This window comes from Pseudomonas sp. Marseille-Q8238 (genome assembly GCF_965111915.1).
This window is the reverse complement of record NZ_CBCOPI010000001.1, coordinates 4037394-4147983: the sequence shown is the minus strand read 5'-3', so window position 1 is coordinate 4147983 and position 110590 is coordinate 4037394. Positions and strand designations below refer to the sequence as shown.

Genomic DNA, 110590 nt, shown 5'->3' with positions numbered 1-110590 from the left:
ACCGATTACCTGATGGAAATGAGCAACAGCTTCTGCGGCAACTTCAAGCGCCACCTGCAAGGTAGTTGCCCGCCGCTGGGCATGTCGACGCCGAACTTCCTGGACCGTGGCAGCCTCGATTTCGACAACATCAAGCTCTCCCATACGGTGCATGTGAAGGCGCAAACCGCATTTGGCGAACCGTCGCTGTTCGGCGCCAGTGCCCTGGTCATCGTGCGCAACGACGGGGATTTCACCCTGCAGCACTACCACGAAAACATCAGCGAGATTGATAGCGCAGCCGAGAGCTCTGGAGAACTGGAACTGTTCTGACACCAGCAGTGCTTCTGCAAAGCCCCATTCCATAACAAGAGGGTAGCGACACGATGATTGGTTTCGAAAGACGATTGGTCAGCAAGGTGCTGATCTTCGAGGATGCACCTGCTGTTCAGGGTACCTTGAAGGCATTCTGCAGCGACAACGGGTTGATCGGTCTCAAGCCAGCCAGCCATTCGGCGATGAACATGCTGGAGAGCAACATCGACCTGGGTGCGGTGCTGATTTCCGAGGGGTTCACCGACAGCGCCGAGGGCGTCAGCAACGGTTTCGAATTGGCCCGGCAGATTCATCAACTGCGCCGCGAGTTGCCGATCTTCATTCGCCGCGAAGGCCGCAGTGATCTGGATGACCTGAGTGCCGTGCAGCGCGAAGGCATCGCTGGCGCTTATGACATCGTCGATCCAGATAGCCTCAAGACGTTGCTTGATCAGTACCTGGCCGACACCGAATACCCGATTTCGCTGATCCGGCGGATCGAGGAGGTCACCCACAGCTCCCTGACGGCGCTGTTTCGTGACATCGAGGTGAGCAACGAGCTGCCGTATCTGGTCAAGGACAAGCTCACCTACGGCGACATCCTCAGCCTGCTGCCCGTGGAGGCGCCCTGGTTCAGCGGCTACATGATGGTGCAGAGCGAAGAGCAGCCGATGATCGAGCTGATTCGTGATGGACGCACCGCCATCGACAGTCAGTCGGTCGACTTCCGCGATGTCATGGGCTTGCTCAGTGAAATCACCAACCTGGCCTGGGGCGGCTTGCGTACCCGCCTGCTGGCCTTGCATCCGCCAACCATCGACGACAGCACGCGTATCAGCGTGCCGATCACGGTCAATCAGTTCAAGGAGTACATCTCCTTCGGCACCGACCGTTCCCAGCTGTGTTTCAAGTATACGCTGCACGATGTGCGCGGCACGCTGGCCCCCGTCACGCTTTACCAGAAGTTCATCTTCAACATCCGCTGGTCGCCGGAGGATTACTTGCAGGCTGACGAAAACAAGGTCGAGGACCTGGTGGAAAGTGGCTGCCTGGAGCTGTTCTGACAAACCAGGCGCGTGAGCAGATTCATCAACAGCAGTTTGGGCTGCATCAACAGGTAAGGGTTGAATTCAATGGCACAGATACTCGTCGTAGATGACAGCGCAGCGATTCGCAATGAAGTGGCTGCCTTCCTCAAGTCCAACAATTTCAGCGTGGAAACCGCCGTCGATGGCAAGGATGGACTGGCCAAGCTCAAGGCTGACCGGGCCATCAAACTGGTGATCTCGGACGTCAACATGCCGAACATGGATGGCCTGACCATGGCCGAGAAAGTGCGCGGTGAGCTGGGTAACCAGAGCGTCAACATCATCATGCTGACCACCGAGAATGACCCGAACATGAAGAACCGTGGCAAGGCCGCCGGGGTCAAGGGCTGGATCGTCAAACCCTTTAACGGGGCCAATGCGCTCGGGGCGATTCAGAAGCTGGTGGCTGGCTGAGTGCGCAAAGGCACCGCGTCGGTTGTTCGCGGTGTACTGAGGTAAGAGCGTGGACGACAGGGAGCGCAGACGCCGCCCGATGCAGGCGGCCCTGCGGTATCACGCTCAGCATGAAAGGGATGCAGTTTTTCTTTTCATATCGATTGCTTGGAAGTGCACGTCAACAGATGCCCTGGGCGTCTGGATATAAAAATAAAAACCTCAAAGGGTGATTGCATGCCAACGCTCAAGCTCAGTTTCAATCAAAAAGTGGCCGTCGGGTTCGCTGTCATTCTGCTGTTGCTGGCGATTTCCGGAGCCATGTCGCTATGGACGCTGAGTGATATCAGCCGCTCCAATCAGCGCGTTCACGAGACGGCAGTGCCGGTGGTCAGCGAGGTCAACAAGGTGCAGATTCGCCTGTTGAAGCTCGCCAACCTCAGTGCCCTGGGTTTCAACGCCCTCAGCGAGGAAGACATTCGCCCCTATCGCGATGACTTCGAGAAAGGTGCCGAGGAATTCGCCGAGGGCTTCACGACCCTTGAGGCGCTGGCCCAGGCCGACCCGCAGCGCGCGGCACTGGTGGCGCAGATCAAGAGCGACTACGACACCTATACCGTGGCGGTGCGCCAGATGTTCGATGCCAAGCTGGCGGTGCTGGTAGCCAAGCAGCAGGCTGAGGATGAGGTCGGTGTGGTCATGGAACGCTCCGACGATGTCGGTTTCGCCTTTATGGAAATCGTCAACTTCAGCGCGCCGAACAAGGCCATGGAAGCCGACCTGAAGCTGGCGCAGGGCTTTGCCAACCAGGCCGATGCCCTGATGGCGGGCGTGGCCAAGGCCGCGCAGGAAATCCAGAACAGCGAAGACACCGAGCGCCTGGACAGTGCCCAGGATGACTTCGAGTTCATCATCAACGGTTCGATGTTCTGGTTCGAGAAAGCCGTGCCGCTGTTCCAGCCGATGGACACCGACAACATCATCGGGAGCGCACGCGACAGCGTCGAAGCGCTGCGGGCGCGGCTCAAGGCCCAGCCCAGCCTGGTGGATTACAAGCGTGAACAGCTGACCCAGGCGCAGACCGCCCGCGAGCAACTGAGCGCATCCAAGTCGGCCGTGCAGAAAGCGGTGGGTGGCCTGGACGAAGTGCTGGTCTCTGCGGACGCGCAATTCAACCGGCTGCAGACCGAGCTGGGTGACAGCGTCAGCTTCGGCTTCAAGAGCACCATCGTGATCCTGATTGTGTTGCTGGCGCTGGCCACGCAGAACTTCAACTCCATGCGCCTGGCCATCCGCAAGAAGATGATCGACCTGGCCAAGCTCAATGGCATTGGTGGCACGCTGGCGGCCGCCCGCGACCAGGACACCGCGCTGGATCTGGTGCTGCATGCGATGTACGACAAGATCGGCATCGAGCGCGGCTCGGTCTACCTGTTCAACAAGGACAACGAGCTGGAGGCCAAGGCCTTCCTGCCGCCCAAACAGATGGAAGGGGCGCCGTCGGCGATCACCTTCACCCTGGGCGAGGGTGTCATCGGGCGGGCTGCTGCCTCCAAGCAGGCGCTGTTCGTACCGGATACCAGCCGCGCCCCGTCCTATGTCGGCAGCGAGGGCGAGAAGGCCAAGGCGCTGCTCTGCGTGCCGCTGGTGGACAAGGACATCCTGATCGGGGTGATGAACTTCTCCGGCGAGGTGAACAAGGTGGCCTTTGCCGACAGTGACTATGAGTTCGTCGCCTCGGTGGCGCGCTCCCTGGTCACCACCATCAAGAACATCCGCATGGTCGAGGTGATCGAGGAACACAACCGTACTTTGGAGCGCAAGGTCGAGGAGCGTACCGCCGCGCTGAAGCAGAAGAACGACGACATCGCCAACATGTTCTCCACCATGCACCAGGGGCTGTTCACCATTGTCGACAATGGGCTTATCCACCCCGAGTACGCGGCGTACCTGGAAACCATTTTCGAGACCAAGGAGATCGCCAACCGCAACTTCGTCGATTTCATGTTCCGCCGCTCGACCCTGAGCGCCGATGCCACCGATGCTGCCGCCACGGCGGTGGCATCCATCGTCGGCGAAGACGCGATGATGTACGAGTTCAACTCGCACCTGCTGGTCAAGGAGCTGGCCCTGGAGTTCGACGACAAGCCGAACAAGCTGATCGAGCTGGACTGGGACCCGATCGTCGACGAGCAGGATGTGGTCACCAAACTGATGGTCACCGTGCGCGACGTCACCGCCTTGAAAGCCCTGCAAGCCGAAGCCGAAGGGCAGAAACAGGAGCTGATGATCATCGGCGAGATCCTGTCGGTGGATGCCGACAAGTTCAGCGACTTCATCGAGGGCTCGTCGAGTTTCGTCGACCGTTGCCGGACCATCATCGAACAGACCCAGCAGAAGGACCTGGGCAAACTGGCCGAGCTGTTCCGCAATATCCACACGGTCAAGGGTAACGCTCGTACCTATGGGCTCAAGCACATTACCGACACCGTGCACCGCATCGAGAACACCTACGATCAACTGCGCAAGAACGATGACATGCAGTGGCAGCCGCAAGAGCTGCTCGGTGAACTGGCCTTCGCCGAGCAGGCGATCAAGGTCTACAGCGGCATCTTCAAGGACAAGCTGGGGCGCGACGGCAAGCAGGGCATTGGGGGGACGCAGGTCGACCGCGAGCAGATCAGCCGCCTGCTGGACAGCATCGCCGCATTGTCCGATACCGAGCTGCCGGCCAATGTGATCAGCATCGTGCGTGACACCTATCACTCGCTGGCGGCCATCGATGCCGCGCCGCTGGAAACGGTGATCGGCGATGTGCTGAAGTCGGTGCAATCACTGGCCCGTGAGCTGGATAAACCGGCGCCGCGCGTGGAGATCGACGACAGCGACGTTTATACCCGCAAGGCCGCGCACGGCATGCTCAACAACATCTTCATGCATGTGCTGCGCAATGCCGTGGACCATGGCATCGAGGCGCCGGCCGAACGTCTGGCCAAGGGCAAGGCCGAGCAAGGGCGGATTCGTATCGAGGCTCTGGAAGAGCAGGGCGGCATCACCTTCAGTGTGCGCGACGATGGGCGTGGCATGGCCCTCAACCGGATCTTCGCCAAGGCCGTCGACATGGGGCTGTACGCCGCCGACGCACCACGCCCGGCAGCCAGCGAAATCGCCAACCTGATCTTCACCTCCGGGTTCTCCACGGCCGAACAGGTCACCGAGGTGTCGGGGCGCGGGGTCGGCATGGACGCGGTACGCGAGTTCCTCACGGCGCAAGGTGGCAGCATCGACGTGCTGCTGGATGCGGGTGATGAGCAGGCCGACTTCCGGGGTTTCACCACCCTGATTCGCCTGCCCGCGTCACTGTGCGTGATTCCGCCGCCGTTCGCCCGGGCCAGTTGAACTCGTGAGTTGTCGACTCGTGTCGCGTTAACCGTGGGGGCGGGCCATGCCCGCGAAAATCAAGAGCACAAAGGCTTCGCGGGCACGGCCCGCTCCCACAGATAAAGCCCGCAACTGCCTCGCTCCGGCCATCCATGTCGAAACCTCGACAGAGCCTGGCGACGACGGGGCTGGCTTTCCGCTCCTCGGCTGTCAGCGCCCGGCGCAGGCGGCTGTGCTAACCTGCGGCCAATTTCCGGGCCTGCGGGTGGGCATGCCGGGTATCCACGCTGCGATACCCCAGACGGCTGTCTACCGCTTGCCCGTTACCTGCCGGCATGAGCGGTCGGCGAACGTTTCTGGGGTTATCCATGCACATCCATATTCTCGGTATCTGCGGCACCTTCATGGGCTCCCTGGCCGTGTTGGCCAAGGAGCTGGGCCATCGCGTGACCGGTTCCGACGCCAACGTCTATCCGCCCATGAGCACCCAGCTCGAAGCCCAGGGCATCGAACTGATGCAGGGCTATGACCCCGCGCACCTGCAGCCGGCGCCGGACCTGGTAGTGGTCGGCAACGCCCTGTCGCGCGGCAACCCGGCGGTGGAGTACGTGCTGAACCAGGGCCTGGCGTATGTCAGCGGCCCGCAGTGGCTGGCCGATCATGTATTGCAGGGGCGCTGGGTGCTGGGCGTGGCCGGTACCCATGGCAAGACCACCACCAGCAGCATGCTGGCCTGGGTGCTGGAGCACGCCGGCATGAGCCCGGGCTTTCTGATCGGTGGTGTACCGCAGAACTTCGCGGTGTCGGCCCGCCTGGGCGGTACGCCGTTTTTCGTGGTCGAGGCCGACGAGTACGACAGCGCCTTCTTCGACAAGCGCAGCAAATTCGTCCACTACCGCCCACGTACGGCGATCCTCAATAACCTGGAGTTCGACCACGCGGACATCTTTCCGGACCTGGCCGCGATCGAACGGCAGTTCCACCACCTGGTGCGTACGGTGCCGAGCGAAGGCCTGGTGATACACCCGGCCGCCGAACAGGCGCTGGGCCGGGTGATCGGCATGGGCTGCTGGACGCCGGTGCAGACCACCGGCGATGGCGGCCAGTGGCAGGCGCGCCTGCTCAGCGCAGACGGCTCGCGCTTCGAGGTGCTGTTCGATGGCGTCGTGCAGGGCACGGTGGCGTGGGAGCTGACGGGTCGCCATAACGTCGACAATGCCCTGGCCACCCTGGCTGCGGCGCGTCATGTCGGTGTGGTGCCGGAGCTGGGCATCGCTGGCCTGAGCCTGTTCAAGAGCGTCAAGCGGCGCATGGAGAAGGTCGCCGAAGTACAGGGCGTGACCATCTATGACGATTTCGCCCACCACCCGACAGCCATCGCCACCACCCTGGACGGCCTGCGCAAGCGCGTCGGCAGCGCCCAGGTGATCGCCGTGGTCGAGCCGCGCTCCAACTCGATGAAGCTCGGCGCGCACCGCGATGGCCTGGCGGATTCCGTGGTGCAGGCCGATCGCGTGTACTGGTATGCGCCGGCCAACCTCGGCTGGGACCTGGCCGCCACGGTAGCCGGCTCGACCGTGCCGACCGACGTGTGCGATTCGCTGGAGGCGATCATCGCCGGGGTCAAGGCGCATGCCGCGCCAGGCACCCAGGTGGTGGTGATGAGCAATGGTGGTTTCGGTGGCTTGCACGGCAAACTGGCCCAGGCCCTGGAGGCGTGACATGAGCGGTCCGCAACGCATCACCCTGGCCATGACCGGCGCCTCGGGCGCCCAGTACGGGCTGCGCCTGCTCGACTGCCTGGTGCAGGAAGAGCGCGAAGTGCACTTCCTGATCTCCAAGGCCGCGCAACTGGTGATGGCCACCGAGACCGACGTCACCCTGCCGGCCAAACCGCAGGCGATGCAGGCCTTTCTCAGCGAATACACCGGCGCCGCGCCAGGGCAGATCCGCGTGTACGGCAAGGAGGACTGGATGGCGCCGGTGGCCTCCGGTTCCGGCGCGCCCGCGGCGATGGTGGTGGTGCCCTGTTCCACCGGCACGCTGTCGGCGATTGCCACGGGCGCCTGCAACAACCTGATCGAGCGTGCGGCCGATGTCGCCCTCAAAGAGCGCCGACAGCTGATCCTGGTGCCGCGCGAGGCGCCGTACTCCAGCATTCACCTGGAGAACATGCTCAAGCTGTCCAACCTGGGCGCGGTCATCGTGCCGGCGTCGCCCGGCTTCTATCACCAGCCGCAGACCATCGACGACCTGATCGACTTCGTTGTCGCGCGGATCCTCAACCTGCTGGATATTCCCCAGGACATGCTGCCGCGTTGGGGCGAGCATCATGTCGGTGGCGATGAGTAAGGCCTGGTCGTTGCTGGCCGTGGCGTTTGCGCTGCTGGCCAGTGGTTGTGCCAGCGTGCGCACGCTGGATGCGGCCCAGCCCGGAGCGCCGATCATCTATTCGGGCACCCGCCTGGATTGGTATTCACTGCAGGGCGGCTGTTGCCCTATGGATCGCTTCGGCGCCGAGGCACCCCGGTATGCCGGCCTGGACCTACCGGCGAGCGCATTGCTCGACACCCTGTTGCTGCCCTTTGCCCTGGCGGCAGAGCTGGGGTTCGGCCTGGGCGTACAAGGCGGTCGCTGAGGCATGGTACGTGGCTAAGGTCTGCTGTCGTTTCGCCTCAACTCATTGAGTCAGATGGAGCGATACTTCCTGTCCAGCCCTCATAAGGGCCTCTTCGAGGCACAAGCGGACACCAAAATTGGTGGGCTAAAGCCCACCCTACGCAAGGGTATAACTCTGTAGGGTGGGCTTCAGCCCACCAACTGGTGCGTCATGAACCGTAAAGGTCCAACGTCCACAACTGCCTCGATCCAGCCATCTCTATTGAAACTTCAGCAGACCCTGGGGTCGTTGAGATTACGCTGCTGTCTCAACGGCCTGGCAGACATCCACCCAGTGCGCATGGACCAGTTCGGCCAGGCGCTGCGGGGCGATGTGCACCGCGCTGTTTATGGAGCCGGCGGCCGGCACCACTTCAGTGAAGTCCAGCAAGGAGCGGTCGCAGTAAACCGGTAGCGGCGTAGCCAGGCCGAAGGGGCAGACGCCACCGACGGGGTGGCTGGTCAGCGCCAGCACCGTCTCGGCGTCGAGCATCTTGGCCTTGGTGCCGAACGCTTCTTTCATCTTGCGATTGTCGATGCGCGCGTCACCACGGGCCACGATCAGCACATTCTGCTCGCCAACGCGGAAGGCCAGGGTCTTGGCGATCTGCCCCGGTTCGACACCATGCGCCTGCGCAGCCAGGGCCACAGTCGCGGTGCTGGTTTCCAGCTCCACGATCTGCAGGTCCGGCGCGTGAGTGGCGAAGAAGGCGCGAACGGATTCGAGGCTCATCGCTGGCTCCTCAGGCGCGCTCGACAGCCAGGGCTACGCCCTGCCCGCCACCGATGCACAGGGTCGCCAGGCCTTTCTTGGCGTCACGACGCTGCATTTCGTGCAGCAGGGTGACCAGCACGCGGCAACCGGATGCGCCGATGGGGTGGCCGAGGGCGATGGCGCCGCCGTTGACGTTGACCTTGTCCAGGCTCCAGCCCAGCTCCTTGGCCACCGACAAGGCCTGGGCGGCAAAGGCCTCGTTGGCTTCGACCAGGTCCAGATCGTCGATGCTCCAGCCGGCCTTGCTCAGCACGCGGCGGGTAGCCGGGACCGGGCCGATGCCCATGTAGGCCGGGTCGACACCTGCACCGGCGGCTGCGGCGATCTTCGCCAGCACCGGCAGTTGCAGTTCAGCGGCTTTCTCGGCGCTCATCAGCAGCACCGCTGCGGCGCCGTCGTTCAGGCTGGAGGCGTTGCCGGCAGTGACGCTGCCTTCTTTCTGGAACGCAGGCTTGAGCTTGGCCAGGGTTTCGGCCGTGGTGCCTGCACGTGGTTGTTCGTCACGGGCAAAGGACACCGGGTCGCCCTTGCGCTGCGGGATCAGGACCGGGGTGATCTCGGCATCGAAGCGGCCAGCTTCCTGTGCGGCGCTGGCGCGTTGTTGCGAGGTGGCGGCGAACGCATCCTGCTGCTCGCGGCTGATGGCGTATTTGCTCGCCAGGTTCTCGGCGGTAATACCCATATGAAAATCGTTGAAGGCATCCCACAGGCCGTCCTGGATCATGGTGTCGACCACCTTGCCGTGGCCCATGCGCAGGCCGGTGCGGGCCTGGGGCAGGACGTACGGGGAGAGGCTCATGTTCTCCTGCCCGCCGGCGATGATCACCTCGGCATCGCCACAGGCAATCGCCTGGTAACCCAGTTGTACGGCCTTGAGGCCCGAGCCGCAGACCTTGTTCAGGGTGAACGCCGGAACCTGTTGCGGCAGGCCGGCAAGAATCACGCTCTGCCGTGCGGGGTTCTGCCCGGCGCCAGCGGTCAGCACCTGGCCGAGGATCACTTCGTCGATCTGTTCGGCCTTGACGCCGGTCTGCGCGAGCAGGCTGCGGATCACCGTGGCACCGAGCTCCACGGCGGGAATCTGGCTCAGTGCGCCCTGGAAGGCGCCGATGGCGGTACGGGTGGCGGCGACAATCACAACTTCACGCATGGATGCTCCGGTATCTGGCAGTGGTTGGCCCGTCGTCGAACGATGGGCGCGGCCTGCCAGAAGTGCCGAGGCGACTCGGCAGGCGCGGGGAGGTCAGAGTGTAATGGGCTTGACTTGAAACTGGGTAGTGCGGTTTCTGCTGGTCTTTTTGTGACTGATTGGTCAGCGCCCGAGCCGGCGCAACTCGTCGGACTCGACCACGCGCAAACCATCACCTTCTTCCAAGGCCAGACGCCAGAGCGCGAAGGCGAGCGTGGTTGCGGCAATTGCCCGGTATTTGCCTGGCAACCAGCGCATCACGCCGCTGAGCAGGCGCTCACCGAGTCGGAATTCCTGACGCGAGCCCAGTAGTAGGGAAGGGCGTACCAGGGTCAGTTGCGGCCAGTCCTGGGCGATCAGGGCTTGCTCCGTTTCACCCTTGACCCGGTTGTAGAACACGCCGGAGCGGGCATCGGCGCCGAGTGCGCTGATCACCAGCAGGTGGCGGGCGCCGAGGGCGCGGGCACGTTCGGCGAAGGCCAGCACCAGGTCATGGTCGACAGCGCGGAAGGCCTCCTGCGATCCGGCCTGGCGGATGGTGCTGCCCAGGCAGCAGAAGGCGGTATCGACGGGGCCTTGCAGCGTCGGCAGCAGCGCGGCGAGTTCACCCACCGGGTTGTCCAGGTGCGGGTGCTCGGCCAGCGGGCGGCGGCTTGGCGCGAGCACGCGGGTGATGGTCGGCTCGTTGAGCAGACGATCGAGCAGGTGTTCGCCGGTCAGACCGCTGGCACCGGCGATAAGGATGTGCTGAGGCGTCAGGTACATGCTGTGTTCTCCGCAGATAGTCCCAGCTTAGAAGTTTTTCGACGCGTGCGTCTGCGTTCTATGCCGCTTTCTTTGCATGGCGCTGGGATCAGTAATGGCACTAGTTGTCGCCCTGTGCCGTCAGTGCCTGCTCGGCCTGGCTGGCGCGCAGGGTATGCCAGTGCTTGAGCACGGCAGGTGGTGCCCAGAGTTGGGGCTCCGAGGGCTCGAAGCCATCTTCCTGCTCGCGTTTGGCAATGCTGGCCTTGGCCAGTTCGAAGGCGCGTTGCAGGTCATCGGTTTGCGTGAGGGCCTCGGCGAACAGGGCGCGGCCGAAGTAGGTGAAGTCGTTTTCTTCCGAGCAACCGAAGGACACCCGGTCGGCACGTGCGGCCGTCATGACCAGGGTCTTGTCGTCTTTCAACGGGGCGATGAATCCCCCCGAGTAGCAGGCTGATATCACTATTACCTTGTGGCGATCATGCAGGGGTTGCAACAGCGTGGCCAGCTCGGTGGCCGGCAGGTTGTCCAGCTCCAGGCGAGGCTGGTTGAGGCTGAGCTGGTGGTCAGGCGAGCCATGGCTGGTCAGGTAGATGAAGATCAGGTCTTCCTTGCCACTGCGTTCGGCCAGGGCGCGTACCGCACGGGTCAGGCTCTCGCGGGTGGCCAGCGGGCGATCGCTGATGTGGTCGCGGTGGTTGCTCAGGGTGATGGCGCCGTGTGCGCCGAAGCGTTCGCGCAGCAGGGTGGTCACGTAATCGGCTTCGCGCAGGAATACGCTCTGGGTGCCGTCACCGGCCAGCGTCAGGCTGTACAGCTCGGTGGCCGGGGTCGAGGCGGGGATGGCGGCAATGGCCTGCTCCAGTAGGCGCCCCTGTTCCAGCAGGCCGACTTCAAGCGGGTCGGCCACCGGCTGGCCTTGGCTGTCACGCACCAGTTGGCCAGCGTTCCAGATGCCGCTGCGCTGGCTGCCATCGGCGAGTGTCAGGGTGCCGCTGCCGTTGTACTGGTCATCGGCAAACTGGCCTTTATAGACGCTGCCGTCGGCCAGGCTCAGGATGCCCGCACCGTCGTAGCGCCAGTATTTGAACTCGCCCTGATAGTGGCTGCCATCGGTACCGCGGAATTCTCCCTTGCCTTGCAGGGCGCCGTCATGAAACTGGCCGCGCCAGACATCGCCGTCAGCATTCTGGAAGCGTCCTTTGCCATGAAACTGCTCGTTCTTGAATCCGCCGCTGTAGCGATCCCCTTCGGCGCCACGGTAACTGCCTTCGCCGCTCAACCCGCCCTTGCCGAAGGTGCCGCTGTATTGATTGCCATTGACCAGGCGAACCCCTTCACCTCGTGGTTCGCCGCGCACGAAACGGCCCTGGAAACTGTTGCCTGCTCCCCATTCCAGGGTGCCCAGACCATGGTATTTGTCATCGCGGAACTCCCCGCGGTAGCTCAGGCCGCCCTGGCTGAGATGACCTTCGCCATGCAGACGGCCCTGCTTGAAGGCGCCTTCATAGCGGCTGCCATCGCTATAGGTCAGGGTGCCCTGGCCCTCGAACAGCCCCTGATGGAACTGGCCGACATAGGTTTCGCCGTTGGCCCCACGCCATTTGCCCTGACCCTCGCTCTGGCCGTCCTTGAATTGCCCGGCATACCAGCTGCCGTTGGCGTAGTCGATGCGTCCTTCACCCTGGAGCAGGCCATCGATGACATCGCCCCGGTAGCGGCCGCCATCCGGGAGTACGGCATCCGGTGGCAGCAACGGTTCGCCATCGCCACAGGCGGTCAGCAGGAGGATCAGGGTGAAGGGGGCGAGGATACGAGGCATGGGAGACGTCCAGGTCGGGTCATGCGGCGAGTATGCCGGGAGCCAAACGAAAACGGGGCGCTAGTGCGCCCCGTGATGATGAAATTTAAAGCTCAGCAATCGGCGATCAAACGAAGCAGAGGGTCAGCGGCTCGGCGATGTAGGCCGGCTTGTCCTCACCTTCGATTTCCAGGGTGGCCTGGGCCTTGATCAGCCATTGGCCTGCGCGTTTCTCGGTGACTTCGAGAATGCTCACGGCCAGACGGACGCGGGAGTTGACCTTGACCGGCTGAATGAACCGCACGCTGTCCAGGCCGTAGTTGACGGCCATTTTCAGGCCCTCGGGCATGATCATCAGGGCTTCCATCAGCTTGGGGATCAGCGACAGGGAGAGGAAGCCGTGTGCAATGGTGCTGCCAAACGGGGTGTGCTTGGCCTTGACCGGATCAACGTGGATGAACTGGTGGTCGCCAGTGCATTCGGCGAACTGGTTGATGCGTTCCTGGTCGATGGTCAACCATTCCGAGCGTCCAAGCTCTTTGCCTACATAGTCTTGCAGTTGGGTTACGGGTACGAGCGGCATAGATCCTCCTTGAGGATGCGAGGTTATTTGTTGTTTTTGGTACTGAACCAGGCTGGGGGCTAGATCAACATGAGTGCGCGGGCGGGTCAAGATCAAACAGCAAAAGGCCTCGGTGGTTTATGGCGCACCCTAGGCCATGTCTATAATGGCGCCCGCAAACCCGCCGGAGGTTCTCATGCTGTTGCGTGGCCTGACCTGGCTGGTGCTGTTCCAGTTGCTCGGCACCGCCCTCAATTCCCTGTTTCTTCCCCTGTTGCCCGGACCGATCATCGGCATGTTGCTGTTGTTCGTGTTCCTCCTGGTGCGCGGCGAAGTCGGCACGCCCCTGAGCGAAGCGGCCGCCGGGCTGCTGCGCTATCTACCTTTGCTGCTGGTGCCGCCCGCGGTCGGCGTGATGGTTTATGCCGATGCCATCGCGGCTGATTTCTGGGCGGTGTTCGGGGCGCTTGCCTTGTCGCTGGTGTTGGGGTTGCTGTTTGCCGGCTGGCTGATGCAGAAACTGATCGATCGCCAGGCGCGTCGTCGGGGGCAATCATGAGCCTCGACTGGCAGGCCGCCATGCAGGCGGTGATCCACCACCCGCTGTTTGGCGTCGGCGTGACCCTGGGCGTGTATCAACTGGCCCTGGCCGCCTATGAGCGTACCCGCTGGATGTTCCTGCAGCCGGTGCTGGTGTCGATGGCGGTGCTGATCGGGGTGCTGGTTGCCTGCGGTTTGAGCTACGAGGAATACCGCGACAGCACCTTCCTGCTCAGCGTGCTGCTCGGCCCGACCACCGTGGCGCTGGCGGTGCCGCTGTACCTCAATCTGCGGCGTATTCGCCAGTTGCTCTGGCCGGTGTTGATTACGCTGGTGGTCGCGGGTGTGGTGGCCACCGCGCTGGGCGTGGCGTTGGCCTGGGCCTTCGGCGCCGACCGCATGATGTTGATGACCATGGCGCCCAAGTCGGTGACCTCGCCCATCGCCATGCTGGTGGCCGAGCAGATTGGCGGCGTGGCCGCGCTGGCGGCGGTGTTCGTATTGATCACCGGGGTGCTGGGGGCGATGGTCGGCCCGGAATTGTTGCGGCGCATCGGCGTTCATCACCCGGCGGCACAGGGCATGGCACTGGGGATGACCGCGCATGCGGTGGGCACCTCGCGTGCCCTGCAGGAAGGCGAGGAGTGTGGCGCGTTTGCCGCCTTGTCGATGAGCTTGATGGGCATGGCCACGGCAGTGGTGCTGCCGCTGGTGGTTGCCATCGTGGTCTGATCCAGCCGAGATATCCCTATGCGCTATCCATTGTTTCCCCTCAACACCGTGCTGTTTCCCGGTTGCTTGCTTGATCTGCAGATTTTCGAGGCCCGTTATCTGGATATGGTCAGCGCCTGCATGCGCCGAGGCGAGGGCTTCGGTGTGGTGGGCATTCTCGATGGTGAGGAAGTCGGCGCGGCGGCAGGCCATGCTCAGGTTGGCTGTGAGGCGCTGATTCGCGACTTCCAGCAGCGCCCCAATGGCCTGCTCGGGATTCGAGTCGAGGGTGGGCGGCGTTTTCGCGTCGAGCAGACGAGCGTGCAGGCGGATCAGTTGGTGCTTGCGGATGTCGTCTGGCTCGACGATCCCGCGGATGAACCCGTGCTTGACGAGCATGTCGATCTCGCCGCCCTGCTTGCGGCGCTGGCCGAACACCCGCTGGTGGCTGGACTCGCCATGGGCAGCGCGGCGGATAGCCAGCAGGTCCTGGCCAATCGTCTTGCCTACCTGCTGCCGTTCAGCATCCAGCAGAAGGTCGATCTGCTGGAGCAGGACTCGCCCTTGGTGCGGCTCGATTGCATCCAGGCACTGCTCGATGAGTTGCAGGGCGCGTGAGGCGGCCTTCAGCGTCGCAGCACTCCATCTCCCCCGATTAGAGCTGGCAAATGAAAAGCCCTGATGAGTTGAAGCAACTGGCTGAGCAACTGAGCTGCCCGAAAGATGATGCCGGTATTGATATCGCCCATGTCATGCATGAGAGCAACATCGGCATGACCCGTCAGGCCATCGATGCCTTGGCCATTCGGGATGGCGATGCGGTCCTGGAGCTGGGGCATGGCAGCTGCCGGCACTTGCCCGAGCTGTTGAGTCGCGCTGCCGACGTCTCCTATTGCGGGCTGGAGATCTCGACGCTGATGCAGGCCGAGGCCAGGGCGTTCAATGCCGGTGCAGTGGCTGCGCAGGTCGCGTCATTTCACCTCTATGACGGCGCTGTCATTCCCTTTCCTGCGCGCTCCTTCGACAAGGTGCTGACGGTCAATACCCTGTATTTCTGGCGCGACCCGGTGGATCTGCTCCGACAGATCCAGGCGTTGCTGAGACCGGGCGGTTCGCTGGCAATCAGTTTTGCCGACAAGGCATTCATGCAAAGCCTGCCATTCACCGCGTATGGCTTCACGCTGTATGACAAAGCGCAGGTAGAAGCGTTGGCGCGTGAGGCCGGCTTTGCGCAGGTGTCGTTCAGCGAGCACCGCGAGCGCATCAAGAGCAAGGCGGGCGATGAGGTCGACAGACTGTTCCATGTCGCCAAGCTGACCAGGCTCGATTGATGGGCCTTGCCTAGGTAGCCGGTACTTGGGGCTGCTACCGTTTCGACATGGATGGCTGGAGCGGGCCAGTTGCGGGCACTGCAAGGTGGGCTAAAACCCACCCTACAAATCTATACCCTGCGTAGGGTGGGCTTTAGCCCACCAATTAACGCCTCAAGAAACGCAAGGTCGAGCGTCTGCAACTGCCTCAAAAGTGCCCGCTTAAGGGCTTTGTTGAGATGTATTTCCTTGTTATTCAATGTGCTATATCAAAAATCCAACAAACCCTAATGCCGTAGGCGCGTCTCAGTAACGATACCGATGCAGCGCCTCCGGCAGGGCCCAGCCACTTACGGCGCAGAGCAGCAGCAGGGTCGCCGGTAGAATCAGCCACCACACGCGGGCGCTCAGCGAGGGTACCGTGGAGCGCCGCTGCAGGACGGCCAGGCAGACTGCGCAGACAGTGCTGGCGAGCAACGCACCGGCCAAAATGTCCGTTGGCCAATGCACCCCCAGGTAAACCCGCGACAGGGCGATGGCCAGCGCTGGCAGGCTGGCCAGCAGCAGCCAGGTCAGGCGCATGCGTGCCGGTTGTCCGCGACCGGCCAGCACGCCGAGGCTGAGAAACAGGGCGAAGGCGGCCGAGCTATGGCCGCTGGGCAGGCTGAACGTGTCCAACGGCTGCAGCAGTACATCTGGCCGGGCGCGGGCGAAGACATGCTTGAGGCCGGTGTTGGCCAGGGCGGTGAACAGCAGGACGCTGCCGACGAAGATCGCGGCGCTGAAGCGCCGGCTGAGCAGCAGCAGGCTGGTCAGCAGGATGCCCGCGGCAAGCTGGGTGCTGAAGTTGCCAAGTCCGGTGATCAGCAGGGCGATGCTGTCCAGCGTACTGTGGCGTTGTTCCTGTACCAGGGTCATCAGGCCCTGGTCGAGCGCTGTCAGATGTGGCCAGCCGAGCAGCAAGGCGAGCAGCAGTGCAGCGGTCAGGCCGGCGCTGAGTAGCGAGGACAAGCGCTTCTCGCGCAGGCTGCTGTGAATGACGAGCACCAATATGAGGGCGACAGCGCCGGCGACTACGCCAGCCTCTCCCCAGAAACCGTCTGGCAGTGGCAGGCGCAGCGCCGCCCCGGTGGCCCAGCCGGGCAGCACGTACGCGACGGCCCAGCCTGCAGCGGCAAGCATGCTGACCAGAATGAATTTCACGAATGGCATGTCGAGCATGCCGGCGACCAGGGGCAGCATTGGGCGCAATGGTCCGATGTAGCGGCCGACCAGCAGGCTGATGACGCCATAGCGCTGGAAGTAGTTCTCCGCGCTGCCCAGCCATTGCGGGTTGTCGCGCAGCACCGGCAGGCCGCGGATACCCTGGTGGAAGCGTCGGCCAAGGGCATAGGACACGGCATCGCCGAGCAGGCCGCCGAAGTAGGCCAGGACCATGCTTTCCCACAGGGTCAGGGCGCCACTGCCTGCCAGCACGGCCAGGGTGAACAGCACCACGGTGCCGGGGATGAGAATGCCGGCCACGGCCAGGCACTCCAGAAAGGCGATGATGAAAATGCTCAATCCCAGCCACTGTGGGTTGGCTTCCAGCCAGATGCTCATGGTGTTTAACCATTCGCCCATGGGTACGGCTCCTGTGTGGTGAGGGTATCGATCAATTGGTAATCACGGCCTTGGACCTGTCCTCGGCGTATTGGGTTGCGTGTGCAGTGGCGAGCGAATGTGGCGTCGACGAAACGATAGGGCAAGTGTTCATCGCGTCCGCTGGGGATGCCCAGTCGTGTGGTCTGGATAATCTGCCGGGGACGCTCGCCGACATCCTCGACGAACAGGCGCTGGTTGTCGAAGCGTTGCGCATCCCATTCCGGCACTTTCAAGCCGAGCGCTTTGCACAGCAGGGTTTGTCCGGCGCACAAGCGCTCAGGCGGACGTGGCTGACCCGTGGCGCTTGGGTTGTTGGCCTGCATGCGTGCCAGGCTATCGGGGCTGCAATGGGTGTCGTGCCAGGGTGTCGCGGATTTGATCAGGACTGCATTGCCTGGCCCCTGGGCGCTGAAGTTCAGCGAGTCGCCGCCACGGGCGTAGTACATATAGATGTGCCCACCATCGAGAAACAGGGCGCGGCGCTTCTCGGTATAGCCAAGGGAGGCGTGGCTGCCTTTTTCGGCGGCGTAATAGGCTTCGGTTTCGATGATGCGTGCCGCCAGCCAGTGACCGTTGTGGCGATGGCGGATGACCATGCCGAGCAGATCGCGCGCCACTGTCTGTGCATCGCGGTCGAAGAACGCGGCAGGCAATGGGTGGGCGTCGGGCCAGGGGGCGGCGCTCATGAGCAATCCAGAGGCATAAAGGGCGCGATCTTAACAATGCGTCGTCTATCTGGGCGCAAAACTTGTCGCATTTTGTCTGCAGCGCACCCGTCTGCCGGGCAGCGCTGGGCGCGGGGCGGCGGGCTCGCTATAATCAGCCCCTTTTCCCAATTGTCAGGCATTCCGAGACCATGACTGAGTCCGTGCTCGATTACATGAACCGCCTGGGCCGCGCCGCGCGCGAGGCCTCGCGGGTGCTGGCGCGTGCCAGCACCGCACAGAAGAACCGTGCCTTGCACGCAGCCGCCAATGCCCTCGACGCTTCCCGTACCGAGCTGGTCGCGGCCAACGAGCTGGATTTGGCTGCCGGGCGCGCCAATGGCCTGGAGCCGGCCATGCTCGACCGCCTGGCGCTGACGCCTGCGGTGATCGACAGCATGATCGAAGGCCTGCGCCAGGTTGCCACGCTGCCTGAGCTGATCGGCGAGATCCGCGATATGCGCTACCTGCCATCGGGTATCCAGGTGGGCAAGATGCGTGTGCCGCTGGGTGTGATCGGGATTATCTACGAGTCCCGCCCGAACGTGACCATCGATGCGGCCAGCCTGTGCCTGAAGTCGGGCAATGCGACCATCCTGCGCGGTGGTTCCGAGGCGATTCACTCCAACCAGGCGATTGCCCGCTGCATCCAGCTCGGTCTGGCCGACGCTGGCCTGCCGGCCGCTGCCGTACAAGTGGTGGAAACCACCGACCGTGCCGCCGTCGGCGCGCTGATCAGCATGCCGGAGTATGTCGACGTGATCGTGCCGCGTGGCGGCAAGGGCCTGATCGAGCGCATCAGCCGCGACGCCAAGGTGCCGGTGATCAAACACCTGGACGGCGTCTGTCATGTCTATGTCGACAAGGCCGCCGACCTCGACAAGGCCATCCGCGTTTGCGACAACGCCAAGACCCAGCGCTATTCGCCGTGCAACACCATGGAAACCCTGCTGGTACACGCTGCCATTGCTGAGCGTGTATTGCCGCCGCTGGCTGCCATCTACCGCGACAAGGGTGTCGAGTTGCGTGGCGATGCGGCTACCCGCGCGCTGCTCGGTGCCGATGTGCTGGAGGCGAGCGAGGAAGACTGGTTCGCCGAATACAACGCGCCGATCCTGGCGATTCGCATCGTCGACTCGCTGGACCAGGCGATCGAGCACATCAACCAGTACGGTTCGCAACACACCGACGCGATCATCACCGAGAACTTCAGTGATGCGCGGCGTTTCCTCACCGAGGTGGATTCCGCTTCGGTGATGGTCAATGCCTCGACGCGTTTCGCCGATGGCTTCGAGTACGGCCTGGGTGCGGAGATCGGCATCTCCACTGACAAGCTGCACGCGCGCGGCCCGGTCGGCCTGGAAGGCCTGACCAGCGAGAAGTACGTGGTCTTTGGCGACGGGCATATCCGTACCTGATGGCAACCACACGACCACGGCGTATCGGGATTCTGGGAGGCACCTTCAATCCCGTGCACATCGCCCATCTGCGTGGCGCGCTGGAAGTGGTCGAGCAATTGGCGCTGGACGAATTGCGGCTGATACCCAGCGCTCGTCCGCCGCATCGCGAGGCGCCACAGGCCACGGCCGAACAGCGCCTGGCCATGGTCGAGCTGGCAGTCGCCGACGAGGCGCGCCTCAAGGTCGATGACCGCGAGCTGCGCCGGGACAAGCCGTCGTTCACCATCGACACGCTGGAGTCCGTGCGTGGCGAGTTGGCGGCGGATGACCAGCTGTTTCTGCTGGTTGGTTGGGATGCCTTCTGCAGCCTGCCGACCTGGCACCGCTGGCAGGCCTTGCTGGACCACTGTCATATCGTGGTGCTGCAGCGTCCGGATGCGGACAGTGATGCGCCGCAAGCCCTGCGTGACCTGCTGGCGGCCCGCAGTGTGAGTAACCCCCAGGGCCTGGTCGGGCCGTGCGGGCATATCGCTTTTGTCTGGCAGACCCCGTTGGCGGTGTCTGCCACACAGATTCGTCATTTGCTGGCGGAGAAGCGTTCGGTACGTTTTCTGGTACCGGATGCTGTGCTGGCCTATATCCAAACGCACGGGCTGTACCGTGCGCAAACCGATTCATGAGGTAACGATGCAAAACGAAGAACTGGTCAAGGTCGCCATTGCGGCCCTGGAAGACCTCAAAGGTCAGGAAATCATCACCATCGATGTGCGCGGCAAGACCAGCGTCACCGATTTCATGGTGATCGCCAGCGGTACCTCCAGCCGTCACGTCAAGTCGCTGGCCAATGAAGTACTGGACAAGGCCAAGGAGCAGGGCGTGCGCCCGCTGGGTAGCGAAGGCCTGGACGGTGGCGAGTGGGCACTGCTCGACCTGGGTGACGTCGTGGTGCACGTGTTCCAGGTGGCCACGCGTCAGTTCTATGACCTCGAGCGTCTGTGGCAGGGCGCCGAGCAGAGCCGCGCTCAGCATCAGGAATAAGAAGCCGCTAGCGTGCGTATCAAATTGATCGCCGTGGGCTCGCGCATGCCACGCTGGGTGGAAGATGGCTGGCAGGAATATGCCAAGCGTCTGCCGCCAGAGCTGGCGCTCGACCTGGTGGAAATCCCGCTGACCACGCGCGGCAAGAACGCCGATGTGGCGCGGCTGATCCGTCAGGAGGGGGAGGCCATGCTGGGCAAGGTGCAGCCGGGCGAGCGCATCGTCACCCTCGAGGTGACGGGCAAGCCTTGGAGCACCGAGCAACTGGCCACCGAGCTGGATCGCTGGCGTCTGGATGCGCGCACCGTCAACCTGATGGTGGGCGGCCCCGAGGGCCTGGCGCCAGAGGTCTGTGCCCGTAGCGAACAGCGTTGGTCGTTGTCGCCGCTGACCCTGCCGCATCCGCTGGTGCGCATTCTGATCGGTGAGCAGATCTACCGGGCGTGGACAGTGTTGTCCGGCCATCCGTATCACAAATAAGTCATTCGTCGAGTTAAGTAGTCCCCGATGCCGCAGCCGATTCGCCTGAAGGACCACGAAAAGGATGCCCGCCTGGTAAGGCGGCGCGTCGTGGTCGGCGCCGTCGTGGTGCTGGTGGTGACGGCCTTGCTGATCGCGCGGATGTACTACCTGCAGGTGATCCAGTACGAGTACCACTCGACGCTGTCGGAGAACAACCGGGTACATGTGCAGCCGATCCCGCCCACCCGCGGGCTGATCTATGACCGCAACGGCGTGATCATCGCCGACAACCGCCCCAGTTTCAGTCTGACCATCACCCGTGAACGTGCTGGCGATTGGGCCAAGGTGCTCGACTCGATCGTCGAGGTGCTGGATCTGAGCGCGGATGACCGTGCGTTGTTCGAGCGGCGTATGCGCCAGGGGCGTCGGCCGTTCGAGCCGGTGCCGATTCTGTTCGAGTTGTCCGAGGAGCAGATTGCCCGCATCGCGGTTAACCAGTTCCGCCTGCCGGGCGTGGATGTGGCCGCGCAACTGGTGCGCCATTATCCGCAGCGTGAGCACTTCGCTCATTCGGTCGGCTATGTCGGGCGCATCAACGAGCAGGAGCTGAAGACGCTCAACCGAGTCAACTACAGCGGCACCCACCATATCGGCAAGACCGGCATCGAGCGTTACTACGAGAAAATGCTCCATGGCGAGGTGGGTTACGAGGAAGTGGAGACCAATGCCCGTGGCCGGGTACTGCGCGTGCTCAATCGTACCGACCCCAAGCCTGGCAAGGACCTGGTGCTGAGCCTCGACGTGAAGCTGCAGGAGGCTGCCGAACTGGCGCTTGGCGGGCGGCGTGGTGCGGTCGTGGCCATCGAACCGAGCACGGGTGAGGTGTTGGCAATGGTCAGCCAGCCGAGCTTCGATCCCAACCCGTTCGTCACGGGTATTGGCTTCCAGGCTTACGCCGACTTGCGCGACTCCATCGACCGGCCCCTGTACAACCGCGTACTACGCGGCCTATATCCGCCTGGCTCGACGATCAAGCCGATGGTGGCGGTTTCTGGCCTGGATAGCGGTGTGGTCACTCCGTCCACGCGCGTGTTTGACCCGGGCTATTACCAGCTGCCCAATTACGATCACAAGTATCGCAACTGGAACCGCACGGGCGATGGCTGGGTGAACATGGAAATGGCCATCATGCGTTCCAACGACACCTACTTTTACGACCTCGCCCACAAGATGGGCATCGATCGCCTGCACAATTACATGAGCCGCTTCGGTTTTGGTCAGCGTGTGTCCCTGGATATGTTCGAGGAGTCGGCGGGCCTGATGCCATCGCGCGACTGGAAGCGTGCCCGCTATCGCCAGGCCTGGTACCCGGGCGAGACCCTGATTCTGGGTATCGGCCAGGGCTATATGCAGGCCACGCCGCTGCAACTGGCGCAGGCGACCAGCCTGATGGCCACGCGCGGCAAGTGGATTCGCCCGCACCTGCTGCGCAGTGCCGAGGGACGCACCCCGCAGGAACTGATGAAGCTCGAGCTGATGCCTGAGGTGGATACCCCGGATGACATCGTGCTGCGTGACCCCAAGTTCTGGGATGCCGGCCGGCTCGGCATGGAGCAGGTGATGCACGGCCCGCGGGGTACGGCGCGCAAGGTTGGCGATACGGCGGCCTATCGCATCGCCGGCAAGAGTGGTACCGCACAGGTGGTGGCGATCAAGCAGGGTGAAAAATACGACCGCTCCAAGGTCAACGAGCGCCACCGTGACCATGCCCTGTTCGTCGGTTTTGCGCCGGCCAACGACCCGAAGATCGCCGTGGCGGTCATGGTGGAGAACGGTGAGTCCGGTTCTGGCGTTGCTGCGCCGGTGGTCAAGCAGGTGATGGATGCCTGGCTGCTCGGTGAGGACGGTCAGCTGAAACCCGAATTCCGACCGGCTCAGACGCCGACGGCAGAGGCGAGTACCAGTCCATGAGCAATAATTTTGACCGTAACCTTTCCCAGGAGGATGTGCTCAAGCGCCGCGCCACGGTGTTGCAGCGTCTGCACATCGATGGCTGGACGCTGCTGATCCTGCTGGTGCTGGCGGCTGGCAGCCTGTTCGTACTGTATTCGGCCAGTGGCAAGCACTGGGACATGCTGGTCAAGCAGGCCACCTCTTTCGGTATCGGCTTGGTGGCGATGTTCGTCATCGCCCAGTTCGAGCCCCGTTTCATGGCGCGCTGGGTGCCATTGGCTTACCTCGTAGGCGTCGGCTTGCTGGTGGTGGTCGAGGTGATGGGGCACACGGCGATGGGTGCAACGCGCTGGATCAACATCCCCGGTGTGATTCGCTTCCAGCCGTCCGAGTTCATGAAGATCATCATGCCGGCGACCATCGCCTGGTACCTGGCCCGGCACAACCTGCCGCCACGCTTCAAGCACATCACCATCAGCCTGGTGCTGATCGTGGTGCCGGTGGCGCTGATCCTGAAACAGCCGGACCTGGGCACCGCCATGTTGATCTTCGCCTCGGGCGCCTTCGTGCTGTTCATGGCTGGCCTGCAGTGGCGCTGGATCGTCGGCGCGGTGACAGCGCTGGTACCGGTTGGCGTGGCAATGTGGTTCTTCGTGTTACACGACTACCAGAAGCAGCGCGTGCATACCTTCCTCGACCCGGAAAGCGACCCGCTGGGCACTGGCTGGAACATCATCCAGTCCAAAGCGGCGATTGGTTCGGGCGGGGTTCTGGGCAAAGGCTGGCTGCTTGGCACCCAGTCGCACCTGGATTTTTTGCCCGAAAGCCATACGGACTTTATCATTGCCGTACTCAGCGAAGAGTTCGGCCTGGTTGGAGTGTGTATCCTGCTGTTCGTCTACCTGCTGCTGATCGGTCGCAGCCTGGTGATCACCGCCCAGGCGCAGACGCTGTTCGGCAAGTTGCTGGCGGGTAGTCTGACCATGACGTTCTTCGTCTACGTATTCGTTAACATCGGCATGGTCAGTGGACTGTTGCCGGTAGTGGGGGTGCCTCTGCCCTTTATCAGCTACGGCGGAACTCATTTGGTGACGCTGCTGTCAGGGTTTGGGGTTTTGATGGCGATCCATACCCATCGCAAGTGGATCGCACAGGTTTGAGAAGAGTGAATAATTTGAAACACGCATCGAGCGGCTGGTTGATTCGCGGCATTCATCGGCTCGGCTTTGCCGGCCTGCTCGGCTTGAGCTCCCTGGCTGTCGCCGGTGACTATGACGGTTCGCCGAAAGTCGCCGAGTTCGTCGCCGAGATGACCCGAGACTACGGTTTCGCCGGCGAGCAGCTGGTCAGCCTGTTTCGCGAGGTGGAGCGCAAGCAGGCGATTCTCGATGCCATTTCCCGCCCGGCGGAGAAGGTCAAGCCGTGGAAGGACTACCGGCCAATCTTCATTACCGATGCTCGCATCAGCAAGGGTGTGGACTTCTGGAACCGCAATGCCGAGGCTCTGGCCCGCGCCGAGAAAGAATATGGCGTGCCCGCCCAGGTGATTGTCGCGATCATCGGCGTGGAAACCTTCTACGGTGGCAATACCGGTAGCTGGCGTGGCATGGATGCGCTGTCCACGCTGTGCTTCGACTACCCGCCACGTTCGCCGTTCTTCTGCAAGGAGCTCAAGGAGTTGTTGCTGCTGACCCGCGAAGAACAGATCGATCCGCTCAGCCTCAAGGGCTCTTATGCGGGCGCCATGGGACTGCCGCAGTTCATGCCGAGCAGCTTCCGCGCCTACGCGGTGGATTTCGACGGTGACGGCCACATCAATATCTGGAGCAACCCGGTGGATGCCATCGGCAGTGTTGCCAGCTATTTCAAACGTCATGGCTGGGTGGCCGGTGAGCCGGTGGTCAGCCGTGCCCATGTCAAAGGCGAGCAGGCCGATGAAGGCCTGACCCAAGGGCTCGACCCGGTGAAGAACGTCGGTGAGCTGCGTGCCCTGGGTTGGACCAGTGCCGACGTGCTGCGTGACGACATTCCAGTCACGGCGATTCGCTTCGAAGGCGCCGAGGGCAATGAGTACTGGATGGGGCTGCCCAACTTCTATGTAATCACCCGCTATAACCGCAGTGCCATGTACGCCATGGCGGTGCACCAGTTGTCCGAGTTGCTGCTGGCCAAACGGAGTGGGCAATGATGACCCGTCTGCAAACCCCTCTGCGCGGCCTGGCCTTTGCCGCACTGGGCCTGGCCCTGGCCAGTTGCTCGTCCACCAGCCAGTCGCCACAGCCGGTCGCCACAGGCGGTACGCTGTCGGGCCCGAATGACTACAACCGCCCGCACCGTGACGGCGCGCCCTGGTGGGACGTGGATGTGTCGCGCATCCCGGATGCCGTGCCGATGCCACACTACGGCGCCTACAAGGCCAACCCTTACACCGTGTTGGGCAAGACCTACTACCCGATCAACGATGCGCGCCGCTACAACGCAGTCGGTACGGCGTCCTGGTATGGCACCAAGTTCCACGGTCAGGCCACGGCCAACGGCGAGTCCTATGACCTGTACGGCATGACCGCCGCCCACAAGACCCTGCCGTTGCCCAGTTATGTGCGGGTGACCAACCTGGATAACGGCAAGAGCGTGATCCTGCGGGTCAACGACCGCGGACCGTTCTATTCCGACCGCATCATCGACCTGTCTTTCGCCGCGGCGAAGAAGCTCGGTTATGCCGAAAGCGGTACCGCACGTGTCAAGGTCGAAGGTATCGATCCCCATGAGTGGTGGGCCCAGCAGGGACGTCCGGTGCCGATGGTGCTGGCTCAGCCGAAGATGGCGAACGCTGCGCCGAACCAGGCCGTCGTTGCCAGTGCGCAGCCCATCGCGCCATCGCTGGTGGTCGAGCAATACACACCGCCGCCCCAGCAGCATGCTGCGGCCGTGGTGCCGGTGCAGATCGACGCAAAAAAAAACGATTCAGTCGCAGCCTCTGGCCTGTATCTCCAAGTGGGCGCCTTCGCCAACCCGGACGCTGCGGAGCTCCTGAAGGCGAAGCTGAGCGAGACGGTAGCTGCCAAGGTGTTTATCAGCTCGGTGGTGCGCAATCAGCAGATCCTGCATCGAGTACGCCTGGGGCCGATCGGCACGCAGGGTGAGGTACAGCAGCTGCAGGATAGTGTGCGCCTGGCCAATCTCGGACAGCCGACCCTGGTGCGCGCCGACTGACCTTTTCGTTCGTCGCCCCGTTTGTCGTCGGGGCGGCGGTGAATGCAGCCGGCCTCTGGTCGGTTGCGCCATTGTTGAATAGCTATCACAGAGAGACGGATGAATATCACCCGCTTTGCCCGACACCTGTCCTTGTTCGCCCTGCTGATCACCGCGCCGCTCACCTGGGCTGCGCAAGAGCAGGTTATCCCGTCGCCCCCGCAACTTGCTGCCAAGTCCTATGTGCTGCTCGACGGCGCCAGCGGCAAGGTGCTGGTCGAGAACAACGGCGACCAGCGCCTGCCCCCGGCCAGCCTGACCAAACTGATGACGGCCTACATCGCCACGCTGGAAATCCGCAAGGGTCAGATCGGCGAGCAGGACCTGGTCACGGTCAGTGAGCACGCCTGGCGTACCGGTGGCTCGCGCATGTTCATCCAGGTCGGTACCCAGGTCAGCGTCAGCGACCTGCTGCACGGCATCATCATCCAGTCCGGCAATGACGCCAGCGTGGCCCTGGCCGAGTACATCGCCGGTAGCGAAGACGCGTTCGCCGACATGATGAACACCACTGCCGAGCGTCTGGGCATGAAGAACAGCCACTTCATGAACGCCACCGGCCTGCCACATCCGGAGCACTACTCCAGTGCCCACGACATGGCGATTCTGGCCCAGGCCATCATTCATGAAGATCCGGAACACTATGCGATCTATTCGCAGAAGGAGTTCTTCTGGAACAACATCAAGCAGCCCAACCGCAACCTGCTGCTGTGGCGTGACAAGACCGTCGATGGCCTGAAAACAGGCCACACCGATGAAGCCGGCTTCTGCCTGGTGGCCTCTGCGGTGCGTGACAACGCACGCATGATCACCTCCGTGTTCGGCACTGTCAGCGAGCAGGCTCGCGCTGCCGAAACGCAAAAGCTGCTGACCTACGGTTTCCGCTTCTTCGAGTCGCAGACCTTCTACAAGCAAGGCCAGGAGCTGGCCCAGGCGCAGGTCTGGAAAGGTACTGCGCATCAGGTCAAGGCCGGTCTGTCCAAGGACCTGACCCTGACCCTGCCCAAGGGCCAGGCCAAGCAGCTGCAAGCGACCATGAGCCTGGAGCCGCAATTGATCGCACCGATCAAGCAGGGCGACGTGATCGGCAAGGTCGAGGTCAAGCTGGGTGATCAGGTGGTTCACAGTGCCGATCTGGTCGCGCTCGAGGCCGTTGACGAAGGTGGTTTCTTCCGCCGCGTGTGGGATAGCATCCGCCTGTTCTTCTACGGTTTGTTCAACTGAGGACTGGTTTCTGATTGGGCGAGTGATCCTCTGGCTGCCTGATCTGAACGTAGTCAACGACAACCATGGGCGCCCCTATCCGGGGCGTTCTGCTCTGGATGGGCCAAAAACCCGCTGATGCCATGACCGATACCGACGTACAACCTCCGAAAATCGAATTTCCCTGCGAGCGCTACCCGATCAAGGTGATTGGTGAGGCCGGTGAGGGCTTCTCCGACATGGTGGTCGAGATCATCGAGCGCCATGCGCCGGGGTTCGATACGACGACCCTGGTTACCCGTGACAGCCGCAATGGGCGTTTCCTCTCCGTGCAGGTGCTGATCACCGCGACTGGCGTGGAACAGCTGCAGTCCATTCATGGCGACCTGAAGGCCACTGGCCGCGTGCACATGGTGCTCTAGTGGCCGAGTTGACCGTACGCCACCTTGGTGTGGTGGACTATCTGCCGACGCTGGAGGCGATGCGGCGCCTGACTGACGAGCGTGATGCGCAGACCCCGGACGAGATCTGGCTGTTGCAGCATCCGCGGGTCTTCACCCAGGGCCAGGCCGGCAAACCGGAGCATCTGCTGATGCCGGGCGACATCCCGGTGGTTCAGGTCGACCGTGGTGGCCAGGTGACCTACCACGGCCCCGGCCAACTGGTGGCCTATCTCATGCTGGACCTGCGTCGTCTGGGCCTGGGTGTGCGCGAGCTGGTGACGGCAATGGAGCAGAGCCTGGTCGATGTCCTGGCCACCTATGGCGTGGCGGCGGCGCCAAAGGCCGATGCCCCTGGTGTGTATGTCGGCGGCGACAAGATTGCCTCGCTGGGCTTGCGGGTGCGGCGAGGTTGCTCGTTCCACGGCCTGGCGCTCAACGTGGACATGGACATGTCCCCATTTGGGCGGATCAATCCCTGCGGGTACGTCGGACTGAAGATGGTGCAGCTCAAGGACGTTCTCGCTGAGCCGCCGGTCTTCGATGAAGTGGCGCAACGTCTGGAACAGGCGTTACGCCAGCGACTGGGATACGTGTAGGGCGCGCCCCCTGCACGCCCTACACCCAGATCTGGGATCGGTCCCGGTCAGTTCAGGTTGAAGGCCGGGATCAGGTTCGTGTCGTGGTTCTGGCCTGGCACTGGTACAGGTGCTGCCAAGCCCAGGTTGTTCTTCTCGAAGACGCGGTCGGCGCGGTAGCTGGAGCGTACCAGCGGGCCTGCAGCCACTTCCATGAAGCCTTTTTCCAGGCCAATGTCGCGAAAGCGATTGAACTCCTCAGGGCTGACCCAGCGCTTGACCGGCAGATGGTTGCGGGTGGGTTGCAGGTATTGACCGAGGGTGAGGATGTCGACGCCGATGGCGCGCAGGTCATCCATGGTCTCGAGGATTTCCTCGTCGGTCTCGCCCAGGCCCAGCATCAGGCTGGTCTTGGTCAGGACATCGGGGCGATGGCGCTTGGCGTGTTCGAGCACGCGCAGAGTTTTCTCGTAGCCGGCGCGCGGGTCGCGTACCACATGGGTCAGGCGTTTCACTGTCTCGACGTTCTGCGCGAACACCTCGAGGCCGGAATCCACCACGCGTTCGATGGCCTGCAGGTCGCCATCGAAGTCCGGCGTCAGGGCCTCTACCACCACTTGTGGAGTGTTTTCCTTGATGGCGCGTACGCAGGCTGCATAGTGACCAGCGCCCCCGTCATCCAGGTCATCGCGGTCCACCGAGGTCAGCACGATATAACGCAGCGCCATCAGCTCGACCGATTTGGCGGTGTTTTGCGGTTCTTCCAGATCCAGCCAGCCGTTTGGATTGCCGGTGTCCACGGCGCAGAAGCGGCAGGCACGGGTGCACACCGAGCCCATCAGCATGATCGTGGCGGTGCCGTTGGACCAGCACTCGCCCATGTTCGGACAGTGTGATTCCTGGCAGACGGTGCTCAGACGGTGTTCACTGACGTTGCGTTTGACGGCTTCAAAACGGCTGCCGCTGGGGGCTTTGACCCGCAGCCATTTGGGCTTGGGCTCGAAGACCTGGGGCTCGCTCGAGGGGCGACGCTTCTGACCATCCTTGATCGCAGTGATGCCCTGAACGGTGCGGAATTTTTCGCCGCTGGCAACGGGTTTGGGCGGGGCGGTGTCGGACATCGGGATCTTGGCTCCGGTAGGGGCTCCGTAGGACGAGGCGGCTTTTGGCCGGTGGGCAGTTTATCACAGCACGCCTGGCCTCCCATCTACGTCGAACGGTCGTGACCTGGATCGGCAGCAGGTGTGATCCAGGTTAGCGCCTAGCAGTCCGTTGAAAAACGACCTGCATTGCCGATGCCGCGTTGAAAACAGGCTCGGCTGCCTCTCTTGCGGTGCTCAACGGCCTGCTAGTTGCGCAGTTGCTTGAGCAGTTCGTGGTTCGGGTAGCCATCGGCGGCCCAGCCTAGTTGTTGCTGGTAACTGCGAATGGCCTTGCGCGTGTTGGCACCGATGATGCTGTCCGCCGCGCCGGGTTGCAGGCCCTTCTGGGCCAGGCGCTCCTGCAGTTCGATGCGCTCGCTGCGGCTTAGTGGCAGGTCGTTGCGCGGCCAACTGCCCAGCACCTGCCCGCCATTGTCGAAACGCTCCGACAGTAGCCCTACCGCCAGCGCATAGGACGAGGAATTGTTGTAGCGCAGGATGGCGCGGAAGTTATTGAACACCAGGAATGCCGGGCCGCGATGGCCAGCAGGCAGCAGCAGCGAGGCACGCTCATCGGCGCGCACGGCCACGGCCGGGACTTTCACGCCCAGGGCGATCCATTCGTTCAGTGGCTTGCGGATATCGGCATCGGCATGGGCGTAGTCGAAACCGCTCGGCAGTGCGACCTCGTAGCCCCATGGCTGGCCGAACTGCCAGCCGGATGCCTGCAGGTAATGTGCAGCGGAGGCCAGGGCATCGGTGCTGGAGGTCCAGATGTCGCGGCGCCCGTCACCGTCGAAGTCCACGGCGTGGCTGTTGTAGGTGGTGGGGATGAACTGGGTCTGGCCCATGGCGCCGGCCCAGGAGCCCAGCATGCGCTCTGGCTGGATGTCACCCTGTTGCAGAATCAGCAGGGCGGCGAGCAATTGGTCTTCGGCGAACTGTGGACGCCGACCTTCGTAGGCCAGGGTTGCCAGGGAACGGATCACCGACTTGTCGCCCATGAATTGGCCGAAGTTGCTTTCCATGCCCCAGATCGCCACCAGTGCCTGGCGGTCGACACCATAGCGCTGCTCGATACTGCGCAGGATGCTGCTGTGTTGGGTGAGCAGGGCCTTGCCCTTGGTCACGCGGAGTGGTGAAACGGCGCCGTCGAGGTATTCCCAGACCGGGCGGGTGAATTCGGGTTGGCTGCGATCGGCCTTGACCACACTGTCATCCACGCTGACGTTGGCGAAGGCGCGATCGAACAGGGCTGGCTGAACGCCATGGGCCAGGGCCTTGTTGCGGAAGGTGTCACGCCAGGCTTCGAAGCTGATGCTGGGCTCGGCTGCTGCTGCGGCTGTGGCGCTGGCAGCAGGGTCGGCGCTTTGGGTGGGTGCGGCGACGGGAGCGGTAGGGCTGGCGGCAGTTGCGGCATTCGGTGGGGCGGTGCAGGCACTGAGGAACAGAGCACTGCCAACGAGCAGACTGTACAGGCGGGGTTGGAACATTACGGATCGTCTCGGTTTTCGCATACAGAGAGCGACCTTAGCATGAACGGCGTTTTCAGGCGGCCCTAACGAAAGAAGCCTCCCAGTTTTGCTGGGAGGCTTCGCGGCGGTAGCTGCCTTTGCCTTTCTTCGGTTTTTCCTGACGACTGCGGAACAGTGGCTGTGCGATCAGGGATTTGGCCTTGTTCGGCCCGGGTTTGCGGGTCTTGCCCATGGTCGATCCTCGTGCTGATGGCCCGCAGGTTGCGAGCGCGCGGATCATGCGCCGCTGGTCGATAAATGTCCAGATGGCGACGGTCGGCCGTCAATGTGCCGGATTACTCGCCGAGTGGCAGGCGTTGTCCAGCCATGCGCAGTACCAGGCGACCCAGGCTGCTCCAGGGATCGCCCGGTGCCTGTCCCTTGACCTGGGCGTCGATCTGTTGCGCGTCGACCAGTAACTGGTTCCAGCGGCTTGCCGAGAGGCGTTGCAGGGCCTTGCTGACCAGTGGACGGCGTTTGTCCCAGACCGGCGGGCGAGCGGAGGCGAAGGCTTTTTCCAGCGGCACGCCCTGGCTGTATTGCTGAGCCAGGCCTGCCAGCTGGCGCAGCTCGCGGGCCAGCATGACGACAATGAACAGCGATTCCTGGCCTTCGCCGCGCAGCCCTTCGAGCATGCGCAGGGCATGGGCGGCCTCGCCATTGAGAATGGCGTCGATCAGGCCGAATACGTCATAGCGGGCGCTGTCGGCGACTGCGGCCTGGACGGTCGTCGCGTCGATCTGGTTGCCGTCGGCGAGCAGCTTGAGCTTCTCGATTTCCTGGGCGGCGGCCAGCAGGTTGCCTTCCACGCGCGCGGCAATCAGCTCCAGGGCTTCCTGGGTAGCGGTCATGCCGGCCTGGGCCAGGCGTTGGCGAATCCACTGCGGCAACTGGTTGGCGTCCACCGGCCAGATCTGTACGAACTGGCTGTTGGGTCCATCGATCAGGGCCTTGGCCCACTTGGTCTTCTGCGTGCTGCCATCGAGCTTGGGCAGGCTGATCAGCAGCAGGGTGTCTTCCGGTGGTCGGCCGAGGTATTCGAGGATGGCTGCCGTGCCTTTGTCCCCAGGTTTGCCATTGGCAATGCGCAGCTCGATGACGCGCTTCTCGGCGAACAGCGACAGGCTGGCGCCCGCTTCATAGAGCAGGCCCCAGTCGAAGTTGGCTTCGGCGTGGAACACTTCGCGCTCGCTGAACCCTTGGACGCGGGTCGCGGCACGAATGGCGTCGGCAGCTTCCTGGCATAGCAGCGGTTCGTCGCCACTGATCACGTAGACCGGGGCCAGGCCACCTTGCAGGTGTTTGCCGAGTTGGGCGGGATTGAGTTTCATCGGGACAGGTTGAAAGGGTCGCTTGCGCGACCCTTTTCAGTGTTACTGCATGGGCAACTGAATGGGCGACTGCAGTGGTGCCGATTCCTGCTGGGCACGGCGAGCGGCGGCAGCAGCTTCGGCTTCGGCCTGGGCGCGTGCTTCGGCTTCTTGTTGCAGTTGCTCAAGCTGGGCCGGGCTGATCAAGCGCAGGCGCGAGGTGACCTGCTGGACCAGCTCGCGACGCATTTCCAGGCGCAGTTGAGTGGATTCCTGATCGGAGCCGATCAGGTTATTGCCGTCGTGCACATAGGTGCTCTGTACTTCGGCCTGGTCCTTGAGCAGCAGCGTGTTCTTGGCGCCGCGGATTTCATAGTCGAGGCGGGTGGTCAGCTCGTATTCGGCGCTACGCGAGTTGCCGGTGTAGCTGGCGGTGCGCTGGGTTTCTGCCTCGTTGACCAGATCCAGTTTGTAGGGCGCGCCATTGTGCACATTGACGCCACTGCTTTCGAGCACCTGGCGCAATTGCTTGACGGTATCGCCGTAGGCGTTGCGTGCGGTCAGGTCGAGTTCCTTGAGGGCGAACTCGTTGCCGCCGGTGCCGCGCAGCTGGAAGCCGCAGGCGCCAAGGAGCAGGGCCAGGCCGATTACCACCAGATTCCGTTTCATCATTGTCTTATCCCCTTGGTAAATCACGGCGCCAGTGTGAGCAGTGGCGCCGAGTTTAATCAGTTCGCGACCGCTTCAACTGGCAACTATGTTGACCAGCTTGCCCGGTACCACGATGACCTTGCGGATAGCCAGGCCTTCGGTGAAGCGCAAGACGTTTTCGTTGGCGCGTGCAGCACTCTCGACCGCTTCGCGACTGGCGCTGGCGGGTACTTCGATCTGTCCACGCAGCTTGCCGTTGACCTGGATGACCAGGGTCAGGGTGTCCTGCACCAATGCGCTCTCGTCGACCTGTGGCCAGGTGGCATCGATGATCGCGCCTGCTTGCCCCAGGTTTTGCCAGAGCACATGGCTGATGTGGGGGGTGATCGGTGCCAGCAGCAACGCTACGGCCAGCAGGCCTTCCTGCAGCAGGGCGCGGTCTTGTTCGGTCGCGGTGGCGGCTTTTTCCAGCACGTTCATCAGGGTCATCACCTGAGCGATGGCCGTGTTGAATTTGTGGTTCTGGCCGACATCCTGGCTGGCCTGCTTGATGGCCAGGTGGATGGCGCGGCGCACCGCCTTCTGTTCGTCGTTCAGGCTGGCGATATCCAGCGCACCCGGCAGGCCGGTGCTGACATGGCTGTGGGCCAGGCGCCAGACGCGACGCAGGAAGCGGCTCGCCCCTTCGACGCCGGCATCGGACCATTCCAGGCTCATGTCGGGCGGCGAGGCGAACATCATGAACAGACGGCAGGTGTCGGCGCCGTAGGCATCGATCATCGCTTGTGGGTCGACGCCGTTGTTCAGCGACTTGGACATCTTTTGCGTGCCGCCGATTTCCACCGGCAGGCCGTCGCTCTTCAGCTTGGCGCCGATCACTTTGGCTTTGGCGTCGCGTTCGACTTCCACGTCGTCCGGGTTGAAGAAGTCCTTACCGCCGTTATCCAGCATGCGGTAGTAGGTCTCGGCGACCACCATGCCCTGGGTCAGTAGGTTCTTGAACGGCTCGTTGGAGCTGACCAGGCCCTCGTCGCGCATCAGCTTGTGGAAGAAGCGCGCGTAGAGCAGGTGCAGGATCGCGTGTTCGATACCGCCGATGTATTGATCGACCGGCAGCCAGTGGTTGGCGGCCTTGGGATCGACCATGCCGCCTTCATAGTTCGGCGAGGCGTAGCGGGCGAAGTACCAGGAGCTTTCCACGAAGGTGTCCATGGTGTCGGTTTCGCGCTTGGCCGGCGTACCGCAGGTCGGACAGGTGCAGTCGTAGAACTCGGGCATGCGCGCCAATGGCGAGCCGGCGCCATCCGGCACCACGTTCTCGGGCAGGACGACGGGCAGTTGGTCTTCCGGTACCGGCACGTCGCCGCAGCTCGGGCAGTGGATGATCGGAATCGGGCAGCCCCAGTAGCGCTGGCGGCTGATGCCCCAGTCGCGCAGGCGGAACTGGGTGCGCGACTGGCCGAGGTCTTTCTTCAGCAGGGCGGCTTCGATGGCGTCGAACGCACCGACGAAGTCCAGGCCGTCGAAGGCGCCGGAGTTGATCAGTTGGCCATGCTCGCCATAGGCGTCCTGCCACGGCGCGGGCGTGCTATCGCCAGCGCTGGTGCGTACCACGGCCTTGACCGGCAGCTGGTATTTGCTGGCGAATTCGAAGTCACGTTCGTCGTGTGCAGGCACGGCCATGACGGCACCGTCGCCGTAGTGCATCAGCACGTAGTTGGCGACCCATACCGGCAGCTTCTCGCCGGTCAGTGGGTGCTCGACGAGCAGGCCGGTCGGCAGGCCTTTCTTTTCCTGGGTGGCGATATCGGCTTCGGCCACGCCACCGCGCTTGCATTCGTCGATGAAGGCCTGCAGTTCAGCAGCCTTGTCGGCAGGCAGCTTGCTCAGGGCAATGCTGGCCAGCGGATGTTCAGCGGCCACGGCCACGTAGGTGGCACCCATCAGGGTGTCGGGGCGGGTGGTGAAGACCTTCAGCTTGCCTTCGGTGCCAATGCTGGCGGCGTCGTAGGGGAAGCTGACTTCCATGCCGCGCGACTTGCCGATCCAGTTGCGCTGCATGGTCTTGACCTGTTCCGGCCAGCCATCCAGCTCGTCGAGGCTGGAGAGCAGCTCTTCGGCGTAGGCGGTGATCTTGAAGTAGTACATCGGGATTTCACGCTTTTCGATCAGCGCGCCCGAGCGCCAGCCACGGCCGTCGATGACTTGCTCGTTGGCCAGTACGGTCTGGTCGACCGGGTCCCAGTTCACGGTGCCGTTCTTGCGGTAGATCACGCCCTTTTCGAACAGGCGAGTGAACAGCCATTGTTCCCAGCGGTAGTAGTCGGGCTTGCAGGTGGTCACTTCGCGCGACCAGTCCACCGCCAGGCCCAGGCTGCGCAGCTGGCTCTTCATGTAGGCGATGTTTTCGTAGGTCCACTTGGCCGGGGCGACGTTGTTCTTCATCGCGGCGTTTTCCGCCGGCATGCCGAAGGCGTCCCAGCCCATGGGTTGCAGCACGTTCTTGCCCTGCATGCGCTGGTAGCGCGCGATCACGTCACCGATGGTGTAGTTGCGCACGTGGCCCATGTGCAACTTGCCGCTCGGGTAGGGGAACATCGATAGGCAGTAAAAAGTGTCCTTGCCTGGCTGTTCGCTCACTACAAAGGAATTTTGCGCGTCCCACTGGGTTTGCGCGGCGGCTTCGATTTCGCGGGGTTGATACTGTTCGTGCATGGGGTTTCGGCGCTGAAATGAGGGCTTACGAGGAACGTCGTAGCATACATGAGCGGCGCCGACCGAGGGAAACCCTGATTGCGCCTGGGCGCAGCCTGTCGCCGTTGGTCGCAGCGGAGCATGCCTGGCAGTGCTGCCGCTAAGCTTGCTTGTAGGGTGATCGAGCGAGGTGCCGAATGGTTGAGCGGCGAGGCGATAGCATGGGCGGCGGGCTGTACGAACGCTTGCTACAGCGTCTCGCACTGGCCCTGGGTGAGGCAGACAGTGCTGCCCGCTGGCACGCTACCTCGCCAGACGAGCTGGAGTTGCGTGGCTTGACACCTGGCGAGCTGGCCTTGATCCAGGCCTACCTGGCTGATGATATGCAGTGGTTGCGTGGCTGGCACGCCGCGGCCGAAGAATTGGCGCGTATCGAGCAGGCCCCGGTGCGCAGTACCCGAACGCCCCGACAACCCTTCAAAATTGCGCTGATGAAAAGAGGCAAGACCAAGCCTGTGCTCAAGCGCCGGCAAACCTTGTGCTGCGCGCTGTGCGGCGTTGCCTGCGAATGCGGGCGCAGCGGTGGTGTGCTGCCGTGCGCTGCGTGCGGCTCTCGTTTGTTTCGTACCGTGGCGACGCACTGATAGGCTACGCGGGCACGGGAGGTGCCCATGGAACTGCGTTTTATCTTCAAACAATTACTGATGCCGCCAGGCGTTTTCTTACTGCTGATTCTGCTGGCCTGGCTGTGTGTGTCATGGCGGCCACGTCTGGCTGCCTGGGGGCTGGCTATCGGCTTGGGCGGCCTGTGGCTGATGAGCCTGCCGGTGGTGGTGGAATACGCCGCTCGCGCTCTGGAGCGTGAGCCCGCGCTGGCCGAGGCGCACTGGCCGCAGTTGGCGCAGCGCGCCGATGTGATCGTGGTGCTTGGCTCCGGGCGTGAAGAGGCCGATCCAGCCTGGGGTAGCGATCAACCCACGGCTACCGCGCTGGAACGCATGCGTTATGCGGCACGCCTGCACCGGGCCAGTGGTCTGCCCCTGTTGCTCAGCGGTGGCTTGCACTATGGGCGTCCACCGAGTGAAGCGGGGTTGATGGCCGAATCGCTGCAACGGGATTTCGGCGTGCCGGTGCGCTGGCTTGAAGAGCGCAGTCGGACGACCTGGGAAAATGCCCTGTACAGTGCAGCGCTATTGCGTGAGCAGGGTGTGCAGCGCGTGGTATTGGTGACCCAGGCATCGCACATGCCACGAGCGCGCTGGTGTTTCGAGCGCGTCGGGCTGGAGGTGGTCGTTGCCCCGCTGGGCTTTGTCAGCGTGCCCAATGCACGCCCGCTGGGCGGGTGGCTGCCAGAGGGCAAAGCGCTGTGGCAGAACACGCGCCTGCTCAACGAGGCGCTGGGGCAACTGGCTTACCCGCTGCTCTACCGCGCGGAAAGTTAGTTACGTTCGCGTCTACGTGACCAGGCAGCCCAGCCGAGCAGGCCCAGGCACAAGCCAGCCAGCGGCCAGCCGCGCCAGATCAGGTAGGGCGTGAGCCCCTGCATGGGTTGCACGCTGCCATACAGGGTGGCCTGTTCGAATTGCGGTATCTGGGCCTGGATGTTGCCGTGCGGATCGATTAGTGCGGTGACGCCGTTGTTGGTGGCGCGGATCATCCAGCGCCCGGCTTCCAGGGCGCGCATCTGGGCCATCTGCAGGTGCTGCAGCGGACCGAATGACGTGCCGAACCAGGTGTCGTTGCTCACGGTCAGCAACAGGTCGCTCTGTGCGGCCAGGTCGGCGGCGAACTCCGGGTAGACCACTTCGTAGCAGATGAACGGTGCGATGTGCAGGCCTTTGGCCTCGAGCAAGGGCTGGTCGCTCGGGCCGCGGGCGAAGTCGGACATTGGCAAGTCGAAGAAGGCGATCAGGCCGCGCAGCAAGTCCTGCAGGGGAACGTACTCGCCAAACGGCACCAGTTTCTGCTTCAGGTAGGTGCCCTGGCCATCGCCAACCACGGTGAGGGCGTTGTAGTAGCGCTTCTCGCCGCGCTCGTTGACCTGACGTACCGGCACGCCAGTGATCAGTGTCGCATTGCGGTCGTTGACTGCGCGTGCCATCACCGCCAGATAGCCCTCGGCGAACTCCTTGAGTACCGGCACCGCGGTTTCCGGCCAGACGATCAGGTCGACCGGCTGGGCGCTGAAGGTCATGTCGCGGTACAGGGCGAGTTGGGCATTGAGCTGTTCCGGGTCCCACTTGAGGTTCTGCTGCACATTGCCCTGCATGGCCGCGACCTTGAGCGGTTCGCCCTTGGGGCTGGTCCAGGCGTGCCCTTGCAACGCCAGGCCGGCAATCCAGGGTGCCAGCAGGAGCAACAAACCCAGCGCCAGGCGTGGTGGTGCCGTGCGCAGGCGCGGCAGATTGATCAGCAAGGCCGCGCTGAGGGCGAGCGCCAGGGATACCAGCCACACGCCACCCACCGGGGCGAGGCCGGCCAGAGGGCCATGCAACTGGCTATAGCCGGCGTACAGCCAGGGGAAGCCGGTGAGGAACCAACTGCGGAAAGCTTCCTGGGCCAGCCACAGGGCGGCGAATGCCAGGGCGTCGGGCAATGGTGATGCGGAGCGGCGCAGCCAGCGTGCCCAGACCCAGCCGGTCAGGGCGAAGAGCAGGCCCAGCCCCGCACAGAATGCCAGGGTCAGAAAGGCGGCCAGTGGCACCGAGGCCGCGCCGTAGTCGTGAATGCTGACATAGACCCAGCTGGTGCCGCTGAGGAACAGGCCTAAGCCGTAACACCAGCCACGCAGTGTCGCCTGTTTGGGGTTGAGGTCACGCAGGCCGAGGTAGAACAGGGCGATGGAGAGGATTGCCAGTGGCCAGAGGTCGAGCGGGGCGAGGGCCAAGGTCGTGATGGCGCCAGCGGGAATGGCTAGCAGGTTGCCTGTCCAGCCGGGGCGGGTGATCCATTGCATGGGGTGCAGATCCTTGGAATAAGCGGCGAGCGCAGGACGGGTTGGCGCAGCCTAACCCGTCGGGCTGATTCGAGCGCGGCTTCTTACCGATTCAGTGGCGTCAGGCGCAGCAGGTGCACGCGGCGGCTGTCGGCATTGAGCACGCGGAAGCGGTATTCGCCGATTTCAGTGGTTTCGTTGCGCTTGGGCAGATGGCCAAACGCATTCATCACCAGGCCGCCAACGGTGTCGAACTCGTCGTCGGGGAAGGTGCTGGAGAAGGCTTCGTTGAAGTGTTCGATCGGGGTCAGCGCCTTGACCAGAAAATCCCCGCTTGGTAGCGGCTTGATGTAGCTGTCTTCCTCGACATCGTGTTCGTCCTCGATGTCGCCGACGATCTGCTCGAGCACGTCCTCGATGGTCACCAGGCCGGCCACGCCGCCGTATTCATCGATGACCACCGCCATGTGGTTGTGGTTGGCGCGGAATTCGCGCAGCAGCACGTTGAGGCGCTTGGATTCGGGAACGAAGGTCGCCGAACGCAGCAGGCTTCTGATCTCGAAGGGCGTACCGGGCTCGCGCAGAATCAGCGGCAGCAGGTCCTTGGCCAGGAGGATGCCGATGACGTCGTCGACGCCCTCGCCAATCACCGGGTAGCGCGAGTGCGCCGCATCGATGATCGCCGGAAGGAACTCCTGCGGTGTTTGCGTCGCTTTGATGCTGATCATCTGCGAACGGGGCACCATGATGTCGCGAACTTGCAGGTCGGCGACCTGGATCGCGCCCTCGACGATGGTCAGGGCTTCGCTGTCGAGCAGCTTGTTCTGGTGCGCCTCACGCAGCACTGCCAGCAGTTCCTGACGGTTTCTCGGCTCATGAGCAAAAGCCTGGGTCAGCTTGCCCAGCCAGGACTTCTGCTCATTGCTCGATCGATCTTCGCTCATGGTGGTTTACTCGGGGGCCTTCTTCGGTGGGTGGTTATTCGTTGGTCGCATACGGGTCGGGGTGACCCAGCTCGGACAGCAATTCTTGTTCCAGGGTTTCCATTTCTTCGGCTTCGGCATCGTCGATATGGTCGTAGCCGAGCAGGTGCAGGCAACCGTGGATGACCAGGTGTGCCCAGTGCGCTTCGCGGGTCTTTCGTTGTTCCTGGGCCTCGCGTTCGACTACCGGGGCGCAGATCACCAGGTCGCCGAGCAGGGGGATGTCCAGCAGCGGCTCGCCGTCCGGCCCGTCGGGAATGTCGGCGGGGAAGGACAGCACGTTGGTGGCGTAGTCCTTGTGCCGCCAGGTGTGGTTCAGCTCGCGGCCTTCGGCCTCATCGACCAGGCGCACGGTCAGTTCGGAGTCGCCCGTGCGCTGGCGCAGGGCCAGCTCGCACCAGGTGCGGAACTGGGCTTCGGTGGGCAGTTGGGCTGCGGTGGAGGCGATCTGCAGGTCGAGTTCAACCATCGCTGCGTGGGTCCTTGCGCTCACCGGTGGTGCGCGGCTCCTGCGGACGGCTCTCGAACAGCTCGTAGGCTTCGACGATGCGTTGTACCAAGGGATGGCGCACCACGTCCTTGGGTTGGAAGTGGGTGAACGTGATGCCCTGTACGTCGCGCAGCACCTCGATGACATGCGCCAGGCCGGACTTGGTGCCACGGGGCAGGTCGACCTGGGTGATATCGCCGGTGATCACCGCGGTAGAGCCGAAGCCGATACGGGTGAGGAACATCTTCATCTGCTCGAGCGTGGTGTTCTGGCTCTCGTCGAGGATGATAAAGCTGTTGTTCAGGGTGCGGCCGCGCATGTAGGCGAGCGGGGCGATCTCGATCACCTGCTTCTCGATCAGCTTGGCCACCTGCTCGAAGCCGAGCATCTCGTACAGGGCGTCGTACAGCGGGCGCAGGTACGGATCGATCTTCTGGGCCAGGTCACCGGGCAGGAAGCCGAGCTTTTCCCCGGCTTCGACCGCCGGGCGTACCAGCAGGATGCGGCGGATCTGCTCGCGTTCCAGGGCGTCCACCGCGCAGGCCACGGCCAGGTAGGTCTTGCCGGTACCGGCTGGGCCGATGCCGAAGTTGATGTCGTTGTCGAGAATGGCGCGCACGTAGCGCTGCTGGTTCTCGCCGCGTGGCTTGATCAGGCCCTTGCGGGTGCGCAGGGCGACACTGGAATCGGCGCGCGGATTGTTGGCCAGTTCTTCCATTCCGGATTCCTGCAGAAACAGGTGCACCAGGTCGGGAGAGAGTTCATTGGCCTTGGTTTCGCGGTACAGGCGCCGCAACAGGTTCTCGGCGGCATGGGTGCGATCTTTGTCGCCCAGCAGTTCGAACTGGTTGCCGCGGTTGCGGATTTCGATGGCCATGCGCTGTTCGATCAGGCGCAGGTGCTCGTCGAATTGCCCGCAGAGGTTGGCGAAGCGATTGGCCTCGAAGGGTTCAAGGGTGAAGCGATGTGGTTCTATGGGTGCGTTCAAAGTGGTGTGGTGGCCGCCAGTCGGCTGGGGTGATGGTCGAAGGATAACCCCACGCGCCCGAGGGTGAAAGTTCGGGCGCATGAGTAATTAGTCGATGAGCGAGCCGCGCAGCGAGTGCGGTAGCGCGTCGTCGATGAAAACGTCGACGAATTGGCCGATCAGGCCTGGATTGTCGCAGCGGAAGTTGACCACGCGGTTACTCTCGGTGCGGCCCTGGAGCATGCCCGGGTCTTTTTTCGAGTAATCGCTGACCAGAATGCGCTGGACGGTGCCGGCCATGCGTCGGCTGTTTTCGAAGCCCTGCTGGTTGATCCGCGTTTGCAGGATCGACAGACGTTGCTTCTTCACCTCGTCGGGGGTGTCGTCGACCAGGTCGGCTGCCGGGGTGCCCGGGCGCGAGCTGTAGATAAACGAGTAGGAGAAGTCGAAGCCGACGTCTTCCACCAGCTTCATGGTCTGCTCGAAATCCTTCTCGGTCTCGCCGGGGAAGCCGACGATGAAGTCCGAGCTGATCAGGATATCCGGCACGGCGGCCTTCAGCTTGCGGATGCGCGACTTGTATTCCAGGGCGGTGTGGTTGCGCTTCATGCCGGCCAGGACACGGTCGGAGCCGGACTGCACGGGCAGGTGCAGGTATTTGACCAGCTCGGGGATTTCCGCGTGGGCCTGGATCAGCGCGTCGGAGAATTCCAGCGGGTGGCTGGTGGTATAGCGGATGCGGTCGATGCCATCGATGGCCGCCACCAGGTACAGCAGCTCGGCGAAGTCGGCGATGCCGCCGCCGCGGGTTTCGCCGCGGTAGCCGTTGACGTTCTGCCCGAGCAGGGTGACTTCGCGCACGCCGTGTTCGGCCAGGTGGATGATTTCCGCCAGCACATCATCCAATGGGCGGCTGACTTCTTCGCCGCGGGTGTAGGGCACCACGCAGAAGGTGCAGTACTTGCTGCAGCCTTCCATGACCGAGACGAAGGCGCTGGGGCCGTCGACACGGGGTTCGGGCAGGCGGTCGAACTTTTCGATCTCGGGGAAGGAAATATCCACCTGCGCGGTCTTGGTGCTGCGCGCCGCATCGATCATTTCCGGCAAGCGGTGCAAGGTCTGCGGACCGAAGACCACGTCGACATAGGGCGCGCGGTCGCGGATTGCCGCGCCTTCCTGGCTGGCGACGCAGCCGCCGACACCAATGACCAGATTGGGATTTTCCAGTTTCAGCTCGCGCCAGCGGCCCAGCTGGGAGAAAACCTTGTCCTGGGCTTTTTCGCGGATCGAGCAGGTATTGAGCAGGATTACGTCGGCTTCTGCGGGGTTCTGCGTGACTTCCAGGGCCTGATGCTCGCCCAGCAGGTCGACCATGCGCGAGCTGTCGTACTCGTTCATCTGGCAACCGTGGGTTTCGATATAGAGCTTCTTGGTCATGGTCGTTTCTGGGTGGTTAAAAAATGACCGCGCATTATATGCGTGTGCCGGTGTCGGTGCCACCGCCGGTGCGTGGCTCATTGGCTGCGCGAATAGTCCTTTAGCGGTATCAACGTCTGCTCCTGCCAGCGGTAAAGGGCGTCGATATGGTCGCGGGCGGTACCGCCGAAGCAGTCACGGCCTTGGCCGAGCAGGCGCAGGCTGCGTTGTTCGCCTTCCACGGCCAGGCGCAGCTGTTGCACGCTGCAGCAGCGCGAGGTGTCCAGCAGCGGCGAGAGTGCTTCCTCGCCGAGTGGTGTCAGGGTGTGCAGGCGTTTGCCGTCTTGCCATTCCTCCAGGCTGGGGCAGGCCCCGGAGTGGGAGGCTGGTCGCAGCACCAGGCAGTGGCCCGGCGCGACGGCGGTGCTGTCGAGGGCGTTGCCGGCAACCTCTGGGCAGGGTGTGTGGCGGTAGTGGGCCAGGCGCTTTTCATGAGCGGCCTCGCACAGGCGCTGATTGGTTTCCAGGGCATGACTGACCCGCCCGCCGTCTTCCAGGTTCATGACATTGCGTGCGCTGCCCGGGTTGCCGACCAATGGATCGAGCAGGTTAAGGCAGTCCTGCTCGCGACCGGCCTTGAGGTAGGCCAGGGCAAGGTCGCTGCGCAGCCAGTACCAGTTGGCGTCGAGTTGTTCGAGGGTGCAGGCGTCCTGCCGCTGCTGCGCCTGTTGCAGGCGGTCGATGGCGCCCTGGTAGTCGCCCTTGGCGAATAATGCATCGACCAGGGGGCGTGCTGTCGCGCTTGCTGAGCAATCGTCGCTGTCGGCCAGCGCTGGTAGCGTCAGCATCAGGGCGATGAGCGCGGGGATTGATGAGTAGCGCATGAGGCTTTCCGGTGGAAGGTTGTGCAGTTTAGCGGGCTGCTGGGAGGCGGCATTGTGAGCGGGTGCTTGTGCTATCCTGCGCGGCCCATTTTTCCAGACTCCGCCGTTACTCATGAGCAAGCGCGAACCCATCTACAAGGTGATATTCCTCAACCAAGGCCAGGTGTACGAAATGTATGTCAAGCAGATTTATCAAAGTGATCTGTGGGGCTTTCTGGAGGTGGAGGAGTTCGTCTTCGGTGAGCGCACCCAGGTAGTGGTCGACCCCAGCGAGGAAAAGCTCAAGGCGCAGTTCGATGGTGTGGTGCGCAGCTTCGTACCCATGCACGCGATCATCCGCATCGATGAGGTCGAGCGCCTGGGTACGCCGAAAATCAGTGAGGCCAAGGGCGGCGGCAATATCATGCCATTCCCCATGCCGATGCCTGATAAATAAGCCTGGATTAAGGGCTGGGCGCCTGCATGAACGGCGAGCCGCTGCTGAGGTTCTGCAGCTCCAGCAGATAACTGCGGAAGATCTGCCCAAGCACCTGGCTGGCCAGCTCCAGCTCCTGCCGATTCATCTGTCCCTCGACCAGGTCGGCGCTATCCATGGCTTCGTCCGAGCCATTGACCGCCGCCATCTTCAGCACGATGTAGGCCTGCACGTTGTTGGCCGGTACGCCTTCACCACGGAAGAACATGGTGCCAAGCCGTAGCTGAGCCTGGGCATTGCCTTGCAGGGAGGCCTGCTCGAACCAGTGCAGGGCCTGTGTCAGGTCTCGAGTGGCTGGCGGAGTTTCTCCGGGCTGGGGCTCTCCCGGCTGTCCTTCATAGTAGAACTCGCCCAGCTCGTACTGCGCTTCGGCATCGCCTTGCAGGGCAGTGTCCTTGCAGGTGGCGAGCGCCTGGGGGAGGTCTTCGGGGGCGGTATTCAACGCGCAGCGCCCGGTTGCCGGGATCAGCAGGGAGTTGCCGCCCGTATCGGCCAGCAAGGGGGAGGTAAGCAGCAGGCAGCCCAGGAACAGGGTGCGGCCGGTGCATTTCATGGGAATCACAGCGCCTCGGAAAACCTGCGGGCAGTTGCCCGGCCGGCGAAACGTGCCGGCTAGCGCATTATGGATAAGCTGGCGCACTGTTACAAAGCCTTTACCGGCATTTATCCATTGTGCTGGCGGTGCACGGCAATGTGGATGGCGCCAATTGGCACCATCCACCGGTGCACGGGCTTACTTCATCTGGGCGAAGGCGCGCTCTGCGGCATCGAGGGTCAGGGCCAGTTCGGCATCGCCATGGGCGATGGAGGTGAACCCGGCTTCATATGCGCTCGGGGCTAGATAGACGCCGCCATCGAGCATGAGGTGGAAGAAGCGCTTGAAGCGTTCCACGTCGCTGGCCATCACGTCTTCGAAGGTGACGATGTCATCGGCGCCGCTGAAATACAGGCCGAACATGCCGCCGGCCTGGGTGGTGACGAACGGAATGCCGGCCGCATCGGCACGCTCTTGCAGGCCTTGCAGCAGGCGGCTGGTGTAGTCGCTCAGCTCGGCGTGGAAGCCGGGGCGGCTGATCAGGCGCAGGGTGGTCAGGCCGGCGGCCATGGCCAGCGGGTTGCCGGACAAGGTGCCAGCCTGGTAGACCGGGCCAAGCGGGGCGATGCGCTCCATGATCGCGCGTTTGCCGCCGAAGCAGCCGACCGGCATGCCCCCGCCAATGATCTTGCCGAACGTGCTCAGGTCGGGTGTCACGCCGTAGTGAGTCTGTGCGCCGCCGAGGGCAACACGGAAGCCAGTCATCACTTCATCGAAGATCAGGACCACGCCGTGCTTGTCGCACGCTTCGCGCAGGCCTTCGAGGAAGCCGGGGGCGGGGGGGACGCAGTTCATGTTGCCAGCCACGGGTTCGACGATGATGCACGCCACGTCCTGGCCGATTTCATCGAGTTGCTTTTTGACTGCTTCGATGTCGTTGAACGGCAGGGTCAGGGTGTGTTTGGCGAAGTCCGCCGGCACACCAGCCGAGCTCGGCACGCCCTGGGTCAGCAGGCCGGAACCGGCTTTTACCAGCAGGCTGTCGGAGTGACCGTGGTAACAACCTTCGAACTTGATGATGGCGTCGCGGCCGGTGTAGCCACGGGCCAGGCGGATCGCACTCATGGTCGCCTCGGTGCCGGAGCTGACCATGCGCACCATTTCCATCGACGGCACGAGGCTGCATACCAGGTCGGCCATCTCCACTTCCAGCGCGGTCGGCGCGCCGTAGGACAAGCCGTGCTCCAATTGCTTGCGCACAGCGTCGAGAACCTCGGGGTGGCTATGGCCAAGAATCATCGGACCCCAGGAGCCGACATAGTCCACGTAGCGCTTGTCATCCTCGTCAGTGACATAGGCGCCGACCGCATGCTTGAAGAACAGGGGCGTGCCGCCGACGCTCTTGAAGGCGCGCACGGGCGAGTTTACGCCGCCGGGAATGTGTTTCTGGGCACTGTTGAAGAGGTTTTCTGAGCGGGACATGGCAGGACTCTCGTAAGCGAATTAGACAGTGGCAAATAGCGCGCTGAATGCGCGGGCGCGTTGCTCCACCTCGGCGGCGGACGGCGCGCTGAACAGGGCATGGATGACGGCGACCAGGCTGGTGCCGCTGGCGATCAGGCTGGGTGCGCGCTCCAGGGTGATGCCGCCAATGGCGGTGACCGGTACCTGCAGGCGCTGCGCGTGGCTTAGTAGTTCAAGGCCGGCGGCGGGCGCGCCGGGTTTGGTCTGGGAGTCGAAGAAGCGGCCAAAGGCGACGTAGCTGGCGCCCTCGCCGATGGCCTGCTCGGCCAGTTCGAGGCTGGCATGGCAGGTGGCGCCAATGATTGCCTGCGGGCCGAGCAGTGCACGGGCGGCGGCCAGCGAGCCGTCATCCTGGCCCAGATGCAGTCCAACGCCCAGGCGTGCGGCCAACTCGGCGTCATCATTGATGATCAGGTCGGCGCCATGGCGGGCGCACAGGTCGCGCAATGCCTCGGCCTGGCGCAGGCGTACGGCGGTGTCGCCGGACTTGTCGCGGTATTGCAGCAGGCGCGCGCCACCTTTCAGGGCAGCCTCGGTGTAGGGCAGCAGTTTGCCGTCGGCCAGCAGGTGGCTGTCGGTGATGGCATACAGGCCACGCAGGACACGGCTCATGAGCAGCGCTTCATAGCGAGAAGTCCAGGGGCAGGCGGCGGGGGATGAACTGGCCCCGCCCCGGTTGTTCGGCATCACGCAGGGTGCGCCAGGTGTAGTCCAGTGCCGTGCGCGTCGCGCTGACAATCTCTTCGCCCAGGGCCAGGCGACCGGCGAGGGTGCTGGCCAGGGTGCAACCCGAACCGTGGTAACTGCCAGGCAGGCGCGGGCAGGTGAAGGTGTGGCGGCTGCCATCACGGGAATACAGACGGTTGTGCACGTCACTCTCGTCGCCATGGCCACCGGTGATCAGCAGGTGCTGGATCTTCGGCAGCAAGACTGCGGCGCACTCGTCCGCAGTGCCTTCAGGCAGCTCGGCGAGGATGCGTGCTTCCGGCAGGTTCGGCGTGGCGATGGCGGCGATCGGCAGCAGGCGCTCGCGCATGGCGTAGCCAACGTCTTCCTTGCCCAGCGAGCCACCACCGCCGGCGCGCAGGACCGGGTCGCAAACCAGCGGGATGCCCGGCAGGCGCTGCATGATCTCCAATACGGTATCGACCATTTGCATCGAGCCGAGCATGCCCAGCTTGACGGCAGCCACCGGTAGATCGGCGATCACCGCGTGGGCTTGGGCCAGCACCCACTCGCGGTCGAGTACGCGAAAATCTTGGACGTTGACGCTGTCCTGCACGGTCAGCGCGGTGACGGTGGGGGCAGCGTGACAACCCTGGGCGAGCAGGGCTTCGATGTCCGCCTGCAGGCCGGCACCACCACTTGGGTCGTGACCGGAAAGGCAGAGGACAACGGGACGGGAGTTGTGTCTGTTCATGGGCGGCGAGCTTACCACTTGCTGCCTGGCGGCCCAAACCCGATGCACTGCGCCAGGCCGTATGCTCGCCGTCTTTGCAGATGCCCGGAACAGGGTCCCGAGGGTGAGGAATACGTAGCGGTTTGAGGGCTGTTTGGATAAACCCGGTTGCGTTACTTGCGATCAAGCCTCAACAGCACCTAGAGTGGCAAAAACCAATAAACGATGCTGGCGTGCCTTGAACTCCCTGGAACTGGATGTCCTGCGTGAATTCGCCGTGGTGGCGAATGCGTAATCGGGTCCGGCTTACTGGGGAAGTGCCGGCCGGGTCTCAGTGGGGCGGCATGCGTTACGGTCTATTCATCCTTCTATGCCTTCAGGCGCTGCTGGCGAGTGCGGTCGAGTTTGACGAGCACCTCGACAGACTGCCGCTTGGACCGCTGATGTATGCCTTCGAAGATGTGCGGGGTGATGCCACCATCACGGATATCGCCTCGCCGGCGCTGCAGGGCAGTTTTCGCCAGCACCACAATCAGGTCCTGAATGCGGGCTATTCGCACTCGGTGTTCTGGTTACGTATCGATTTGCAGTACAGCCCCCGCGAGAGTGGCGGGGCGCGTCCCTGGTACCTTGAACTGGCCTACCCACCGCTCGATCACCTCGAGCTTTACCTGCCAGACGCCGTCGGGGGATACCGGCTGGCGCAGCGCACGGGAGACCGGCTGCCCTTCGACAGCCGGCAGATCAGGCAGCACAACTACCTGTTCGACGTAACCCTGCCAGCCCATGAGAACCAGCGCATCTACCTGAGGGTAGCCAGCGAAGGCTCGGTTCAGGCGCCGTTGACCCTGTGGTCGCACAAGGCATTCGTCGAGCACCAGCCCATGCGTATCTATGTGCTGGGCATCATCTACGGTGTGTTGCTGGGGATGTTGGTCTACAACCTGTTTATCTTCCTCAGCGTTCGCGATACCAGCTACCTCTATTACATCCTGTATATCGCCTCGTTCGGTCTTTATCAGTTATCGGTGAACGGCATCGCCGTTGAGTTCCTCTGGCCGAACAATCCCTGGTGGGCGAATGCTGCCATTCCGTTCCTGGTCGGTTCGTCGGTGCTGTTCGGCTGTAAGTTTGCTCGTAGTTTTCTGCATACGGGGGAGCACAGTCCCTACGTCGATCGCGCGTTATTGCTGATGATGGGCTGCGGCGTTCTGGTGATGGTTGCGGCACTGGCGGCCAGCTATGCCCTGGCGTTGCGCCTGGCGACCTACCTGGCGCTGGTATTCATCGTGCTGATTTTCAGTGCCGGCATCCTGGCCTGGCTGCGGGGTATGCGGGTCGCGCGCTACTTCATCATCGCCTGGACTGCCTTTCTCATCGGCGGGGCCGTCAATACGCTGATGGTGCTCGGCTACCTGCCCAATCTATTCCTGACCATGTACGCCAGCCAGATTGGCTCTGCACTGGAGGTCTGCCTGCTGTCGCTGGCCCTGGCCGATCGCATCAATGCGATGAAGGAAGAGCGCACGCGGATTCTCGAAGAGTCTGGGTGCGAGCTGGAAAACCTCAACCGTGAGCTGGCGACCAGTAATCGGTTGAAGGACGAATTCCTCGCCACCGTGACCCATGAGTTGCGCACGCCGATGAATGGTGTGATCGGTTCGCTGGAGCTGATGCAGACGGTCAAGCTCGACGTCGAGCTGGAGCAGTATCAGAAGACGGCTGCTCGTTCGGCGCGCGACATGATGCACATGGTCAATGACATCCTGGTGTTGACCGAGCTGCAGGCCGGTAAGTTGTATCCGCGCCGCGAGCCTTTCAGTTTGCGTGGCTTGTTCGATGGGCTGCGTGCGCAGTATTCGCCTCTGGCCCTGGAGAAGGGTTTGCAGTTCTCCATCGACCTCGAGAACAGCCTGCCCGATACGCTCGAAGGGGATGCCGGCAAGCTGACGCAGTGCGTGAGTTACCTGCTCGACAATGCCATCAAGTTCACCCATCGGGGCAGTGTCTATGTGCGGGTTACCGCCGCGGGCCCCCTGACATCGACCATGCCCTTGCGCATCGAAGTGACGGATAGCGGCATTGGTTTCAGCGCCGCGGTAGAAGACAACCTCTATCAGCGCTTCAAGCAACTGGACAGCTCGATGACCCGCCAGTATGGCGGCCTGGGTGTGGGGCTGGCGGTCTGCCGGCAACTGGTCGACTTGCTGGGCGGTACCCTGCGCCACCAGTCGGTGCCGGGGCAGGGCAGTACGTTCGAACTGACCCTGCAACTCGACCTGCCGGTGCAGTCTGCGAGCGTCGAATCGCCAGGCCGGCGCTTTGGCGGTTATCCGCAGCGCCGCCCGGAGCAATGCACGGTATTGGTGGTCGAGGACAACGCGATCAACCAACTGGTTACGCGCGGCATGTTGCTCAAGCTCGGTTACCGCGTGCGCACCGCTGACAACGGAGCCGAAGCCCTGGATCGACTGCGCGCCGAGGCCGTGGATGCCGTGTTGCTGGATTGCCAGATGCCTGTGATGGACGGCTTTGCCACTTGCCGGGCGCTGCGGGCATTGCCAGGCTGTGCCGAGCTGCCGGTGCTGGCCATTACCGCCCACAGCCACAGTGGCGACCGTGAGCGATGTCTGGCTGCGGGCATGAGCGATTACATGGCCAAGCCGGTCAAGTTCATCGAGCTGCAAGCGCTGCTGCATGACTGGGTGCTGTGCCAACCGGTGGCCGCTCAGCCCGAATAACCCTGTTGTTCTAGCGACGATTGTGCCGGCAGATTTGGCCGATATCTCGTCTTCCGCCAAAGTCTGAATCGTGGTTCACTGAATTCGAATTCATGAACGGAGATTCAGCTCTTGGCTTATCGAGCCTCCAGCGAACGCCTTGATCGCGATCAGCAACTGCGCGAGCGCATTCTCGACTGTGCCCTGGCGCGGGTCAGCGACGGCGGTTTTTCTGCCTTGACCATGCAAGCACTGGCCGAAGATGCCGGTATCGCCACGGGCAGCCTGTATCGCCACTTCAGTGGCAAGGGCGAGTTGGCCGCCGAGGTATTCAGCGCGGCCTGCCGGATCGAAATCGATGTGCTGGCCGAGGTGCTGCGCGGTCCAGGCACGCCGGTCGAGCGGCTGGCGGCAGGGCTCGAGCAGTTCGCTGCGCGTGCCTGGCATAGCCGTCGCCTGGCCTTTGCCTTGATTGCCGAGCCGGTCGATGCCGAAGTCGACGAGCAACGTCTGCTGTTTCGTGAAGCCTATGCCGAGCTGTTCAGCGACCTGCTGAACGAGGGCATCGGTACGGGCGATTTCCGTATCGATCAGGTCGGGCTGGCTGCAGCCTGCCTGGTCGGTGCGATTGCCGAAGCGCTGGTCGGTCCGCTGTCGCCCCCGGCGCGTGCGGCCCGCGAGGCCGGTCATACCCAGGTGGATTTCGCCACCGTCAACCAGACCCTGATCACCTTCTGTCTGCGCGCCGTTGGCGCCCCGGAGTCCTGAAATGTCTGCCGTGTCCCCTGCCGAAACCCATGAAGTGTTCAACCAGGTGCCCTCGCTGGATGGTGCCAACCTGTACCGCGTCGACCTGCCCCTGCAGGAGTGGACCCGTTATTTCGGCGGCGGATGGGCCGAGCAGCGTCTCGACACCTACGGTGCGCTGGCTGGCGGACCGCTGATGGCGGCGGGCTTTCTCGCCAACGAAAACAAACCGGTGTTCAAGAGCCATGACCGTTACGGCCACCGTCAGGACCTGGTCGAGTTCCACCCGGCCTATCACGAGCTGATGCGTACGGCCATCGAGCATGGCATTCCCTCGCTGCCCTGGACCGACCCGCGTGCGGGTGCCCAGGTGGCGCGTGCCTCGCTCAACTACCTGCACAACCAGGCCGAGGCCGGCAACGCCTGCCCGCTGACCATGACCTATGCCAGCGTGCCGGCGCTCAAGCTGCAGCCGGAAATCGCCGAGATATGGCTGCCGAAGATCCTCGCCACCGAATACGACCCGCGCAATGTGCCGATCAGCCAGAAAGCCGGCGTGACCATCGGCATGGCCATGACCGAGAAGCAGGGCGGCACCGATGTACGCGCCAATACCACCAAGGCCCACCCGATCGGGATTCCCGGGCCGGGCCAGGCCTACGAACTGGTCGGCCACAAATGGTTCTGCTCGGCGCCGATGTGCGATGCCTTCCTCACCCTGGCCTACACCGACAAAGGCCTGAGTTGCTTCCTGCTGCCGCGCCATCGTCCAGACGGCAGCCGCAACGAGTTCTACATCCAACGCCTGAAGAACAAGCTGGGCAACTGGGCCAACGCCTCCAGCGAAGTCGAGTACCGCGGTGCGCTGGCCTGGATGGTCGGCGAGGAAGGCCGTGGCGTGCCGACCATCATCGAAATGGTGTCGTTGACCCGCTTCGACTGCATGATCGGCTCCAGCTCGCTGATGCGCCAAGCGCTGACCCAAGCTGCGCACCACTGCGCCTATCGCAAGGTGGGTGGCCGCGTGCTGGCCGAGCAGCCGCTGATGCAGAACGTGCTGGCTGATCTGGCTCTGGAAAGCGAGGCTGCGCTGGCCCTGACCCTGCGCATGGGCAAGGCGCTGGACAATGCCCATGACGAGCAGGAAGACAAGTTCGCGCGCCTGGTCACCGCCGTGGGCAAGTACTGGATCTGCAAACGTGCCCCGGCCATGATCAACGAGGCTGCCGAGTGCATGGGCGGTGCCGGTTATGTCGAAGACACCATCCTGCCGCGCCTGTACCGCGAAGCACCGGTCAACTCGACCTGGGAAGGCTCCGGCAACGTGCAGTGCCTGGATGTGTTGCGTGCCCTGTCCAAGGAGCCGGGCGTGCTCGACGCGCTGTTCACCGAACTGGGCGACGGCCATGGCGATGCGCGTCTGAAGGCGCAGATCGGCAAGCTCAAGCAGGCCTTCGCCGACACTGGCGACATCCAGTACCGTGCTCGTCAGCTCACCGAGGAAGTGGCCGTGACCTTGCAGGCCAAATTGCTGCTCGAGGGCGGCAACGCGCTGGTATCCGACGCCTTCATCAACAGCCGCCTGGGCGACGGCGGACGCGTGTATGGCACCTTGCCGCGAGGCGCCGATGCCGAGGCGCTGGTGGCTCGCAGCACGCCTCATCTGGCCTGATTGGAGCGCTCCTATGACCCCGCACCCACGTTATCGTGAACTGGTCGAAACCGGCTTCACCGCCGCCAACTTCATCGGTGATCTCGGCATCCGCGCCACCGACTGTGGCCCCGGTTGGGTTGAAGCCGAGCTGGACATCCAGCCGCGTCACTTGCAGCAGAACGGCTTCATCCACGCCGGGGTGCAGGCCACCCTGGCCGACCACAGCGCCGGCGCTGCTGCCGCAACGCTGGTAGCGGAGGGGCAGACCGTGCTGACCCTGGAGTTCAAGCTCAACCTGTTGCGCCCGGCACGTGGCCAGTGCTTGCTGTGCCGGGCCGAGGTACTCAAGGCTGGGCGTCAGGTCAGCGTGGTCGAGGCCGAGGTATTCAGTCTGGAGGGCGGCGAGAAGTACCTGTTCAGCAAGGCCACGGTGACCATGGCGGTGGTGCCGATTCCTTAGCCATCCAAAGTCCTTTCTTGGGCTTCGCTGTTCCATATGCTTGGCAGCAGTGCCTAGGTGTGGTTCATCCCCGCATATGCGGGGAATACCTCTGGGCCCAAGCCGATGATGACATGTCCGCCGGTCATCCCCGTGCCAGCGGGGATGAGCAATGCCTTATAAACCCGTAAGTGCTACTCATCTACTTGATGCGGATTCAGATGCGATGCCGTGCGCGTTCCTGTTGCACTAAAACTGATGGACTGACCAACCTCAACTATCTACCTAGGTGGCCGATAGATTAGCAGGTCTTTCAGGTTTTCAGCATGTCCAGTCCGATCTCCAGCAATACACCTTCATCCATTCAGTCGCGTGCTGTTCGTCAGGCGCGTGGCGATGAACCGTCCGTTGTGGCGAATGAACAACCGGCGCAAGAGGAGGCAGCGGGCGTTCAGGTGAGTTTCAGTGATGCGATGCGCGAGCGTCTCGGAGCCATGCGCAAGTCCATCGGCACCCTGAGTGCGCAAAGTCAGCAGGCGGCAGAAACCCGCAAGCAGCAGGCTCGGGAGCGCATCGAGCAACTGCGTCAGCGTATCAAACAGTTGAAAATGCTGGTGGCGTCTCTGGGCGCTATGGCACCCAAGGGGCTGTTGCGTGAGATAGCGCAGCTGGCACGTGAGCTGGGACAGGCGGCCGCCGTGCTCAAGGAGGGTGGCGGTACGGCATCGAGCTCGTCTGGCAGTGTTTCTGCCGCCAGTGTGACGACTGAAATGCCTGCTGATATGGGGGCTGATGCCGGTGATGCCGGTGATGCAGGTGTAGGGGCCGTAGCGGAGGCTGCTACTGTAGCGCCTGTCGCGGTCAGCGAGAGTGAGGTTGCTTCGGACGAAAGTGAAGGTAAGAGCGGAGCGGGGAGCGAAGATGTGGCAGTAACCGATGCCGCTACTTCCTCGCCAGCCAGTGCAGACGAAAAGGCTGATAAGCCGCTCGATGAGCGTGACTCGACACGCTCTTTGCAGGTGGGTAATGCCGACAGTGATCAGAAACGTGCCGATGCCGAGCTGATTCGCAAGGCAGTCAGTGAGCTCAAGGCGCTGCTGGCTCTGGCTCGAGCTTCACAGACCCGTGACGAGGAGTCTGATAAGCAGATAAAGGAAATCGAAAAGCAACTGCGAGACTGCGAGGCGGTCGCTGCGGAGTTGGGTGGTGCCGGGGGCATCAGCGTCATGGTGTGATGCGTGAGCCGCACCACACCCGATACGTGTCGAGTTCGAACTAGGCGACGCAGGTGCTGCGCGTGCGCAGCCCACTGACCACGGCTGTGGTGACGAACAGGGCGGCAGCCAGGCTCAGGGCCAATGGCAGGCCGTTCGGGCCGAGGTCCATGAGCAGGCCGCTGGAAAGGGGGCCGACCAGGCTGCCCACCCCCCACAGCAAGCCCACGCTGGCGTTGGCCGTGACCAGTTCCTGACCGCTGAAGCGCTCACCGATCAGCACCAGCGCCAAGGTATAGACGCCACCTGCCACAGCACCCAGTACGACCAGCGCGGGCCACAGCAGCAGTGGCACCTGGATCAACCAGGGCAGCGCACCGCCAATCCCCACGGCCAATAAGCCACAGCACAGGTGCAGGCGGGTGCGTACCCAGCGATCGGACAACCAGCCAAGGGGCACCTGGAACAGCATGTCGCCGAGCAGAATGATGGTCACCATGAAGGCGGCGATACCGACCGCATAACCGTGGCCGCTGGCGTAGACGGGGAACAGCGACAACACCACGCTATCGAAGAAGGCGAAGAACAGCACGCCAGTGCACAGTGCTGGCGCCACACGGATGAAGCCAATGACGGAAAAGCCTGTACTGCTGTGCGCATCGTGTTCGCTCAGTTGTTCCGGCAGGCTTTGCCAGATGGCTGCCAGCGCCAGCAGATTGGCAGCGGATACCAACAGAGCGGGCCATGGACTGGCTGCGCCGAGCAGGCCAATGAGCGCGGGGCCGAGCAGCTGGAAGCCGGTGAAGCAGGCGGCGTACAGGGCAACGACCTGCCCACGCTTGCGCTCGTCGCACAGTTCATTGACCCAGGACTCGCCAAGAATCACGGCGACGCCCATGGCGACCCCGAGTATCAGGCGTGCCAGGCTGAGAACCGTGAGCGAGTCGGTGGGCAGTTGCAGGGCGGCCACGCTTACGGCACACAGGGCGAAACAGGCCAGGTACAAGGTTCGCCCACTGAAGCGGCGAGAGAGCGGGGTGACCAGAAATGCCGAAAGGATCATCCCGGCGGCCGGCAAGGCCGAGATCACGCCGATTTCCAGGGATGAGGCGCCGGCTTCGTGCAGGCGCAGGGCGACCAGTGGCAGGGTAGTACCCATGCTCAGGCCGATCACGGAAACGGCAAAGATCAGAACGCCGAACAACCATCTGTTCATGAAAAACTCCTGCCCGGTGGCGGGCTGATAAATCGCGCGAGCATCCGTTTGGCCTGGGAGCCGAGAGGGATGCAGGAAAGGCTGGCAGCCGTCAGAAGCGACGGCGCGCGATCAGGCAGGAGGCGAGAAAGTGAAGGCGAACAGCACACTGCGCCGACGCTTGAGCTGGGTATCTGCCGGCCACCGACGTACACCACCGGAGGTGGATTGCACGGGAACAGGATGGGCGCGATAGGCAAGCATGAGCAGCGGCACGGAATCAAAGGGCGCGCAGTGTATGGCCCATGCCGGGACGGGTCAATTGCAGCCGATGGCTGGCCTAGCCGGGGGCGAGGGAGCAAGATAGCCGGGTACTTTCCAGAGCCAGGAAGCTGTTATGGGTTTCATTGCCGAGACGTCATTCGAGATCGCCAACACCCCGGAGGAGGCCGTCGACCGCCTTGCTGCCTTGCATCGCCAGGCCAGCGGCGCGCTGAGCCAGGCACTCAAGCGTTACCTCAAGGAGCGGGTAGCGCCTACTGCGGCGGAGCGCGCGCTGTTCCGTTATCCCGAATTGCGCCTGACCTACCTGTGCCAGGGTGACGAGGTGCCGAGCACCACGCGGGCCTATGCCAAGGTTCAGGTGCCTGGCACCTACAGCGTCACGGTAACGCAGCCGGACGCGTTCCGGGGTTACCTGCTCGATCAACTGCGCCCCTTGATGAATGACTTCACCGTCACCGTGGAAACCGGCATCAGCGAGCAGAACATTCCCTATCCCTATGTCGTCGAGCAGGGCGACGAGCTGGCGGGCTCGGGAGTGACCGCTGCTGCACTGGCGCGCGTGTTCCCCAGTACCGACCTGTCCGCCGCCACCGATGGCACGGCCGATGGCCTGTATGATTGGGAGAACATCGACCCGCTGCCGTTGGCCCTGTTTGATGCCGCGCGGGTGGATTTCTCGCTCAAGCGTTTGCAGCACTACACCGGTAGCGACTGGCGTCATGTACAGCCGTGGATTCTGCTGACCAACTACCACCGCTATGTTGACCAGTTCATCCGCCACGGACTGACGCGCCTGCGCGAAGACCCGCGCTTCGTACGCATGGTGCTGCCGGGCAACGTGATCATCGAGCGTGACGCAACCGAGGAAGACGCCCAGGCCGTGGCCGATGCGGTGGTCTGGCACCGTTACCAGATGCCGGCCTATCACCTGATCGCCAACGATGGTCACGGTATTACCCTGGTCAACATCGGGGTAGGCCCGTCCAACGCCAAGAACATCACCGATCACCTGGCGGTGCTGCGTCCGCATTGCTGGCTGATGATCGGCCACTGTGGCGGCCTGCGGCAGTCGCAGACCATCGGTGACTACGTGCTGGCCCATGCCTACATGCGCCGGGATGGCATCCTTGATCGGGTCCTGCCGCCGCACATCCCGATCCCCGCCCTGGCCGAAGTGCAGCAGGCCTTGCAGGAAGCGGCCGCGCAGATCACCGGCGAGCGTGGCGAAGCGTTGAAGAAGCGCCTGCGCACCGGCACCGTACTGACCTACGACGACCGCAACTGGGAGCTGCGCTGGGCTCAGGAGCGACCGCTGATCAACTTGTCCCGTGCGGTGGCGGTGGATATGGAGAGCGGCACCATCGCCGCCCAGGGTTATCGCCTGCGGGTGCCCTACGGGACCTTGCTGTGCGTGTCGGACAAACCGCTGCACAGCGAGATCAAGCTGCCCGGCGCGGCGGGAGCCTTCTACGAGCGTGCGGTAACCCAGCACCTGCATATCGGCATTGCCGCGCTGGATCTGCTGCGTTGCCAGCTCAACGCGCTGCACTCGCGCAAGCTGCGCAGCTTCGACGAGCCACCCTTCCGTTGATGGCATGCGCGAGGCCATCTGTGGCCTCGCGCACAGCCTGCCCTGCCAACTCAGCACAATGCGCCGGCCTGTTTTAGGCTAGGCGACCTTAATCGATGACAGGAGCGTTACGCCCATGGACCAGGCTCAGGAACTGCTCAAGGCGTTGTGGGAACCCTTCAGCCTGTTTGCCCTGTTCGGCTATGCCTCGCTCGGGGTGCTTTTGGGCGCCGTGCTTGGGCTGGTTTTGGCGTTGCAGCTGCAGCGCCGTGGCTGGCTGGCCCGGCGAAAACGCTGGCACCACCTGCTGCTCAAACTGTATTTCCTGGCGCTGCCGCTGGCCGGCGGGTTCTTCGGCTTCCAGGGGGGCATGCTGTATGGCAGCCACCAGCAGATCAACCGTCACCTCGATGCCTACGCGCCGGTGGTGCAGGAAATGGCCGACGATGTCTGGGGCGATTTCCAGGCCTATCTCGCCGCACAGAATCTGCAAGAGCTGCAGCAAGCCGCGGACGCGACGACGGTACAGGCCGTAGTCAATCGGTTGATCGTCGACTTTCTCCAGGCCCAGCGCCTGCTGGAGCCGCTGAGCCGCGAAGGGGCGTCTCTGCCCGAGCGCGTTGCGCTGCAATTGGTCGAGCGCTTGCGCGCGAGCATCCTGACCGAGGCTGTGGGCAAGATGCTGGTGGACAAGGCCGCGCAGTACAGCAAGCTCGACAAGAACGTCATCGGTGGCGTGCTAGATGCGCGCATTACCCAGCTATTCCAGGCGGACTATCTGTTGGCGCTGCTCAAGCAGCAGGTAGCGGCGGTATTCAAGCCGCTCTACCTGGCGCTGTTGCTGCAGGTATTGGCCCTGTTGGTGGTTGTGGCGTTCGAGGTATGGCTGTCGCGTTACCTCAAGCAACTGCCCACACGAGCTGCGGCTGAGCAGGCTGGTGCGTCAACGGATCAGGAGCAGGTGCAGGATCGGCAAGGGGCGCCCACCACTCTCCAGCGGTGAGCGGCGCTCGACCCTGAACCCCAGGCTCGAGTAGAACTGCAGGGCCCGGGGATTCTGCTCGTGGACATCGACCTGCGCCGCTCCCAGGCGGCTGATGGCGTCTTCCAGCAGCGCCTTGCCGATACCCCGGCCCTGTTCTGCAGGGTCGACGAAGAGCAGTTCGACCTTGCCCGCGGCATAGCCGAGAAAGCCACTGACCTGGCCGTCAGCGGCGCGTATGCAGGTGAGCTGCAAGGGCGCTAAGTAGTGGCTGATCAACAGGGGCTTGAGCACCTGGATATCGTGCTCATCGAGAACGTCATGGCTGGCGCGCACCGCCGCTTCCCATACTTCGAGCAGTCGAGGCAGGTCCGTGGTGTGCGGGGTTTCGATCCGATAAGGCATGGCAGACGTCATGGCTGGCGAACGAAGGGCGGATCATCTCGATGATCCGCCCTTTGTCGTTACTGGCTGGCGTCGAGCACCACGCGATAACGCGCCTTGCCGGCACGCAGGTGGTCGATCGCGGCGTTGACCTCGCTCATGGGGAAGTGCTCGACCTGTGGCACGATCTGATGGCGGGCGCAGAACTCCAGCATGGTCTTCATGGAGGCCGGCGAGCCCACGGGCGAGCCTGACAGGCTCTTCTGCTTGGGAATCAGGCTGAACACGTGCACCGGGATCGCGCTGGGCACGATGCCGACGAAGTGCAGGCGGCCCTTGCTGTTCAGGGTGCCGAGCAGGGCGTTCCAGTCCAGGTCGGCACTGGCTGTCACCAACAGGAAGTCGAGGCTGCCGGCAATCGCCTTCATCGCCGCGCTGTCGGTGGAGGCGACCACCTTGTGTGCACCCAGGCGCTTGGCTTCGTCCTGCTTGCTCAGCGAAGAGGTGAAGGCGGTGACGTCGCAGCCCCAGGCATTGAGGAAGCGCAGCGCCAGGTGGCCCAGGCCGCCGATGCCGACCACGCCGACGCGGTCGGTGGGTTTGACGCCGAACTCCAGCAGCGGGCTGAACACCGTGGAACCCGCGCAGAACAGTGGGCCAACCAGGCCCGGATCGAGGCCTTCCGGCAGGGCGATGGCCCAGGCCCAATGCGCGCGCAGGCGATCGGCAAAACCGCCGTTGCTGCCAACGATGGTGGGCTTCACGGTGCCGCACAACTGGTGCGAGCCCTCCATGCACGAACTGCAGTGCATGCAACTGCCCTTGTACCAGCCAATGCCGACACGTTGGCCAAGCTTGAGGCCACGGGCTTGCTCGCCCAGGCGGACGATGGTGCCGACCGCTTCGTGGCCCGGCACGAACGGATAGCGCGCGTTGCCCCATTCGTTGTCGATCATTGACTGGTCGGAGTGGCAGATGCCGCAGTATTCCACGGCAATTTCGACCTCTTCGGCACCCAGCGGCCCTGGCGTGAACGTATGACGTTGCAGGGGCGCGCCGGCCGCTGTGGCAGCCCAGCCGGTGAAGGTGTCGAGAACGGACTCGGTAGTGCTCATGCAGGATGCCTCGCGAGATGAATCAACTCGCTCAGCATAGCCGGGTCGTGTGAGCGCCGGTTAGTTGATAAGCCGCACTGATGACACCCATGTGCCCTCGGTTAAACTGCGCCCCTCGTCCATCAGGCGGATTACGCATGTCGCGCGCCCCACGCTCCCCCCAGTCCCGTCCGTATGCGGCGGCTCGTCGTGTCGCCAAGCCGGCGCCCGTCGAACCGAGGCTGATCCTGTTGAACAAGCCGTTCGACGTGCTGACCCAGTTCAACGACGAACAGGGCCGCGCCACGCTCAAGGATTTTGTCCCGGTGACTGGCGTTTATCCGGCGGGGCGTTTGGATCGGGACAGTGAAGGCTTGCTGCTGCTGACCAATGATGGGCGCTTGCAGGCGCGTATCGCCGACCCCAAGCACAAGCTGGCGAAGACCTACTGGGTGCAGGTGGAGGGTGAGCCGAGCGCTGAACAGGTGCAGCAGTTGCGCGACGGCGTGCAGCTCAACGATGGGCCAACCCTGCCAGCCGAGGCACGGTTGCTGGAAGAGCCGACGTTGTGGGAGCGGGTGCCGCCCGTGCGCTTTCGCAAGAGCATCCCGACCGCCTGGCTGGAGCTGGTGATTCGTGAGGGACGCAATCGTCAGGTAAGACGCATGACTGCCGCGGTCGGGTTGCCGACGCTGCGGTTGGTACGCGTGCGTATCGGGCCCTGGGAACTGGATGGCTTGCAGCCGGGCGAGTGGCGTGAGGTGCCGGCCCGGCTGGACTGAGGCCTCAGTAACCTGCCTTGATCACGCTGATGCCCTTGACCAGTACTTCGCGCCAGGCTTGCAGGGTCGTTGGTACGCATTCCTGATCGTGCTTGCCGATGGTGCCCAGCAGAGCTTCCAGCCACAGGTCGTACAGCTCCGGACGAATGTCCATGCGGGCGCGCGAGTGCGACTCGCCAAGGGCGCGCAGCTTGGTATCCGGCATGCCGCGTGCGTGCATCACCAGGTTGAGGATGCCCTGGCGCAGCAGCTGTTTCTGCGCCGTCATGTTGGTGTCGACGAACTTGGCACGAACCTGCGGCGAGCTGTCGAGGAAGCTGCGGTAGAAGTCATCGAAGAAATCAGCACTGGCACAGCAGCGTCCATAGCTCTGCATGACGATGTCGGTGGCTTTCATTGCATCTCCAGAAAATCGAATGACACCGCGGCAGCCATGCCGCGGTGAGTAACGAAGCGAGTCGGTGACAGACAGACGCCTGCTCTGCAGGAAAAGTCATGCGCGGGCGGGCGCTATGTCGATGGCAATAAGCCGCGCCCGGGACTGTCGGCGGAGCCAGAGGGCCCTAATGGATATCCTTGGTCACTTCGATGATGTACGTGATGATCGGCTTGGCGAGGAAGGCGAACAGGCACAGGCCAAGACCCAGGAACAGGATGGCGGTACCCAGGCGACCCGCTTTGGATTTTTTCGCCAGGTCCCAGATGATGAAGGCCATGAATACCATGAGCCCACCCACCAGGACGTACATCATCAGCTGTTCGAAAACTTCGGTTTCCATCATCGACCTCTAGCGCTGCGTTGACCGGTCCGGCGGGTTGCCGGGCAGTGAGTACCATGGAGCGGGCAGGGCGATTGTTATTGTGCGAGCGTCGAGCTCTTTATGGCGGGCCGCCGAAGGCACTGGAAAAAGCCGCGCGAGTATACGCCAGTGCTTCGGCTTTGCTGAACCGTCTGTGGCTCAGCTGGGGTGCAAGTGGTTGAGTGGCAGCTCGGTGCTGGCGATGATTTGCTGCAGCACGAAACTGGAGCGCACGCTGGTCACACCGTCGATGCGGGTCAGGTGGCCGAGCAGAAACTGCTGATAGTGATCCATATCCGGTACCACCACCGTGAGCTGGTAATCGGCGTCCATACCGGTGATCAGGCTGCATTCCATGACTTCCGGGCACTGGCGGATGGATGCCTGGAAATGCTCGAAGCGCTCGGGCGTGTGTCGGTCCATGCCGATCAGGACAAACACCGTCAGGCTCAGGCCGAGCTTCTTCGCGTCGAGCAGGGCCACCTGGCGATTGATATAGCCGTCGTCCTCCAGTTGCTTGACGCGGCGTGAGCAAGGCGAGGGTGACAGGCCGATGCGCTCGGCAAGCTCCTGATTGGAGATGCGTGCGTCGCGCTGCAATTCGGCGAGGATGCGCAGGTCGTAGCGGTCTAGCTTGTTCATAAATCGCCTTGGTTATGTTTTGGTTGCGCGAATAAATCTATCATCGACATAAAATTGCGCAACAGCTAGATAAATCGGCAATCTTCGCAAGCATCGGTCGCGCACTAATGGTTAAGCTTGTTTCCAGTTTCAAGGCCCGGACATTTTCGTCCAGCCGGCCAACCCAATCAGGTTGGCGGGCGCCGGCGGTCCTACAGGATCGTGCAGGCCACCGGGTCCGCTCCGCTCAACCAGGCGGGCGAGGAAAGCGGCGACACAATTGCCAGTACGGACGAACAAAAAGGAGGCCTTTCAGGCCTCCTTTTTTTATGGTCGATGGGTCCGTTTTTCTCAAAAGCGGGGTGTTTTTGCGTACTGCGTCTTGTTGCCGCAGCTAGTAGGAACTCTGCGCTTAGTCGTGCAGTCTCCACCTTGGCCCTTTTTGCCACTCTGCCAAGGAGAATCTAGATGATCAGAAAACTCGTAGTTGCATCCGCACTCAGTCTGGCCAGCGTTTCCGCCTTTGCTGCCGAATGCGCAGTGGAAGTGCACTCCACCGACCAGATGACGTTTGAAACCAAATCCATCGATGTCAGCAAGAGCTGCAAGACCTTCACCGTCACCCTCAAGCACGTTGGCACCCTGCCCAAGCAGGTCATGGGCCACAACTGGGTGCTGAGCAAGACCGCTGACGCCAGCGCGATTGCCACCGATGGCATGGCGGCGGGTCTGGACAATGACTACCTGAAAGCCAATGACGAACGCGTTATCGCTCACACCAAGGTCATTGGTGGTGGCGAGAGCGACTCGGTCACTTTCGATGTGTCCAAGCTCCAGGCTGGCACCCCGTATGAGTTCTTCTGCTCCTTCCCAGGCCACGTTGCGCTGATGAAGGGTGAACTCAAACTGGTCGATTGATTCGCCGGTAGGTCCCCAGCGCCCCACCTTGAGTGGGGCGTTTTCGTATCAGGGTGTTTCGAGTTTGTCCGGCGGAGGAACGACGCCGACCGGATCGGCATGCACCAGTACTTCCGCCCGTGGGAACTCGTCGCGAATGGCCTGCTCCGCGTCTACGCACAGGCTATGCGCATGCACCAGGGGTAGTTCGTTGGGCAGCTCCAGATGTAACTGCACGAACCAGTGTGTGCCGGAAATCCGCGTACGCAGGTCATGCACGCCCAGTACGCCAGGCACACCGCGCGCCAGTTGCTCCATGCGCTGGCCAATTTCCACGGGCAGCTCTTCATCCATCAGCACCGATACGGCTTCACGGGCGATGCTCAGAGCGCTCCACAGAATATAGACGGCGATCCCCAGGCCAAAGAACGCATCCGCTTGCGGCCAGCCATAGGCGGCGAGCACCAGGGCGACGAGGATGCTGCTGTTGAGCAGCAGGTCGGAGCGGTAGTGCAGCGAGTCCGCGCGAATGGCCGTGGAACCGGTGACTTTCACCACATGACGCTGGAACACCAGCAGTGCCCCGGTCATGAGCAGTGACAGCAGCATCACGGCAATACCCAGCGTTGGGGCACCGAGTGGCGGTGGTGTATGCAGGTGTTCGATGGCTTGCAGGCCGACCAGCACCGCACTGGCAGCGATGAACAGCGCCTGACCCAGACCAGCCAGGGCTTCGGCCTTGCCGTGGCCGTAGCGGTGATCGTCATCCGCTGGGCGCAGGGCGTAATGCACAGCGATCAGATTGAGCAGCGAGGCGGCACTGTCGAGCAGTGAGTCGGTGAGGCCGGCCAGCAAGCTGACCGAGCCGCTCAGCCACCAGGCGACTGCTTTGGCCAGCGTCAGCAGCAGCGCGGTGGCCAGTGCGGCCGCGCTGGCCCAGCGTAGCAGGCGAGCATGGCGCAGGTCGGCCTTCAAGGCAGTTCTGCCGTGGCGTAGATGTAGTCGATGACCGGGGCCGGTTGGCCCATGGCGGTCAGGGCCGCGCTGGCCTGGCCACGGTGATGGGTGCCGTGGTTGACCACGTGGGTAATGATGTCCAGCAATTGCCGCTGCTGCGGCAGACCCGCAACGGTGCGGTATTCGAGCGGAGCAAGCAGCTGTGCGTCGGTATAACGGGCCACCTCGGCGCGCCAGGCCTCTACGCCAGCCAGAATGAAGTGCTTGAGTCCGCTGCAGTCCGTCGCGGCTTCGGCATCCAGCCGAGAGAAGGGGGCCGGCTCATGGCGGACCCGTGCCAGCCACAAACGGTCGCCTACGGCCAAGTGATTGAGCGTGCCGTGCAGGCTGCCGAAGAACAGCCCGCAGTCGGCTCGATAGCGCGCATCGTCCAGTGTCGCCACCTGCTCGAACAGGCGCCTGTAAGCCCACTCATGGTAGGCCAGCAGGCGCTGGGTGTGCTGCTCGAGTGGGCTGGGCATCAGGCTTGCGAGCGCAGGCCATAGGCGGCGAGTTGCTCCACGCTGCCACTGTGCTGGATCAGGCGTGGGTCGTCGAGGGGCAGGTCCTTGCCGGTTTCCTGCAGGATGATGGCCCGGAGTTTGGCCGTGTCCACGCGGCCGTCAGCGCCGATGGCGTCCTGCAGCTTTTCAGGGGCCATGGAGTATTTGTTGTCTGGCAGGTAAATGGCGCCCGTGGCGAAGTCGACACCGAAGGCGATCAGCCCCGGGATGACATAGAACAGGATGCCGATGGCGTTGAGCCCGGCCACCACCGGATCGACCTTGCCATCGATCTGGCCACGGCGGTCCGGGAAGAACAGCGTGCCGCAGGCCGTCAGCTGGGTCAGTAACGTGGCGACGATGACGCCACTGATAACGCGTGAGCGTGTGCGCATAAGCACCTCCTGAAAAATGATTCGGCATTCTACCAAGGCCTTTGTGGCAAAGGCATGGTGATGGCCGGGGATTCTCCGGGCCATTGTTTCGACTCTCTAATCGATGCAGCGGTTCGTGTGCACGAGCCTCTATAATCCTCCGCCTGCCTGCGGAGCCACCATGACCCCACTACCCATCGATGCCGTTTTGCCTGCCCTGCGTGCGGCGCTGAGTGATCGCCACGAGGCCGTGCTGGAAGCCCCGCCCGGCGCCGGTAAGACCACACGTGTGCCGCTGGCGTTGCTCGGTGAGCCCTGGCTGGCCGGGCAGTCGATCATCATGCTCGAACCGCGCCGCCTGGCCGCACGGGCAGCCGCCGAACGGCTGGCCAGTGAACTGGGCGAGCGGGTCGGTGAAACCGTCGGCTACCGTATTCGGCTGGATAGCAATGTCGGGCCGAACACCCGTATCGAGGTGGTGACCGAAGGGATTCTTGCCCGGCGCCTGCAGGACGACCCGGCTCTGGAAGGCGTCGGGTTGGTGATCTTCGATGAATTCCACGAACGCAGCCTGGATGCCGACCTGGCCCTGGCGCTGACGCTCAATGGCCGCGAGTGGCTGCGTGATGCACCGCTGAAGGTGTTGCTGATGTCAGCCACGCTGGAGGGGCAGCGCCTGTCCAGCCTGCTGGGCGAGGCGCCCGTGGTGCGCAGCGAGGGGCGTATGTATCCGGTGGATATCCGCTGGGGCAGCCCTGCGCAGCCGGGTGAGCGTATCGAGCAGCGCGTGGTGCAGACCGTCTTGCAGGCGCTGGCCGATGAGTCGGGCAGTCTGCTGGTGTTCCTGCCCGGCCAGGCGGAGATCCGCCGGGTCAATGAGCGCTTGGGCGAGGCGCTTGCCGACCGCGACGAGATTCTGCTGTGCCCGCTGCATGGTGATCTCGAACTGGCAGCCCAGCGTGCTGCCATCGAACCGGCCCCGGCGCGGCGGCGCAAGGTGGTGTTGGCCACCAATATCGCCGAAACCAGTCTGACCATCGAGGGGGTGCGCGTGGTAATCGATGCGGGTTTGGCCCGGGTGCCGCGTTTCGATCCGGCCAGTGGTATGACCCGCCTGGATACCCAGCGCATTTCCCGCGCTTCCGCTACCCAGCGTGCCGGACGTGCCGGGCGCTTGCAGCCGGGCGTGTGCTATCGCCTGTGGTCGCAGAATCAACATGAGCAGATGGCGGCCTACGGCGCGGCGGAAATGCTCCAGGCTGATCTGGCCGGGCTGGCCCTGCAACTGGCGCGCTGGGGTGTGGCGCCGGATGAGCTGGCCTGGCTCGACCCGCCTCCTGCGGCGCCTTTCGCCCAGGCCCGCGACCTGCTTGCTCGCCTGGGAGCGTTGGATGAACGTGGCGCGCTCAACAGCCACGGGCAGGCCATGGCCGCGTTGCCGGCCCATCCGCGTATCGCCCACCTGTTGTTGCGCGGCCAGGCTCTGGGGCTTGCTGCCTTGGCCTGTGACCTGGCGGCGTTGCTGGGTGAGCGTGACATTCTGCGTGGCGACCAGGGCGCCGATATGCACAGCCGCATTGACGTGTTGGCCGGCGAGCGCGCCGGTGGCCATGCAGCGCGTGGTGCGGTGCAGCGGGTGCGGCAGATGGCGCGTCAGTTCCAGAGTGCCTTGCGCGGTATGCGTACCGGCGAGGTGGTGAGCGATCCCGAGCATCCGCGCTGGTTGGGTTGCCTGCTGGCGTTCGCCTATCCCGATCGGGTGGCGCGGCAGCGGCGTGCGGGTGGCGGCGATTATCGCCTGGCCAATGGCCGCGCCGCGCAGTTCGGTGAGCCCGATGCGTTGATGAAGCACGAGTGGCTGGTGATCGCCGACCTGGGCAGCCGTCAGGGGCAGCGTGAGGAACGTATCTACCTGGCCGCCGATCTCGATCCGAGCTTGTTCGACACGGCGCTGGCCGAGCAGGTCAGCGTGCGTGAGGAGCTGGAGTGGGATGAGCGCGAGGGCGTGCTGCGTGCCGAGCGTCAGCGGCGGGTCGGCGAGCTGGTGCTCAGTCGCGAACCGCTGGCCGCGCTGGACGAGGCGGCGCGTTCTCGTGCATTGCTGGGTCTGGTGCGACGCAAGGGCCTGGAGCTGTTGCCGTGGACACCAGCGTTGCGCCAGTGGCAGGCGCGCGTGCTGTTGCTTCGGCAGTTGGATCTGCACGAGCGGGACAACAGTGCCTGGCCGGATGTCAGCGATGTGGCGTTGCTGGTCAGCCTGGAAGATTGGCTGCAGCCCTGGCTGGGCAAGGTCAGCCGTCTCAGCCATTTTGCCAACCTCGACCTGCCGGGAATTTTGACCGGGTTGCTGCCTTGGCCGCTGCCGCAGCAACTGGATGAACTGGCTCCGCGTGCCTTGAGTGTGCCTTCCGGTTCGTGCATTGCCCTCGACTACAGCGAGAATCCCCCGGTGCTCGCCGTACGCCTGCAGGAACTGTTCGGCCTGGCTACCACGCCGCGGCTAGCGGGTGGCCGGCAGGTCGTCAAGCTCCACCTGCTGTCTCCGGCGCGGCGCCCGGTGCAGGTGACGCAGGACCTGGCGAGCTTCTGGGCCACCACCTATGCCGAGGTGAAGAAGGACCTCAAGGGCCGCTACCCGAAGCACTACTGGCCGGATGATCCCCTGGTCGCCGAGCCTACCGCACGAGCCAAGCCACGGCGGTAGGGTGCGCACCGTGAGCAAGGCCTCATCAGCCTTGAGGTTGCGCGCGACCTGGGTGGCCAACTGCCAATCATGCCCTTGAGGGCTCAGTCGATATTGATCCGTAATTGATCGGCGCCGAGCTCCTCGTAGGCCCGGTCGAGGGCTTCCACCAACGCTTCGCTACCCGGCGTATGCCGCGAGACGATAAAGCGTGACTGCAGGCGTTGCAGCACGATGAAGGGCAGGGGCTCGATACCCAGGCGCTGGCGGTTCTGTTCGACCGGCGTCTGGTAGTCGAGCAGGTAGTCACCCCGTTTGCGCAGGAGCATTTCCAGCGCCGCCGCATGGGTGTTGGTGCGGTGCAGCTCGAGGCCCAGCGCCGGGCTTTCGATCAGCTCGTTGATGGCTTTCCAGTAGCTGTAGCCGTTGATCAGGATGAGCCGCCCGCCGACCAGACCGTCTGGAATGTCTGGCGGCGGGGTGTCCGGCCGGTAATACAGTGCGAGGTTGAATTCGCCGATGAGGTTGCGGCTTTCCAGGGTGTGTTCAGCCAGTTCGGCCTTGCCGCCGGCACCGGGCCACAGCTGGATGCTGCCATCCTGCAAACCGGCATAAAGACGGGCGCCGGGAAGGGAGCGGTAGTGCCCCTGGTAGCCGGCATGCCGTAGCAGTCGGTCGGTCAGTTCGAGAACCGAGCCCCGTGGCGTACCGTCACGGTCGGTCCAGGAGTAAGGCGGGAATTCGTAATAGCCCACATTGACCGTCAACGGTACGGGGGATGTCTGGGCGACTGCACCGGCGCAGCAGAGAAACGTCAGCAGGGCAGTGAAGATAAGTCTTGGCATCATGTACTTCGCGACTCATGGCCGTCTTTTTGTTGTTGCGAAGAGCCTGTGCCCGAGAATGGCGGCAGCGCTCCGCTTTGTCCAGCGCCCTGACGCCGGCGATCAGTCTGCCGGCAGCAGCAGACGTGCTGTGAGCGGCAGGTGATCGGAAATACTCAGCGTGTCGCTGCGGCGGACCTGGGCATCGAGCCGGGCCAGGCGGCTGCTGTGGATGATGTAGTCGAGGGTCCGGTCTGCACCGGTGACGCGTGGGTCATTGGGAAACTGGGTGTGCCAGGCCGGATCAGCGGTTTCCTCAAGGCTGGGGATGCTCGGGTAGCGCGCCAGCAGTGGACTCAACTCGCTTTGCGGATGGAAGCGGCTGCGCTGAGACTCGGGCAGTCGCTGGTATTGACCGGGTGGCAGCAGGTTGAAGTCTCCACCGAGCAGCCAGAGGCTGCCGTTGTTTTCCAGTTGGTCGAGCAGACTGGTGGTCATCGCCAGTTGCCGGCTGGCGTCATCGCCGCTGGCCCGTGGGTCGACCAGTTGTGTATTGATAACCGTCAGCTCGCGCCCGCTGCGCAGCGGCAAATGACTGACCAGCAGGGCATGTCGCGGCTGGAACTGACGGACCAGCCAATTGCTGTTGGCCTGTGGCAACTGCAGGCGTTCGGCGCGCGCGATGCGAAAGCGGCTGAGGGTGCCGAGTTTCATGCCGACGCTGCCCATGATTTTCGGGTGCGGCACGAACGACGCTTGCCAGTAGAAGGCCGAGGTGCTGCAAGGGTAGAGATCGCTGAGGCGCTCGCGCAGCAGTTGCAACTGGTCCTGATAATCGCTGGCGCGCGCGCCGTCATGCAGTTCCTGGAGCAGCACGACATCCGGTTGCTCGTCGCGCAGCACGCGGGCGACTTCATCGAGGTTATGGGCGAGGTCGGCGGCCGTGGGGCGCAGGTCGCGCCCGCTGCCATCCTCCAGGTCGTACCAGAACACATAGCGCTTGCCGGCCATGTATTGCACGTTCCAGGTCATCACCTTGAGTGCCTGGCCAGGCAGGGGAAGGGGGGCGTCAGCCTGACAGGTCACACGGGCATCCGCGCGGGCGGCGGGGTGCCAGGTGAGGCTGTAAACCAGGGCCCAGGCAATGGTGAGAATGGTAACCAGGGCAAGCAGCAGGGTGCGCAGTGAGCGTGGCAGGGTCATTGGCCGGGCTGGTGGCTGTGGTCAGGAGGGTCGAGCATACCCGAGATGCGCGGGCAGGGCATGCCCGCGCTGCTGACGGTGCCGGCTCAGTGATCGTGTGCAGCGTGGTCCAGGCTGTCGTCCCAGTACGAGGCTTCGATCTTGTGGCCATCGAGGTCGCGGACGAAGCAGCCGTAATACGGGGCTCCATAATCCAGGCGTGGCCCGGGTGCGCCGTCGATCTGTCCGCCTGCGGCCAGCGCCGCCTTGTAGAACGCCTCCACGGCCTCACGTGTCTGGGCGATGAAGCCGACATGGCTGCCATTTCCGACCGTTGCGGGTGCTCCGTCGATTGGCTTTTGCACCCAGAACTCCGGGTACTCGCGGCCCCAGGCGATGGCGCCCGGGTGGGCGAGGATGCGTTTGCAGCCCAGGGTCGCCAATACCTGGTCATAGAACGCCACCGCCTCATCGAAGCGATTGGTGCCAATGGACATGTGGGACAGGATGCTTGGGTTTTCAGTCGTCATGATCGGTCCAGGTTAGTGGCTGGTGCTGTCCTGCGTCGCCTGCGGGGTGCAGAGCATGAAGCAGCGGAACAGCACCACGGTGGAGAACAGTTGCAGGAAGCTGTTAACGCAGTCCAGCAGCAGGCGGTCGATGACGTCCGGCTGTTCACCCACCAGACGCAGGGTGCTGTTATCGAGCAGCCACAGCGGCACGATCACCAGCAGCACGCAGGCCAGCAGCGACCAGAAGTGGCCGGTGGTGAGCTGAAAACTCTCGCGCATTGCCTGCAGAGGCGTCAGGCCGCGCAGCACCAGCAGGTATTCGGCAAAGGCCAGCTTGACCATCACCCAGAGTGCCGGTAGCACGAAGATGCTGGCGGCGAGCATGATCAGCAGGGTGCTGAGCCCGGCGAGCACGGCGAAGGATGGCCATATCGGCAGGCTGGCGGCGAGCAGGTCGCGGATGCGCGGGCGGTGATTCTGGCTGCGGGCGTCGAGCAGGAGAATCAGCGCAGCACTATAGAGCGGATAGAACACCAGGCCGATCAGCATGCCGTAGGCGGGCGCATGGGCGGGGGCGAACTGGCTGGTGAGCGCTGCGCGGGTCACGCATTCCAGTACTACCAGCGGCAGGCACAGCCGCGTAATCAGGCTGATGTTACGGCTGAAAAAGAAAAAGGCGTCGCGCAGGATATTCAGGGGATTCATCGGTCGGCGTCAGAGCAGTTCGATAGGGCAACTTTAGCTGATGCGAGCAACATGGGGTAACCCGCCCTTGGGCGATGACGCATAATGGCCATCGCCCTTCGTCTCAGGTTATCCCGTGAAAAGAATCGCGTTGTTCGCCGATGTACAGAACCTGTATTACACCGTGCGCCAGGCCCATGGGTGCCACTTCAATTACTCGGCGCTGTGGGCGGACGTGAGCGGTACGGGGCAGATTGTCGAAGCCTTCGCCTATGCCATCGACCGGGGTGATGCCAAGCAGCGCCAATTTCAGCAGATCCTGCGCAACCTGGGCTTCACCGTGAAGCTCAAGCCGTTCATCCAGCGCAGTGATGGCTCGGCCAAGGGCGATTGGGACGTTGGGATCACCATCGATGTGCTGGACGCCACTGCGCGCGTCGACGAGGTGGTGCTGGCCTCGGGAGATGGCGATTTCGACCTGCTGCTCGACAAACTGCGCAGTGCGTATGGCGTCAGCAGCAGTGTCTACGGTGTCGCCGGGCTGACCGCGCAATCGCTGGTGCGTGCTGCCGACCGCTATGTGCCGATCGACGGTGCGCTGCTGTTGAAGCATTGATGCCCAAGAACCGATATCGAGAAACCGGGAACCCTGCATGCACGACCGTATCGCCGTCATCGACTTTGAAACCACTGGCATGTCGCCATCGCAAAATGCCCGGCCCACCGAGGTTGGTGTGGCCATCATCGAGGATGGGCGCATTGTCGAGCGTTATCAGAGCCTGATGAATGCCGGGGTCTGGGTGCCGCCGTTCATCGAGCAGCTCACCGGGATCAGCAATGCGATGGTGCGCGCCGCACGGCCGGTGGCGCAGGTGATGGCCGAGGTCGCCGATTTCGTCGGCAACACGCCGTTGCTGGCGCATAACGCGGCATTCGATGCCAAGTTCTGGGATGCCGAGCTGGCGTTGCTGCGCCGTCGCCGCAGCCAGGAGTTTGCCTGTTCGCTGCTGCTGTCCCGGCGTTTGCTGCCGGAAGCGCCGAGCCACAAGTTGGGCAACCTCAATCACTGGGCCGGTTTGCCCAGCACCGGTCAAGCGCACCGTGCGTTGGCCGATGCGGAAATGGCCGCCAACCTGACCCTGCTGTTCGCCCGGCGCCTGCGCGAGCGGTACGCGGTCAGCGAAGTCAGTCATGCCTACCTGTGTACCTTGCAAAAGCTTTCGGCGGCCAAGGTGCGTGCACTGCTGCGTCAGCCGGGATAACCCATAAGGATGTAAACTGGCGCCCTTCGTCTCACCGCCCGGTTACCCATCCATGACATTCGCCGCCCTAGGCCTGATCGACCCGCTGCTGCGTGCCCTCGACGGCCTCGACTACCGTACCCCGACGCCCGTCCAACAGCAGGCGATCCCGGCCGTGCTCAAGGGGCGCGACCTGCTCGCCGCCGCGCAGACGGGGACCGGCAAGACCGCTGGTTTCGCCCTGCCGCTGCTGCAGAAGCTGACCCTGGAAGGCGCGCAGGTGGCGAGCAACTCGGTGCGCGCACTGGTGCTGGTGCCGACTCGCGAGCTGGCCGAACAGGTGCACCAGAGCATTCTGCAATATGGCCAGCACCTGCCGCTGCGCACCTATGCGGTGTATGGCGGGGTGAGTATCAACCCGCAGATGATGAAGCTGCGCAAAGGCATCGACCTGCTGGTGGCGACCCCGGGCCGCTTGCTCGACCTGTATCGGCAGAATGCGGTGAAATTCGGTCAGTTGCAGGCGCTGGTGCTGGACGAGGCCGACCGCATGCTCGACCTGGGCTTTTCCCGCGAGCTGGACGATCTATTCAGCGCGCTGCCGCGCAAGCGCCAGACCCTGCTGTTTTCCGCGACCTTCTCCGACGCCATCCGGCAGATGGCCAAGGAGTTGCTGCGCGACCCGCTCAGCGTCGAGGTCAGCCCGCGTAACGCGGCGGCCACCAGCGTCAAGCAGTGGTTGGTGACCGTGGACAAGAAACGCAAGAGCGAGCTGTTCCTGCACCTGTATCGCGACCGACGCTGGGACCAGGTCCTGGTGTTCGCCAAGACCCGAAAAGGTGTCGATGAACTGGAGCAGGTGCTGTTGGCCGAAGGGATTGCCGCCGACTCGATCCATGGCGACAAGCCACAGCCCTCGCGCCTGCGTGCCCTGCAGCGTTTCAAGGACGGCGAGGTGCGCGTGCTGGTGGCCACCGATGTGGCGGCGCGTGGGCTGGATATCGACGACCTGCCGCTGGTGGTCAATTTCGACCTGCCCATCGTCGCCGAGGATTACGTGCACCGCATCGGTCGTACGGGCCGGGCCGGCGCGACCGGGCAAGCGGTGTCGCTGGTGTGTGCCGACGAGGTGCAATTGCTGTCGGCGATCGAGGTTCTGACTCGCCAGACCTTGTCCCGGCAGGATGAGCCGGGGTTCATCCCCGACCACCGGGTGCCGCAGACCAACGCCAGCGGTCAGGTGCTGAAAAAGCCGAAGAAACCGAAGAAACCCAAGGTGGTGGGCGGCAAGGGCGGGCTGGGCAAGTGGATGGAAAGCGAGGACCCCGTCGAGCCACCGGTCAAGGCGGTGCGCAAGGTGCCCAGCTTCGGTGGCAAGGCACGTAAACGCTGAGCAGCCGCTCGGAACATTGTCGGTGTGCGTTCAGGTCTGTTGGTTGAGCAGTGCCTGCAGTTCGCTGCGCGCCTGGGCCAGGCAGTCCTGGTGCAGGTTGCGGTAGTGGCGCGGCGCACGACGGGCGTAGGTGTCGATCTGCTGCAACTGGTCACGGGCTTCGGCATGCCGGCCAAGTTGGATCAACAGTCGCGCGAAGTGATAGCGCGCCTCCGGTCCGGCGAAATAGTCGACCATGGCGCGGTACTCCGCTTCGGCCTTGGCGCTTTCGCCCAGCGCGCTCAGCGCCTGGGCATAGAGCAGATGGCCGTCGGCGGAGCGGAACTGCGGGTTGTGTTCGATCAATTGCTCCAGGGTCAGGCGACAGGCGCTGCTGTTGCCTGCGGCGAACTGCGCGCGGGCCAGGCCCAGCATGATGTCCGGCGCTTGGGCATGTATCCCGCGCAGGGCAGCCTGGTAATGGCTGGCGGCCTCTTCGGGTTGGCCCAGACGTAGCAATTCATCGGCCAGGCGCACGCGGGTGTCGCGGGTATCGCTCAGTTCCAGCTCGTCGCGTAGCGCCCGCAAGTGGCGTTCGGGATCGAGGCGGTCATGCAACTGAGTCACGGCACGGCGCCCACGGCGGCTGCCGAGCATATCCGGGAGCATGATGCCGAGGGCGTAGATCAGGCAGCCGAGGCCGGGCAGGGCGATGATCAGGTACAGCCAGTAGCGTTCCTGGCCGCTGCGGACCACATGCAGGCCACAGAACACCTGGCAGGCAATGAGAAGAAGGGCGAGTATCGGCATCGGGGGCGCGTCCATGCAGAAAGGGCCCCCTATTTACCATGGGCAACGCGTGTTGTCAGGCCGGTGTACCGGTTGACCATTTCGGGGCCACGTTCGGTTGCCAGGCGGCCAGCAGGTCGAGCAACGCTTCAGCGCTTTCGCTGCGCTGCAGCATGCCGCGATGGTGGCTGCGAACGAATCCTTCGCCGACCAGATGATCGAGAAAGCCGCTGAGTTGTTGGTAGAAACCATTGGCATCGAACAGGCCGAGCGGCTTGCTGTGATAGCCGAGCTGGCCCCAGGTCCACACCTCGAACAGCTCTTCCAGCGTGCCGAGGCCGCCAGGCAGGGCGATGAATGCATCGGCCAGTTCGGCCATGCGGGCCTTGCGGGCATGCATGCCGTCGACCACTTCCAGGCGGCTCAGACCGGGGTGGCCGATCTCTGCGTGTTGCAGGCTCTGCGGGATGATGCCGATCACCTCGCCACCGGCTGCCAATGCCGCATCGGCGACGACACCCATCAGACCGACAGCGCCGCCGCCATAGACCAGCGTCAGGCCACGCGTGGCCAGGGCGCGGCCGAGCGCTTCGGCAGCCTCACGGTAAACCGGATTGAGACCGGTGCTCGCACCGCAGAATACGCAGACGGACTTCAGCTGCATGTAAGGCTCCTCCAGGGGCTAGTGGCGTCGGGAATGGGCGAAATCGACGGTGTGTGATCCGTCATTTGGCTGCGCGCAGGGCGCTGCCCAGGTCAAAGGACGCACAGGGTAGACCGGCTGGGGAGCGCGTTCAAATCGCTTCGGCTTCGCTCGGGCAACGACCACTGGCACCGGCGGCATAGGCCGCCAGCAGGCTGCACAGGAAAGGGCTGAATGACATGATGAAGACTCCGTGCTGAGGACCTGCTCATCCTGCGCGGGCAGTGGCGTCATGGCTCGTTGATTGTCTTGATGGTACCGATAGCCTGCGTTGCTCAGTCGTTGGCATGCAGCTGCGTCGGGCGGCCGAGCAGTTGCAGGGCGCGATCCGGGTAGTCGGTGATCAGGCCGTCGGCGCCCAGGTCGAGCAGGCGGCGCATGGTGGGTTGTTCGTTGATGGTCCACAGCTGCACATGCAGGCCGCGCTCATGGGCGCGCAGCAGCAGGTCGGGATTGGCCACGGTAATCATTCCGTGCTGCTCGGGGATCATCAGCGCCTGGTAGGACGGCGACAGCAATTGGCCGAGGCCGAGCCAGTCGAGGGCCAGAAGCAGACGTACCGAGGTTGGGTCGGCTGATGTGGCGACACCGGGGCAGAGGTTGCGGAAATGGCGTAAAGCGCGTTCGTGATGGCTGCCGACAATGACCCGATCAAGCTGGCCGGTTTCGGTCAGCAGCGCGCACAGGCGATCTTCGATGCCGGCATCGGCAGCCTTGATCTCCAGTACCTTGGCTTGCCGGGGCAGGCGTTCGATCACTTCAGCCAGCGAGGGAATCCGAATGCCCTGGCCGCGGTAGGGGTAGCTTTGGCCCCCATCGGCGCTCCAGCGATAACCGGCATCCAGTTGCTGCAGTTGGTCGAGGCGGTACTGGGCAACGGCACCGCGACCATTGGTGGTGCGTTCGAGCGTGGTGTCGTGGAACACCACCAGATGCTCGTCCGCCGACAGGCGCAGATCCAATTCGATCATGTCCACGCCCAGCGCGCTGGCCCGTTCATAAGCGAACAGGCTGCTTTCCGGCCACAGACCCATGCCGCCGCGATGGGCCACGACCAGCGGCCCGTGACCAGCCAGGGCCGCAAGGACCGCAGGCGTCTGTGCCGGCACACTGCTGCGGTAGAAGGCTAGTAGGGTCAGGGCGATCAGCAACAGTGGCACGGCCAGAAGGCGGATGAAACGCAGCATGGGGCTTCCTGCAATGGCGGCGTTTGTGGATGACCATCAGACGTGCTTGTCGGGTCATCCGTCAAGCTGCTTCAGCCCGCCAGTAGCCACGCTCCAGCTGCCGCTGATGCGCCACCTGCAATACGCACCAGCGGTGCCGCGGCCTGCGGCAGGAAGCGCACCACGGCGTAGCCAATGGCATGCAGGGTTGCCGTGGCGGCGACGAAGCCGCTGGCATAACCCACCGGGCTGGCCAGGTCTGGCAGCTCCAGTCCATGAGCCACGCCGTGGGTCAGGGCAAAAACAGCCGTAAGAGCAACTGATACCGCTACCGGCAAACGTGCGGCAACCGCCACCAACAGGCCGAAGGCCAGCACTGAACCGGCGATACCGGTTTCCATCAATGGAATTTCCAGGCCATTGAAACCCAGTACCCCGCCGATCAACATGGTACTGACGAAGGTGGTTGGCAGCAGCCAGCGCGCTGCGCCGTTCTGCTGCGCCGCCCACAGGCCGACGGCAAGCATCGCCAGCAGGTGGTCTAGGCCAAAGACTGGGTGTGCCAGGCCGGCCATCAGGCCGGAGTCGCCATGCCCAGGATGGGCGAAGGCCACTGCCGGAGTTAGAAATAGGGTTAGGCAGTAGAGTGTTTTGCGCAAAATCATAGGGTGATGCTCCTTTGGTGAAAGGGTGGGGCTGGACGTCCCTTCCCCCGTTCTCTACCGCATGTGGGAGAGGGACTCAGGCGGCTGTGAGCATTCCGTGGCGCTCGATGAACGTGATGATCTGATCCAGCCCCTGACCGACTTTCTGGTTGCTGAAGACGAACGGCTTTTCGCCGCGCATCTTGCGTGCATCGCGATCCATTACCTCCAGCGACGCACCGACCATGGGCGCCAGATCAATCTTGTTGATTACCAGCAGGTCGGATTTGCAGATGCCTGGCCCGCCCTTGCGTGGCAGTTTGTCACCTGCCGATACGTCGATAACGTACAAGGTCAGGTCGGAGAGTTCTGGGCTGAAAGTGGCCGAAAGGTTGTCACCACCGGACTCGACGATGATCAGGTCGAGGCCGGGGAAGCGTCGATTGAGTTGCTCGACCGCCTCCAGATTGATCGAGGCATCTTCGCGGATCGCCGTGTGCGGGCAGCCGCCGGTTTCCACACCGATGATTCTCTCCGGGGCCAGGGCCTCGTTGCGCACCAGGAATTGGGCGTCCTCCTGGGTGTAGATGTCATTGGTAACCACCGCGATGTTGTAGCGTTCGCGCAGGGCTAGGCAAAGTGCCAGAGTCAACGCGGTCTTGCCGGAGCCGACCGGTCCGCCGATGCCGACGCGCAGGGGTTGGTGGTTCATGGTTCACTCCTTCTCGAATATCGTATGGGACGGGAGAGCATCCCGAGTACCGGCTCGCAAAGAGCAATGCATGGCCAGGCCCCGCAAGTTGTTGCAAGTCATGATCTGAACAGCCGACTGTACTGGCGCTCATGCGCCATGCTTGCCAGGCTCATGCCAAAGGCGGCGCTTCCCCAGTGGCTGGGTTGACGTTCACTGGCTTGGCGCTGGGCCTGCTCCAGCGTCGGCAGCAGCTCTGAGGTCAGGCGCTGTGCGGCCTGTTGGCCGAGAGGCAGGGTCTTCATCAGCACGGCCAACTGATTCTCCAGCCATCCCCAGAGCCAGGCGGCGAGGGCGTCTGGTGCCTGGATATGCCAGGCCCGTGCAGCCAGTGCCCAGGCCATGGCTAGCCCGGGTTCGCTGGTGGTAGTCAGTTGGGCACGAGCCTGTTCATCCAGTTCTGGCAGGCCCTGTAGCAGTTGCATCAGGGAGTAGCCCATCTGCCGGCTTTCCTGATGCAGTTCGCGGGTTTCGCGACTGGCGCGATGCTGTTCACTCAGTCGCGTCAGTGCAGGCCAGTCCTCGTTGGCTGCGGCCACGCAATGGGCCAGCAGGAGCGGTGCTTCGAAGCGCGACAGGTTGTACAGCAGTTGATCGCCGATCCAGCGGCGGGCACTGTCCAGATCCCTGACCTGGCCCAGCTCTACGGCCATTTCCAGGCCTTGCGAATAGCTGTAGCCACCAATCGGCAATTGCGGACTGGCCAGGCGTAGCAGGTTCCAGGCGGGATTCACGTACGCATGCCGAACTGGTGCAGCCGTGGTGCGTAGCTGTATTCGGCATCGCTTGAATGGGAGTGATGATGGCCACCGCCGTAGGCACCTTGTTCCGGCTCGAAAGGGGCTTCGATCAGGCAGGTGGTAGCGCCTAACTGATCGAGCATGGCCTTGAGCACGTAATCGTCGAGTAGGCGTAGCCAACCATCGCCCAGTTGCAGGGCAACGTGGCGGTTGCCCAGGTGATAGGCGGCGCGAGTCAGTTCGAAGGCATTGGTACAGGTGACGTGAAGCAGGGGCTGCGCTTGCGCGAAGACCCTGACGGTACGACCGTCTTCGGCACGCAAGCAGTCGCCGTGCTGCAGCGGCGGCTTGCCGCGCTCGAGAAACAGGCCAACATCTTCGCCCGTCGCGCTGAAACAGCGCAGGCGTGTCTTGCTGCGAGCCTCGTGGCTCAGGTGCAGTTCTTCATCCCAATGGGGCTGAGGGGCAATGCGGTGGTGAATAACCAGCATGTCGGGCGTCCGGCCAAAGGAGTCTGCCGGAGGTTAGAGCAAGGGGCTTGCCAATCCTGGCCAAGCGATTGTGGCAGCACGTTTATGGGGGCGCAGTCCCTGAAATAGCTTTGGATTGTGCGTTGAAATGGTGCGCAGGCCACCGGGGTGCGCCCTTTCTGGGGGCGCTTGCACTCGTCAGGCGTCGTTGCGTCCCGGGCCGCGCCATTGCTTGGCGCCGACGAAAATGAAACGCAGCTGCTGGACCATCTTGTTTTCCGGCGTCAGGTGCGGTGGCAGCGAGGCGGAGGGTGGGTCGATCAGTTCTGGCAGGGTGGCGAAAACGGTCTTCACCACCAGGTCGGAGACCAGGTCCAGAGCGGCGTCATCGAGGTGCGGCAAGCGGTTGATCAGGCGCAGGTCGGCGGCCAGGTCATCGGTGATCTGTTGGCGCAGGCTGGCAATGGCCTGGCGTACGCGTTGCGAGCCGCCGTACTGCTCGCGGGCGAGAAACAGGAACTGGTTGCGGTTGGCGGTCAGGGCGTCGAGAAAAATCTGCGTGCTGGCTTCGATGATGCCGCCCTGCTCGAACTCGCTGCGGCGTACATCGCGCAAGGTGCTGCGGAAGGTGGCATCCACCTCTGCAACCAGGGCCAGGCCAAGCTCTTCCATGTCCTGGAAGTGGCGGTAGAAACCGGTCGGCACGATACCCGCGGCGCGGCTGACTTCGCGCAGGCTCAGGCTGCCGAACCCGCGATCACTGGCCATCAGGCTGCGGGCGGCATCCATCAGGGCCTGGCGGGTTTGCTGTTTCTGTTCGGCGCGTGGCGACATGAGCTCTCTGATTCAGGGCGTTAAGCCCGGGCACTCTAGCAAATCCCTTTCATGGGCGTCGAACCAGGGTCAGTGTACAAGTGTTGACTGAGATCAAATGCTCTGCCATCTTTGTGTACAGTTGTTCACTGAGATTTGATTGATGCGCCTTCTTCCTTTTGTCCTGGTCCGTTGGCTGGCTCGACCCCTGACGCCATTGCGCGCTCTGGTGGCCGGTCAGTGGCTGCGTGTGTCCGAAGTCGATGGGGTGCTTGCCTGGTTGCATCCGGCACTGCGTTTGAATCGGGTGTTTGCGCGGGTCGAAGGACGCCGTTGGGTGGCAGAGGACATGCTGGCCCTGCGTTTGCGTTGCAACGGTAATGCGCGTGGCTGGCAGGCGGGACAGCATGTACAGGTGTTTCTCACGCTGGATGGCGTTCGCCATAGCCGCAGTTACAGCCTGACGCGCGTGGCGCCGGGTGGTCATGTTGAACTGGCAATCCGTCGCCAGCCGGGAGGACGTCTGTCCAGTCAGTTGCTTGATCATCTGTCGATTGGCGATGTCATCGAACTGGGGCAGGCGCAGGGCGATCTGCAATGGCCGGAGCAGGCGCAAGGCGTGCTGCTGCTGGCAGCCGGAAGTGGCGTCACCCCCTTGCTCGGCCTGCTGCGCGAGGCGCTAGCACGTGGGATTACCGCACCGATCACCCTGCTGCATTACGTCCGCGAGCACGGGCAGCGGGCCTTTGTCGACGAGCTGCAGCAACTGATGACCCATTACCCGAACCTCATCGTGCGCTGGGCGCTGACCGGAGCCAGTGAGCGCGAGCGTGATGGGCGTTTGAATGCTCGTCATCTCGAAGGGCTGACTGCAGACCATGCGCTGGCCTGTGGCCCTGCCGGCTTCGTGCAGCGCGTGACGCAGCTGTGGCCGGGCGCGCTACAGAGCGAGGCCTTTACCGCGCCGACGTGCACATCTGCGGTGGGCTCCAGTGTGCAGCTGCGTTTTGCCCGCAGTCGCCAGCAGGCGCAGGGCGACAGTGCGCGCAGCTTGCTGGAGCAGGCCGAAGACGCCGGCTTACGCCCGGCTCATGGCTGTCGGCAGGGCATCTGTGCCAGCTGCACCTGCACGTTGCTTACCGGCACCGTGCGCGATCTGCGCAATGGCGCCTTGTTCAGTGAACCCGGGCAACCCATTCGCTTGTGCATCAGCGCGCCCCACGCCGATGTCGAAATCGACCTGTAATCCGACAACCCTGTCCGCGCCCGGCGCTGCCGTGGCCAATCGAGGTGATCATGCGTAGCGATCGTTCCCTGAGCGACGATGAACTGGACGCCTTCGGCGCCGAGCTGGATGCCTTGCGCAGTCGCACCCTGGCCGATCTGGGCGAAGTGGATGCGCGGTACATCCGCCGTGTGCGTGGCGCGGTTCGGTTGTGCTGCTGGAGCGGCCGGTTGTTGCTGATGGCCGGCTGGTTCCCGCCGACCTGGCTGCTGGGCAGCCTGTTGCTGGGGTTGGGCAAGATCCTCGAGAACATGGAACTGGGCCATAACGTCATCCACGGCCAGTACGACTGGATGAATGATCCGGAGTTTGCCGGGCGCAGCTATGAGTGGGACATTGCCGGTCCGGCCGATTTCTGGCGGCATACGCACAACCATGTGCACCACACCTGGACCAATGTGCTGGGCATGGACGATGACGTCGGCTATGGCGTGGTACGCCTGTTCCCCGAGCAGCGCTGGAAGCCGTTCTATCGCTGGCAACCGCTGTGGGTAACCCTGCAGGCGCTGTTGTTCCAGTACGCGGTGGCCATTCAGCATTTGCGCCTGGACAAGCTCTACAAGGGCAAGATCGGCAAGGATGAAGTGCGCCCACTGGCGCGCCAGTTCGGTGCCAAGCTGGTGCGCCAGTGGGGCAAGGATTACCTGTTGTTTCCGCTGCTGGCGTTGTTGCTCGGTGCCAATGCCCTGGCGGTGCTGGCTGGTAATGCCCTGGCCAATCTACTGCGCAATCTGTGGACTTTCATGGTGATCTTTTGCGGCCACTTCACGGAGAAGGCTGCCGTCTTCAGCAAGGAGTCGGTGGAGGGCGAAAGCCGTGGCCACTGGTACCTGCGTCAGTTGCGCGGGTCGAGCAACCTGAGCGGCGGCCGATTGTTCCACATCCTCACCGGTAACCTCAGCCACCAGATCGAGCACCACCTGTTTCCCGATCTGCCGGCGCGGCGCTATGCCGCCCTGGCCGTGGAGGTGCGCGAGATCGCCGAGCGCTACGGTCAGGTCTACAACTGCGGCAGCCTGGCGGCACAGTTCTCTACGGTGATGCGACGGATCTGGATCTATCGGTTGCCCGGCAACGAGCCTGTCAGCGCTGGAACGAGCAGGTCAGGTAGCGGTTACTAAAACCGTAGCGCAGCATCGAGCCGAGGCGGGCGAACAGGTACAGCGGGCGCCGCCGGTAGTAGAGCAGCACGGCATTGCCGACGCCTTCCGAACGGTGCTGCTTGGCCTGGTCCGGGCGCTTGGAGAACAGGCCCTTGAACTGCCACCACTGGATCTGCTCGAAATGCTCGCGCGGCGCCAGGCCATGTTGGCGGAACAGGCTGAAGAACGAGCGACGGCTGAAATCGTGCAAGTGGTGCGGGTTGCCGTCGAGCGTCGGGGTGATCGGCACCGAGGCGATGATCTGCCCGCCGCTGGCCAGCAATCGGGTGTAATTGCCGATCAACCGTTGCGGGCTGGGCAGATGTTCGATGGTTTCCAGGCTGACGATACTGTCGAACGGCTGCTCATCGGCGAAGTGCTCGGCGTTGGCGCAAACGTACCGCAGGTTGGGCAGGCGGTAGTGTTCCTGCGCGTAGGCAATGGCAGCCGGGTCGATGTCGACGCCGGTGATCTGGCGTTCGGGATGGCGCTCGGCCAGTAGGGCGGTGCCATAGCCACAACCGCACGCCATATCGAGAATACGTTGGCCGCTCAATTGGCGTGCGGCGAACTCATAGCGCTCCATATGGATGCGCAAGGTGTTCTGGTCGTCCGGGTTATGCGGGTCGAGATCCTTGGGGTAGATACGCTCGATCGTGTGCATGTTTGCTGGCTTGGCGATTGAAGTTTCGCACTATAAGTCAGCCGTGCCGGCCGCGCCCATAACTGTCGGACGGGCGTTCCAAAAAAACTGGCGGATGCAGGGCAAGCGCCGGTTGCCTGGGTAGGACTAAGAGCCTGTTTACGATCTCCTGGCTCGCGGCCATACGGCGTTAAAAAGCGAGCCCAGTCAGAATGCTCATTTACCACTTGTAAACGCGAGTGCGGGCCCAGTGCGTTCCTCGGGCGTTTTCGCGGGGGCGCCTAGCCCTTGTCTGGCTCTAATCCAGAAGATCGTAAACAGGCTCCAAGGCGAATCAGGCAACCAGGGTCTGCTTACGGGCTGGTAGCAGGCCGCTGGCTTTGCCCTGTGGCGTTTTGAAGTAGCCGCTATCGGCCAGTTCGTGGCGAGGGGTTTTCGACTGCAGCTCGCTGGAGCGACCTTGTGGGGTTTTGAAGTAACCACTGTCTGCTACGTCATTGCGTTGGGCCTTCGGTACCAGATCGCTGGCCCGGCCTTGGGGCGTTTTGAAATAACCGCTGTCGGTCAGCTCGAGGCGTGGTTGCTGGGCGGTGTTCTGTTGGGTGTGGTCGACGGGTAGGCCAAGGCTGCTTCTGGCTTCGCCCAGGATCGGCTGCGGTTGACTCTGCGGCAGGGCGAAGGCGCTGGCGCAGGACAGGCTGGTGAGGAGCAGGGTTGCAAGCAGTGCGGTTTTCATGATGGGCCTCGTATCGGCAAGTGAGTAGGAGGCCTATGGTCGTGGCGCGCTTCCTGATCGGGAAGTCAGGCTTTCACATAGTAGAAATCGACGCTGCTGATGGTGGGGAAAGGCCCCTGTTTGACGGGGCCTTGGGGCATCAGGAGTGAATGCGGCGACGGCGCCATTGGCCCCATTCGAAGCCGATGACCACCAGCAGGGACAAGGCGAATGGCAGCAGCAGGTAGAAGCCCCGGAACACGATGAGTGCTGCCAGAACGTCCGCCTTGGGCAGCTCGGGCATCGCGGCGAGGAAGGTCACTTCCAGCACGCCGAGGCCGCCAGGGGCGTGCGACAGCAGGGCCAGCGAGAAGGACGCGAGGAACACGCCGAGCACCACCAGATAGCCGGGATTGCTCTCGCTGGGCAGGGCGTAATAGATGATCGCCGCCGCGCAGGCCAGCTCCAGAGGGCCGGCCAGTAGCTGACGGCCGACGATGCCCAGCCGCGGGTACTCGACATACAGCTTGCCGAGCTTGAACGGCTTGAACTGACGCCACGAGCCGAGGACGTAGAGACTTACCAGGCCGAGCATCAGCAGGCCGATGGCAACCGACAGCCAGGGGCTGACATCGGCGACGCGCTTGATCAGGTCGGGCTGGCAGACCAGCACGGCTCCGCCGGACAGCAGGGTGCCGAGAACGAAGGTGAAGGAGCAGAAGACGATGAGGATGCCGATTTCATGGCCCATCAAACCCTTGCTGCTGTAGGCCCGATACCGCACCACACCACCGGAGAACACCGAGGCGCCGATGTTGTGGGCCAGAGCGTAGGTGGTGAAGGAACAGAGCGAGATGAACCACCAGGATATCTTCTTGCCCAGGTGGGCCAGGGCAATGCGGTCGTACCAGGCCAGTGCGCAATAGGCTCCGAATGTCGCGCCGGCGGCCATCAACCAGTTATGCGGACGAATCGCATAAAGGCTGTCGGACAGCTCGTCGAGCGAGATGGTGCGGATTTCCTGATAGAGCAGATAGCAGGAAAGTACGACTGCGGCTAAACCGATAATGGTCCAGATCCAGTCGCTCCTTTTCATCATCGGTGGTGGCTCCTTGAACCGAAGGCGTCATCACAGGATGGCGGATAAATTATGAGACGCCCAATAACGCGTGGCGTTGCAACTACGTCGATCAGTTGCGTCGAGTTGCAGCGTCGGGCTGAAATCGCGGTGCAGTATCAGGGAGCGCGCAGCGCGGCTCAAGTAATTCGCACGGGATGGGCGTAACGAGCTGTTACGGCATTGCACCATAACGCGTCACGCTCGGTGTTGCCGCAGGTCAGAGAATACGCCTGTCGGCACTGGCTGGGTGCACGCGGATGGCGATGAATTTCGAGGTCGGCGTGTGGCTGCCGATTCCGATGCTTTCCAGCGGTACCAGCGGGTTGGTTTCCGGGTAGTAGGCCGCCGCCTGGCCTTCGGGAATGTCGAAGGCCAGCAGGGTGAAACCGCTGATGCGGCGTTCGATGCCATCGCTCCATAGGGAGGTCAGGTCGACTTTCTGTCCGGGTTCGTAGCCGAGGCGACGGATGTCGGCTTCGTTGGCAAAAACCACATCGCGCTGGCCTTTCACGCCTCGATAGCGGTCGTCGAGGCCGTAGATGGTGGTGTTGTACTGATCGTGGGAACGCAGGGTCTGCAGGATCAGGTCCGGTGTTTCGCCGGTCGCACGGACCTTGTCGTGCAGCAGGCTGGTCGGCAGGGTATTGGCCATGAAGCGTGCCTTGCCGACTGCTGTGTTCCAGCGCCGCGCACCGGCTGCATTGCCCAGGTAGAAGCCGCCAGGATGCTGCAGGCGCTGATTGAAATCGGTGAAGCCGGGAATGGTGTCGGCGATCAGTTCGCGGATGCGGCTGTAGTCGGCGCTCATGGCGTCCCAGTCCACCGGGTGATTGCCCAGGGTTGCCTTGGCGATGCCGGCGACGATGGCGGGCTCGGAGCGCATCTGCGTGGACAGTGGCTTGAGCTGCCCGTAGGAGGCATGGACCATGCTGAACGAGTCCTCCACGGTGACCGCCTGCGGCCCGCTGGCCTGGTTGTCGATATCGGTACGACCCAGGCACGGCAGGATCAGCGCGTCGTGGCCGGTCATCAGGTGGCTGCGGTTGAGCTTGGTGCTGATCTGCACGGTCAGCGCGCAGTTGCGCAGGGCCTGATGGGTGCGTGGGCTGTCCGGCGTGGCCTGGGCGAAGTTGCCGCCCAGGCCGATGAAGACCCGCGCGCGCCCTTCGAGCATGGCGTTGATCGCTTCGACCGTGTTGTGCCCGTCTTCGCGCGGCACCTTGAACTGGAAACGCCGCTCCAGGGCATCGAGTAGCGCTACCGGAGGCCGTTCGTTGATGCCCATGGTGCGGTCGCCCTGCACGTTGCTGTGGCCGCGCACCGGGCACAGGCCGGCGCCGGGGCGACCGATATTGCCACGCAGCAGCTGCAGGTTGACGATTTCCTGGATGATCGCCACCGAGTGATGGTGTTGGGTGATGCCCATGGCCCAGCAGATGATGACCCGCTCGGCGCGGCGATACATGCATGCCGCCTGCTCGATCTCCTGCAGGTTGAGCCCGGACTGTTGTACCAGGGTGTCCCAGGGGCTGGCGTCGAGCAGGGCGAGGTAGGCCTCGAGGCCTTGGGTGTGCTCGGCGATGAAGGCGTGGTCGAACACGGTGGCTTCGCCCGCGGCCTGGGCTTCGCGTTCCCACTGCAGGAGAAACTTGGCGATCCCGCGCATGGCTGCCATATCGCCGCCCAGGGCCGGGCGGAAGAACGCCGTGTTCAGCGGCTCGGAGCCATTGGTGAGCATCTCCAGCGCATGCTGGGGGTGCTGGAAACGTTCCAGGCCGCGTTCTTTCAAGGGGTTGAAGGCAACCACCTGGGCGCCGCGCTTCACCGCCTCCCGTAGCGGCTCGAGCATGCGCGGGTGATTGGTGCCGGGGTTCTGGCCGAGGACGAAGATGGCATCGGCATGCTCGAAATCAGCGAAGGTCACGCTGCCTTTGCCGACGCCGATGCTTTCACCCAGGGCGACGCCACTGGCCTCATGGCACATGTTCGAGCAGTCGGGGAAGTTGTTGCTGCCGAACGCGCGGACGAACAGCTGGTACAGGTAGGCTGCCTCGTTGCTGGCCCGGCCCGAGGTGTAGAACTCAGCCTGGTTGGGGCTGTCGAGGGCGTTCAGGTGCTGGGCGATAAGGGCAAAGGCGTCGTCCCAGCTGACCGCTCTGTAGCGGTCGCTGGCCGCGTCATAGCGCAGTGGTTCGGTCAGGCGGCCCTGGTATTCGAGCCAGTAGTCGCTCTGTTCGCGCAACTGGCTGACGCTGTAGCGGTTGAAGAAGGCAGCATCGACGCGGCGCTTGGTGGCTTCCCAGTTGACCGCCTTGGCGCCGTTCTCGCAGAACTTGATATGGCCGTCTTCGGGCGAATCGCCCCAGGCGCAGCCGGGGCAGTCGAAGCCGCCGTTCTGGTTGGTCTTGAGCAAGGCACGCAGGTTCTTGAACGGCTGCTTACTGTCCAGCCAGAAGTGCGCCACGCTGCGCAGCGCGCCCCAGCCGGCGGCAGCGCCACGATAGGGTTTGTAACGTGGGTCGACGGGTTGCAGGCTCATGGTTGGAAGGTTTCTCGCGCAGGCGGCGCCGGGCTGTAGACCCGTGGCGCGCTGTGGTGGGGGAGGTGGATCAGGTTGAGGCGATGGCGCCTGGCCCAATCCACGGTCAATGCGGTGGGGGCGGACAGGCTGACCAACGTGGTGATGCCTGCCCTAACGGCCTTGTGCAGCAGCTCCAGGCTGCAGCGGCTGGTGACAACGGCAAAACCGCCCGCCAGCGCCACGGATTCGTGCTGCAGTGCCCCAATCAGCTTGTCCAGGGCGTTATGGCGGCCGATGTCTTCGCGGCACAGGCGAATCTCGCCTTGGGCGTCGATGAACAGGGCAGCATGCAGGGCGCCGCTGCTGCGTGCCTGGTGCTGAACGTCACCGATGCGCTGGCGCAGGTTATCCAGGTGCTCGGCAGGCGGTAGCAGGCTGTCCGGCAGGCAAGGCAGTGGTGGTAGCGCCTGCTCCAGCGCCTCGACCCCGCACAGGCCGCAGCCGCTGGTGCCGGCGAGTTGGCGACGTTGCTGTTTGAGGGCCCAGAAGGCGCGACTGCTGAGGCGAACCTCGGCTTCGCGGGACTCGCCGGTGCCACTGATGCGAATGTCATAGATTGCGTCGATGGTGTCGACGATGCCCGCGCTGAGGCTGAAGCCGCGGATGAAATCGTGCAGATCGCTGGGCGAGACCATCATCACGGCATGGTTGATGCCGTTGTAGCTGATGGCCAGCGCGCATTCGGCGGTCAGCACGGCGGCATCCACAGCGGCGCTGGGCGTCAGTTCGCGGTAGCTGTAGCCGGTGGTGGCCGGTGGGCTGGGCGGCGTGTGATGGGACGCCTGGCGTGGCATGGGCCTGGCCCTCTGCACGGAATGATGCAGTCAGCCTAGGCCGACGGGGGCTGAGCGTCTAATCGCTGCTGTCGATGGTGTGATCGATCCGCTCTATCGGTTGTTCGGCAGTTGCTCCTGCCGCCACTGCTGGGCTGCGCCGAAACAGGCTTCGGCCAGTGCCGAAGGCGGAGAGCTGCGACGCAGGATCAGGCCCAGCGGCGCGAGGGTATGAGCATCTTCGATGGGCGTCAGGGCGAGGTGTTCGTTGAGCCCGGTAAAACCACTGTCCAGTGGCATGACTGCGCAACACAGGCCAGCACCGACTGCCTGCAGCAACTGATGAACGGCATCGGTTTCCAGGCGCGGTTGCGGCTCCAGGCCCCGGCTGCGAAAGCTGTGGTCGATCGATTGGCGAAAGTGCATGCCGCTGGACAGCAGGCCGAGCGGCAGGTCGATCAGTTGTTCCCAGTTCAGGCGCTCCTGAGAAAGGTTGAAGTGACGGCGGTCATGCAGCAGGCCCATGCGGGTTTCGGCCAGCTCCAGGCTGGCGAAGTGTTCGCGGTCCAGGCGCTCCAGGTAAGAGAGGCCGAGGTCGAGCTGATTACGCCCCAGGCGTTCGAGGATCTGCTCGCTGCTCAAGGCGAAGAGCTGGAAGCGCAGACTGGGGTGCTCGCTGGCGAAATGACTGATCAGGTGCATGGGGTCGAAGCCGGCCAGTGGCACCACGCCCAGGCGCAGGGTGCCGACCAGTTGCCCGCGACAGGCGGCCGCTTCGGCGTAAAGCCCGTCTTCGGCGGCAAGCAGGCTGCGCGCCCAGGCCAGCACACGCTGGCCCGCCTCGGTGAAGCCTTCGAAGCGTTGCCCGCGTAGCACCAGCTCCAGGCCCAGCTCATCCTCCAAATTACGCAGGCGCATGGACAGGGTTGGCTGCGTCACGTGACAGCGTGCGGCGGCCTGGCCGAAGTGGCGGGTCTCGTCGAGGGCAACGAGGAACTTGAGCTGTTTGATATCCATGGATGGACTCGGGAGCCGAAAAGCGGTGAGCGCGACGATACGGGGCGGGAGCAGGTCTGTCAGCCTGGCTTGATGACCGCCTGGCCGGCAGGACGGAACGCATGGCCGGATAGGTTACCTTGAACGGGTACCGGCCCGGCACTGCCATGACCGCGACAACAGGTGGGGCAGTCTGCACGTATGCCCAGGCCGGCACGCACTGGATCCGAGACAGATTCTAAGAAGAATAAAAGCAGGCAACCATGACCCTGGACCCTACGCATGCCCTGACCCTGCAACTAGATGCCATCTACCGCGCCGAATCGCGCCGGGTGCTGGCCACCCTGATTCGTCTGCTCGGTGATTTCGACCGAGCCGAAGAGGCGTTGCACGAAGCCTTCCGCGCCGCCATGGAACAGTGGCCGCGCGACGGCGTGCCGGCCAATCCGCGCGCGTGGCTGGTATCGGCCGGTCGCTTCAAAGCCATCGACGAGCTGCGCCGCCAGTCACGCTTCCAGGCGCTGGACGAGGCAGCTGAACCGAGCAGTGACGATCCGCCATTCGAGGGGGAACTGCTTGAGGATGATCGCCTGCGCCTGGTCTTCACCTGCTGTCACCCGGCGCTGGTGGAAGATGCTCAGGTTGCCCTGACCCTGCGCGAAGTCTGCGACCTGACCACCGAGGAAATTGCCCGCGCCTTTCTCAGCACGCCAGGCACCGTGGCACAGCGCATCGTACGGGCGAAGAACAAGATCCGCGATGCGCACATTCCCTACGAGGTCCCAGGGCGCAGCGAGCTGCCCGAGCGTCTCGACGCCGTGCTGCGGGTGATTTACCTGGTGTTCAACGAAGGCTATTTCGCCTCCTCCGGCGAGGCATTGACCCGTAGCCCATTATCCGCCGAGGCCATCCGCCTGGGGCGTCTGCTGGTCGAGCTCTTGCCCGAACCTGAAGCCCAGGGGCTGTTGGCACTGATGCTGCTCAACGAGTCACGACGTGCGGCGCGGCTCTCCGCAGGTGGGGAGGTGATTCTGCTGGATGCCCAGGATCGCAGCCTGTGGGATCGCACGCTGATCGCCGAAGGCGAGGCGCTGGTGCTCCAGGCCTTGCAGTCAAAACGCTTCGGCCCGTACAGCCTGCAGGCGGCCATCGCTGCGGTGCATGCCGAGGCGGACAGCGTGGAGAACACTGACTGGGCGCAGATCGTCGGCCTCTACGACGCCCTGTTGCGCACCACGCCATCGCCGGTGGTGGCGCTCAACCGTGCCGTGGCAGTGGCCATGCGCGACGGTCCGCAGGCTGGTTTGCTGTTGGTCGAGCAATTGCTGGCGGCGGGTGAGCTGGATGATTACCACCTGGCCCATGCCGCGCATGCCGATCTGTGCCGGCGACTCGGGCTGCACGAGCAGGCACGCCGCTCCTATCAGCGTGCGCTGCAATTGAGCCAGCAGGGTGCTGACCGGCAGTTTCTGGAAAAGCGTCTGGCCGACCTGCCGTCAGGCTGAGACGCCTACACGGTGGGCGCGGTGAAAATTATTTTTCGGGGCCTGTCGATTTGCCGCAATGCCGGACGACTACTGAATGACACCGCCTGGGAGAGCACCAATGAAATACCTATGCCTGGTCTACAGCGACGAACAGATTCTGCATGAGCATCCCGATAGCCCGCGGGACGAGGAGTGCCTCGCCTACGCCAACAGCGTGCAGGGCAGCGGACGCATGCTCGCCGCCGAAGCGCTGGAGTCGGTACGGACCGCCACCACGGTGCGCATGCGCGGCGGCAAGGTTTCCATCACCGACGGCCCGTTCGCCGAAACCAAGGAGCAACTGGCGGGCTTCTATCTGGTCGAGGCCCGCGACCTCAATGAGGCGCTGCAGATCGCCGGGAAGATTCCGGCTGCACGGGTGGGCTGCGTCGAAGTACGCCCGGTGCGCGAGCTGCAGGTTTGATGCGCAGGCTATTTACCCATCGCCAACCGTGAAGTCTGGCTGGCCATTCCTGGTCCACGTGACCTGAAACAGGAGAACGCAGATGAACACCACGAGCTCACAAACTGAACTGGCCGCCCTCGTCGACAGTTGGGTCAAAGGCAACCTGGCCAAGGATGTCGAGGCAATCATTCGTCATTACAGCGATGATGTCCTGGCCTTCGACGCGATACTGCAACTGCAATTCAAAGGGCGTGCCGCCTATAAGGCACACTGGCAGAGCTGCATGGAGATGTGCGGCGGGCCGACCACCTTCAAGGTGCGTGAGTTGCAGCAGGAGGCTGATGGTGCGCTGGGCGTCGGCCATTTCATCGCGTACTGCGGTGGCAGCGATGCCGAAGGCAACAGCCAGGGCTGCTGGCTGCGCGTGACCCAGGTTTATCGGCGGATCGGTGGCGCGTGGAAGATCGCCCACGAACACTTCTCCGTGCCCTTCGATCCACAGAGCGGCGCGGCCTTGTTCGAGCTGCAACCGGACGCGGCTTGACGGCAGGCGCAGGTATTCCTGAGCGGGCGGGTGCGGTTTTCCCTACAATTGCGCTTTTCCCGCCTGACGAGGAGCTACCGTGCCATCGGTGATCTCGGTCGAAAACCTGAACAAAACCTACGCGTCCGGCCATCCGGCGCTAAAAAACATCAACCTGCAGATCCGCAAGGGCGAAATATTCGCCCTGCTCGGCCCCAACGGCGCCGGCAAGACCACCCTGATCAGCATCATCTGCGGCATCGTCAATCCGGGTGACGGCAAGGTGCTGGTCGCCGGCCATGACATCAAGGCCGATTACCGTGCCGCGCGTGCGCAGATCGGCCTGGTGCCCCAGGAACTGGTCACCGACGTGTTCGAGACGGTCTGGGCGACGGTCACCTTCAGTCGCGGCCTGTTCGGCAAGAAGCCCAACCCGACCTACCTGGAACAGGTACTGCGTGACCTGTCGCTGTGGGACAAGCGCAACGCCAAGACCTTCGAGCTGTCCGGTGGCATGAAACGCCGGGTGATGATCGCCAAGGCGCTGTCCCACGAGCCGGAGATCCTATTCCTCGATGAGCCCACGGCGGGCGTCGACGTCGAACTGCGCCGCGACATGTGGGCCATGGTCCGGCGCCTGCGCGAGCGCGGGGTGACCATCATCCTCACCACCCATTACATCGAGGAAGCCGAGGAAATGGCCGACCGTATTGGCGTGATCCGCAAGGGCGAGATAATCCTCGTCGAGGACAAGGATGCGCTGATGCACAAGCTGGGCAAGAAGCAGCTCACGGTGCAGCTCAAGCAGCCGCTGGCGAGCATTCCCGCCGAGCTGGCCGCCGCCTATCCGCTGGAGCTGGCCGACGAGGGTCGTGCGCTGGTCTTCACCTTCGATGTGCAGCGCGAGCACACCGGCATCGCCGAGCTGCTGCGCGACCTGGATCGCCATGGCATCGACTTCAAGGACCTGCAGTCGAGCGAAAGCTCGCTGGAAGAAATTTTCGTCAACCTGGTGAGGGCGAGCGCATGAACCTGTATGCCATCCGCGCCATCTACCTGTTCGAACTGGCACGCACCTGGCGCACGCTGTTGCAGAGTATCGCCACGCCGGTGATTTCCACCTCGCTGTACTTCGTGGTGTTCGGCTCGGCCATCGGCTCGAGCATGACCCAGGTGCAGGGCGTCAGCTACGGCGCCTTTATCGTGCCTGGGCTGATCATGCTGGCGCTGCTCACCGAGAGCATCTCCAACGCTTCGTTTGGCATCTACATGCCCAAGTACTCGGGCACCATCTATGAGGTGCTGTCGGCGCCGGTGTCGTTCTGGGAAGTGCTGATTGGCTACGTGGGGGCGGCGGCGACCAAGTCGATCATCCTCGGCCTGGTGATCCTGGTCACGGCGCGCCTGTTCGTCGATTTCCAGATTGCCCATCCGGTGGTGATGGTGCTGTTCCTGGTGCTGACCGCGGTGACCTTCAGCCTGTTCGGTTTCATCATCGGCATCTGGGCTGATGGCTGGGAGAAACTACAGATCGTCCCGGCGCTGATCGTCACGCCGCTGACCTTCCTCGGCGGCAGCTTCTACTCGATCAGCATGTTGCCGCCGATGTGGCAGACGGTGACCCTGTTCAACCCGGTGGTGTACCTGATCAGTGGTTTCCGCTGGAGTTTCTACGGGGTTTCCGACGTCAACGTGTGGGTCAGCATCGGCATGACCCTCGGCTTCCTGCTGCTGTGCATCGCGGTGGTGGGCTGGATCTTCAAGACCGGGTATCGGCTGCGCAACTAGGGGCTGTTGACGTTTCGGCATGGATGGCTGGATCGAGGCACAAGCGGACACCGCAATTGGTGGGCTGAAGCGGAGCGCCGCCCGGCCCACCCTACACGGGGTACCAGATCTGTAGGGTGGGCTTCAGCCCACCAATCGGCGAGTCATGAAACGCAAAGGCCGAACGTCCGCAACTGCCTCGAAGAGGCCCATTCGAATAGCTGGGTTTTGAATATATTTCCCTCTTGTTCAATGAGTTAAAGCCAAGCGTCAACAGGCCCTGGTGTCTCGACACAGGTCAGTTCTTGGAACCTTGTGGCCGCCAGACAGGAGCGTCAGATAGCCCCGTCATGACACGCCCCCTCCTGGCGGAAGCCCCGCTTGGTGAGGCGGTGAAGCGTGACCTGCGCGACCCGACTCACCCTACGAGAAGTCGTGACCTGGTTCAGCATTCGATGATGTTCACCGCCAGGCCGCCGCGCGCGGTTTCCTTGTACTTGCTCTTCATGTCCGCCCCGGTCTGGCGCATGGTGCGGATCACCTTGTCGAGCGAGATGAAGTGCCTGCCATCGCCGCGCAGGGCCATACGTGCGGCGTTGATCGCTTTCACCGAGCCCATGGCATTACGTTCGATGCACGGCACCTGGACCAGCCCGCCGACCGGGTCGCAGGTCAGGCCGAGGTTGTGTTCCATGCCGATCTCGGCGGCATTCTCGACCTGCTGGATGCTGCCGCCGAGCACTTCGCACAAGGCGCCTGCGGCCATGGAGCAGGCCACGCCAACTTCGCCCTGGCAGCCGACCTCGGCGCCGGAGATCGAGGCGTTCTCCTTGTACAGGATGCCGATGGCCGCGGCGGTGAGCAGGAAGCGCACCACGCCCTCGTCGCTGGAGCCAGGGATGAAGCGCCGGTAGTAATGCAGCACCGCAGGGATGATGCCGGCCGCGCCATTGGTGGGCGCGGTGACCACGCGGCCGCCGCTGGCGTTTTCCTCGTTGACCGCCAGGGCGTAGAGGTTGACCCAGTCGAGTACGGTGAGCGGGTCGCGCAGGTTGGCTTCCGGGCTGGCGCTGAGCTGGCGGTACAGATCGGCCGCGCGCCGGCGCACCTTGAGCCCGCCCGGCATGATGCCCTGGTTGTGGCAGCCGGCGGTTACGCAGTCCTGCATCACCTGCCAGATCGCCAGCAGGCCGTCCCGGGTTTGCTGCGGCGTTCGCCAGGCGGTTTCGTTGCTCAGCATCAGCTGGCTGATCGACAGGCCCTGTTGTGAGCAGTGGGCAAGCAATTGCACAGCGCTTTTGAACGGGTAGGCGAGCGGGGTGCTGTCCTCGACGATGCGGTCGGCGCCGGCCGCCTGTTCATCCACCACGAAGCCACCGCCGACCGAGTAGTACTCGCGGCTACGCAGTTGCAGCCCGGCTTCGTCGAAGGCGCGGAAGATCATGCCGTTGGGGTGGTAGTCCAGCGGTTTGCGGATCAGGGCGAGGTGCTCTTTCTCGACGAAGCGGATGGCCTTTTCGCCGCCGAGGTTCAGCTCGCCACGGCTGCGGATGGTCGCCAGGCGCGGCTCGATAAGCGCGGTGTCGATGCGGTCCGGTTGTTCGCCTTCCAGGCCGAGCAACACGGCCTTGTTGCTGCCATGCCCCTTGCCTGTTGCGCCCAGTGAGCCATACAGCTCGGCCCTGATGCTGTGGGTGGCGGCCAGCAGATTGTCACGGCGCAGGCCGTCGACGAAACGCCCGGCCGCGCGCATTGGCCCCACGGTGTGCGAGCTGGAGGGGCCGATGCCGATCTTGAACAGATCGAAAACGCTGAGGGCCATGGGCGGATGATCCGGCTGGAGGGATAGGTCCAGCTTAGACCCGACGCCTGCCGAGGCGTGCCCTGTTATCGGCCATCAATGCTTTTAAGTGCAATATTAGTTTATTTATCGACCATTATTATTAGTTTGATGGGCTTTATTGGCCGCCGCACACTAGCGCCCCTGTCACCGCTCTACTTCCCGTGCCGCCCGGATGCCACGAACAACCGGTCGCCGGCATGGGGGAGCCGTGACAGAACCTGACGATAATGCTGGTGTACGGAATAATCATGACTCGCGCAGTTCCCTTCGCTCCAAGCCCCGCGTTCTATAACTACGATGTCGTCCGCCAGTTCACCCTGATGACCCTGGTCTGGGGGATTCTCGGCATGGGCATGGGCGTGTTCATTGCCGCCCAGCTGGTCTGGCCAGAGTTGAACTTCGGACTGCCCTGGACCAGCTTTGGGCGCATCCGTCCGATCCATACCAACCTGGTGATCTTTGCCTTCGGTGGCGGCGCGCTGTTCGCCACTTCGCTGTACGTGGTGCAACGCACCAGTCGGGCGCGACTGATCTCCGACGGGCTGGCGCGGTTCGTGTTCTGGGGCTGGCAGGCGGCCATCGTCGCCATGCTGGTCAGCTACCCGCTGGGCTACACCACGTCCAAGGAATATGCCGAGATGGAGTGGCCCATTGCGCTGTGGGTCACCGTGGTCTGGGTCGCCTACGCCTACCTGTTCTTCGGCACCATCGCCCGGCGCCAGGTCGCGCATATCTACGTCGGCAACTGGTTCTATGGTGCCTTTATCGTGGTGACCGCGATGGTGCACGTGGTCAATCACCTGGTTGCGCCGGTCAGCCTGCTCAAGTCCTACCCGATCTATGCCGGTGCCACCGACGCGATGATCCAGTGGTGGTACGGGCACAGCGTGGTGGGGTTCATCCTGTCGGTGGGCTTTCTCGGCATGATGTATTACTTCGTGCCCAAGCAGGCCGAGCGGCCGATCTACTCCTACCGCCTGTCCATCGTGCACTTCTGGGCGATCATCACCCTGTACATTTGGGCCGGTCCGCACCACCTGCACTACACGGCGTTGCCGGACTGGGCGCAGACCCTCGGCATGGCCATGTCGATCATCCTCCTGGCGCCAAGCTGGGGCGGCATGATCAACGGCATGATGAGCCTCTCCGGGGCCTGGCATAAGTTGCGCAGCGACCCGGTCCTGCGCTTCCTCGTGGTGTCCCTGGCATTCTACGGCATGTCCACCTTCGAAGGCCCGATGATGGCGATCAAGACCGTCAACGCGCTGTCTCACTACACCGACTGGACCATCGGCCACGTGCATGCCGGCGCCCTCGGCTGGGTGGCGATGATCTCCATCGGCACGCTCTACCACATGATCCCCAAACTCTATGGCCGCGAGCGCATGTACAGCCCAGGGCTGATCAACACGCACTTCTGGCTGGCGACCATCGGCACCGTGCTCTATATCGCCTCGATGTGGGTCAACGGCATCACCCAGGGCCTGATGTGGCGTGCGGTCAACGATGACGGCACGCTGACCTACTCCTTCGTCGAAGCGCTGCAGGCCAGCCATGCCGGTTATGTCGTGCGCCTGCTGGGTGGCTCGGTCTTCGCCAGCGGCATGCTGCTGATGGCCTGGAACACCTGGCGCACGGTGCGCCTGGGCAGCCATGAAGTGCCCGCCGCGATTGCCGAGCCAGCCTGAGGAGTCCGTCATGTCGTTCCTGCTCGCGGTGCTCTTCCTTGGCGCGGCGCTCTACTGCTCCCTGGGGCGCGTGGCCACTCATGAGCTTGAGCAGGCGGCCCTGTTGCCCTTCGCCGACGACCCCGAGGTCGCGCAACGGATGAGCGAAGCGACCGGGCGGCACTGCGCGCACGTGGTCACGCCGCTGCCTGAGGTTCGCGAACACTCTCCTGCCGGGCGCTTGCGCGCCTGAACCGTTTCCATTGTCCAGGGATGGACACGCTCCCACGTGCCTCCCCCGGGTGCGTTGTTCAGGAAGTCACCAGGGATGTGCCTGGTGGCTTCCTATTTCTTTTGCGGTGTGATGCATGAGCCAAGCGTCTGTTCAATTGCGTAACTGGTTGGCGAGTTTTTTCCCGGCCCCGGCCCAAACCCAGCCCCGTGAGTGGCTGCGGGCGGCGCTGGGGGCGGTTCTCGGGCTGTGGTTCAGTGTCTGGGCCTGTGCGCTGCTATTCGGCCCTGCGGTGCCGTTGGCGCTGATCGGCCCGCTGGGGGCGTCGGCGATCCTGCTGTTTGCCGTGTCGTCCGGTGCACTGGCGCAGCCCTGGTCGATCATGGGCAGCTACCTGGTCGCCAGCCTGGTGGCGTTGACCATGAGCCATTTCTTCGGCCACACGTTGCTTGCGGGAGGATTGGCCGTGGGCGCTTCGTTGTTGCTGATGTGTCCGCTGCGTTGTCTGCATCCGCCCGGCGCCGCGCTGGCGCTGTGCATGGTTCACGGCGGGCCGGCACTGCATGAACTGGGCTTCATGGCGGTGTTGCCGGCGCTGACCAGCGCGGTTGCCTTGCTGCTCTGCGCGCTGCTCTACAACAACCTGACCCGGGTGCGTTATCCCAAGGCCCACGCCATTCCGGTGGACCTGCACCACACCCGCGATCCGGCCCCCGAGGCGCGGGTCGGGATCACCAGCGATGACCTGGAGCAGGCCCTGGCGGAGTTCGGTGAGTTCGTCGATATCACCCGCGAAGACCTCGAGCAGTTGATCCGCAGCACCGAGCAGCATGCGTTGCGGCGCAGCATGGGCAACATCCGGGCGGCCGACATCATGTCCCGCGATGTGCGCTGCGCTACGCCGCAGACCAGCGTCAAGCAGGCCCTGCGCCTGCTGTCGGACCATCACCTGAAGGCGCTGCCGGTGGTGGACGAGCAGCAGCATTTGCTGGGCATGGTGGATCTGGTCGACCTGCTCGGCTATGCGCGGCCCTCGAAGGGGCGCCGGGTGCTGCGGCGCCTGGGCTGGCGACAACGTGTGCGGGTGCGCGACGTCATGGGTGCCTCGGTGGTCAGTGTGAATGGCAGCGCCCACGTGATCGAGCTGACGCCGCTGCTGTCGGGGCGTGGCCTGCATTGCCTGCCCGTGGTGGAGCAGGGGCGCTTGCTTGGCGTGATCACCCAGACCGACCTGATTGCCGCGCTGCACCGTGACCTGGTAATGCACCTGGGGTGAGGTACAGGTTGTGCGACCCGGCTAGATCAGTGGGTCCCAGCGCTGCGACCAATCTCGATCGCTCTTGACCAGTTCGCGTAGCAGGTTGAACGCCTCTTGCAGGGTGCTGGAATCGCGGTCACGGGCATAGGTCAGGTAGACCGGGTAGCTGAACTCGGGCGCCTTGGGCACCCGCTCCAGCAGGCCGCTGTCCAGGTAGCTCTGCACCACGCGGCTGCGAAAGTAGCCAGCGCCACCGCACTCGAGGATGTACTGCAGGGCCAGCGGGCCGTGGTTGAAACTGATGGATGCCTTGGCCTTGTCGGGCAGGGCGGCGTTGTGTCGACGGCGGAAGTCTTCGCCCCAGTCGATATAGACATAGGGCTGCGGCAGGCGGGCCGAGCGGATCTGCACGAGCTTCTCTTCCAGCAACTGCTCGACCTGCAACCCAGGCCAATACACCGGCTGATAGACCAGCGCGGCATCCAGCACACCGAGTTCCAGTTGGCGCAACAGGCTCTGCCCGTCACCGATCTCGGCGCGAATCGCATGGGTGGGAATCTGCTCGCGCAGCAGGCGCACCCAGCTCAGCATCAACGGGTTGCACAGGCTGATTTCGCCGCCTACATGCAGCACGCTGTGGTGGCCGTCCGGCAGGGGCAGGTCGCGCTGCGCCGCTTCCCAGGTCTGCAACATCTGGTTGGCATAGACGACGAAGGCTTCGCCATTGGTAGTCAGCCGGGCGCCGGCGCGGTTGCGTACGAACAGCTTGCAGTTGAGCAGGCTCTCAAGACTCTGCACCCGTGCGCTGATCGCCGTCTGGGTAACGTGCAAGCGCTCGGCAGCGGCGATGAAACTGCCGCAGCGGACGATTTCCAGGAAGGTGCGCGCGAGGTCGATGTCCATGAGCCGTTCCGGGGCGAAAGAGTGGCCATTGTAGAGGCTCCGTTACGCGTCTAACCATCACCCCGGCTGGCCGTCTGCCCGCGCGCGGCAGAGGATGGGCGCGTATGACGCGAGAAACAGGGCAAAGGCCAGCGCCCACAATCCGACTGCCAGCCACAGGCCCCAGGGGCTGAATGCGGCCACGACCACGCGGGCGACGGTGGCCAGTTGCAGGGCGGCGAATGCCCAGGCCATGGTTGGTGGCGGGTGTAACGGGCGCCCCGTGTGGCCCAGGCTGACGCGGGCGATCATCGCCAGGATCAGGCCTGACATGGCGCCTACGGCCAGTGCATGGCTGGCCAGGCTGGAGGCGAGGGGCAGGCCGAGGTGCCAGGCGGCCATGCCCAGCGCGGCGACGGGGAGCCAGGCATAGGCCAGGTGCAGCGACCACAGCAGCGGCACGTTGCAGAGGCACCGGTCCCGCCAGCGCCACAGACGCAGAGCATGCAGAGCGGCGAACCCCAGAAATAGTGGCGCCAGCCAGGCATGGGCCGTCAATCCGGGACCGGCGGCGATGCTGGTCGCGATCAACAGGGCGCAGGCCAGGCCCAGTCGATCCAGCTTGGGATGCGCCGCAAAGGGTTGTGGGCGACTCAGGCCGCGCTGGGTGAAGAAGGGGATCACCCTGCCGCCGATTACCCCGAGCAACGCCGCGATCAACCACAGCGCGGCCAGCGCACCGCGCCGCTGCAACTCGTCATTGCCCAGCGCCAGGCCGGCAAGCACTTGCCCTTGGCACAGGCTGAGCAGGAGCAGCACGCCGACGATGGGGTAGTTGTTTTTCTGCCGTGCCCGCCAGATCTGCCGGCCCAGGACGATGGCCAGCACGGGCAGGAAGGGCAGTTGCAAAGCTGCCACGGCCGGTGGCGGCAGGCTGCCGGCCCAGGCCAGGCGAGCGACCAGCCAGAGGCCGGCCAACAGCATCAAGGGGCACCCGCTGAGGCCGGGTGTGCCGGTCCAGGTCTGCACCGCGCTGAGCAGGAAGCCGGCGATGATCGCCGCCGCAAAGCCGAAGGGCATTTCATGGCGGTGCCAGGCCAGCATGCCACCCGCTGGCTGCCAGGACGGTAGCAGGCCATGCAGCCAGGCGCCCCAGAGGACGATGGCGATGACGGCAAAAGCCGCTCCAGCAAGGAAGAAGGGCCGGAACCCCAGGCGCCATATGGGCGCAATGGCCAAGGCCTTGTCGCGGTCGAGCAGGTGCATCCTTTGTCTCCCCCGCATGACGGGTCGGCAGCCCAGATTTAGGCGCCTGATCGTCAATGCACACGCGATGTATCAGGAAACGTGCCGGTTGTTCTCTCCATTGAAATCAGACGGTTAGATTGTGAGCTGTCATAAGGACAGCTCATTGCAGTGGTCAAAATGACAGTGCGTTGTCCTAAAGACTCTCTCCTGCCACGGGATAGTGACGCGCCAGAAAGTCCAGCAACAGGGCATTCACTTCGTCTGCCTTCTCGTTCTGCAGCCAGTGCCCACAGTCCGTCAGTTGATGCTGTTCGAGGCGTTCGACCAGGCGCGGCATGAGTCTCAGCGAGTGCGCTTCAAGCGTGCCGACCGGGTCTTTGTCGCCGATCAGGAACAGGGCGGGCTGCTCGACCTTTTGCCCGGCTAGCTTGTCGGTGCGTTGCCAGTTGCGCTCGAAGTTACGGTACCAGTTCAACGCGCCATGGAAGCCACGGCCTTCGAAGGTGCGCACGTATTCGGCGAAGGCTTCAGGGCTGCACCAGTCGGGCAGTTCGCCTGGGTCCTGCATGCCATCGAACAGCATTGCCCCGGCGGGTTTGTCCTGCAGGAACAGGTCTTTTGGCACCGCTGCCGAGCTGTTGTGCATCATCAGGCGCAAGGTGCGCGGAATGTCGGCGTCCAGTTCCTGCTCGGCCTCGCCGGGTTGCTGGAAGTAGAGGATGTAGTTGAAGCGCCCGGCAAAGTGCTGACGCATGCTCTCGATGGCAGGCTGCTTGGGCCGCCCGGCGAAGGGCACGGCCATGCCGACCACGGCCTTGACCCGCTGAGGTTCGAGCAGGGCCAGGTGCCAGGCGATGGGCGCGCCCCAGTCGTGCCCGACGACGCAGACTTCCTGCTGGTTCCAGGCATGCATCACCGCCTGGATGTCGCCGCAGACGGTGATCAGGTCATAGGCCTGGCTGTCCTGCGGCGCGCTACTGCGCCCATAGCCGCGCATCTCCGGAACCAGCACACGGTAGCCGGCCTGCACCAACGGGCCGATCTGCTTGCGCCAGGAGTGCCAGCACTCAGGGAAACCATGCAGCAGCCACACGGGTGGCCCATCGTGGGGGCCTGCGCTGTACAGGCTGAGGGTGATGCCATTGGCGTCTATGAGCTGGTGTTCGAGGGTGGGCATGGGCGTCTCCTTGTCTGCCTGCAACTGTGCCGGATGGAGCCTGGCATGTGCAGTGTTATCGACTGAGTGAATGGTGCCGCTGAGACCCGCATTGCAGGTCGATGAGCCGGCTTGCCGGCGCCTTCGATTTGGTCGGGCGGGGCGCTGCGGGCATTATGTGAGCCTGTCTGCCGCTCATGTCATCAGCTGCGCCCGCTGGTCGCGCGCTACCTGTCGGCAGCGTTTGGCGCGCACACTGTAGGCAATTGCGCGTCGTACCGGCGTGTCAGTTGAAGCATTGCCATTCACCAGCCTGGAGTTCATCGCCATGCATCCCCGTGTTCTTGAAGTCACCGAGCGCCTGATCGCGCGTAGCCGCTCTACCCGCGAGCGCTACCTGGCGCTGATTCGCACGGCGGCGAGCGACGGCCCGCAGCGCGCCCGCCTGCAATGCGCCAACTTCGCCCACGGGGTGGCGGGGTGTGACAGCGACGACAAGCAGACGCTGCGCTTGATGAATGCCGCCAACGTGGCCATCGTCTCGGCCTACAACGACATCCTCTCTGCTCACCAGCCGTATCAGCATTTTCCCGAACAGATCAAACAGGCCCTGCGCGAGGTGGGCTCGGTCGGTCAGTTCGCCGGTGGTGTGCCGGCCATGTGCGATGGCGTGACCCAGGGCGAGCCGGGCATGGAACTGGGCATCGCCAGCCGCGAAGTGATCGCCATGTCCACCGCCATCGCCCTGTCGCACAACCTGTTCGATGCGGCGTTGATGCTGGGCATCTGCGACAAGATCGTGCCCGGCCTGTTGATGGGCGCGTTGCGTTTCGGCCATCTGCCTATCCTGTTCGTTCCGGGCGGGCCGATGACCTCCGGCCTGTCGAACAAGGAAAAGGCCGATGTGCGCCAGCGCTATGCCGAAGGTAAGGCCAGCCGCGACGAGCTGTTGCAGGCCGAGATGAGTGCCTATCACAGCCCCGGCACCTGCACCTTCTACGGCACGGCCAACACCAACCAGTTGCTGATGGAGGTCATGGGGCTGCACTTGCCCGGCGCGTCGTTCGTCAATCCCTACACGCCGCTGCGCGATAGCCTGACCCGCGAGGCGGCGCAGCAGGTTACCCGGTTGACCCGCCAGGGCGGCCAGTTCACGCCCCTGGGTGAGATCGTCGACGAGCGCTGCCTGGTCAATGCCATCGTGGCTTTGCATGCCACCGGCGGCTCGACCAATCACACCCTGCATCTCCCTGCGATTGCCAGGGCCGCCGGTATTCACTTGACCTGGCAGGACATGGCCGATCTGTCCGAGGTGGTGCCGACCATGGCGCACGTCTACCCCAACGGCAAATCCGACATCAATCACTTCCAGGCTGCCGGCGGGATGGCGTTGTTGATCCGCGAACTGCTCGCCGCTGGTCTGCTGCACGAGAACGTCAACACCGTGGTCGGGCCTGGCCTGAGCCGCTACACCCAGGAGCCTTTCCTCGAGGACGGGCAGTTGGTGTGGCGCGATGGGCCGCAACAGAGCCTGGACGAAAGCGTGCTGCGCCCGGTCGCCCGGGCCTTTTCCAGCGAAGGTGGCCTGCGCTTGATGGAGGGCAATCTCGGCCGTGGCGTGATGAAGGTGTCCGCCGTGGCGCTGGAGCACCAGGTGGTCGAGGCGCCGGCGCGGGTCTTCCATGATCAGCAAGCCCTGGCCGATGCGTTCAAGGCCGGTGAGCTGGAGTGCGACTTCGTGGCGGTGATGCGCTTCCAGGGGCCGCGATCCAATGGCATGCCCGAGTTGCACAAGATGACCCCATTCCTCGGTGTGTTGCAGGATCGCGGCTTCAAGGTGGCGTTGGTGACCGACGGACGCATGTCAGGCGCCTCGGGCAAGATTCCGGCGGCCATCCATGTATGCCCGGAGGCCTATGACGGCGGCCCGCTGGCGCGGGTGCGTGATGGTGACATCATCCGCGTGGACGGGCAGAAGGGCGAATTGCGCGTCTTGCTCGACGAGCAGGAGCTGGCTGCGCGCGAGGTGAGGCGAGGGGACCTGCACGATGGCGTGGGCTGCGGCCGTGAGTTGTTCGCCTTCATGCGCCACGCGTTCAGCAGCGCGGAGCAGGGCGCCAGTGCGTTCACCGACAGCCTGGCATCGCTGAAATGATGAGTTGCGAACGTATCTCCTGTGGTGAATCCCGATCACCTGCTCGGCGTTTTGCAGCGGCCTCAACTTAGGGAAGGCCACGATGACAATCTTTGATCTCGATCTGCCGATTGACGTGCAGGCTCGCAGCTTGGGCGATCCGCAACAGCTGGCACAAAACCTGGCCAATAGCGTGGCGGATGCACTGCGTTCGGCTATCGACAGCCACGGCCACGCCACTCTGGTGGTGTCCGGTGGACGGAGCCCGGTGCGGTTCTTCCAGTGCCTGGCGCAGGTCGATCTGCCGTGGCAGCAGGTGACCATCAGCCTGGCCGACGAGCGCTGGGTGCCTGCTGCTCATCCCGACAGCAATGAAGGGCTGGTGCGTCGCCATTTGTTGCAGGGGCCGGCCAGCAAGGCTCGCTTGCTCGGTCTGTATCAACCGACAGAGACGCTGGAAGCCGCTGCCTTGGCTGCCGATCAGGCGCTGGCTGAATTACCCCCGATCGATGTGCTGGTGCTGGGCATGGGCGAGGATGGGCATACCGCCTCATTATTTCCCGCCAGCCCTAATCTGAGTCTTGCGCTGCAGGTGGATAGCCAGCGACGCTGTCTGCCCATGCATGCACCCAGCGCGCCGCACCAGCGCCTGAGCATGACGTTGGCGCTTCTCTCCCGTGCCCGGCTGCCTCTACTGGCGCTGCAAGGGGCGGCCAAACTGGAAACGTTGGCCGAAGCATTACGTGGGGATGATGTGGCGACTATGCCGATCCGCGCCTTTTTGCGCGCTCCACTCGCGATCTACTGGTGCCCGTGAGGGTGAAGGACCTGTCATGACAGATAACGACAACAGCCAGCCGCTGCGCATGGCTGAGAAAATTGTCCAGATCGACCAGCTATGTGCCCGGGCGCGGATCATGCCGGTTATTACCATCGCCCGCGAAACAGACATCCTGCCACTGGCTGACGCCCTGGCAGAGGGTGGCTTGAGCGTGCTGGAAATCACCCTGCGCTCGGCGCACGGGCTGACTGCCATCCGCCGCCTGCGCAAGGAGCGCCCTGACCTGTGCGTGGGCGCCGGCACCGTGCTGGATCGGACGATGCTCGCCGCCGTCGAGGAGGCTGGCGCGCAGTTCATCGTTACGCCAGGCTCTACCACCGAGTTGCTTGAAGCCGCGTTGCACAGCCCGCTGCCGATGTTGCCGGGCGTCAGCAGCGCATCGGAAATCATGATCGGCTACGCCCTTGGCTACCGTCGCTTCAAGTTCTTCCCCGCCGAATTGTGCGGCGGCGCGGCAGTGCTCAAGGCGTTGGGTGGTCCATTTGGCGACGTGCGCTTCTGCCCAACCGGCGGCATCAATCCAGACAATCTGCACCGCTACGTCGCGCAACCGAATGTCATGTGCGTGGGCGGTACCTGGATGTTCGATAGCGCCTGGGTGACTGCAGGTGACTGGACCCGCATCCGCCAGTGCAGCCAGGAGGCCGTGTGCCTGCTCGATTCGCTGGGAGAAAAGGGCTGAGCCGGAGCGCTATGGCGCGGCGCATTGGCGGCAGGCTGGTCGACGCTGCGGAACCTTTGGCGTACACTGCGCATCTCTACGTTGTAGAGAAAGTTTTGGGGCCGATTAGGATTCGACGCCGGTAACAAAGCTCGAGGTGCATGCCGACTTGGTAACAGAAGTCGTAAATCCACTGTTGCAACTTCTATAGTTGCCAATGACGAAAACTACGAGGGCTACGCTCTCGCTGCGTAAGCGGCGCGACTAGTCCTTCTGGTAGCTTCGGCTCCAGCGATCACTAGGGGATGCCTGTAAACCCGAAGTGATTGTCATGCAGAACAGGATCGCCGCGTAGTACGTTGTGGACGAAGTGGCTAAAACTTACACAACTCGCCCAATGCACCCTGCCCGTCGGGCGGCTGAGGGTTAACTCAATAGACACGGCTAAGCATGTAGTACCGACAGTGGAGAACTGGCGGACGGGGGTTCAAATCCCCCCGGCTCCACCAAATAAGCTATATAAATTAGGCGCTTAGCGATTATCGCAAGTGCCTTTTTTGTGCCTGATGTTTGGCTGGGCTGCCAGCCTGATGACATTGCAGGGTGGCATCCTCAAGGTGGCACATTCAGAAAGCGGTACCCCGGCTTTAGCCTTCAGCGAAGAACGCTGCGAAAGATTGAGGCTGATTCCCAGTCACTGAAAAAACTCAGTTTATGCCTACTGTCCCTGAGTCTTTTTACCAAGCTCTGTCAGGTAATAACACTGCAGGCGGCTGTTGGGTTTCTCCGGCCGGGTCATGGCAATCAACCCGGCATTCAGCGCAGGGCGTAGACAGCGCTCGCGGAAAGATTTGCGGTCGGCCAAGCCTAGCGCAGCTTGCAGCGCCTCACGGCTGAGCTCGCCGACCACATGCTTGAGCAGCTCCGTGACTTGGGGTGCGACTTGGGGGGTATGCTTAGGATCGCATCGCGCAGCATGCTCAACATAAACACAATAAACGGCGCGCTGTCGGCTTGTTGGGTGCTGTCATTGATCGCCGCGTAGTACTCGGTTTGATGCGCGTGCACCAGGCTTTCCACCGGCACATGCGCGAACAGGTGATAGGTATCGCGATCCACTTCGTCACGCGGGGTGGCGTGCTTCGCCCTCGGCACTGTAATCGCCCCAATCCAGCGACTCCCAGTGCTCTTTCCCCAATCATTTTTGATAGCAGCCATAAGCTCTCCCTCTTGTTTGCTTTTTTCAAACAAAGTACAAATATATACTCAGTATACATATGCCGTTATGAGCTCAGCCATGCCTTCCGACCGTCGATCTCGCAAGCGCCTCGTTACGCGCCAAGCTATCTCCAATGTCGCCACGCAACTCTTCTTTGAGCGGGGTTTCGATCAGGTGACGGTGGATGAGATTGCGGCGGCGGCTGATGTGGGGCGGATGACGGTGTTCAACTATTTCCCCCGCAAGGAGGACTTGTTCTTCGACCGTGACGAGGAGGGTCGGGAACTCCTGCGCGAGGCGTTCCGGCAATGTGATCCCAAGGTCGCACCCATCGAGGTGTTGCGCCTGTTTGCGCATCGGCTCGTTGCGCAGCAGAGCCCCTATGTCGAGTTCTCTGCGAGGAGCCAGGGGTTTATCGAAACGATCGAGAACAGCGAAACCCTCAAGGCGCGGGCCCGGGCGATACGGGACGAGCTTGCGCAGGTCGTGACAGAGGCGTTGGCCGAATCTGTAGGTACAGAGCCAGCCGATCCCGTTGCCCATCTGGCGGCGGGTCTGGTACTGGCGACCTGGAGCGTGGCCTTTATCCAGGCCCATCGGACCTTTCGACAGGGACGAGATGCGAATGAGGCGACAGCCATGTTTCTCGACCTTGTGGACAGGGGCGCCAGCGGTTTGCGAGCTGCCCTGGCCGGTACGCCTTACGCCTGAACAATCGCTTCATTCTGTTGATCCACCGTGGCGCTGCTGCTCTTGGGTAGGGGCTGCCGCGGCGGCAGCAAACCTTCCTGGCCCTAATTGGGCGAGACGCACGGAACTGACGCAAAAGTATCCGTCGGTGAGATCCATACCATGAACAAGCCCCTGGTCATCATCTTCGCCACCATCTGCCTCGATGCGGTGGGCATCGGGCTGATCTTCCCGATTCTCCCGCGCCTGCTCGAAGACGTGACGCACACGCAGGACATCGCCCCTTACATCGGAATCATGATTGCGCTCTATGCGGCCATGCAGTTCGTCTTCGCCCCTGTGCTCGGCGCGTTGAGCGACAGCATCGGCAGACGGCCGATGCTGCTCATTTCCCTGGCCGGGGCGACGATCAACTATGTCGTCATGGCATTCGCGCCGCAGTTGTGGATGCTGCTGCTCGGGCGGGCCATTGCCGGCCTGACCAGCGCCAATGTTTCCGTGGCCATGGCCTACATCACGGATATCACGACCGAGGATAAACGTGCGCGCCGCTTTGGTTTGTTCAATGCCATGTTCGGCATCGGTTTCATCATTGGGCCGGTGCTTGGCGGGCTGCTCGGCGATTACTGGCTGAGGTTGCCGTTTATCGTTGCTGCCGTGCTGAACGCCTGCAACTTTCTGCTGGCGTTGCTCGTCCTACCGGAGTCGCGCACGCCGTCCCGGCAGAAGATGGATCTGGCGTCGCTCAATCCGTTGCGCCCGTTACGTTGGGTTGCCTCGATGAAGGGGCTTCTGCCGATCATCCTGGTGTTTTTCATCCTGAGTGCCACCGGCGAGGCCTATGGCACCTGCTGGGCGTTGTGGGGTGGAGATACGTTTCAGTGGAATGGTTTTTGGATCGGTCTTTCGCTGGGGACCTTTGGCGTCTGCCAGACGCTGGTGCAGGTATTCCTGCCCGGGCCCGCAACCAGGCTGCTCGGTGAGCGCTGGGCGGTCGTTGCCGGTATTACCTGCTCGTGCAGCGCGTTGGTCTGCCTGGCGTTTGCCACCCAGGCTTGGGTCGTGTTCGCCGTGATGCCACTCTTCGCGCTCGGTGGTATCGGTTCGCCCGCGTTCCAGGCTCTGGCGACGCGGCAGGTTGACCCGACTCGCCAAGGCCAGTTCCAGGGCGTGTTGGCCTCGACCATAAGCCTGGCATCCATTGGTGCGCCGCTCGCGTTCTCGACTTTCTACTTCGCCGTGCAGAAGCAGTGGCCGGGCGCCATCTGGCTTGCGGTCGTCGTGATCTCTGCGCTTGCGGTTCCGCTGGTTTTTCTCAGTACACGAGCCCAGCGTTCGGCGCGGCTGGCGGGTGTATAGCCGCCGGAGCCCAAAGACCCGAACCCGGTATTGAGGAGGGGCCCGGCAAATGCAATGCCGAGGCCCGCTGGTGATTGCTGGGGCAGACGGAGGCAGAGACGGGCAACCCTGCGTCTTCGTTGGGCAGCAGCGTCGGTCATGCCATCTCGGCGAATGTTCATCGACAACGTGGTATCGCCAATATGGCTCTTGTGCGCGTCGTGTTCCCCGTTGAAGTCCTGTCCCTCTAACGAATCCAGGCGTTCTTTGGTGTCGCCAGTCTCCCGCGCGTAGGGCGGATTTATTCCAGCTCGTCTGGGGCGACTCTCTCAGACTCTCAATGATTCGGTCTTTCTACCAGGCGTGCTGCAGGTAGGTGTTCGGGCATGGTGGGAGGATTAAGGGTTGAGTGTGCTTGTCCGATTTTCACCGATTTTTGTCCGCTGCCATTCTCGAGGAAACACCTGGGCTCTGTTTTTATTTCGCCGGGGTGAAACATTTTCTAACAGGCAGAAAAAATAATGAAAATAACAGCTGCACGACTTCTATCCCTGGGGCTTCTGATGGCCTCCCATGAAGCCACTGCGTTTCAGTTCGATACTGTAGACGGCTTCGACGCCTCTCTCGACAGCGTGCTCGAGTACTCGGCGATGTACCGCACGGAGAAGGCTGAACGCATCATCTCCGAGGGGCAAAATATCTTCGCGAATGCCAATGATGGCAGTGAGTACTACAGCCGTGGGTTGGTCTCCAACGAGTACAAGCTCACCTCCGAGCTGACTCTGCGATATGGGGATGCAGGTCTATTCGTGCGTGGTAGCGCCTGGTATGACACCCAGATCATGGACCGTCCTCCAAGTGGTGGCGACAACCCACTGCGCAATACCGATAGCGACCGGCACTACCCGTCCGATCTGCGTAATCGTCTCGGGCATGGGACCCGCCTGCTCGATGCGTTCCTCTATGGCGGTTATGAGCTGAACGGCCTGCCTGTGAATATTCGCCTGGGTCGCCAGGTGATCAACTGGGGAGAGGGTATCTATTACGCGGATGGCTTGAACGTGGCCAATCCGGTCGACGTCGCGCGCCTGGTACTACCCAACGCGAGCCTCAAGGAGGCGCTGTTGCCTAGCAACATGATTTCCTTGCAGGTGGGCTTGAGCGACAGCCTTAGCCTGGAAAGCTTTTACGGCCTGGAGTGGCGCGGTAATCAGGTCATGCCTACCGGTGCCTTCCTCAATAATACGGATATCTTCGGCAAGGGCAGCAACGGGTTGATTGTCGATCTACGTGAGGATTTGGCTGACGCGGGCATACCGGAAAGCCTGGTGCCCGGCGTCAACGGTGCCGATGGTGTGGTTGCCGGGGCTCGCTATGGTCGTGATCGGGACGCCAGGGACAGCGGCCAGTACGGTGTGGCGTTGCGCTACATGGCAGAGGCATTGAACAACACCGAGTTCAGCCTCTATTACCTCAACTACCACAGCAAGGTTCCGTTCCTGTCCATACGTCCCGGCGCCTCCTTCGGTTGCAGTCTGGGGGATGGTGGTCGATTCGCAGACCTCTGCGCCATGGCCAATGCGCTGGATCCGGCATCGGTGCCGCTGGTCGACGGACTGGTGATGCTCGACGGCACGTCCTACGACCTGATCTACCCGGAAGACATTCGCCTGTTCGGCTTCAGCGCGTCAGGCAACATCGCCGATACCAATCTTGCCCTGGAGTTGACCTATCGGCCCAATGCGCCGCTTGAGCCCTCCATGAGCCTGGAATGGGAGCAGTTGGTTATGGGCGCCTTGCGGCAGGGCGGAGCCAGTGGGGTGCCTATCGATCTTGGCGAATTTGGTAGCGTGGGTACACAGCGTATCGACCTCTACAAGCGTGGGGAGCTGTTCACCAGTTCGATCACGGCGATTCATGTCTTCGGGCCGACTGCCGGGCTGGATGATTTGCTGCTGGTTGGCGAGCTGGCCACCAATTACGTACCCGGGCACCTTCCAGATACCCTCAACTATACCTACCTGTCGCCATTCTCCTGGGGCTATACGCTGAACCTCTCCGGAACGCTGGAGAAAGTCGTTGCCGGGATCGATCTGCTTCCCGGCCTGACCTTCCGCCAGGATGTGAAAGGTACGTCGCCGGCCCTGAATGAAAATTTCATCGAGGGACGCAAGTCCGCAACGCTCGAGCTGGGTGCGCGTTACGGCGACAGCCTGAGCGGCAAGCTTAGCTACACGGCCTTCTGGGGCGCGCGCAAGGACAATCCGCTGATCGATCGCGACAACCTCGCCCTGAATCTTTCCTACTCCTTCTGATCGGGTATCACCATGACACGTCTAACCAGCCGTCACGTGGCAGGCGCTCTGCTGTGCGTCGTTCTTCCGTTTGCCGCCCACGCCAAAGTATCCGTTGAAGAGGCCAAGCGTCTCAACGACGATCTGACCCCCTTCGGTGCCCTCCGCGCGGGTGCTTCCGACATTGGTATTCCTGCCTGGACCGGGGGCCTGCATGTGGCTCCACCCGGTTATGGCGGGGCGGGTAGTTTCGAGGCCGATCCCTTCCCTGAGCAGCAGCCACTCCTCACCATCGATGCTCGTAACAAGGCGGGGTACGCAGAGCATCTTAGTGATGGTGTCAAGGCGCTGCTCACGGCCTACCCAGAAAGTTTCCGCTTGCCTGTGTATCCCTCCGAGCGCAGCTTCGCCGCCCCCGCAGAGGTGTATGCCAATACGGCGAAGAATGCCGTGAGTGCGGAACTCGTGACTGGCGGCAACGGAATTTCCCATGCCTACGGGGGCATTCCGTTTCCTCTCCCGCAAAATGGCATGGAGGCGATCTGGAACCATATTGCGCGTTGGCAGGGGCGCTACTTCCAGGAGGTCTCGACAACGGCCCAGGTCCGCAGTAACGGCAGCTATTTCACCTTTCGGGAAGAGAACCAACTGCAGTCCAACTATTACGCCTTGGACAAGAATGCCGATACCCTCGACAACATCCTGTTCCGTTACATCAACAAGGTCTTGCCGCCATCGCGGTCGGCGGGCGAGATCCTGCTGGTGCACGAGACCATCGAT

Annotated in this window: 111 protein-coding genes and 1 other RNA gene (2 of these 112 only partly in view); 56 read left to right on the top strand and 56 right to left on the bottom strand. The window is 63.2% G+C overall.

The window, feature by feature from the left end:
* From ACWPW0_RS19270 to ACWPW0_RS19240, 7 genes are all read left to right on the top strand, one after another.
* A protein-coding gene (locus tag ACWPW0_RS19270) for a hypothetical protein (protein ID WP_454256218.1) crosses the window boundary here: on the top strand, positions 1-312 show its 3' portion. It extends 282 nt beyond the left edge of the window; only the last 312 of its 594 coding nucleotides appear in the window; the start codon falls outside the window, past its left edge; it ends in the stop codon at positions 310-312.
* A 53-nt stretch (positions 313-365) separates the two neighbouring features.
* Positions 366-1358, top strand: a complete 993-nt coding sequence (locus ACWPW0_RS19265; protein WP_454256217.1) for a hypothetical protein — start codon at positions 366-368, stop codon at positions 1356-1358.
* A 69-nt stretch (positions 1359-1427) separates the two neighbouring features.
* Positions 1428-1796 carry a response regulator gene (locus ACWPW0_RS19260; RefSeq protein WP_447594141.1) on the top strand — a complete coding sequence of 123 codons (369 nt, stop codon included), beginning with the start codon at positions 1428-1430 and terminating at the stop codon, positions 1794-1796.
* Positions 1797-2012: 216 nt separating this feature from the next.
* The gene (locus ACWPW0_RS19255) at positions 2013-5174 is read left to right on the top strand and encodes an ATP-binding protein (protein ID WP_454256216.1); all 3162 of its coding nucleotides are present in this window, start codon (positions 2013-2015) and stop codon (positions 5172-5174) included.
* A 350-nt stretch (positions 5175-5524) separates the two neighbouring features.
* Positions 5525-6877: a UDP-N-acetylmuramate:L-alanyl-gamma-D-glutamyl-meso-diaminopimelate ligase gene (mpl, locus tag ACWPW0_RS19250; protein ID WP_454256215.1), complete on the top strand. Its 1353-nt coding sequence runs from the start codon at positions 5525-5527 to the stop codon at positions 6875-6877.
* Between the two features lies 1 nt (position 6878).
* The gene (ubiX, locus tag ACWPW0_RS19245) at positions 6879-7508 is read left to right on the top strand and encodes a flavin prenyltransferase UbiX (RefSeq protein ID WP_447594136.1); all 630 of its coding nucleotides are present in this window, start codon (positions 6879-6881) and stop codon (positions 7506-7508) included.
* Complete coding sequence (locus ACWPW0_RS19240; protein WP_454256214.1) at positions 7501-7794, top strand: YceK/YidQ family lipoprotein; 294 nt, start codon at positions 7501-7503, stop codon at positions 7792-7794. Before ubiX ends, ACWPW0_RS19240 begins: the two co-directional genes overlap by 8 nt.
* Before the next feature lie 276 nt (positions 7795-8070).
* Here ACWPW0_RS19240 and ACWPW0_RS19235 read toward each other — a convergent pair whose 3' ends face one another.
* The 5 genes from ACWPW0_RS19235 to ACWPW0_RS19215 all read right to left on the bottom strand — a co-directional run bounded on the left by ACWPW0_RS19235 (position 8071) and on the right by ACWPW0_RS19215 (position 12906).
* Complete coding sequence (locus ACWPW0_RS19235; protein ID WP_454256213.1) at positions 8071-8547, bottom strand: YbaK/EbsC family protein; 477 nt, start codon at positions 8545-8547, stop codon at positions 8071-8073.
* A 10-nt stretch (positions 8548-8557) separates the two neighbouring features.
* The gene (locus tag ACWPW0_RS19230) at positions 8558-9739 is read right to left on the bottom strand and encodes an acetyl-CoA C-acetyltransferase (protein WP_447594130.1); all 1182 of its coding nucleotides are present in this window, start codon (positions 9737-9739) and stop codon (positions 8558-8560) included.
* A 162-nt stretch (positions 9740-9901) separates the two neighbouring features.
* A complete protein-coding gene (locus tag ACWPW0_RS19225) occupies positions 9902-10543 on the bottom strand; it encodes an oxidoreductase (protein WP_454256212.1) in 642 nt (213 codons plus the stop codon).
* Positions 10544-10643: 100 nt separating this feature from the next.
* Complete coding sequence (locus ACWPW0_RS19220; protein ID WP_454256211.1) at positions 10644-12344, bottom strand: C13 family peptidase; 1701 nt, start codon at positions 12342-12344, stop codon at positions 10644-10646.
* 106 nt (positions 12345-12450) lie between these two features.
* Positions 12451-12906: a MaoC family dehydratase gene (locus ACWPW0_RS19215; protein ID WP_447594124.1), complete on the bottom strand. Its 456-nt coding sequence runs from the start codon at positions 12904-12906 to the stop codon at positions 12451-12453.
* A 175-nt stretch (positions 12907-13081) separates the two neighbouring features.
* On the opposite strand from ACWPW0_RS19215, the gene ACWPW0_RS19210 reads away from it, so the two are divergent.
* Genes ACWPW0_RS19210 through ACWPW0_RS19195 form a run of 4 tightly spaced genes read left to right on the top strand, consistent with a single transcriptional unit; the run spans position 13082 to position 15467 of the window.
* A complete protein-coding gene (locus ACWPW0_RS19210) occupies positions 13082-13444 on the top strand; it encodes a CidA/LrgA family protein (protein WP_454256210.1) in 363 nt (120 codons plus the stop codon).
* A complete protein-coding gene (locus tag ACWPW0_RS19205; protein WP_447594120.1) occupies positions 13441-14157 on the top strand; it encodes an LrgB family protein in 717 nt (238 codons plus the stop codon). The genes ACWPW0_RS19210 and ACWPW0_RS19205 overlap by 4 nt, the downstream gene beginning before the upstream one ends.
* Before the next feature lie 18 nt (positions 14158-14175).
* Positions 14176-14754: an LON peptidase substrate-binding domain-containing protein gene (locus ACWPW0_RS19200; RefSeq protein WP_454256209.1), complete on the top strand. Its 579-nt coding sequence runs from the start codon at positions 14176-14178 to the stop codon at positions 14752-14754.
* 50 nt (positions 14755-14804) lie between these two features.
* Positions 14805-15467, top strand: coding sequence for a class I SAM-dependent methyltransferase (locus ACWPW0_RS19195; protein WP_454256208.1), 663 nt, complete (start codon positions 14805-14807; stop codon positions 15465-15467).
* A gap of 285 nt (positions 15468-15752) precedes the next feature.
* Here the strand turns inward: ACWPW0_RS19195 and ACWPW0_RS19190 are convergent, their stop codons facing one another.
* Together ACWPW0_RS19190 and ACWPW0_RS19185 are read right to left on the bottom strand one after the other, a co-directional pair.
* A complete protein-coding gene (locus tag ACWPW0_RS19190; RefSeq protein WP_447594114.1) occupies positions 15753-17069 on the bottom strand; it encodes a bifunctional DedA family/phosphatase PAP2 family protein in 1317 nt (438 codons plus the stop codon).
* Entirely contained in the window at positions 17054-17776 is a 723-nt protein-coding gene (locus ACWPW0_RS19185; RefSeq protein ID WP_454256207.1) for a DNA-3-methyladenine glycosylase, read from the bottom strand. The genes ACWPW0_RS19190 and ACWPW0_RS19185 overlap by 16 nt, the downstream gene beginning before the upstream one ends.
* A 170-nt stretch (positions 17777-17946) precedes the next feature.
* Between ACWPW0_RS19185 and ACWPW0_RS19180 the strand changes: the two genes are divergently transcribed.
* From ACWPW0_RS19180 to lipB, 11 genes are all read left to right on the top strand, one after another.
* Positions 17947-19212, top strand: a complete 1266-nt coding sequence (locus ACWPW0_RS19180; RefSeq protein ID WP_454256206.1) for a glutamate-5-semialdehyde dehydrogenase — start codon at positions 17947-17949, stop codon at positions 19210-19212.
* A complete protein-coding gene (nadD, locus tag ACWPW0_RS19175; protein WP_454256205.1) occupies positions 19212-19874 on the top strand; it encodes a nicotinate-nucleotide adenylyltransferase in 663 nt (220 codons plus the stop codon). Before ACWPW0_RS19180 ends, nadD begins: the two co-directional genes overlap by 1 nt.
* A 7-nt stretch (positions 19875-19881) precedes the next feature.
* Entirely contained in the window at positions 19882-20232 is a 351-nt protein-coding gene (rsfS, locus tag ACWPW0_RS19170; RefSeq protein ID WP_447594106.1) for a ribosome silencing factor, read from the top strand.
* Between the two features lie 12 nt (positions 20233-20244).
* On the top strand, positions 20245-20712 hold the full coding sequence (gene rlmH / locus ACWPW0_RS19165) for a 23S rRNA (pseudouridine(1915)-N(3))-methyltransferase RlmH (RefSeq protein WP_447594104.1): 468 nt from the start codon (positions 20245-20247) through the stop codon (positions 20710-20712).
* A gap of 27 nt (positions 20713-20739) precedes the next feature.
* On the top strand, positions 20740-22665 hold the full coding sequence (gene mrdA, locus ACWPW0_RS19160; RefSeq protein WP_454256204.1) for a penicillin-binding protein 2: 1926 nt from the start codon (positions 20740-20742) through the stop codon (positions 22663-22665).
* On the top strand, positions 22662-23807 hold the full coding sequence (gene rodA / locus ACWPW0_RS19155; RefSeq protein ID WP_447594100.1) for a rod shape-determining protein RodA: 1146 nt from the start codon (positions 22662-22664) through the stop codon (positions 23805-23807). Before mrdA ends, rodA begins: the two co-directional genes overlap by 4 nt.
* Positions 23808-23812: 5 nt before the next feature.
* Positions 23813-24835, top strand: a complete 1023-nt coding sequence (gene mltB / locus ACWPW0_RS19150) for a lytic murein transglycosylase B (RefSeq protein ID WP_454256203.1) — start codon at positions 23813-23815, stop codon at positions 24833-24835.
* Positions 24832-25860 carry a septal ring lytic transglycosylase RlpA family protein gene (locus ACWPW0_RS19145; RefSeq protein ID WP_447594097.1) on the top strand — a complete coding sequence of 343 codons (1029 nt, stop codon included), beginning with the start codon at positions 24832-24834 and terminating at the stop codon, positions 25858-25860. Before mltB ends, ACWPW0_RS19145 begins: the two co-directional genes overlap by 4 nt.
* Positions 25861-25959: 99 nt before the next feature.
* Entirely contained in the window at positions 25960-27123 is a 1164-nt protein-coding gene (locus ACWPW0_RS19140) for a D-alanyl-D-alanine carboxypeptidase family protein (protein WP_454256202.1), read from the top strand.
* A 122-nt stretch (positions 27124-27245) separates the two neighbouring features.
* Positions 27246-27524 carry a DUF493 domain-containing protein gene (locus ACWPW0_RS19135; RefSeq protein ID WP_447594093.1) on the top strand — a complete coding sequence of 93 codons (279 nt, stop codon included), beginning with the start codon at positions 27246-27248 and terminating at the stop codon, positions 27522-27524.
* A complete protein-coding gene (gene lipB, locus ACWPW0_RS19130; RefSeq protein ID WP_454256201.1) occupies positions 27524-28141 on the top strand; it encodes a lipoyl(octanoyl) transferase LipB in 618 nt (205 codons plus the stop codon). The genes ACWPW0_RS19135 and lipB overlap by 1 nt, the downstream gene beginning before the upstream one ends.
* A 47-nt stretch (positions 28142-28188) precedes the next feature.
* Here lipB and lipA read toward each other — a convergent pair whose 3' ends face one another.
* The 6 genes from lipA to leuS all read right to left on the bottom strand — a co-directional run bounded on the left by lipA (position 28189) and on the right by leuS (position 35452).
* Positions 28189-29241, bottom strand: a complete 1053-nt coding sequence (gene lipA / locus ACWPW0_RS19125; RefSeq protein WP_454256200.1) for a lipoyl synthase — start codon at positions 29239-29241, stop codon at positions 28189-28191.
* Between the two features lie 227 nt (positions 29242-29468).
* Complete coding sequence (locus tag ACWPW0_RS19120) at positions 29469-30755, bottom strand: lytic murein transglycosylase (RefSeq protein WP_454256199.1); 1287 nt, start codon at positions 30753-30755, stop codon at positions 29469-29471.
* Between the two features lie 55 nt (positions 30756-30810).
* Positions 30811-30969, bottom strand: coding sequence for an alternative ribosome rescue factor ArfA (gene arfA, locus ACWPW0_RS19115; protein ID WP_454256198.1), 159 nt, complete (start codon positions 30967-30969; stop codon positions 30811-30813).
* A 103-nt stretch (positions 30970-31072) separates the two neighbouring features.
* Positions 31073-32107, bottom strand: a complete 1035-nt coding sequence (gene holA / locus ACWPW0_RS19110) for a DNA polymerase III subunit delta (RefSeq protein ID WP_454256197.1) — start codon at positions 32105-32107, stop codon at positions 31073-31075.
* Between the two features lie 42 nt (positions 32108-32149).
* Positions 32150-32758, bottom strand: coding sequence for an LPS-assembly lipoprotein LptE (locus ACWPW0_RS19105; RefSeq protein WP_447594084.1), 609 nt, complete (start codon positions 32756-32758; stop codon positions 32150-32152).
* Between the two features lie 72 nt (positions 32759-32830).
* A complete protein-coding gene (gene leuS, locus ACWPW0_RS19100) occupies positions 32831-35452 on the bottom strand; it encodes a leucine--tRNA ligase (protein ID WP_454256196.1) in 2622 nt (873 codons plus the stop codon).
* Positions 35453-35628: 176 nt separating this feature from the next.
* Here leuS and ACWPW0_RS19095 point away from each other — a divergent pair, with 176 nt between their 5' ends.
* Positions 35629-36075, top strand: coding sequence for a hypothetical protein (locus ACWPW0_RS19095; protein ID WP_454256195.1), 447 nt, complete (start codon positions 35629-35631; stop codon positions 36073-36075).
* A 27-nt stretch (positions 36076-36102) separates the two neighbouring features.
* Positions 36103-36873 carry a YdcF family protein gene (locus tag ACWPW0_RS19090; protein ID WP_454256194.1) on the top strand — a complete coding sequence of 257 codons (771 nt, stop codon included), beginning with the start codon at positions 36103-36105 and terminating at the stop codon, positions 36871-36873.
* Here the strand turns inward: ACWPW0_RS19090 and lnt are convergent.
* The 6 genes from lnt to ACWPW0_RS19060 form a co-directional block, all read right to left on the bottom strand.
* Positions 36870-38387 carry an apolipoprotein N-acyltransferase gene (lnt, locus tag ACWPW0_RS19085; protein WP_454256193.1) on the bottom strand — a complete coding sequence of 506 codons (1518 nt, stop codon included), beginning with the start codon at positions 38385-38387 and terminating at the stop codon, positions 36870-36872. The two genes, ACWPW0_RS19090 and lnt, sit on opposite strands and share 4 nt — an antisense overlap.
* Before the next feature lie 83 nt (positions 38388-38470).
* On the bottom strand, positions 38471-39310 hold the full coding sequence (locus ACWPW0_RS19080; RefSeq protein ID WP_454256192.1) for an HlyC/CorC family transporter: 840 nt from the start codon (positions 39308-39310) through the stop codon (positions 38471-38473).
* A gap of 34 nt (positions 39311-39344) precedes the next feature.
* Entirely contained in the window at positions 39345-39818 is a 474-nt protein-coding gene (gene ybeY, locus ACWPW0_RS19075; RefSeq protein WP_454256191.1) for an rRNA maturation RNase YbeY, read from the bottom strand.
* Positions 39811-40827: a PhoH family protein gene (locus tag ACWPW0_RS19070; RefSeq protein WP_454256190.1), complete on the bottom strand. Its 1017-nt coding sequence runs from the start codon at positions 40825-40827 to the stop codon at positions 39811-39813. Before ACWPW0_RS19070 ends, ybeY begins: the two co-directional genes overlap by 8 nt.
* Before the next feature lie 87 nt (positions 40828-40914).
* Positions 40915-42243 (bottom strand): tRNA (N6-isopentenyl adenosine(37)-C2)-methylthiotransferase MiaB, encoded by a 1329-nt coding sequence (gene miaB, locus ACWPW0_RS19065; RefSeq protein WP_454256189.1) that lies wholly within the window; start codon positions 42241-42243, stop codon positions 40915-40917.
* Between the two features lie 77 nt (positions 42244-42320).
* Positions 42321-43106, bottom strand: coding sequence for a hypothetical protein (locus ACWPW0_RS19060; protein WP_454256188.1), 786 nt, complete (start codon positions 43104-43106; stop codon positions 42321-42323).
* Positions 43107-43218: 112 nt separating this feature from the next.
* Here ACWPW0_RS19060 and ACWPW0_RS19055 point away from each other — a divergent pair, with 112 nt between their 5' ends.
* Positions 43219-43542 carry a DUF1820 family protein gene (locus ACWPW0_RS19055; RefSeq protein ID WP_454256187.1) on the top strand — a complete coding sequence of 108 codons (324 nt, stop codon included), beginning with the start codon at positions 43219-43221 and terminating at the stop codon, positions 43540-43542.
* A 7-nt stretch (positions 43543-43549) separates the two neighbouring features.
* On the opposite strand, the gene ACWPW0_RS19050 is transcribed toward ACWPW0_RS19055, so the two are convergent.
* The 4 genes from ACWPW0_RS19050 to ACWPW0_RS19035 form a co-directional block, all read right to left on the bottom strand.
* Positions 43550-44134 carry a tetratricopeptide repeat protein gene (locus ACWPW0_RS19050; RefSeq protein WP_447594062.1) on the bottom strand — a complete coding sequence of 195 codons (585 nt, stop codon included), beginning with the start codon at positions 44132-44134 and terminating at the stop codon, positions 43550-43552.
* Between the two features lie 180 nt (positions 44135-44314).
* Positions 44315-45598, bottom strand: a complete 1284-nt coding sequence (hemL, locus tag ACWPW0_RS19045; RefSeq protein WP_454256186.1) for a glutamate-1-semialdehyde 2,1-aminomutase — start codon at positions 45596-45598, stop codon at positions 44315-44317.
* 21 nt (positions 45599-45619) lie between these two features.
* Complete coding sequence (thiE, locus tag ACWPW0_RS19040; protein ID WP_454256185.1) at positions 45620-46252, bottom strand: thiamine phosphate synthase; 633 nt, start codon at positions 46250-46252, stop codon at positions 45620-45622.
* Between the two features lie 10 nt (positions 46253-46262).
* A complete protein-coding gene (locus tag ACWPW0_RS19035) occupies positions 46263-47060 on the bottom strand; it encodes a hydroxymethylpyrimidine/phosphomethylpyrimidine kinase (RefSeq protein ID WP_454256184.1) in 798 nt (265 codons plus the stop codon).
* Between the two features lie 323 nt (positions 47061-47383).
* Here ACWPW0_RS19035 and ACWPW0_RS19030 point away from each other — a divergent pair, with 323 nt between their 5' ends.
* The 5 genes from ACWPW0_RS19030 to ACWPW0_RS19010 all read left to right on the top strand — a co-directional run bounded on the left by ACWPW0_RS19030 (position 47384) and on the right by ACWPW0_RS19010 (position 53834).
* Complete coding sequence (locus ACWPW0_RS19030; protein WP_454256183.1) at positions 47384-49780, top strand: 7TM diverse intracellular signaling domain-containing protein; 2397 nt, start codon at positions 47384-47386, stop codon at positions 49778-49780.
* A 111-nt stretch (positions 49781-49891) separates the two neighbouring features.
* The gene (locus tag ACWPW0_RS19025; protein WP_447594052.1) at positions 49892-50527 is read left to right on the top strand and encodes a TetR/AcrR family transcriptional regulator; all 636 of its coding nucleotides are present in this window, start codon (positions 49892-49894) and stop codon (positions 50525-50527) included.
* 1 nt (position 50528) lies between these two features.
* On the top strand, positions 50529-52178 hold the full coding sequence (locus tag ACWPW0_RS19020; protein WP_447594050.1) for an acyl-CoA dehydrogenase family protein: 1650 nt from the start codon (positions 50529-50531) through the stop codon (positions 52176-52178).
* Between the two features lie 13 nt (positions 52179-52191).
* A complete protein-coding gene (locus tag ACWPW0_RS19015; protein ID WP_454256182.1) occupies positions 52192-52620 on the top strand; it encodes a PaaI family thioesterase in 429 nt (142 codons plus the stop codon).
* Positions 52621-52925: 305 nt separating this feature from the next.
* Positions 52926-53834 carry a hypothetical protein gene (locus tag ACWPW0_RS19010; RefSeq protein WP_454256181.1) on the top strand — a complete coding sequence of 303 codons (909 nt, stop codon included), beginning with the start codon at positions 52926-52928 and terminating at the stop codon, positions 53832-53834.
* Positions 53835-53874: 40 nt separating this feature from the next.
* Here the strand turns inward: ACWPW0_RS19010 and ACWPW0_RS19005 are convergent, their stop codons facing one another.
* On the bottom strand, positions 53875-55029 hold the full coding sequence (locus tag ACWPW0_RS19005; protein WP_454256180.1) for an MFS transporter: 1155 nt from the start codon (positions 55027-55029) through the stop codon (positions 53875-53877).
* 376 nt (positions 55030-55405) lie between these two features.
* Here ACWPW0_RS19005 and amn point away from each other — a divergent pair, with 376 nt between their 5' ends.
* Entirely contained in the window at positions 55406-56884 is a 1479-nt protein-coding gene (amn, locus tag ACWPW0_RS19000; protein ID WP_447594042.1) for an AMP nucleosidase, read from the top strand.
* Between the two features lie 115 nt (positions 56885-56999).
* On the top strand, positions 57000-57866 hold the full coding sequence (locus ACWPW0_RS18995; RefSeq protein ID WP_454256179.1) for a hypothetical protein: 867 nt from the start codon (positions 57000-57002) through the stop codon (positions 57864-57866).
* Here the strand turns inward: ACWPW0_RS18995 and ACWPW0_RS18990 are convergent.
* Positions 57807-58250: a GNAT family N-acetyltransferase gene (locus tag ACWPW0_RS18990; protein WP_454256178.1), complete on the bottom strand. Its 444-nt coding sequence runs from the start codon at positions 58248-58250 to the stop codon at positions 57807-57809. The genes ACWPW0_RS18995 and ACWPW0_RS18990 overlap by 60 nt on opposite strands.
* 59 nt (positions 58251-58309) lie before the next feature.
* Positions 58310-59344 carry an NADPH-dependent aldehyde reductase Ahr gene (gene ahr, locus ACWPW0_RS18985; RefSeq protein WP_454256177.1) on the bottom strand — a complete coding sequence of 345 codons (1035 nt, stop codon included), beginning with the start codon at positions 59342-59344 and terminating at the stop codon, positions 58310-58312.
* 137 nt (positions 59345-59481) lie between these two features.
* Here ahr and ACWPW0_RS18980 point away from each other — a divergent pair, with 137 nt between their 5' ends.
* A complete protein-coding gene (locus ACWPW0_RS18980) occupies positions 59482-60105 on the top strand; it encodes a pseudouridine synthase (RefSeq protein WP_454256176.1) in 624 nt (207 codons plus the stop codon).
* A gap of 4 nt (positions 60106-60109) precedes the next feature.
* Here ACWPW0_RS18980 and ACWPW0_RS18975 read toward each other — a convergent pair whose 3' ends face one another.
* The 3 genes from ACWPW0_RS18975 to ACWPW0_RS18965 all read right to left on the bottom strand — a co-directional run bounded on the left by ACWPW0_RS18975 (position 60110) and on the right by ACWPW0_RS18965 (position 61547).
* A complete protein-coding gene (locus tag ACWPW0_RS18975; protein ID WP_447594034.1) occupies positions 60110-60502 on the bottom strand; it encodes a globin domain-containing protein in 393 nt (130 codons plus the stop codon).
* A gap of 166 nt (positions 60503-60668) precedes the next feature.
* Positions 60669-60884, bottom strand: coding sequence for a DUF2788 domain-containing protein (locus tag ACWPW0_RS18970; protein WP_447594032.1), 216 nt, complete (start codon positions 60882-60884; stop codon positions 60669-60671).
* A 180-nt stretch (positions 60885-61064) separates the two neighbouring features.
* The gene (locus ACWPW0_RS18965; RefSeq protein ID WP_447594030.1) at positions 61065-61547 is read right to left on the bottom strand and encodes an Lrp/AsnC family transcriptional regulator; all 483 of its coding nucleotides are present in this window, start codon (positions 61545-61547) and stop codon (positions 61065-61067) included.
* Between the two features lie 447 nt (positions 61548-61994).
* Here ACWPW0_RS18965 and azu point away from each other — a divergent pair, with 447 nt between their 5' ends.
* Positions 61995-62444 carry an azurin gene (gene azu, locus ACWPW0_RS18960; RefSeq protein WP_447594028.1) on the top strand — a complete coding sequence of 150 codons (450 nt, stop codon included), beginning with the start codon at positions 61995-61997 and terminating at the stop codon, positions 62442-62444.
* Between the two features lie 48 nt (positions 62445-62492).
* Here the strand turns inward: azu and ACWPW0_RS18955 are convergent, their stop codons facing one another.
* From ACWPW0_RS18955 to ACWPW0_RS18945, 3 genes are read right to left on the bottom strand one after another with little or no spacing between them, the layout of a single operon-like run.
* Positions 62493-63398, bottom strand: coding sequence for a cation diffusion facilitator family transporter (locus ACWPW0_RS18955; protein ID WP_454256175.1), 906 nt, complete (start codon positions 63396-63398; stop codon positions 62493-62495).
* A complete protein-coding gene (locus ACWPW0_RS18950; protein WP_454256174.1) occupies positions 63395-63901 on the bottom strand; it encodes a DinB family protein in 507 nt (168 codons plus the stop codon). Before ACWPW0_RS18950 ends, ACWPW0_RS18955 begins: the two co-directional genes overlap by 4 nt.
* Positions 63901-64317 (bottom strand): polyribonucleotide nucleotidyltransferase, encoded by a 417-nt coding sequence (locus ACWPW0_RS18945; RefSeq protein ID WP_447594022.1) that lies wholly within the window; start codon positions 64315-64317, stop codon positions 63901-63903. The genes ACWPW0_RS18950 and ACWPW0_RS18945 overlap by 1 nt, the downstream gene beginning before the upstream one ends.
* Positions 64318-64477: 160 nt before the next feature.
* Between ACWPW0_RS18945 and hrpB the strand changes: the two genes are divergently transcribed.
* Entirely contained in the window at positions 64478-67000 is a 2523-nt protein-coding gene (gene hrpB, locus ACWPW0_RS18940; protein ID WP_454256173.1) for an ATP-dependent helicase HrpB, read from the top strand.
* Between the two features lie 83 nt (positions 67001-67083).
* Here hrpB and ACWPW0_RS18935 read toward each other — a convergent pair whose 3' ends face one another.
* The 4 genes from ACWPW0_RS18935 to ACWPW0_RS18920 form a co-directional block, all read right to left on the bottom strand.
* On the bottom strand, positions 67084-67824 hold the full coding sequence (locus tag ACWPW0_RS18935) for a substrate-binding periplasmic protein (protein ID WP_454256777.1): 741 nt from the start codon (positions 67822-67824) through the stop codon (positions 67084-67086).
* Between the two features lie 102 nt (positions 67825-67926).
* A complete protein-coding gene (locus ACWPW0_RS18930; protein WP_454256172.1) occupies positions 67927-69006 on the bottom strand; it encodes an endonuclease/exonuclease/phosphatase family protein in 1080 nt (359 codons plus the stop codon).
* Positions 69007-69092: 86 nt separating this feature from the next.
* Positions 69093-69515 carry a VOC family protein gene (locus tag ACWPW0_RS18925; protein ID WP_447594014.1) on the bottom strand — a complete coding sequence of 141 codons (423 nt, stop codon included), beginning with the start codon at positions 69513-69515 and terminating at the stop codon, positions 69093-69095.
* 12 nt (positions 69516-69527) lie between these two features.
* A complete protein-coding gene (locus ACWPW0_RS18920) occupies positions 69528-70202 on the bottom strand; it encodes a YciC family protein (RefSeq protein ID WP_454256171.1) in 675 nt (224 codons plus the stop codon).
* 115 nt (positions 70203-70317) lie between these two features.
* Here ACWPW0_RS18920 and ACWPW0_RS18915 point away from each other — a divergent pair, with 115 nt between their 5' ends.
* Genes ACWPW0_RS18915 through ACWPW0_RS18905 form a run of 3 tightly spaced genes read left to right on the top strand, consistent with a single transcriptional unit; the run spans position 70318 to position 72815 of the window.
* Positions 70318-70797, top strand: a complete 480-nt coding sequence (locus ACWPW0_RS18915; protein WP_454256170.1) for an NYN domain-containing protein — start codon at positions 70318-70320, stop codon at positions 70795-70797.
* 37 nt (positions 70798-70834) lie between these two features.
* On the top strand, positions 70835-71443 hold the full coding sequence (locus tag ACWPW0_RS18910; protein WP_454256169.1) for a 3'-5' exonuclease: 609 nt from the start codon (positions 70835-70837) through the stop codon (positions 71441-71443).
* Between the two features lie 52 nt (positions 71444-71495).
* Positions 71496-72815 (top strand): DEAD/DEAH box helicase, encoded by a 1320-nt coding sequence (locus tag ACWPW0_RS18905; protein ID WP_447594007.1) that lies wholly within the window; start codon positions 71496-71498, stop codon positions 72813-72815.
* A 30-nt stretch (positions 72816-72845) separates the two neighbouring features.
* On the opposite strand, the gene ACWPW0_RS18900 is transcribed toward ACWPW0_RS18905, so the two are convergent.
* From ACWPW0_RS18900 to fabR, 8 genes are all read right to left on the bottom strand, one after another.
* The gene (locus ACWPW0_RS18900) at positions 72846-73604 is read right to left on the bottom strand and encodes a tetratricopeptide repeat protein (RefSeq protein WP_454256168.1); all 759 of its coding nucleotides are present in this window, start codon (positions 73602-73604) and stop codon (positions 72846-72848) included.
* A gap of 55 nt (positions 73605-73659) precedes the next feature.
* Positions 73660-74247 (bottom strand): LOG family protein, encoded by a 588-nt coding sequence (locus ACWPW0_RS18895; RefSeq protein WP_454256167.1) that lies wholly within the window; start codon positions 74245-74247, stop codon positions 73660-73662.
* A 314-nt stretch (positions 74248-74561) separates the two neighbouring features.
* Complete coding sequence (locus ACWPW0_RS18890) at positions 74562-75473, bottom strand: glycerophosphodiester phosphodiesterase (RefSeq protein ID WP_454256166.1); 912 nt, start codon at positions 75471-75473, stop codon at positions 74562-74564.
* A 71-nt stretch (positions 75474-75544) separates the two neighbouring features.
* Positions 75545-76117, bottom strand: a complete 573-nt coding sequence (locus ACWPW0_RS18885) for a HupE/UreJ family protein (RefSeq protein WP_447593999.1) — start codon at positions 76115-76117, stop codon at positions 75545-75547.
* A gap of 76 nt (positions 76118-76193) precedes the next feature.
* Complete coding sequence (ureG, locus tag ACWPW0_RS18880) at positions 76194-76808, bottom strand: urease accessory protein UreG (RefSeq protein ID WP_447593997.1); 615 nt, start codon at positions 76806-76808, stop codon at positions 76194-76196.
* 98 nt (positions 76809-76906) lie between these two features.
* Entirely contained in the window at positions 76907-77581 is a 675-nt protein-coding gene (locus tag ACWPW0_RS18875; RefSeq protein ID WP_454256165.1) for an urease accessory protein UreF, read from the bottom strand.
* Positions 77578-78078, bottom strand: a complete 501-nt coding sequence (gene ureE, locus ACWPW0_RS18870) for an urease accessory protein UreE (RefSeq protein ID WP_454256164.1) — start codon at positions 78076-78078, stop codon at positions 77578-77580. The genes ACWPW0_RS18875 and ureE overlap by 4 nt, the downstream gene beginning before the upstream one ends.
* 177 nt (positions 78079-78255) lie before the next feature.
* A complete protein-coding gene (gene fabR, locus ACWPW0_RS18865; RefSeq protein WP_447593992.1) occupies positions 78256-78891 on the bottom strand; it encodes an HTH-type transcriptional repressor FabR in 636 nt (211 codons plus the stop codon).
* Between the two features lie 142 nt (positions 78892-79033).
* Between fabR and ACWPW0_RS18860 the strand changes: the two genes are divergently transcribed.
* Positions 79034-80116 (top strand): ferredoxin reductase, encoded by a 1083-nt coding sequence (locus ACWPW0_RS18860; RefSeq protein ID WP_454256163.1) that lies wholly within the window; start codon positions 79034-79036, stop codon positions 80114-80116.
* Positions 80117-80166: 50 nt separating this feature from the next.
* Positions 80167-81276: a fatty acid desaturase family protein gene (locus ACWPW0_RS18855; RefSeq protein ID WP_454256162.1), complete on the top strand. Its 1110-nt coding sequence runs from the start codon at positions 80167-80169 to the stop codon at positions 81274-81276.
* On the opposite strand, the gene ACWPW0_RS18850 is transcribed toward ACWPW0_RS18855, so the two are convergent.
* The 6 genes from ACWPW0_RS18850 to ACWPW0_RS18825 form a co-directional block, all read right to left on the bottom strand.
* Complete coding sequence (locus tag ACWPW0_RS18850) at positions 81239-81961, bottom strand: class I SAM-dependent methyltransferase (protein WP_447593986.1); 723 nt, start codon at positions 81959-81961, stop codon at positions 81239-81241. The two genes, ACWPW0_RS18855 and ACWPW0_RS18850, sit on opposite strands and share 38 nt — an antisense overlap.
* Positions 81962-82274: 313 nt before the next feature.
* Positions 82275-82676 carry a hypothetical protein gene (locus tag ACWPW0_RS18845; protein WP_454256161.1) on the bottom strand — a complete coding sequence of 134 codons (402 nt, stop codon included), beginning with the start codon at positions 82674-82676 and terminating at the stop codon, positions 82275-82277.
* A 139-nt stretch (positions 82677-82815) separates the two neighbouring features.
* A complete protein-coding gene (locus ACWPW0_RS18840; RefSeq protein ID WP_447593982.1) occupies positions 82816-83754 on the bottom strand; it encodes a lysylphosphatidylglycerol synthase transmembrane domain-containing protein in 939 nt (312 codons plus the stop codon).
* A 238-nt stretch (positions 83755-83992) separates the two neighbouring features.
* On the bottom strand, positions 83993-86314 hold the full coding sequence (locus ACWPW0_RS18835; protein ID WP_454256160.1) for an FdhF/YdeP family oxidoreductase: 2322 nt from the start codon (positions 86312-86314) through the stop codon (positions 83993-83995).
* Positions 86311-87150 (bottom strand): formate dehydrogenase accessory sulfurtransferase FdhD, encoded by an 840-nt coding sequence (gene fdhD, locus ACWPW0_RS18830; protein ID WP_454256159.1) that lies wholly within the window; start codon positions 87148-87150, stop codon positions 86311-86313. The genes ACWPW0_RS18835 and fdhD overlap by 4 nt, the downstream gene beginning before the upstream one ends.
* 93 nt (positions 87151-87243) lie before the next feature.
* Positions 87244-88146, bottom strand: a complete 903-nt coding sequence (locus ACWPW0_RS18825) for a LysR family transcriptional regulator (protein ID WP_454256158.1) — start codon at positions 88144-88146, stop codon at positions 87244-87246.
* 242 nt (positions 88147-88388) lie between these two features.
* Between ACWPW0_RS18825 and ACWPW0_RS18820 the strand changes: the two genes are divergently transcribed.
* From ACWPW0_RS18820 to ACWPW0_RS18800, 5 genes are all read left to right on the top strand, one after another.
* Positions 88389-89630, top strand: a complete 1242-nt coding sequence (locus ACWPW0_RS18820) for an RNA polymerase sigma factor (RefSeq protein WP_454256157.1) — start codon at positions 88389-88391, stop codon at positions 89628-89630.
* Between the two features lie 100 nt (positions 89631-89730).
* Positions 89731-90075, top strand: coding sequence for a YciI family protein (locus ACWPW0_RS18815; protein WP_447593972.1), 345 nt, complete (start codon positions 89731-89733; stop codon positions 90073-90075).
* Between the two features lie 82 nt (positions 90076-90157).
* Positions 90158-90601, top strand: coding sequence for a YybH family protein (locus ACWPW0_RS18810; protein ID WP_447593970.1), 444 nt, complete (start codon positions 90158-90160; stop codon positions 90599-90601).
* A gap of 79 nt (positions 90602-90680) precedes the next feature.
* The gene (locus ACWPW0_RS18805; protein ID WP_454256156.1) at positions 90681-91610 is read left to right on the top strand and encodes an ABC transporter ATP-binding protein; all 930 of its coding nucleotides are present in this window, start codon (positions 90681-90683) and stop codon (positions 91608-91610) included.
* A complete protein-coding gene (locus tag ACWPW0_RS18800; protein ID WP_447593966.1) occupies positions 91607-92368 on the top strand; it encodes an ABC transporter permease in 762 nt (253 codons plus the stop codon). Before ACWPW0_RS18805 ends, ACWPW0_RS18800 begins: the two co-directional genes overlap by 4 nt.
* Positions 92369-92792: 424 nt before the next feature.
* Here the strand turns inward: ACWPW0_RS18800 and ACWPW0_RS18795 are convergent, their stop codons facing one another.
* Entirely contained in the window at positions 92793-94169 is a 1377-nt protein-coding gene (locus tag ACWPW0_RS18795) for an L-serine ammonia-lyase (RefSeq protein ID WP_454256155.1), read from the bottom strand.
* A gap of 269 nt (positions 94170-94438) precedes the next feature.
* Here ACWPW0_RS18795 and ccoN point away from each other — a divergent pair, with 269 nt between their 5' ends.
* From ccoN to ACWPW0_RS18780, 3 genes are all read left to right on the top strand, one after another.
* Positions 94439-95878 carry a cytochrome-c oxidase, cbb3-type subunit I gene (gene ccoN / locus ACWPW0_RS18790; protein WP_454256154.1) on the top strand — a complete coding sequence of 480 codons (1440 nt, stop codon included), beginning with the start codon at positions 94439-94441 and terminating at the stop codon, positions 95876-95878.
* Between the two features lie 10 nt (positions 95879-95888).
* Positions 95889-96110, top strand: coding sequence for a hypothetical protein (locus ACWPW0_RS18785; RefSeq protein WP_454256153.1), 222 nt, complete (start codon positions 95889-95891; stop codon positions 96108-96110).
* A 115-nt stretch (positions 96111-96225) separates the two neighbouring features.
* Positions 96226-97365, top strand: coding sequence for an HPP family protein (locus tag ACWPW0_RS18780; RefSeq protein WP_454256152.1), 1140 nt, complete (start codon positions 96226-96228; stop codon positions 97363-97365).
* A 21-nt stretch (positions 97366-97386) separates the two neighbouring features.
* Here the strand turns inward: ACWPW0_RS18780 and ACWPW0_RS18775 are convergent, their stop codons facing one another.
* From ACWPW0_RS18775 to ACWPW0_RS18765, 3 genes are all read right to left on the bottom strand, one after another.
* Positions 97387-98250, bottom strand: coding sequence for a LysR family transcriptional regulator (locus ACWPW0_RS18775; protein ID WP_454256151.1), 864 nt, complete (start codon positions 98248-98250; stop codon positions 97387-97389).
* Positions 98251-98307: 57 nt separating this feature from the next.
* On the bottom strand, positions 98308-99495 hold the full coding sequence (locus ACWPW0_RS18770; protein ID WP_454256150.1) for an NnrS family protein: 1188 nt from the start codon (positions 99493-99495) through the stop codon (positions 98308-98310).
* Between the two features lie 175 nt (positions 99496-99670).
* A complete protein-coding gene (locus tag ACWPW0_RS18765; RefSeq protein ID WP_454256149.1) occupies positions 99671-100654 on the bottom strand; it encodes an alpha/beta fold hydrolase in 984 nt (327 codons plus the stop codon).
* A gap of 307 nt (positions 100655-100961) precedes the next feature.
* Between ACWPW0_RS18765 and edd the strand changes: the two genes are divergently transcribed.
* The 4 genes from edd (at position 100962) to ssrA (ending at position 104778) form a co-directional block, all read left to right on the top strand.
* The gene (edd, locus tag ACWPW0_RS18760) at positions 100962-102788 is read left to right on the top strand and encodes a phosphogluconate dehydratase (RefSeq protein ID WP_454256148.1); all 1827 of its coding nucleotides are present in this window, start codon (positions 100962-100964) and stop codon (positions 102786-102788) included.
* Positions 102789-102870: 82 nt separating this feature from the next.
* On the top strand, positions 102871-103584 hold the full coding sequence (gene pgl, locus ACWPW0_RS18755) for a 6-phosphogluconolactonase (protein ID WP_454256147.1): 714 nt from the start codon (positions 102871-102873) through the stop codon (positions 103582-103584).
* Positions 103585-103600: 16 nt separating this feature from the next.
* Positions 103601-104290 carry a bifunctional 4-hydroxy-2-oxoglutarate aldolase/2-dehydro-3-deoxy-phosphogluconate aldolase gene (locus ACWPW0_RS18750; RefSeq protein ID WP_454256146.1) on the top strand — a complete coding sequence of 230 codons (690 nt, stop codon included), beginning with the start codon at positions 103601-103603 and terminating at the stop codon, positions 104288-104290.
* A gap of 97 nt (positions 104291-104387) precedes the next feature.
* Positions 104388-104778: a transfer-messenger RNA gene (ssrA, locus tag ACWPW0_RS18745) on the top strand.
* 209 nt (positions 104779-104987) lie between these two features.
* Here ssrA and ACWPW0_RS18740 read toward each other — a convergent pair.
* On the bottom strand, positions 104988-105179 hold the full coding sequence (locus tag ACWPW0_RS18740; protein ID WP_454256145.1) for a Fic family protein: 192 nt from the start codon (positions 105177-105179) through the stop codon (positions 104988-104990).
* Entirely contained in the window at positions 105137-105487 is a 351-nt protein-coding gene (locus ACWPW0_RS18735) for a hypothetical protein (RefSeq protein ID WP_454256789.1), read from the bottom strand. The genes ACWPW0_RS18740 and ACWPW0_RS18735 overlap by 43 nt, the downstream gene beginning before the upstream one ends.
* 79 nt (positions 105488-105566) lie before the next feature.
* Between ACWPW0_RS18735 and ACWPW0_RS18730 the strand changes: the two genes are divergently transcribed.
* From ACWPW0_RS18730 to ACWPW0_RS18715, 4 genes are all read left to right on the top strand, one after another.
* Positions 105567-106199, top strand: coding sequence for a TetR family transcriptional regulator (locus tag ACWPW0_RS18730; protein ID WP_454256144.1), 633 nt, complete (start codon positions 105567-105569; stop codon positions 106197-106199).
* A gap of 141 nt (positions 106200-106340) precedes the next feature.
* Positions 106341-107537: a TCR/Tet family MFS transporter gene (locus ACWPW0_RS18725; RefSeq protein ID WP_454256143.1), complete on the top strand. Its 1197-nt coding sequence runs from the start codon at positions 106341-106343 to the stop codon at positions 107535-107537.
* A 500-nt stretch (positions 107538-108037) separates the two neighbouring features.
* Positions 108038-109831, top strand: coding sequence for a DUF1302 domain-containing protein (locus tag ACWPW0_RS18720; protein ID WP_454256142.1), 1794 nt, complete (start codon positions 108038-108040; stop codon positions 109829-109831).
* A gap of 12 nt (positions 109832-109843) precedes the next feature.
* Positions 109844-110590, top strand: the 5' portion of a protein-coding gene (locus ACWPW0_RS18715) for a DUF1329 domain-containing protein (RefSeq protein ID WP_454256141.1). Its footprint extends 615 nt past the window's final position; 747 of the gene's 1362 nt are visible here — the first part of the coding sequence; the start codon lies at positions 109844-109846; its stop codon lies off the right edge, out of view.

Bases quoted from the DNA above. Each gene is read 5' to 3' on its own strand.
- ACWPW0_RS18910 (WP_454256169.1), top strand. From the start codon at position 70,835: ATGCACGACCGTATCGCCGTCATCGACTTTGAAACCACTGGCATGTCG.
- ACWPW0_RS18735 (WP_454256789.1), bottom strand. From the start codon at position 105,487: ATGGCTGCTATCAAAAATGATTGGGGAAAGAGCACTGGGAGTCGCTGG.
- ACWPW0_RS19030 (WP_454256183.1), top strand. From the start codon at position 47,384: ATGCGTTACGGTCTATTCATCCTTCTATGCCTTCAGGCGCTGCTGGCG.
- ACWPW0_RS18825 (WP_454256158.1), bottom strand. From the start codon at position 88,146: ATGGATATCAAACAGCTCAAGTTCCTCGTTGCCCTCGACGAGACCCGC.
- ACWPW0_RS18850 (WP_447593986.1), bottom strand. From the start codon at position 81,961: ATGCACACGATCGAGCGTATCTACCCCAAGGATCTCGACCCGCATAAC.
- ACWPW0_RS18900 (WP_454256168.1), bottom strand. From the start codon at position 73,604: ATGCCGATACTCGCCCTTCTTCTCATTGCCTGCCAGGTGTTCTGTGGC.
- lipA (WP_454256200.1), bottom strand. From the start codon at position 29,241: ATGTCCGACACCGCCCCGCCCAAACCCGTTGCCAGCGGCGAAAAATTC.
- ACWPW0_RS19195 (WP_454256208.1), top strand. From the start codon at position 14,805: ATGAAAAGCCCTGATGAGTTGAAGCAACTGGCTGAGCAACTGAGCTGC.
- ACWPW0_RS18785 (WP_454256153.1), top strand. From the start codon at position 95,889: ATGTCGTTCCTGCTCGCGGTGCTCTTCCTTGGCGCGGCGCTCTACTGC.
- ACWPW0_RS19190 (WP_447594114.1), bottom strand. From the start codon at position 17,069: ATGGGCGAATGGTTAAACACCATGAGCATCTGGCTGGAAGCCAACCCA.
- hrpB (WP_454256173.1), top strand. From the start codon at position 64,478: ATGACCCCACTACCCATCGATGCCGTTTTGCCTGCCCTGCGTGCGGCG.
- ACWPW0_RS18855 (WP_454256162.1), top strand. From the start codon at position 80,167: ATGCGTAGCGATCGTTCCCTGAGCGACGATGAACTGGACGCCTTCGGC.
- ACWPW0_RS18925 (WP_447594014.1), bottom strand. From the start codon at position 69,515: ATGACGACTGAAAACCCAAGCATCCTGTCCCACATGTCCATTGGCACC.
- ACWPW0_RS18795 (WP_454256155.1), bottom strand. From the start codon at position 94,169: ATGGCCCTCAGCGTTTTCGATCTGTTCAAGATCGGCATCGGCCCCTCC.
- ACWPW0_RS19020 (WP_447594050.1), top strand. From the start codon at position 50,529: ATGTCTGCCGTGTCCCCTGCCGAAACCCATGAAGTGTTCAACCAGGTG.
- ACWPW0_RS19265 (WP_454256217.1), top strand. From the start codon at position 366: ATGATTGGTTTCGAAAGACGATTGGTCAGCAAGGTGCTGATCTTCGAG.
- ACWPW0_RS19180 (WP_454256206.1), top strand. From the start codon at position 17,947: ATGACTGAGTCCGTGCTCGATTACATGAACCGCCTGGGCCGCGCCGCG.
- ACWPW0_RS18905 (WP_447594007.1), top strand. From the start codon at position 71,496: ATGACATTCGCCGCCCTAGGCCTGATCGACCCGCTGCTGCGTGCCCTC.
- ACWPW0_RS18890 (WP_454256166.1), bottom strand. From the start codon at position 75,473: ATGCTGCGTTTCATCCGCCTTCTGGCCGTGCCACTGTTGCTGATCGCC.
- ACWPW0_RS19035 (WP_454256184.1), bottom strand. From the start codon at position 47,060: ATGAACAGACACAACTCCCGTCCCGTTGTCCTCTGCCTTTCCGGTCAC.
- ahr (WP_454256177.1), bottom strand. From the start codon at position 59,344: ATGAGCACTACCGAGTCCGTTCTCGACACCTTCACCGGCTGGGCTGCC.
- ACWPW0_RS19230 (WP_447594130.1), bottom strand. From the start codon at position 9,739: ATGCGTGAAGTTGTGATTGTCGCCGCCACCCGTACCGCCATCGGCGCC.
- ACWPW0_RS18720 (WP_454256142.1), top strand. From the start codon at position 108,038: ATGAAAATAACAGCTGCACGACTTCTATCCCTGGGGCTTCTGATGGCC.
- ACWPW0_RS18840 (WP_447593982.1), bottom strand. From the start codon at position 83,754: ATGATGAAAAGGAGCGACTGGATCTGGACCATTATCGGTTTAGCCGCA.
- ACWPW0_RS19105 (WP_447594084.1), bottom strand. From the start codon at position 32,758: ATGATGAAACGGAATCTGGTGGTAATCGGCCTGGCCCTGCTCCTTGGC.
- ACWPW0_RS19235 (WP_454256213.1), bottom strand. From the start codon at position 8,547: ATGAGCCTCGAATCCGTTCGCGCCTTCTTCGCCACTCACGCGCCGGAC.
- ACWPW0_RS19240 (WP_454256214.1), top strand. From the start codon at position 7,501: ATGAGTAAGGCCTGGTCGTTGCTGGCCGTGGCGTTTGCGCTGCTGGCC.
- ACWPW0_RS19015 (WP_454256182.1), top strand. From the start codon at position 52,192: ATGACCCCGCACCCACGTTATCGTGAACTGGTCGAAACCGGCTTCACC.
- holA (WP_454256197.1), bottom strand. From the start codon at position 32,107: ATGAAACTCAATCCCGCCCAACTCGGCAAACACCTGCAAGGTGGCCTG.
- pgl (WP_454256147.1), top strand. From the start codon at position 102,871: ATGACAATCTTTGATCTCGATCTGCCGATTGACGTGCAGGCTCGCAGC.
- ybeY (WP_454256191.1), bottom strand. From the start codon at position 39,818: ATGGTTGAACTCGACCTGCAGATCGCCTCCACCGCAGCCCAACTGCCC.
- ACWPW0_RS19200 (WP_454256209.1), top strand. From the start codon at position 14,176: ATGCGCTATCCATTGTTTCCCCTCAACACCGTGCTGTTTCCCGGTTGC.
- miaB (WP_454256189.1), bottom strand. From the start codon at position 42,243: ATGACCAAGAAGCTCTATATCGAAACCCACGGTTGCCAGATGAACGAG.
- ACWPW0_RS19090 (WP_454256194.1), top strand. From the start codon at position 36,103: ATGGAACTGCGTTTTATCTTCAAACAATTACTGATGCCGCCAGGCGTT.
- ACWPW0_RS18990 (WP_454256178.1), bottom strand. From the start codon at position 58,250: ATGCCTTATCGGATCGAAACCCCGCACACCACGGACCTGCCTCGACTG.
- ACWPW0_RS18750 (WP_454256146.1), top strand. From the start codon at position 103,601: ATGACAGATAACGACAACAGCCAGCCGCTGCGCATGGCTGAGAAAATT.
- rodA (WP_447594100.1), top strand. From the start codon at position 22,662: ATGAGCAATAATTTTGACCGTAACCTTTCCCAGGAGGATGTGCTCAAG.
- azu (WP_447594028.1), top strand. From the start codon at position 61,995: ATGATCAGAAAACTCGTAGTTGCATCCGCACTCAGTCTGGCCAGCGTT.
- ACWPW0_RS19210 (WP_454256210.1), top strand. From the start codon at position 13,082: ATGCTGTTGCGTGGCCTGACCTGGCTGGTGCTGTTCCAGTTGCTCGGC.
- ACWPW0_RS19185 (WP_454256207.1), bottom strand. From the start codon at position 17,776: ATGAGCGCCGCCCCCTGGCCCGACGCCCACCCATTGCCTGCCGCGTTC.
- ACWPW0_RS18895 (WP_454256167.1), bottom strand. From the start codon at position 74,247: ATGCAGCTGAAGTCCGTCTGCGTATTCTGCGGTGCGAGCACCGGTCTC.
- ccoN (WP_454256154.1), top strand. From the start codon at position 94,439: ATGACTCGCGCAGTTCCCTTCGCTCCAAGCCCCGCGTTCTATAACTAC.
- thiE (WP_454256185.1), bottom strand. From the start codon at position 46,252: ATGAGCCGTGTCCTGCGTGGCCTGTATGCCATCACCGACAGCCACCTG.
- ACWPW0_RS18930 (WP_454256172.1), bottom strand. From the start codon at position 69,006: ATGACCCTGCCACGCTCACTGCGCACCCTGCTGCTTGCCCTGGTTACC.
- ACWPW0_RS19145 (WP_447594097.1), top strand. From the start codon at position 24,832: ATGATGACCCGTCTGCAAACCCCTCTGCGCGGCCTGGCCTTTGCCGCA.
- fabR (WP_447593992.1), bottom strand. From the start codon at position 78,891: ATGTCGCCACGCGCCGAACAGAAACAGCAAACCCGCCAGGCCCTGATG.
- ACWPW0_RS18860 (WP_454256163.1), top strand. From the start codon at position 79,034: ATGCGCCTTCTTCCTTTTGTCCTGGTCCGTTGGCTGGCTCGACCCCTG.
- ACWPW0_RS18980 (WP_454256176.1), top strand. From the start codon at position 59,482: ATGTCGCGCGCCCCACGCTCCCCCCAGTCCCGTCCGTATGCGGCGGCT.
- ACWPW0_RS19255 (WP_454256216.1), top strand. From the start codon at position 2,013: ATGCCAACGCTCAAGCTCAGTTTCAATCAAAAAGTGGCCGTCGGGTTC.
- ACWPW0_RS19050 (WP_447594062.1), bottom strand. From the start codon at position 44,134: ATGAAATGCACCGGCCGCACCCTGTTCCTGGGCTGCCTGCTGCTTACC.
- rsfS (WP_447594106.1), top strand. From the start codon at position 19,882: ATGCAAAACGAAGAACTGGTCAAGGTCGCCATTGCGGCCCTGGAAGAC.
- ACWPW0_RS18810 (WP_447593970.1), top strand. From the start codon at position 90,158: ATGAACACCACGAGCTCACAAACTGAACTGGCCGCCCTCGTCGACAGT.
- mrdA (WP_454256204.1), top strand. From the start codon at position 20,740: ATGCCGCAGCCGATTCGCCTGAAGGACCACGAAAAGGATGCCCGCCTG.
- ACWPW0_RS19225 (WP_454256212.1), bottom strand. From the start codon at position 10,543: ATGTACCTGACGCCTCAGCACATCCTTATCGCCGGTGCCAGCGGTCTG.
- ACWPW0_RS19220 (WP_454256211.1), bottom strand. From the start codon at position 12,344: ATGCCTCGTATCCTCGCCCCCTTCACCCTGATCCTCCTGCTGACCGCC.
- ACWPW0_RS18835 (WP_454256160.1), bottom strand. From the start codon at position 86,314: ATGAGCCTGCAACCCGTCGACCCACGTTACAAACCCTATCGTGGCGCT.
- ACWPW0_RS19140 (WP_454256202.1), top strand. From the start codon at position 25,960: ATGAATATCACCCGCTTTGCCCGACACCTGTCCTTGTTCGCCCTGCTG.
- ACWPW0_RS18765 (WP_454256149.1), bottom strand. From the start codon at position 100,654: ATGCCCACCCTCGAACACCAGCTCATAGACGCCAATGGCATCACCCTC.
- ACWPW0_RS18725 (WP_454256143.1), top strand. From the start codon at position 106,341: ATGAACAAGCCCCTGGTCATCATCTTCGCCACCATCTGCCTCGATGCG.
- hemL (WP_454256186.1), bottom strand. From the start codon at position 45,598: ATGTCCCGCTCAGAAAACCTCTTCAACAGTGCCCAGAAACACATTCCC.
- ACWPW0_RS18820 (WP_454256157.1), top strand. From the start codon at position 88,389: ATGACCCTGGACCCTACGCATGCCCTGACCCTGCAACTAGATGCCATC.
- ACWPW0_RS18775 (WP_454256151.1), bottom strand. From the start codon at position 98,250: ATGGACATCGACCTCGCGCGCACCTTCCTGGAAATCGTCCGCTGCGGC.
- nadD (WP_454256205.1), top strand. From the start codon at position 19,212: ATGGCAACCACACGACCACGGCGTATCGGGATTCTGGGAGGCACCTTC.
- ACWPW0_RS19215 (WP_447594124.1), bottom strand. From the start codon at position 12,906: ATGCCGCTCGTACCCGTAACCCAACTGCAAGACTATGTAGGCAAAGAG.
- ACWPW0_RS19120 (WP_454256199.1), bottom strand. From the start codon at position 30,755: ATGTTCCAACCCCGCCTGTACAGTCTGCTCGTTGGCAGTGCTCTGTTC.
- ACWPW0_RS19205 (WP_447594120.1), top strand. From the start codon at position 13,441: ATGAGCCTCGACTGGCAGGCCGCCATGCAGGCGGTGATCCACCACCCG.
- lnt (WP_454256193.1), bottom strand. From the start codon at position 38,387: ATGCAATGGATCACCCGCCCCGGCTGGACAGGCAACCTGCTAGCCATT.
- ACWPW0_RS19080 (WP_454256192.1), bottom strand. From the start codon at position 39,310: ATGAGCGAAGATCGATCGAGCAATGAGCAGAAGTCCTGGCTGGGCAAG.
- ACWPW0_RS19010 (WP_454256181.1), top strand. From the start codon at position 52,926: ATGTCCAGTCCGATCTCCAGCAATACACCTTCATCCATTCAGTCGCGT.
- ureG (WP_447593997.1), bottom strand. From the start codon at position 76,808: ATGAACCACCAACCCCTGCGCGTCGGCATCGGCGGACCGGTCGGCTCC.
- ACWPW0_RS18975 (WP_447594034.1), bottom strand. From the start codon at position 60,502: ATGAAAGCCACCGACATCGTCATGCAGAGCTATGGACGCTGCTGTGCC.
- ACWPW0_RS19135 (WP_447594093.1), top strand. From the start codon at position 27,246: ATGACCGATACCGACGTACAACCTCCGAAAATCGAATTTCCCTGCGAG.
- fdhD (WP_454256159.1), bottom strand. From the start codon at position 87,150: ATGCCACGCCAGGCGTCCCATCACACGCCGCCCAGCCCACCGGCCACC.
- arfA (WP_454256198.1), bottom strand. From the start codon at position 30,969: ATGGGCAAGACCCGCAAACCCGGGCCGAACAAGGCCAAATCCCTGATC.
- ACWPW0_RS18965 (WP_447594030.1), bottom strand. From the start codon at position 61,547: ATGAACAAGCTAGACCGCTACGACCTGCGCATCCTCGCCGAATTGCAG.
- ACWPW0_RS19005 (WP_454256180.1), bottom strand. From the start codon at position 55,029: ATGAACAGATGGTTGTTCGGCGTTCTGATCTTTGCCGTTTCCGTGATC.
- ACWPW0_RS18950 (WP_454256174.1), bottom strand. From the start codon at position 63,901: ATGCCCAGCCCACTCGAGCAGCACACCCAGCGCCTGCTGGCCTACCAT.
- ACWPW0_RS18730 (WP_454256144.1), top strand. From the start codon at position 105,567: ATGCCTTCCGACCGTCGATCTCGCAAGCGCCTCGTTACGCGCCAAGCT.
- ACWPW0_RS18970 (WP_447594032.1), bottom strand. From the start codon at position 60,884: ATGGAAACCGAAGTTTTCGAACAGCTGATGATGTACGTCCTGGTGGGT.
- mpl (WP_454256215.1), top strand. From the start codon at position 5,525: ATGCACATCCATATTCTCGGTATCTGCGGCACCTTCATGGGCTCCCTG.
- ACWPW0_RS18920 (WP_454256171.1), bottom strand. From the start codon at position 70,202: ATGAATCCCCTGAATATCCTGCGCGACGCCTTTTTCTTTTTCAGCCGT.
- ACWPW0_RS18800 (WP_447593966.1), top strand. From the start codon at position 91,607: ATGAACCTGTATGCCATCCGCGCCATCTACCTGTTCGAACTGGCACGC.
- ACWPW0_RS18885 (WP_447593999.1), bottom strand. From the start codon at position 76,117: ATGATTTTGCGCAAAACACTCTACTGCCTAACCCTATTTCTAACTCCG.
- ureE (WP_454256164.1), bottom strand. From the start codon at position 78,078: ATGCTGGTTATTCACCACCGCATTGCCCCTCAGCCCCATTGGGATGAA.
- ubiX (WP_447594136.1), top strand. From the start codon at position 6,879: ATGAGCGGTCCGCAACGCATCACCCTGGCCATGACCGGCGCCTCGGGC.
- edd (WP_454256148.1), top strand. From the start codon at position 100,962: ATGCATCCCCGTGTTCTTGAAGTCACCGAGCGCCTGATCGCGCGTAGC.
- ACWPW0_RS18945 (WP_447594022.1), bottom strand. From the start codon at position 64,317: ATGCGCACACGCTCACGCGTTATCAGTGGCGTCATCGTCGCCACGTTA.
- ACWPW0_RS18995 (WP_454256179.1), top strand. From the start codon at position 57,000: ATGGACCAGGCTCAGGAACTGCTCAAGGCGTTGTGGGAACCCTTCAGC.
- ACWPW0_RS19095 (WP_454256195.1), top strand. From the start codon at position 35,629: ATGGTTGAGCGGCGAGGCGATAGCATGGGCGGCGGGCTGTACGAACGC.
- ACWPW0_RS18815 (WP_447593972.1), top strand. From the start codon at position 89,731: ATGAAATACCTATGCCTGGTCTACAGCGACGAACAGATTCTGCATGAG.
- ACWPW0_RS18845 (WP_454256161.1), bottom strand. From the start codon at position 82,676: ATGAAAACCGCACTGCTTGCAACCCTGCTCCTCACCAGCCTGTCCTGC.
- ACWPW0_RS18935 (WP_454256777.1), bottom strand. From the start codon at position 67,824: ATGCCAAGACTTATCTTCACTGCCCTGCTGACGTTTCTCTGCTGCGCC.
- ACWPW0_RS19260 (WP_447594141.1), top strand. From the start codon at position 1,428: ATGGCACAGATACTCGTCGTAGATGACAGCGCAGCGATTCGCAATGAA.
- ACWPW0_RS19055 (WP_454256187.1), top strand. From the start codon at position 43,219: ATGAGCAAGCGCGAACCCATCTACAAGGTGATATTCCTCAACCAAGGC.
- leuS (WP_454256196.1), bottom strand. From the start codon at position 35,452: ATGCACGAACAGTATCAACCCCGCGAAATCGAAGCCGCCGCGCAAACC.
- ACWPW0_RS18780 (WP_454256152.1), top strand. From the start codon at position 96,226: ATGAGCCAAGCGTCTGTTCAATTGCGTAACTGGTTGGCGAGTTTTTTC.
- amn (WP_447594042.1), top strand. From the start codon at position 55,406: ATGGGTTTCATTGCCGAGACGTCATTCGAGATCGCCAACACCCCGGAG.
- ACWPW0_RS19060 (WP_454256188.1), bottom strand. From the start codon at position 43,106: ATGCGCTACTCATCAATCCCCGCGCTCATCGCCCTGATGCTGACGCTA.
- ACWPW0_RS18770 (WP_454256150.1), bottom strand. From the start codon at position 99,495: ATGCACCTGCTCGACCGCGACAAGGCCTTGGCCATTGCGCCCATATGG.